Origin of the sequence: Yersinia proxima (assembly GCF_902170785.1) — a bacterium.
GTDB lineage: Bacteria > Pseudomonadota > Gammaproteobacteria > Enterobacterales > Enterobacteriaceae > Yersinia > Yersinia proxima.
Map to the genome: position 1 here is coordinate 115344 of NZ_CABHYG010000017.1, position 115343 is coordinate 230686.

The window sequence follows — 115343 nt, forward strand, 5'->3', positions numbered from 1 at the left end:
CCGTCCCCTATCAAGATTTTCAGCATCAAATGGCATGGCGTCACCCGTCTGCGCGTATTGGCAAGCGGCCAGTGAGTCAATTTCTGGGGCCAGATGAAGAGTCTATTACGCTATCCGGCGTGTTATACCCTGAATTGACCGGCGGTAAAGTCTCGTTGATGGCGCTGCAACTGATGGCGGAAACCGGCAAGGCCTGGTCATTGATTGAGGGGAGCGGGGCGATCCACGGCATGTTTGTGATTGAGAGTCTGAGCCGTACCAAGAGTATATTTTTCAGTGATGGCTCGGCGCGTAAAATTGAATTTACGCTGACATTAAAACGCACCGATGAATCATTAAAAGAGATGTTTGGTGATTTATCCCAGCAATTTGACGATATCGCTACTCAAATATCGGACACCGCCAGCGGATTATTATCATGACGATGATAGATAGCCTGTTAAATAACGGTCATAACGCACCGGATTATTCTATTACCGTGGATGGCATTGATAAAAGTGGCGGCATTAAAAAGCGGTTGATGTCGTTAACTTTGACCGATAATCGGGGCTTTGAAGCGGATCAGCTTGATATTGAACTGGATGATTCAGACGGTAAATTAGTGCTGCCCCGTCGCGGAGCAAAAATAGCCGTTGCGCTAGGCTGGCAAGGGGCGGCGTTGGTTAATAAAGGCATATTCACCGTAGATGAAATAGAGCATAGCGGCGCACCGGATAAGCTGACGATTCGCGCCCGCAGTGCGGATTTTCGTGAAACGCTCAATATTCGCCGTGATCACTCTTATCATAAAACTACTATTGGCGGGATAATTAAAACCGTCGCCGAGCGCAATAAACTCACGCCAACGTTAAATAAAGTCATGGCTGATTTGGCGGTTGACCATATAGACCAAACCAACGAATCAGACGGCAACTTTATTACCCGACTGGCAAAACAATATGGCGCGATTGCCGCTGTGAAAAATGGCAATCTGTTATTTATCCGTCAGGGCCAGGCGAAAACCGCCAGCGGTAAACCGATTCCGGTGATGACTATTATTCGCAGCCTGGGTGACGGCCATCAATTTAATATGGCTGACCGGGGCGCTTATACCGGTGTGGTGGCGAACTGGCTGAATACCCGTACTACCGAAAAGCCGGTGGTTAAGGTAAAGCGTAAGCGAAAAAGCAAAGCAACCAATACCGCCAAACCCAAACAGCCAGAAGAGAAGCAGGGCGAATATTTGATTGGTACGGATGAAAATGTGCTGACTTTACGCACCACTTACGCCAGCAAACACAATGCACAGCGAGCGGCTAAATCGAATTGGGAACGGCTGCAACGCGGCGCGGCGAAATTCTCTATCCAACTGGCGAAAGGGCGCGCGGATCTCTATCCAGAAGTGCCAGTTAAAGTGAGCGGATTCAAAAAACAGATTGATGAAGCAGATTGGACGTTGGTGACTGTTACTCATTCCGTGAGTGACGGCGGTTTTACTACCGCGCTGGAATTAGAGGTGAAAATAGATGATTTGGATCTGGAATGATGATTTTTAATCAATAATCACGCATAATTCTCATTAACACCGGCCATAGCCGGGATGATGCCGGAGTCCGGATCATGTTCAATTGCCCTTTATGCCATAGCGCAGCCCATACCCGTAGTAGCAGCCAAATCACCATCGAAACCAAAGAGCGCTATCACCAGTGCATTAATGTGAATTGCGGCCATACCTTTGTGACGATGGAAAGTTTTATGCGTTCAATATCAAAGCCAGGCGAGATTAACCCGGTAATGCCTCACCCGCAAACTGGAGGGCAGGTGGTGATGTTCTGACGGCTGGAAATAAATTTATCTGCCTTGCTCTGATCCCGCTTTTGCGGGATTTTTTTCGCCTAAATCACTGCCAGACTATCCTGCTCAAAAAAGCTCCGCCGCCAAGGTGTCGCCATTCTGTCGCCACTTTTCAATTTTTGATAATCGCTAGACACAAAAAAACCGCCTCTCGGCGGTTAACGACATACTCATACTACTTTGTTTTACTTAGATTTGTTTCCATGGTGCCCGGGGCGGGACTTGAACCCGCACAGCCATAAGCCGAGGGATTTTAAATCCCTTGTGTCTACCGATTTCACCACCCGGGCTCTGGAAAACTGGAGGCGCGTCCCGGAGTCGAACCGAGGTAGACGGATTTGCAATCCGTAGCATGGCCACTCTGCCAACGCGCCTTATTCTTCTTTGCCTTACTACTGAGGTTCGCCTAAAGCCAACCTACTAATTTGGAGCGGGAAACGAGACTCGAACTCGCGACCCCGACCTTGGCAAGGTCGTGCTCTACCAACTGAGCTATTCCCGCAACATTAGAACTTACTGATTCTTTTGCTATCTTTCGACATTTCGTTGCTGCCGTCTGATGCGATGCATTCTACTTACCTGACGCGATGAGTCAATAAAATTATCTGACTAATTCGTTCGTTTGCTGCTTTTTCCGGCGCTTCGATCAAGGTTCGAGCAAATCTTTCCAGGCAGCGTTTAAATATTGAAACATTGACCAAAATGTCAGAACCGCTGCGATGTAGAGGAGAATAAAACTCGCCAGTTCAACATTATGATCTGGCCGCCAAAGTAGTCCAACTAATGAACCCATTTGAGCGGTTGTTTTGACTTTACCAACCCATGAGACCGCAACACTGCTACGCTTACCAATTTCGGCCATCCATTCACGGAGGGAAGAAATGATAATCTCACGAGCAATCATTGTTGCTGCTGGTAAAGTTATCCACCAAACATGGTAGTGCTCAGCAACCAAGACTAACGCAATGGCCACCATGACTTTATCCGCAACCGGGTCAAGGAAAGCACCAAAGCGGGTTGTTTGTTTCCAGCGCCGAGCTAAAAAACCATCAAACCAATCGGTTGCAGCTGCAAACACAAATATGATGGCACAAACCATCGGGGCCCAGACGAATGGCAGGTAAAACGCCAGAACGAAGAATGGGATGAGTACAACACGGAACAGGGTAAGCCAAGTCGGTATATTCAATTGCATAATGCTACGATAACTATCTGGCTGGTGTGGATATTATGAGTATGGTGCAACATTAGCTTCAGTGTTTCAATGCATTGTAGATTTTTTCTGCCAATGCATGTGAAATACTCGGCACTTTTGCAATTTCCTCGACGCTAGCGTTAAGTAAAGGTTGCAGTCCTCCCATATACTTCAGCAGTATTTGCCGCCGTTTAGGGCCCACTCCCTCTATTAGTTCTAATGCGCTAGTATTTTTTACTTTTGAACGACGCTGCCTATGCCCTGTTATGGCATGGTTATGAGAATCGTCACGAATATGTTGAATCAAATGTAATGCGGGTGAGTCTGGTGGCAATGAAAAGCCCTCCCCCTCAGCAGCCAGGAATAATGTTTCCAATCCTGCTTTTCGATCACTGCCTTTGGCAACACCAACTAATAAAGGTTTTTGTTTATCCCATGGAACATTGAGCGAGGCAAAAACATCAAAAGCCTGCGATAACTGACCTTTCCCTCCATCAATAAAGATAACATCCGGGATTTTTTTATCATCTAATGCTTTGCCATATCGACGTTTAAGCACTTGAGCCATTGCTGCATAATCATCACCGGGCGTGATACCACTAATATTGTAGCGCCTATATTCCGAACGTACAGGGCCATTTGCATCAAATACTACGCAGGATGCAACAGTTTGTTCCCCCATCGTATGGCTGATATCAAAACATTCCATGCGATTTATCTCATCAAGTTTAAGAATTTTAGCTAATTCTTTCATTCGTTGATGGATAGTCGATTGCTGGGACAAACGTGTAACCAGTGCCGTTGACGCATTGGTTCGGGCGAGTTTAAGATAACGAGCCCTATCACCACGAGGACGACTTTGAATTTGAATTTTTCTTCCCGCTAATTCAGAAAGAGAAGATGCCAATAGATCTTTTTCAGCAAGTGTGAAATCCAACAAAATCTCACCTGGAAGCGTACGCATCTGGCTTCCTTGCAGATAGAACTGTCCGACAAATGTTTGAACAACTTCACTCAATTCCGTACCCGCAGGAACTTTGGGGAAATAGCTGCGACTGCCCAGAACTTTTCCTTGCCTAATAAAGAGCACATGGACACAGGCTAACCCGGCATCAAATGCCACACCGATGACATCAAGATCTTCGCTATCGCCAGAAACAAACTGTTGTTCCGTCACTCGCCGTACAGCCTGTATTTGATCACGGATACGTGCCGCATCTTCAAAATGAAGCAATCGGCTGGCCTCTTCCATGCGAGAGATCAGTTGTGTCAATACTTGTTGATCTTTGCCTGACAGGAACAAACGCACATAGTCAACCTGGCGCTGATACTCTTCTTCACTCACCAAACCTGCTACGCATGGCCCAGAACAACGGCCAATTTGATATTGTAGGCAAGGCCGCGACCGGTTGCGATAGACACTGTTTTCACATTGCCTAACAGGAAAGAGTTTTTGCAGTAATGCTAAGGTTTCGCGAACTGCGTAGGAATTAGGGAATGGCCCAAAATACTCCCCTTTTTCATGTTTAGCTCCGCGATGAATAGCTAAACGCGGATGCTTATCCGCACTGAGAAAAATAAGTGGGTAGGATTTATCATCCCGCAACAGTACGTTGTAGCGGGGTTGATAAAGTTTGATGTAGTTATGCTCAAGCAGTAGCGCTTCCGTCTCAGTGTGAGTAACAGTCACGTCAATCTGAGCAATATTTTTAACTAAAGTTTCTGTTTTACGGCTAGCAACATTAGCGCGGAAATAACTTGTCAGACGCTTCTTAAGGTCTTTTGCTTTTCCAACATAAATAACTGTCCCCGTTTTATCATACATACGGTAAACACCAGGTTGGCTGGTGACAGTTTTCAAAAACTCTTTAGAATCAAAACAATCAGTCACTATTAGATAATGTCTCCGCGTTGAACAAGCCATGGCGGATAGCCAAGTGAGTCAATTCAACGTCACCACTAATATTCAGCTTGCTAAACATCCGATAGCGGTAGCTGTTCACAGTTTTCGGGCTCAGGTGAAGTTGCTCTGATATCTCATTCACCTTTTGGCCTTTCGTTATCATTATCATAATTTGTAACTCACGCTCTGACAAACAGCTAAAAGGTGTTTCTGTCGGCGGCTCTAACTGCCCCAAAGCCATCTGTTGTGCAATGTCAGAAGCAATGTAACGCTGCCCGGAATGGACAGCTCTGATGGCAGTTACCACATCCTGAGGTGCCGCGCCTTTACTCAGATATCCACTCGCACCAGCCTGCATAACTTTCGCAGGCAACGGGTTTTCTGTATGGATAGTTAGCATGATAACTTTAGTATCTGGGGAAAAGCGTAAAATTTTACGAGTTGCCTCCAACCCGCCGATGCCGGGCATATTCATATCCATCAAAACGATATCAACAATATGGTTACGGCACCATTTTACCGCATCTTCGCCACACTGCATCTCATCCGCTACTTTGATACCCTTGATGTCTTCAAGAATGCGTCGTATCCCTGCGCGCACCAGTTCGTGGTCATCAACAAGAAGAACGCTAATCAAAGAAAATTCTCCAAAAATAAGGGAGTAACCTAATCACGCTTTACTTACGGCAATGATATTACTTGTTTTCGCGCAAAGAATGAATACAGAATAATTGCAAATTCATATCTATATTGTTTGACAGATATTATTCTTATCATCTCTTTTGCTATGTACATAAAATAGCAGGCTTATCAATTATGACATGATAAAAAAAGAAAAGTTTTTAAGATTTTTCTTGGCATTACTTCGGGACGTACAAAAAAATAATTATTAAACTTCCCAAAGTTAATTTTATACAACAAAACACAACGTGTTGAAAAAACTAACAATCAGACAGTTCTACAGCATTCACAAAGCTAGGAATAATTCTTATTTTTTATTTATTAATTATCTCTTATATACTTTAAAAATGCGTGATTTTTGGCGCTGCTTATCTGTACCCCAAAAGATATGTTCTTTATGAACAAATGTAACTTAATTAAGTTAATTTATGCCGATAATGATATGGCGGGGTGGGGGGCGACAACATTGCACTCCGACTTCCTTGGTCTATGTCACCCATTTAGATTGCGCACAGGTTATCAAAGCTAATCATCAGTTTATGATATAATACTATAATTGTTTAATAATGCCGCTATGTTCACTGTGGTGCAGGGGAACCCCATCATCTTGTCTAGAGGCTATTTCAGGAAAAAAAATGAGTAATCCAGACTTTACTACTTCAGCAGACCCAGAAACTTTAGCGAATGAAGTTGCATTTTTGAAAGCGACTGTAACTCTACTGTTAAAAGCGATCGGCCAAGCCGATGCAGGGAAAGTAATCTTAAAAATCGAACGTTCCATTGGCGATGTTGCCGACACCGCTCAAGCTGAAGTTTTCGCCAATACACTTGCTCAAATTAAAAGTGGTTACCGCCAATAACCGCTTGAGACAACTTGTAACGCCCCTATACACTCATGCTGCCGCTTAGATAGTTCTTTTTAGGCTATAGGCAGCTTGTTTTATAATCGTTCGAGACAATGATGAGTCTGTTACTTAAAGCATTAATCGGTGCCTGTGTAGTGGTATTGATTGGAATATTAGCGAAAACACGCAATTACTACATCGCCGGTTTAATTCCGTTATTTCCCACATTTGCTCTTATTGCGCATTATGTTGTCGGCAGCGAACGTAGCATCCAAGCCCTGCGTGTAACAATAATCTTTGGGTTATGGGCTATTGTTCCTTACTTCATCTATCTGATATCACTATATTTTTTGATTGATCACTTACGTTTACCCGTAGCATTAACAGCCGCAGTCTTATGCTGGATGATTGCTGCCTGGATACTTATTTCAGCGTGGAGTCAATGGCACAGTTAAAGCAGACCTTGCTATAAAACTGTTTAGCGTAATAGCAATAAAATAAGAGCATGAATAGCCAGCATTACTGTAGAGAAAGCCAAGTTTATATTACTAATAGACTTCGACCTGGTCTCAACTGATGGTTCGTCACTTACCTGAATCTTTCTTACTCTATAAACCCAGTACCCGCCCAGCCCTATAAAGAGTAGCGCTAATGACACCGCTAATAGGGGATATTCCCACACCAAATACTCACTGAGTCCTGCAATAACAAACCAGATAATGACAAAGACCATGATTGTTCACCTAATGTTTTGATTATCCGATTTTAGCACATGCTGTAAAAACGCTTAAGCTATGTCCATAAAATAGTAATAAAGAACTAAAGTGATGAAAAATTTAGAATAAAGCATCATAAAAATCTTAATCATTGTTAATGGTTTGTCTGTTTTATTGATGTGAATCAACTTGGTTTGGCTCTAATATTCAATGCTGGGACTTCAGCCACATCTTGCAAGGTTACTTGCTTTCCACAGGCAAAGGAAATTGATATGTTGGCTATTCCATAGTTAATGTAGGGTTTTTGAAATGGCTAAATTTACTGTTAGAGTTGAATTGCGTGATCCAGAAGCCACAGACTACGACGATCTTCATAAAAAAATGGAAGAGAAAGGTTTCTCGCGAACGGTAATTATTACTGCATCAGGTGTGAGAAAAATACTTCCAGGTGCCGAGTACAACTATAAAAGTGAAACTAAATCTACGGCAGAAGTTGGGGGACTTGCAGAATCTATTGCAGAAAAGGTAAAAATGAATCCTAAAGTAATGGTAACTAAATCAGCAGGTTGTTATTACGCTAATCTTGATTTGGCTTAGTTATCTTATTTAAAGATATTTTTAGCAATCTAAATGCAGGTATTGTTTCCTGCATTTGTTCTATCGCTTCAATTCACATAGATAAGGTAGAGATTTTATTTTTTAAGTGCATTTATTCCTAGTGTGCTAATAATATGTATTTTAACTGATATTATCGTGCAGAATATAACGATGAGTGCCAACATGGTTTTGTTGGAGAATCAAATAAATGCAGAATTATGGTGTAAAGTAAAATATTCTTTACGATGGTGGAAATGTTGAAGCCTATATTTCAATCATCAATTGCTATAGAATCAACAGAGTAGCAAATGTGATGAGGTATGTTTGAGGACATAAAGCATATGGTTGCTCAGTTTACTATGGAAAATATTGTTGGACTGATTTTAGTTATCGGTTGTGTCATTGCTTTATTAATTGTATCGATGTGGGGAATGAGACGGCACCATTCTCGATATAATTTTATTTTACAGTTTGTTAGTTTCCTTCTGTGGTCTGTAATGGTGATTGTGGCGGGAAACATTATTAATAATGCGCTCGCTGGTATAAAAGTAAATTTTGTCACACCCCGGACGGTTAATTTCGTCTGTATGTCACTAATTCTATTGATGTTAATTCGTAAGATGTTTGCATTATTTGATGTGCTGGAAAAACGGCAGGTGGCGAAAGGGAGTGATATTACCAGCGCTAAAATCATATCACGCATGCTAAAAATTACACTCGTAGTAGTGGTGGTTCTACTCTATGGTGAGCATTTGGGTATGAGTTTTTCTGGGTTGGTGACCTTCGGTGGTATTGGCGGTCTTGCCGTAGGTCTGGCCGGAAAAGATATTCTGAGTAATTTCTTTTCTGGTGTGATGCTTTATTTTGATCGTCCTTTTAATATCGGAGACTGGATACGTTTGCCAGACCGCCACATTGAAGGGGTTGTTGTTGAAATAGGTTGGCGATTGACAAAAATAATGACGTTTGAAAATCGTCCACTGTATGTTCCTAACTCCATGTTCACGGATGTTAGCGTTGAAAATCCAGGTCGCATGACAAATCGCAGAATAAAAACCACGATAGGACTGCGCTATGCTGACGCGGATAAAATTGGCGCGATTGTGGATGAGATGCACAATTTTTTAGCCAATAATGATGATATTGATCACCAACAGACCTTGCTGGTCTATTTCAATGGATTCGGCGATTCTTCTCTCAATATTATGGTTTATTGCTTTACCAAGACTAAAGTATGGGCTGAATGGTTGGCAATTCAGCAGCGCTGCTATTTGAGATTTATAGATATAGTGCATAAACATGGAGCAGACTTTGCTTTCCCCAGCCGTTCGCTATATATCGAGAATAGCACTGAGTTGCCGGAAATTTCTAAATAGTGGTAATCCTGTCTTTGTCACTACACCGGGCATAACAGCCCGGTGGCTTTGAGTGGGATGCTAACCTGCGGGGTTAACAAGAAAACACCCACTTATATTAACTCTATCAAATATCCTACTTATCTGCTTTCAGATTGTCAGAACTTGCTTGCCTAAGCGACTGTTGTGCCGTTGATGATTGGATTAAACCACAGGGTTGCATGCATATCAATTAATAGGTTGTATTACTATCAATCGGAGGGTTATCTTTTTGAATGGCAGGCGAAAAAAAACGACTAAGATCGGTTATATTGCTGATTCTAGTTATTTGATTTTTCTACTTTTTTAATAACTCTTTGAGATTTCTGGACTCCAGCAATTCGTTGAATAAGCGATCGTAATTTTCGACTTTAATTCGAAGCGCTTCAATATGGTTATCTTTATCACTTTCTGGTAGACGGTCGAACAAATTCAACAATTCTCGTTGTCTGTCACTTAGAGTGATAGGTTGAACGATTGAGATGTCATCACCAGCAGGTTCATCACTTAGTAACCAGGAAAGGGACACACCAAAGGCTTCAGATAATTTTAAAGCCGAGTCTTTGCTTATTTTCCCTTTAGTGAACCAACGACCAGCCGCCTGGGGGCTGATTCCACATATGCGAGCAAGCCCCGACTTGTTTACACCGGTTTTATTCATCAACTGATAAAGGCGAGCTGCTATAGGTGGTTCTTGATAATTTTTTTCTTCTTTCATTTCAAAATTATAAACCAAAGGTTTAATAATATAAATAACCCAAAGGTTGTATTTTGATGTAACCCTATGATTTAATCTTGCGGTTGATAGTGAAGTTGGTTGAAACCACTACAACAAAAAATGCGCATATTGAGAAGAATCGAGATGGCGTTCAACCAGGCCATTTAGTGACGGGTTGGGTAATGGGTTTGACAATGCGGCTGTCTATAACTTTTATAACAACAGCCCTGGCAAGTTGATGTTAGCTATTTCCAATCTGTGGCTTGACTTAACTTTGTGAGAACTGAAATCGAGTTTAATCATGTCCCCTGTAGGGGGTTAATAATATAAGGATGTTACCCTAATGATTCCTATAGAGAACTTGATTAAATTTCTACCTTCGGATGGTACGGTCTTAATTCGTTGCGAGCATGGTGAGATAGTGAGTGTTGAGAACTTAAAAGAGAACCAATTTGTCGCGACATTACCGGTATTTATCGAACTGGCGGAAATCGCTGGTTATACAATTTCAATGCCCGATGTTTGACGGAATAATAGCTCTGTCAGTCTGAACACCTGACAACCTAAGCAGTTGTTGTGCCATCACCCTAGGGGGCAAGGTGGCACAACTATTACTCATTAAATTTGGTAATCAAACACTGACATCGGTCATATTCGCTGTTAGGGAATTTCTGCATTGTAAAATCAAGTTGGCTATTACTTCATTATCCAAATGTTTGATGGTTCTAAATCGAGAAAACCTAAATCAATCACGCTTGTGCCAACAGACAATACCAACTTTGCCAAATGCAACAAGGCCACCTTAGCTACGTTTTTACACTCTATTTTGAACAGCATTTTTAATTCGCCGGAGGGTGTTATGCACACACAGTCTATTTCACGGAAGGAAGGAAAGTTATGATGCGAGTATCGAAAGATTTGTCGTCGGGGCAGAAAAAACCAAGGCGCAATATTCAGCTTGTTCTTGAGCGCTGGGGTGTATGGGCTAAAGATAATTCAGGTATTGATTACTCCTCTATCGCCGCGGGATTTAAAGGTTTGCTTCCGTACACTACATCATCACGACCTTCATGTTGTGATGATGATGGATTAGCCGTTGATGGGTGTGTATCTCGCTTAAAACGACATCGGTATGATGAGTGGGAATTGGTCATCCGACACTATGTCTATAATCAATCCAAACGTGCTATTGCACGGCAACAAAAGAAAGACGAAAGGGCAATAAGAATAAATCTACAAATGGCAGAGGGCTTTGTTGATGGTTGCCTTGCCATGATGGATATTAACCTTGAGATGGACCCTGAAATAAAAAATTAGATTTTTATGATAAAAGTGTTGGTGCGGCCGCAAAAAGTGCATTAGTCTGATAACAGTTGGTTGTGTGGTCGTGCTTACACAGTCTAAGAAACCTCGCTTCGGCGGGGTTTTTCATTTTAGTCTCGAGTATTTGATTAATTTAAAATACATCTTGTCCGACGAGTCGCGACGCTTTTGGATTCAGACTCTTCACGTCATTTAATTAGAACATCGAGAGTAGCAGGGCTACCGGCAGGCTCAAGGGCCAGGTTATACCGATTAAAAAAGACGATAAGCACCTTACTACCAAGCTCTGATCCCGTGTCAGAGGGAAAATAATGAAAGTAGAGATAATAACGCCAACCACATAAATACTGAGCAGGATAAAACCGGTATTCATTGAGCAATTTTCCTTTTGTCCATGTTGTTGGTCTATTATCGCAGAAAGAGACCGTATTTTTGCAAAGTAATTTAAATTATGAGGCCATGTTATTTGTGTGGTTTATTTATAACTCATCACCAGTATCAACCATCCTCAAATAATCTCTGCGCCTGGATGAGTCACGGCGGTGAGCTATTTCTCCAAAATAGCAAATATACACCCAGGCCAACTGGCAGGGGGAGACTATGAAGATGGATAAATACTCCAGCGCGATATCCTTGTGGTTTGGTGGGTTAACAACAACGATTGGTGCGTTATCTCTTAATGAATGGGCCATGGTAGTCGGCATTATCTGCACGACGGGAACATTTATTGTGAACTGGCACTATAAGCGTAAAGAATTTCAATTACGGAAGAAATAAAATGTCTCCAATTCTTCGTAGTAAGTTAATGGGTCTTTCTGCTCTTGGGGCATTGGCCATTGCCGGTGTATTACTGGGGGGGAATGATGGTTTAGAAGGGCGAAAATATGTGGCTTACCATGATGTCGCTGGTATTTTGACTTTATGCGATGGCCACACTGGTAAAGACATCATCCCCAGTAAAAGATATTCTGATGCGGAATGCGATGCTTTATTACAGCAAGATTTGATACCGGTCCAACACACGGTTGATGCGGCTGTGAAAATTCCACTGAGTCAGTACCAGAAAGCAGCATTATATTCGTTTACTTATAACATCGGACAGCGTGCATTTATTCAATCCACGCTACTTAAAAAACTCAACACTGGCGATATTAAAGGCGCTTGTGATGAGTTACGGCGTTGGATATATGCGGGTGGCTCGCCGTGGAAGGGATTACAGAACAGACGCGAGATAGAGAGGGAATTATGTCTAACAAATTAAGCTCAGTTCTCATGCCGTTATAACCGTGCAATTCGCTGACTAAATGTATTAGTACAATTAGACAACATAAATTCAATGTGATGTGGACGAAATATCCACAATAACGAATCAGCATTAGAATGTCTTTCAGACTATTGAAATTTAGAGTCTGGCAAGTTTATCTTACAAGAAAATAGAAACCGTAGTCCTGCACTGTCGCGAAATATCGCGCTGGTGATATCCCAAGCCGATGATTAATTTCTCGGCTTTTTTTTGTCCAACTAAAAGGTATTTATTATGTCTACAAATTCAACTTTGAAATATCCAGTAGTATTAGTTCATGGCTTACTTGGATTTGACAAAATCGCAGGGGTTTACCCTTATTTTTATGGTGTCGAAGAGCCGCTAAAAAAAGCGGGCGCACAAGTCTTTGTCGCCACAATTTCCGCGACCAACAGTAACGAAGTACGTGGCGAACAATTACTTAAATTTGTCAAAGAAGTCATGACAAAAACGGGGGCGAAAAAAGTTAACCTTATCGGTCATAGTCAGGGGCCTTTGGCATGTCGTTATGTTGCTGCAACGCATCCTGAACTTATAGCCTCTGTAACCTCCGTTAATGGGGTTAACCACGGGTCAGAAATTGCCGATTTGGTTCGTTCAGCGCTAGTACCTGATAGCCTTCCAGAACACATTGTTAATACTATCATGTCTGCATTTGGTGTATTTGTTTCTCTGTTAAGTGGTAAGCCTTTCCTGCCGCAGGATTTTATGGAGTCTATTGATGCACTGACGACCGAGAATGTGGGTAAGTTTAATGCCAAATATCCGCAAGGGTTACCTGAAACCTGGGGAGGCGAGGGGAAAGAGTTTGATAATGGGGTCTACTATTATTCGTGGGGGGGCGTTTTGGGTTATAACCCACTGACTGAAGGGTTGAACAACCTCGACCCGCTGCACCATTCATTAGTTGCGTTATCACTCTTGTTCACCAAAGAACGTGATCAAAATGATGGTCTGGTTGGGCGTTACAGCATGCATTTGGGGAAAGTTATCCGTTCGGATTATCAGTTAGATCATGTGGATGCGATTAATCAGACCGCGGGTATGGTCAGCAAGGACATTGACCCAGTTCAATTGTTTGTAAATCAGATTGAGTTGTTAAAATCAAAAGGTCTTTAAATAGTATCGCCCCCTCTCTAACCTGAGGGGGCGAAACAGACGAATAGATTGAGGTGAGATTTATTATATAATTAGTTTATTAAGTTCAATTAGAGTATTAAAGTTAATTTATAAGATAAAGAAGGTGGTAATTCCTGTAGGTGAATATATTTTTAGTGAAAATCTTCAAATTTTTGATTGCATATTTTCTTTAATATTCAGGTGCGAAGGTGAAATTAATCATTATGAGTGGAAGTGTAATTTATTAATGATTAAGAATAAGGCTGCTAGAATTTAAAATATAGACTAATATTTTATTCAGCTTAGTTAAAATATTGACGTCGGGGAGATGCAGCGATTTACATAGAATCTGGGACAGGCTCCAAAATAGTTCTAACTATTTGATTTCTCAATTTTGAGACTTAACAGTCTTATCTTAAAATTTAGCTATATATAGCGAGTGTGCTCCAACGGAGCTGCGGAGGCCTTATGAAAAAGGTGATTCTTTTCGTTGTGTTAATGATGTCCTCATTTTATGGCTTTAGCCAGGATGGGGTGAGGGGGATTTCTGGTGATTTATCATCGACCCCACCAATCGTTGCGGTAGTCCACCATCTTTGTGATGATTCATCTCCATCAATTGGGGAGGATCATCCTGATTATTGGTGCTGTGAGGTCTGTTGCAATCCGGCGTGTGACGGTTGTAACTAAACATAAAAATCATTATTAAACTTGTACTGAGATAATACAGTACATCAGGGGCCTGTCCCAGATTCTTTGGTGTGTAATATGATGTTATTCCCGCCATAATTTCTCACGTTTTATCTTTACCTCGACCACCTCTAGGCTAGACACCCATTAATTCGCAGGATATTGTTTCGGTAACTATAAAAAACGACCCACTAGTCAATCACGGCACTATGAATTTTATCAAAAGTATTGTGTTTTTAGCCTCGTTCAGCGTATCTACATATTCATTCTCTGCCCCTGTCCCTGCGGTTGAGGTCGGATTCTCACCAGAAGGATCGGCTCAGGCACTAGTGCTGAAAGTCATCAATGACGCACAAAAATCTATCCAGATGATAGGATATTCGTTTCAAGCTCCGGATATTGCAAAAGCATTAGTGGCGGCAAGACAGCGGGGCGTTGATGTGCGTGTGGTTGTTGATAAGAAACGTAACCAGGTCAAGGCCAGTAAAACCATTATGCTCTATGCCGCCAACAATGGTGTAAAACTACGTATTGATGGGCATTATCATATTCAGCATGATAAAACGATTATCGTTGATGGCAAGACTGTTGAAACGGGGTCATTTAATTTCGCACCTTCAGCAGAGACTGAAAATTCTGAAAATGTGATTGTGATACATGATATGCCTAACATTACTCAGCAATATGTAACACATTGGACTTCGCGCTGGGAGCAGGGTGTTCCCTTTAAACCGATACTTTAGTCGGTTATGGGAGAAGTGGTGGTTAGTGATGTAATATCTTGTTTTTAATTAAATTAAGAGCGGAGATAATTAATCTGATTGCAGATATATCAACCCATTCAATACATAAATATATTTTATGTATTCCGACGATTAAATATGAAATTTCCTACAGAAACTTACCTCCTCCCCTATAGAAATACGCTGGTCTTATATATTACATTAAGACACAGCATAAATGTTACTCAAGTTTGTTGATGATGGTGAGTAATAAGATACCCTATAGTATCGCTCATATATTTCCATTGGCCTGAGTTTGTGGGTGTTGGAATTAATCTGGCTGTATTTGACACTATTTAAAATGATAAATGGAATTATCCAGATATATATGTTGGCAGGTATTAATCTGTTTGTCTCTGCTTGTTAATAAAGAAATGCAAATAGTTATAAATGTATTTATATACAAGCATTAGGCCTGATTTTTATTAAGCATTATATTTTGATGCTAACCAGGATTTTATTGAGAATATAATATGAATAAAGTCTTCAAGATTATTTGGAATGCTGCATTGAATCGTTTCGATGTCGTATCCGAGTTTGCTAAAGCTGGGAAGAAATGTAAATCATCCAGCTCGTTAACGATAAATACAGTCACCGGATTTTCTCTGATTCTAGGGCTTGGGTCATTGATTACCGGCACAGCCTTGGCCCAACCACTACCGACCATTGTGATTAGCAGTACTGAGAGTGAAAGTGATGTGCAGCGAGATTCGGCTACCGGCCCCGCAGTGGTCGTGACCAATGGTGGTAATTATACTGGAACCAACGTCACGCTGACCTCGCAGGCCCCTGCATCAGGTGGAAATACCGCTGCTCTTTATGTCAATACTGGTGGCAAAGCATATCTTGATGCTGACAGCAGTATCACCATGAATACTTCTAGTCAGCAGGCCACTGTTTGCTGCACCTACGGCATCGTAGTAGACGGTAACGGCAGTATGGTTGACAGTTCAGCGACTATCATTGGCAGTACTGGCGGAGCAGGGGTCTATAATGGCGGCGTGCTCAATCTTCAGGGCGGTTCGTTGTCCGGCTTATTTGGTATTGTGTCGAGCGGTGCAGGCAGTTTAATCACCGGAAATGCAGATATATCGGGTTCTGGTGTAGGAACCGGTGTTCGGGCCGAGTTGGGTGGCGCGGTGGTTCTGAGTGGTGGCAAGGTATTGTCGAATGGGATGGTCGCAACCGATGCTGGCAGTTCGATTTCAACCTCAGGCACGGAGATAGTTGGCACAGCCAGCGCCAATAATGGTGCTTCTCTTAATCTCGTTGGCGGTTCGGTTCGCGCCAGTGGCTATGGGGTGAGTGCTGTTTATGCCGGTGGCCCGGTAGCCAGTCATGTAACGACATCCGCAGATATTAGTGTGAGTGGTAGCAACGCATCTGCGGTGACTGCCCGTAATGGTAGCACCATCAATATCATCGGAGGCACCCTCTCCGGCGCGAGTTCTGTTTTAGCGGCTATCGGTAAAAACTCAACAATCACATTTTCTAATGCAAGTTTGATTCAAGGCGGTATGCAGGGGTCAACTGCCGTCTATGCCGCTGAAGGGGCAATCGTTCAGCTCAACAGTGGCACTATATCTGCCCCAGGCTGGAATAACACCACCATCCGGGCTGATGGTATTGGTTCAGCTGTTTATAATCAGGGGACTAACGTTACCGGTGTTGCAGGCAGCAGCATTGGTGCTCAAGCTATCAATGGCGGCAGCTATATTTTTGGCTCTGGCACGATGAGTGCAAGTAATACTGGCGTGCAGGCCAGTGGTACGGGCAGTTCTGTGCTGAGTTCTGGCAATATCAGTGCGGTTCAGCGTGCAGTGCATGCCACCAATGGTGGTTCGGTCACGGTGGATGCTGGCTCTCTGGCAACCACGACTGCGATTACCGGCATGGCGGGTATTGTTGCGGATAGCGGTGGGCAGGTTGAGTTGATTAAACCGGCACTGCTGGACAGCGCTGCCTTTGCTGGCAATGGTATTCAGGTCAGTAGTGGCGGTGTCGTCAATCTGGCCGGTGGCATGTTCTATATTAATGGTAAGAATAGCTCGGGGCTGATAATTGATGGCGTAGGTTCTGCCATCAACAGTTCTGCCACTCTGAGTGTTTATGTTTACGCCGCTTCAGGTAAAGCGATAGAGGTTGCCAATGGTGCTGCACAAGTATTTCATAATCTGGTCGGCAGAGTAACGGGCAGTAATGGCAATGTGATCCAATCAAACAGTGGTGCTAATCAGCTTACCTTTACCAACAGTGTACTCAGCAGTACACAGGGGCCAGCTATCGTCGGTCAGAGTGGCTCACTTGACTTTGTGATGTCTGAGAGTGGTATCAGCGGGCCTGTACTGATGCAAGACAATGGCAGCATTATAAGTATTACAGCTAATGATGCTTCCACTATCACGGGGCGCACTGAAGCCGGTAACTCGTCAATAACGTTAAACACCCGGTCTGCGTGGAATGTTGGCGCAGGTAGTTCATCTCTGGGCTCGCTTTCACTTAATAATGCCACCATGAGAAATAGTGGGGTTGGCAGTCTGCATATCGGTGGCGATGTCAGTTTAGGTAATGTTGGCGCTAAATTTGATACTCAGGATTATGACGCGTTGCTGGCGGCAAATGCGATAACCGGTACAGGAAATTTGACGAAGAATGGTACGGGTAAACTGACGCTGGAAAGTGCAATAACTTATACCGGTAACACCGTAATTTCGGATGGCACATTGCAGATAGGTAATGGTGCGGCCTCTGGCAATGCCCATCTCCATCAGGTGGATAATAGAGGTATTTTGGCTCTTGCTAGCGCTGATCGGGTAACCATCGATAGGATTGAGGGAAAAGGGGCGCTGCACCAAAAGGGCAGCGGCACAACGACCCTGCTCAATGATAATACCTATACCGGCGGGACGACGGTCACTGCGGGTACGTTGCAATTGGGTGATGGCGGTAGTACGGGAAGTATTATCGGTAATGTTGATATTCAAGCGAACGGCACGCTGGCTATTTGGCGTAATGCTGCTGTGGTGTTGGGCAATAGACTCACAGGTTCCGGGCTAATCACCACCGACACAGCCGGTCAGGCATTCGATCTTGCTACCGGGGTCGGTAATGCATTTTCTGGCATGCTCGCGGTGGGTAATGGCACGTTCCGGTTAGATGGCGTTAATACCACCGAGTTGAGTAATGCAACGCTACGAGCAGGGGTGGGCAGTACCGTTACCGTTGGCACAGGCCTTCAGACTATCGGTGGTTTGGCTTTCGACGGCGGTACGTTGAAGTTTGATATCGGAACCCCCGGTGACACTGTGGCGAAAAGCACCATCCATACCACCAAAGAGATGAACCTGCTGGGTAGCGGTACAGTTGAGGTCAATATCGGCAGTATCGATAACAACCCGGTTCCAGTCAATCCTGTGCTGCCAATCATGGAGCAGGATGATGTCAACACCTTGCTACAACTGGCCGTCAGTGATGTAGCGGTGCAAGGCAATGGCGGCAATATGGTATTGAAAGACCAGCATGGCAATATCATTACCAATGAAACCACCGCGGATATTGCCCAAAACGGGATGACCGTGGCGAAAGGGATTTACGACTATCGCCTGACCAGTGGTGTCAATAACGACGGTTTGTATGTGGGTTACGGCCTGACGCAGGTTGAGTTGTTGGGCAGCGGCGCTGATGCACTGTCACTCTATGCCACCAACAAAACTGGGCCGGCGGCGGATTTAAGCGCCAACATCACGGGCAGTGGCGATTTGGCGATTGATACTGGCGCGGGAAATACCGTGACATTGTCTAATCTGGATAACGATTATACCGGCTCTACCGACGTACGCAGCGGCACCCTACAGATGCTCAATGATAATGTGCTGGGGCAGACCTCGCTGTTATCACTGGCGGCGGATACTTCCTTTGATATGAATGGTCACAATCAGACGATAGGCGAATTGAAGGGAGACGCCGGGTCATTATTGAATCTCAATGGTGGCAATCTGACGTTGAGTCAGGGCGGTGTTGTAGAGGGTGAGTTGACCGGCACTGGTACACTGACGATTGCTGCTGATGTGCTGACCGTTAATGGAGCCAGCAGTGATCTGAGCGCAGCGACCACCATTGCCAGCGGCGCACAAGTATTACTGAACAATGCTGCGGGTTTGGGGAGTGGCGATATTATCAACGCCGGTTTGCTGACATTAAAAGGTGCGGCGGGCCAGTTGGCGAATACTATCAGTGATGTGGGTAACGTGGTGTTACAGGATAACAGTGACATTATTGTCAGTGGTGATAACAGTCAGTTCAGTGGCCGCTTTGATATCAACACCGGTAGCCAGTTAACGGTTTCTCGGGCAGAGAATCTGGGTAGCGCATCAGTGACCAATAACAGTGCGTTGGTGTTGAATTCAGCCAGCGACTGGAGGCTAGAAAATGGAATTACTGGTACGGGCAAGCTGAGTAAAAATGGCGCTGGTACTTTATCGTTAACGCAATCTGCGGCTTATACCGGTCAAACAGAGATCAATGCTGGTGGGCTTATTTTGGGCAGCAGTACCGACCCAATGACATTGGGCAGCCAGCAAGTGAACATTGCCAGCGGTGCTTTTATGGGCGGCTTTGGTGGCGTAGCAGGGGCGGTGGATAACAACGGCACGCTGTTTGTCGGCAATCCGATTTCACCTGTGACGTCAATATTGAGCCGCCTGGCGCCTGCCCGCAACCTATTGGCGGTTGGGACAGACTTAACCAACAGCGGCACTGTTTTTATTGGTAACAAAACCAGTGATGGCAGCGGTATCACCGGTAATCAATTGGTGGTCAATGGTAACTATATTGGTAACAACGGGTTGCTGCATTTCAACTCGGCGCTGGGGGATGACAGCTCGGCAACGGATAGCATGACAGTCAACGGCAACACCAGCGGAACGACCCATGTGAGTGTGGATAATGCGGGTGGGCAGGGTGCGCAGACGCTAAATGGCATTGAGCTGATTCAGGTGAACGGCCAGTCAGACGGTGACTTTGTACAACGCGGGCGTATTGTCGCCGGTGCGTATGATTATTCTCTGGCGCGTGGCGTAGGGGCTAATACCCGTCACTGGTATCTGACCAGTACGACCGCCAGCGGAGATCTTGGCGGCACTAATCCAACAGTTATGATTGAGCGTCCGGAAGCCAGCGGGTATGCCACAAACCTGGCCGCAGCCAACAATATGTTTGTCACAAGCCTGCATGACCGTTTAGGCGAAACGCAATATATTGACGCACTGACTGGTGAACGGAAAGTGACTAGCATGTGGTTGCGTAACGCTGGTGGACATAACCGATCTCGTGATACTTATGACCAATTAAGCACTCAGGCTAACCGGTATGTTGTGCAATTGGGGGGCGATATCGCACAGTGGAGTCATGATGGACAAGAGCGCTTCCACCTTGGCGTAATGGCCGGTTACGCAAACAGTAAAAGTCGTACCGAATCTCGTTTATCCGGTTACAGCGCCCGTGCCTCGGTTGATGGTTACAGCACCGGGATATATGCCACCTGGTATGCTGACGCAGCAGATAAGTCGGGTTGGTATGTGGATAGTTGGGCTCAATACAGCTGGTTCACCAATAGTGTAGACGGCCAGGATTTGCATACCGAAGAGTACAAATCCAACGGGGTGACTGCATCCATAGAAAGCGGTTATACCTTTAAAATGGGTGAAAATGCAGCGAAGAATGTGACTTACTTTATCCAACCGAAAGCACAGGTAACCTGGATGGGGGTTAAAGCTGATGACCATAAAGAAGCTAATGGCACCGAAGTGTCCGGCGAAGGTGATGGCAATATCCAAACCCGCTTGGGTGTGAAAGCCTTTATGAACGGTTACAGCCATCAGGATAAGGGAAAAGATCGCGTCTTCCAGCCGTATATTGAAGCGAATTGGATCCATAATAGCAAAGACTTCGCGACTAGCATGGATGGTCATTTAGTGAAGCAAGATGGCGCAGCCAATATTGGTGAGCTGAAAGTCGGTGTCGAAGGGCAAGTGAATAAACAAGTGAATCTGTGGGGTAACGTTGCTCAGCAAGTGGGCAATAAAGGCTACAGCGATACCGCTGTGATGTTAGGGGTAAAATACAACTTCTAATATTCTGGATAATAGGGTTTCTGAATATCAGTGCATTATGATGATGCACTGATATTTTGTTTGATAAAACGTCTACGTGAAATGGCGTTGTTTCTGATCGTTAACTATCCAACGAAAGTCACTAATAGGTGAGTGAAACACAGATCCAAATTCTCTATTAAGCAGTCTTGCAGAATTCACCTGCTAACGTGTTATAGTGCAATTTTTACGGAAAATTATGCTGACCAACTCATCCATTCGTCTTAACAAATACATTAGCGAAAGCGGCATCTGTTCGCGTCGTGATGCTGACCGTTATGTAGAGCAAGGAAATGTTTTTATTAACGGCAAGCGGGCCGCAGTAGGCGATCAGGTATATGTTGGTGATGTGGTGAAAGTGAATGGTCAACTTATCGAACCACGCGATGAAAATGATTTGGTGCTAATTGCGCTAAATAAGCCGATCGGCATTATCTGCACCACGGAAGAGGGTGAAGGCGATAATATCGTTGATTTTGTTAACCACAGCAAACGCGTTTTTCCCATTGGCCGCCTGGATAAAGATTCACAAGGTCTTATTTTCCTGACCAATCACGGCGATTTAGTTAATAAGATCCTGCGTGCGGGTAATGATCACGAAAAAGAATATGTGGTAACGGTTAATAAGCCGGTGACCGATGAGTTTATTCTTGGTTTGAGTGCCGGTGTACCTATGTTGGGTACTGTGACCAAAAAATGCAAAGTAAAGAAAGAAGCTCCGTTTGTATTTAGTATCACTTTGGTTCAGGGGCTTAATCGTCAAATTCGTCGTATGTGTAAGCACTTTGGTTATGAAGTCACCAAACTTGAGCGCACTCGTATCATGAACGTCAATCTGAAGGGACTGCCAATTGGTGAGTGGCGTGATTTGCGCGATGATGAGCTAATAGAGTTATTTAAGCTGATTGAAAATTCATCGTCAGATGAGAAACCGGCAAAAAAACCAAAAGCTAAACCTGTTGTAGCTAAAAAACCGGCTATTAACCGATCAAAACCTGCTGAAAAGTCAGAAGGTAACCCTGCTGGTCGTAAGCGCTTTACTCAGCCTGGGCGTAAGAAGAAAGGGCGGTAATGCGCCAGCAGGAATAGAGCCTGAATGGGTTTTTTCTCTATTTATCATTTTCAGCGTGGCGATAAACTTCACCGCAAATCAGGACCACATCGGGTCTTCTTTGATGAATGCGGGCAGCGACAGCCATGCATTCATGGCGGGTTGCATAAACATCGTCAGTGACGGGCAGAGCCTCGCAGGCGTCCATTCCGCAGGTGCTAACCAGTAAAACAAATCCTATGAGCATATGTTCTCCTTATTTATAGGATTTATATGAGTATAGCCTGTTTGCCAGGGAGGTCGTACACTCGTTTTTTACTCAAAGTAATAGGTGTTTTCTGGGTAGTTTAAATATTAGCCAAACTTATAATCATGTTGTTCCAATACAGTTAGAAATATTTCTGTGTGCATCCTATCCCCATATTTAAGCGCATCAGTTTACTTTGGATTGACAGGTTTGGCATTATATCGGTATGCATGGTTTTTTAGGATGAATGATGAAACAGTTCCCTTTTGATAAACGTTACGAGATTGAAGATGCCAGTGGTGCTGTTGAGTATTATATCGATGGTGATGAATATATTCGTAGTCAGGATGGGGTGCCTGGTTATCGAATTGATGGTTATGAAGTGTTCGAGCATAATGCTGAAGCTAAACTCGCTGGCTTCCTTGAGGGTAAACATATAACAACCCCGGATGCGGATATTTTGCTGACGATTTTAGATGATATGTCTGCTGAATAGTCTTCACAGTTAATTTGATGCCCGACTGTTGGAGCCGCGATATAACAGTTATGCGCAGCTCCTTAATGAGAAAATATAACGTTGTTACCGCGAATAAGTTGTTAGCAGGTGTTTTTCAGTTCACTTAAAACTGATTAACACAATCTTTTAGTGATAATCAGCCGGAGTCTCAATGAGTCAGCAAACCATTGTCTTATATACTGATGCGGATTTTTTTAGCCCTTATGTCATGTCGGTCTTTGTATCACTGACAGAAAAAGCGCTTCCTTTTACACTGAATGCTGTTGATCTCTCTGCTGGCGAGAATCTACGTGAGGAATTTGGCAAGCTATCAGCGACTCGTCGTGTGCCCACACTGATTATCGATGATTTTCGGTTATCTGAATCCTCAGCAATTTCTGAATACTTAGAAGAGCGGTTCCCTTCACCGGAATACGCGCGAATTTACCCGCAAGATAGACAAGAACGTGCCAAAGCACGCGAAATTCAAGCCTGGTTGCGCAGTGATTTTATGCCAATTAGGGCTGAACGGCCTACCGAAGTCGTCTTTGCCGGAATGAGAATGCCACTATTATCCGACCAGGGGCAGCAAGCAGCTCACAAGCTGATGTCAGGGTTGGAGCGTTTACTTTCGGATGGACGAAAGAATTTATTCAGTGAATGGTGTATTGCTGATACTGACTTGGCGTTGATGCTTAACCGGCTAGCGCTCAATGGCGATGCGCTGCCGGAATATCTGCGCAAATATGCAAGTTATCAATGGCAGCGGCCTTCAGTGCAGCAATGGCGTGAATTGTCACAAAAATAGAGCCGCTCATTCCTCTTTAAGCCTTAATGATGCAGAAAGTGCGTAAAAAGAGTGGTACAGAATGAAGAGCGTGATTGAAGTTGAAACTGAGCGGCTACAGCTGCGGCAATGGATACCTTCCGACAAAGCCCCTTTTGCAGCACTTAATGCTGATAAGCGGGTGATGGAGTATTTCCCTGCGCCCTTGACTCGTGAGGAAAGTGATGCGATGGCTGATCGTTGTCAGCTATTGATTGAACAGCATGGTTGGGGATTGTGGGCCGTTGAGCTTAAAGCTACTGAGCAGTTTGTGGGGGCTTTGGGACTGCATATTCCTGCGGCCAAACTCCCTTTTTCACCTTGCGTCGAAATAGCCTGGCGTTTTGCTTATCCATTTTGGGGACAGGGGTTAGCAACAGAAGCTGCCTTGGCTGCTTTGCAGGTAGGTTTTGAGAGATTAAAGTTGGCTAAAATTGTTTCGCTCACGGCATTAATTAATTTGCGCTCACAAGCCGTGATGGAACGAATAGGAATGGTGCGAGCAGCGGAGAGTTTTCCCCATCCCAATGTCAGCCCTGACAGCCCGCTCAGCCAACATTGCTGGTATCACATCTCATCTGAACAGTGGCAGAACCGATAGTACGCTTTTAGCTGATATTGATGGCACTGGAAGATGCAGTAAAACGCTACAGATATAGCTACATCAGATCTAATAAAGGCAGTGAGCCATCAACAACTGCAGCAGTGATATAAATAATGAAAAGTGAATAGAGAAAGAAGTTGCTGATCATTTGATACCTCGGGTTACCTGTACGGGTAAAACTTTTGGCCATGTCAGAGCAACTACAATATAGCACGCAAATTGAATGAAAAGCGTACAGAAAATGAATAACTAATGAATTTATTGTTGCTGATTTGTGACGTGGATGGGGTTTTTTAGCCAACAGCACAGCGATAAGGCAGATTTCAAGCGTTAAATAAGAATAAACGCTGCAAAAGTCAGAGATATAATATGAGGGACGAGATTTATTGAATTCAGTATTTTATCAATGGGTTAACTTCAATTGAAAACAATTTAAGCAGCATACAAGCAGAGGGAGTGTAATTGTGCTACACTATGCGACCGATAATCAAGGATAAAACATGAAAAAAGTCTCAATCATCGCTCAGTGCTTAATAAACGCCAAGAGTTTCAGTGAGATGTCCGAAGCTGAATCCTCGATAAAAAAGGTTTTCAACGACAGTTATGCCGATCATTCATTCGATGAATGGAATACTGATGTCTCTACGTTGAGTGCGAACCGTATTATCAGCCTGGTTGCTGGTGCTTCCAAGGTTCGGGTCAGAGGGTTGATCCAAGAATTATGGAATCACTGATCCCAGACCAAGGTTTTCTCATAACCTGCCTACCATTTCACTACGCCAAGCATGCCAGCCATGCTGCGTGGTGAATGTTCCTCCCCGTACCTTTCCATTTTCTGCTTGTTTCTTTCCGTTGTCTCCCGCGAACCCGGTTCTTTCCATTGAGTGAAAGCTGATCCGGTACAGATAATCTGAGTAACGCTGACTACGCCACGGTTTAGTGTCGTCGGTTAACGTAATCTAATAAGGTTGTACAACTGAGAGGCGAGCATATGTCATTTCTAGATAGTGTTAGAAGGCTGGTTAGCAGTGCCAAAGTAAAAATTAAATGTCCGGATTGTGGCGCGACGTCAGAGCAAAGCACAGATAAAGTGCATAAAAATACGGCGTTAGTATGCCCTAAGTGCGGCTGCTTATTTTTACCGAAAGACAAACACTTGTGATCAACCAAAGATCATCGATGCCCACCGCAGCAACATTAATGCACCGCAGATACAAAGTAATACCACAAACATCTTCCAATGTTTTGTATGCAAGCGTTTGGTCACCATAAGCCTTTATTTTTACCTCGATAGATTTGTTTGACTTGACGTTACTTTGCAGGATTTATTTGTTTACCGCAACTTAGGTATAGTAGCGAAAATTTATGTTGATGCGAGAGTGAGTTGGTGGCGTTGAGGTATAATATGCGCTGCATCAATAATATTACGATTAGGAATAATGAAACTATGGCTGCAATTCCACAAAAATATGAAAACGCCGAGCGTTGGGCTTTTGGTGATACTGAACAAGTCGCTGATGATTTACTGGCGCTGGTTCTCAATGGCACTAAAACAGCAACCTGTGCGGCATTAGATGACGAGGGTGTCCCGCAGGCGGGTGATGTATTTGTTGTGGTTAATGGTCGCAATGAGCCGGTATGTGCAGTCGAGCTGACAGATGTTGAGCTGAAAACCTTTGATCAGGTTGATGAGGCGCATGCTTTGGCTGAAGGTGAGGGCGATCGTTCGCTGACCTATTGGCGTAAAGAACATCAGCGTTTTTTTGAAGAGTACGACCTATTTTCCCCAAATATGATGCTGATTTGTATGCAATTCAAACTGCTGGAAATATTTTAATAGCCGATTTACCCGGCAATAAACGGATTTGTTTTTAGCCGGCGGGTTTTATCGAATATGAAAGAAGAAACCGCCACTCATAAATTTTAACTATGGGTGACGGATCTTTTAACCATCAAGTCACCCTCATTACCCAGGCATCTTGATGCCGGTCATAATGCTTTTTGTAGAGCAGTTTATCTTGACCATCTAACGTTGCGGGAATACTGGTACTTTCGTCCCACCCATCGAGCTGCATACACAATTCAGGATCCGATTTACATGGGATACTGACCGTGTTTTCACCTTTGTCTGCTGGTGTGGACAGCACTGCATCGTCAACTTCAAAATCTCTGATTTTTACCACAGTATTTCCCATAAAGACTCCTTCCTAACCTGGTGGTATGAGGTGTGACCAGATTGGCCGCTTTATTGAGAATAGCCGAGCTTAAAAAAAGTGCCAGAAGTTGTCGCGAAAATAATGCAGCGTTTCTAGCAGGGAAGTTCGGCTAAATTAAACTGATTACGCCCATTCTTTTTAGAATAATAAAGCGCCTGGTCAGCAGCCAGCATTAAATCGGACTGATCAGTAATGCTGCTGTGCAGATGGGATTGATAGACAGTGACACCCAAGCTGATAGTGACTTTGCGAAACTTACTTTCACTATGTTTAATTCCCATCGCTCGGATAGACTGTAAAATGTGTTCAGCAACCAGACTGGCCCCTTTTTGATCTGTATCTGGCAAAATGGCTGCAAATTCCTCACCACCATAACGAGCCACAATATCGGTGCTGCGTTTCAATGACTTGCGCAATGCTCTGGCGACCAGACGCAGACAAGCATCACCAGAGATATGACCGTAACAATCATTGAAATTCTTAAAGTAGTCGATATCAATCATTAAAACTGCCAATGGCGAAGCTGAGCGCCTTGCCCGCATAAATTCATGGGCTAGCACTTTCTTGAACTCTCGACGATTAGGCAATTTAGTCAACGAATCTGTTCTGGCTTGAATTTCGAGACGTCGATTAGCCTTAATCAGTTTAAGTTCCAGCAGCTTACGTTCGTGGATATCTTCTGCAGTGCCGTACCAACATTCCACATTACCATGGTCATCTACACTGGGAACGGCTCGAATACGCATCCAGTTCCAGCCTTTTTCTACATGGCAAAAACGTATTTCGACATCGAGTGGTTCGTGTGTTTGCAGAGAATGCTCCCAACTTATTAATGTGGGATGGCGGTCATCAGCATGAATGGTTCGAAGCCATCGGTCAGCCAACCCCTCTTCACGGGTTAACCCGGTAATTTTTTCAAAACGAGAGCTGATATTGGTGATCATGCCATCTGGGGAGGCCGTCCATGGGATCTGTGGGTTCAATTCCACCATATTGCGATAGTGCTGCTTGCTGCTGCGCAACTTATCTTCCATCTTTTTCAGTGCAGAAATATCAATCATGGCGACGGACAGGCCACTCACCTGACCACTAGGATATCTGGCGGCATTGATGCGCATGAAAAATACCCGTTGTTTATCCGGCATCTGAAACTCAGCATCAGGAATGCTGTCGTTACAGTAGGCTTTTAGCAGGGCACTTTGCAGTATAGGGATGATACTCGGCAAGAAATCCGCCACTTTATGACCATTCACTTCAACGGTTTTTTTACCTAATAATTCTGCCAGATAGTCATTTACCGTCAGGTAGTTCAAGGCGGTATCAATAAAGCACAGGCCAGCTGGGGCACTGGAATAAATGGATTCCAATTCGAAGAGGCGTTGACTGGCGTTATAAGGTAAGTTGCTAAGATTACGGTCTATTCCCCGATAACCTTTGAATTCCCCATTATCGTCAAAAAGCGGAATGCCACTGCTTTCTATCAAGACTTCACTGCCATCTGCGCGGATATTACGATTTTGTAAGCCCGCAAAAGGAATGCGTTCAGCTGCAATTTCGGCAAATAATTTTCCTACCCGATGAGCTTCATCCTCAGGCATAAAATCAAATGGGGTTTTACCTACCACTTCATGAGGAAGGCGACCTAGCAGTTCGATAGATTTTGCAGATGAAAACGTATAACGGCCGGTAACATCAACTTCCCAGATCCAGTCTGAATTATTTTCGATGATATCCCGTAAGCTGTTCATTTCTTTTAACAGAGCAATGTCAGCTGATTTTTCCCGATTATCATAATCAGTCATGATGCCCACTCCTGTTTAATCGCGGCTTTCCTTAGGAAGAAGTCTGTCGGCTATTATTTAAGCCCGCAGATTGTATAACAGGGACAGATTTAGTACAGCTCATTCGGAATTTTCTTATCTACAAATTATTTTATTATGGTTATCACGCTGAGAAATAAAGAAACATATCAATGTTTAGTATAAGTATTGATAGATTTCTTATCTTCCCCTAAATCAACAATTAATAGACAAGTACCAGGCTAACATTATCCTGATAATCCCCCGGAGTTCGCTGATTCTGATTGGGGTTAATCACGGCGTGAAAAGGTACGAGTTGCGCGGCACCAGTGCCCAAACCGGGTTGCATTGAACTTGCATCCCACAGTGTGGTGCCGGAGGCACTCTGGTACAGTTGATATTGCAGATAGTCAGTGGTGCTGGCGGAGTTCAGTTTCATTTGCCGCCAATTCGTCACTGGGTTATCCCCCGGCGTGACATAAGTATTAAAGGTGGAGCCTTTGGTACAGGTGAGAGTGATATTTTGGCTGATTGGATTAAATTGTCCAACTAATGCAAAGCTGCCAAAATTGACATCAGGGGCGCTATTGATGGCGCAATCTTTGCTGACCACCAGTGTTACCGTTACTGACGAGATATCGGTATTCGTCCCATTGCCAACCCAGGAACCTATGCACCCTCCCAGCACGTTCAGTACTTTGCAAATATTGTAATTCCAGGCCAGATTGATCTCGTCTGTATAGGTTCCTGCACTGATATTTGTACTAATGACGTCATTATTTCCAGTACGAATGTAGATGGGCAAATTTGCGTTCAGAGAACCTAAGCTAATGGATAGCAAACTTGAACTTGCATAATCCAATTTACCGCCGATAGGCAACGCGGGGCTGAAGGTGCCGGTACGATAAATTGAGTAAGGAATCAGGTCGCCAGCTGCATTTTTGAGGTTAAGGTTGTTGGTTGTGCCGGATATTGTTGCGGACAAAGTAAATGACCCTAATAACGTAATTGAGATTAATGCCCCTGGGCAGGTCATTGCCGTTGCTCCCTGAGCATTAACCGCGGTGCTACCTGCGGTTACAGATGAACTGGGTGGTAGGGTGACAGTCCCGGGTGAGAACGTGCAGGAGTCAGCCCGAACCGGGGGAGAAATAAACCCTATCAGTAATATCAGCAAAGCGATAATGCCAGAGAGGTTCTCCACCAGTCTGAGACTAACTTTATTATGGGTCATATATTCTCCATTTTTCCGCTGTGATTGACTTATTTACAGATGACAGTGCCGATATCCTGTATTCCTGTGCTAGCTTTTAGGGCGAATTGCAAATAGCAACGAGTGCCATTGTCAGCCCGGATTATTTTCAGCTTATTTTGTGGTTTAGCTTGTTCAATATAAGTAATGCCATCCCAACCAACATAACTGACGGGTTTGGTTTCAGAGGTAAATACCGGGCTACCCTTAGGCAAGTCTTTACCTGACTCATCGGTAATACGCAGTGTTGCGGAGGTAATTTGTTCTAATGGGAAGTCGATTAAATAACCACTGCGTTCGCTAATAGCCAGACGCCGTTCAACTTCAGGCATGTTGACATCTGCAGGCAGGCTCATTGGGTCAATCTGAAATTTTGCCTGGTAATAAGAAGTGACATTCGGAATTAATAAATAACCGTCATCGTTAGTTGTTCCGATCAGCTGATTTTCATAACTGACAGGAATTTTGCCAAAACCATGGGTTGATACCAGCGCGAAAGCATCGTTAATGGTGTTACTGGCATAGACGCCATTATTCATTACCACCAGTGATCCGCTGACTTCACCCCAACCTTGGTAATCATTCTCACTGCCATACACGCCAATTCGGCTTTCCATTGCGCGTGTGCGCCAGATAAGGTCGGCTTGCTGATAGCTGCTGCTTTCACCTGTGCCATTGGCGTAAGCCAGATTCCAGCCAAACCCGCCGTTAGTCGGGGTCGCCCGGCTATAGTTTACGCGTTGGCTCCACGCATTATTGGTGTCGCGCACGCTACTGATACTGCCAGCACCCCATTCCCCTAACGGAATACTGAACACCACCTGCGCGTTGTAGCCTTTGCTACCCAGCTCGCGGTTGACTGATAAATAAAAGCTGGTATTACCCAAGATGGTCGTGCTGTAGCTAAGATTGACCAGTCTTGTCCGTTCGCCTAACGCATCACGAACATCAAAGTAACCTGAACCAATAGAGCCATAAGGTCCCAACCCCAGGCTGCCGGTAATTTGATCAGTACGGCGGCTGGGCCGGTATTCACTTTGGTAATTTGCCAAATCACCATAGTTTTCACTGCGGTTAATTCGTTGTGCATTCAGGCTAAAAAACGTATTGCTGTAGCTATAACCTAATGAGTATTGGTTACCACTGCCGCCATAGCGTTGGAACGAGGACGAGGGCTGGGAGTCGATTTCTGTTTCGACGGGCGTTATACCCCCGCCTAAAACTTCGTCATCGGCATGGCTGATGCTGTAAGAACTGTTCAATACACCATAATTTCCGGCGCGCAAACTGATCCCGCCTCCTGCAACATTCAACTGTTTAGCGATATCAGCCCGGCCTTCCAGTGTTAGCCAAGGGGTGGAGCCATAACGGAGCACTCCGGTGGCGACCGGCTCACCATAGTCAGCGGATCGAATGCCATAGTTTTGGCGCAACATGCCACTTGAAACACTAAAGTCCCATAAGCCAGGTTTGAGCAAATCACTGGCAACATAGAAGGGGATTGAGGTGCTAACCTGGCGTCCTAACGCATCGGTGGTCACCACGGTGGCTTGTCCGGCACCGTTAATTCTTGGCCCGTTATCAATAACAAAAGGGCCAGGGTTAACGGCAGCCGATTGGGTTCTAAAATTATCAATGTAAAGGTCTACGGTGCTCGGGATGGCCGCCTGACCAGCAAATTGCGGTAGTGGATAGGTCACTAAATCCGGACGTATAGCGAAATTGCGCGATATCTGAAGCCCGCCCACACGTACTGAGGTACTCCACGCGAGCGAGCCAGTTATCAGATCGCCAGCGGTGTAACTCAACATGCGATGTTCATCATTTAATCGCCACTGGGTGTCGTAACGCACATACCCCTTTTCAACCGTAATGTTATCGGTATCTGTCAGGTTAGTGCGATAAATTCCGGTGTTACTGATTAATCCAAAGTGGTCGAACAGGCGCTGTTCTGTCCAGGCCGACGCATTGCTGGGTTGACCGCTATTATTTCCCTGACTGGCATAGATATCGTAGTTAAATAGTAAGCCGAGGCTGCTTTGCGCCAGATTATAATCCTCTGTTGCAGCAGCATTGACCCGTTGTTGAGGGAGCCATTCGCTCGGAATATCAATGAGTAATCGTTGACTGTCACCTTGATAGGTGACATGAACTTTATCCATGGCATCAATAGCTACTTCGGCAGAATTGGATGTAGTTGCGGGGAAACCAACTGCTTTTAACTGTTCAGGCGTCAAATAATAGTGGCCATCGCGATAAATCACGGGCACAACTTCGCCAAAGTTACGGCCGTTAACCACCAGTTCAAGATATAAGGTAGTGTCAGGCATCACCGCAGCAGATGGCGGAGGCGGCAAGTCATCCCCCCTTACCGTTAGTGGTATAAATACAGGGGATATCATTGAGGCATACATCAATGTCAAAAATGGCGACAGCCTGAATTTGATAATCATCCCAAACCCTAACGTATTAACAGTTATTCCCGTTTATCAACGCCATAGCAGCGTATCAATCAATAGAAGTCCTTCATATGAATCGTCTATTGATGGGGAATCACGATAGGTTTTGGACGACTATTAACCAACGCCGTCAATTGCCCGGTGCTGGCAGACGCTGGAACTTGAAAACGCATTTCATTACCCGGCAGTACATAGCCCATCAATCCACTATTCATGTTTTGATTTTGTAAGCTGACTCGGGATATTCGGGCATGGGTTCGTCCTTGATTACGAATCACTAACCAGGTTTTGCTGTTATCCTGCACCAGTTTGTAACTAAGACTTAGTGGGAAAAAAGTCGCGGGGTTATTGGCATCTTCAGATTGCAAACCATCACCATAGATAAATAGCGGAATGGAGTAACGCATCTGAAACTTCAACCCCATATTCAACGAAGGTGTAGGAGCATCTTCGTTGGGATCTTTTCGCGGGATCTCATCAATCAGCACCCGGAATGCCTGTTCCTGGCCCGCGGGGACTTGTGTATTTTTAATCAGCCGAATCAACTGACGTTTGCCCGGTAAAATAGTGGCAACTGGTGGGCTGGCGATGACAGCAGATTGATTGCTGTAATCTTCTTGTCCGGACTTTTGCTGCCATCCTAAAACTCGAATTTGCATATAAACAGGTTGGCTATCTTTATTTTCCAGCCACAGTGCAGTGGCTTTTTCATGGTTATTTATCACCGGATCGATGGGCCAAATAAGCACCGATGAGGCGGCATAAAGTGGGGGACTGACAAATGCCGCAGCAAATAAAACCAACGATGTACGCGATGTTAATTTAATCATGGTGAACTCCTTGTCGGTAAAATACCCACACTAAATAAAGCGTAATTTAATAAGTGACGGTCACGAGCAGCGTATCGGTATAATTCCCCGCAGTGGGGAATGTGCTACTGGCAAATAATTGCGCATATAAAACGATCTGTTGTAGCGTGCTATTTGCAGTAATAACCTGAGTAGTTCCGCCATTACTGCCATTGCCCCAAATAATGCTGCGAGCACTATCTTGAAATATTTGATAGAACAGATATTCGCCAGTATTACTGTTAACTAAGCGTCTTCCTGCGGAAATATTACCGGTAGTATTTGCACCGCTATTCAGTGCCAGAGTGATACTGGGTGTGCCACTGCATTGAATAATGATCGAGCCGGCGTTCTGACTGGAAACGATATTAATCGCCGTTGATAGTGACGAAATATTACCAAAATTTAGTGTGCCAAAATTGCTGCTATCGGCAGTGCCACTGCCCAAAATGCAACCTGGTAATATTTTTGCTTTGACAGCAAAGGGGCTGGATAACGTTTCCGCATAACTGCCTGTTATGGGCAAGCCAAGCAGACTAAGTAGAAGTAGTTGAGTTAAGGTGGGGAAAAAAGAGTGATGTGCCATTTTGCATCCCCTACCAATTAACCGTGACTTGAATGGTATCGGTATAAACTCCTGCCGCTGGCGTACTTTGTATCGGGATCAAACCATAGACGGGGAGGATAACGGGCTGCCCGCTGGCAACCTGTGAAACACCTACCGTATTATCCCAAATATGGCTGTGCGCGGAGTCGGTATACAGGTTGTAATTCACATGCTGACTTGTTGGCCCACCCGACAAATAACGGCCATTGACGTTGCTGCTTTGTCCGGCACTGAGCAATACGGTAAAGCTGGTGTTTTTGCTGCATTGTACGGAAATTGCCCCTGCGTTAGCTTGGCCGGTAACGGCTATCGGGCGGTTTAGCACAGTGACTGAGCCAAAATTCAATGTGCCAAAGCTGGTGGCCCCACTGACTGCCGTACCCGCAATACAGGTAGGTAATAATGTGGCATTGACAGTGATATTGGCAGTTTTTGATACGGCATAAGCCGGATAAGTTTGCAGTAACAGCAGACTGGCGATTACCCCTAACAATAGGTTTTTATCGTCGTTTATCAGCGAATTATCCGGTTCTATATCCAATGTCATACCCACTACCAATTCACAGTCACGTTTACTGTGTCGGTATAGGTGTTGACCCCTGGGGTTGTCTGTGCTGGAACTTCGCTATAAACCGTGAGAGGAATAGCGGTGCCGATTGCAGTTGCGGTTCCGGTGAGCAGGTCTGAACCGGAAGATCCCCAGGCTTGGGTATAGCCGCTATCTTTAAACAAGTTATAGTTCACAAACTCAGAACCGCCGGATAGACGGCGTTGGGTCGTTAAAGCATGTGCACCATTGTCTATTCCGATATTGTAAGCAGTACCGGCACTACAGTATAAATTCAGCGCACCATTGGTTGTGCTGCTATAGGGCTGTCTGATTCGGGTATTCAAGGTAGAAACAGTACCGAAATTAATCGTACCTAAGCTGGTTATCCCGCCAGGAGCCGTTCCATCATTGATATAACATCCCGTAATAATGGTTAATGTCGCGCCTAGCGTCCCGGTAACTGAACCTGCACTTTCTACTGACGGAGCTGATTGTAATAAAACCATTGCACCTAGAATAAGTAAGGGTTTCTTCATTGTTTCTTCCTTAATCATAAAATTTGCAGCCAGGTAATCTAGAGTTGAGTTGAGCCAATAACGTAGCGCAACTGATGTTTTCGACACTAATCATTAAAAAATCTAGATAATTAATTAATAGCAGCAAGATGCAAAAAGTGTTCAATATTAATCAGAAAATTACTCATCCATCTCATATTTATCATTTATTGTGTTTTTTCATTGAAAAATGACAGGGGGCATTTAATCCCTACATTCAAGATTAATTGATGTTTTATGGTTTTAATTCTTAATGTGAATCCTTTCAGCAGCGACATCAACTCGCCCCCTCAATGGGATGGGAAATATTTATTGATTAGATTTTTTTCTTAAGTGGATTGCAGAGATTCCTAACGCTATCGCCGCTAATAGTGCCGCAACGCCGTAAGTCAATTGCATTCCCTGGATAATATTCGTCGCAGTTGCCAGTTGAATATCTTGAGAGGCCGACGCGAAGGCAAAAATAGCCCCCATAACCGAGGCACCGGTGATCAACCCAAGGTTGCGGGAAAGGTTGAGCATGCCGGAAACAACCCCCCGTTGATCTGCGCTGACAGATTTAATCATTAAGGTATTGTTGGCGGTCTGGAAAATGGCATAACCGGCCGTAATCAGGCAAACCGGGACCACATAGGCCAGTACCCCCCAGCTTGAGGGGATTATCGCTAATATCATGGCGCCGAAAGTGATACCGCCCAATCCGCCAGTAACCATTATTTTAGCGCCTAATTTATCCACTCCATAGCCCGCGGGAATCCCGCTCAGCGCCGCGACTATCGGGCCAGCCGACATCGCTAAACCAACCCAGTGCGCCGGTAAACCCAGTGCGCGTGAAAGATAAAACGGCCCGACAATCAATGTGGTCATCATGATGGTAGTGACCAACGTGCTCATGATTAAACTGCCGCGCAACACTGAATGGCGCATCATGGCGGTTTGAATTAAGGGGAATTTCACCCTTTTTTCTGCCCAGCCAAAAAGCCCAACACCGATGGCCGCCCCTGCTAATAATGCTAAATTACGCGCATCAAATCTGCCATGACCCCACGTCATTGATAGTGCATACAGCGCAAGAGTCAGACCCAACAGCAACATTCCTATGGGATCAAAACCAGATTGTGATTGAGTGAATGAAGTCCGATTGCCGGGTAAGTAACGCGATATCAGGAACAGAGCCAGTAGCCCAAAAGGGATATTGATTAAGAACATGGCAGGCCAACCGAACCCGGCAATGAGTATGCCGCCGAGAGAGGGGCCAAGGGCAGTACCAATAGCTGATACCGTGCCGAGCATACCCATAACACGCCCGGTTTTTTCTTGATTAACCGTTTCACCAACCAATGCCAATGTCAGTGTCATCATGGCGGCGGCACCTAACCCTTGTAAGACGCGGGCGGCAATCAGTATCCCTATTGTGGGTGCCAATGCACAACCCACCGAGGCGACGGTGAATAATCCAATTCCGGCTTTTAGCAACAGGCGCTTGTCAATGATATCGCCCATGCGCCCAATACTGATGGCCGATGTGGTTATCGCCAACAAGTAGGCTAATACCACCCATTGCGCATCCTGAAATGAGGCATTTAAAGCCTGCGTTAATGTGGGCAACCCTACATTGGCAATGCTGGTGGCTAATGACGAAAGCAGCATCGGCAGGGAGAGGCTAAGCACCGTTTTTCGCAGGTCGGTATTTTCAACATTGAGTGAGTTTATATTGCGGGTATTGGCTTTCATGTGGGGATAGCTCCAAATAAGTCTTAGTCAGAGGCTATTCCATTACATGACAGGGCGGAAGACGCACCGAATACAGTTTATTGATGCACTAAACGCTATGTCACCACGGATTGTGCTAGAGTCACTGAATGACAAAACCTGATCTCAATTTATTAATCACACTCAATGTTCTGCTGGCAGAAGGCAGTGTGGTGCGTGCCGCCCAGCGATTGGGGCTAAGTCCATCGGCAATGAGCCGTGCGCTGGCGAGATTACGCCAAACCACCGGTGACCCTTTATTAGTTAGAGCAGGGCGCGCGTTGGTTCCGACACCCAGAGCACTCGAACTACGTGAGCAGGTCAGCCAATTAGTTGAGGGCGCAACAGCAGTGCTGCGCCCGGCGGAGAAACTAAATTTTGCGCAACTGGCGCGTGTTTTCACATTGCGTACCAGTGACGGTTTTGTCGAAAATTTTGGTACGGCGTTGTTGGCACGGGTCAAGCAAGATGCTACGGGGGTGCAACTGCGTTTTATGCAAAAAATGAATAAAGACAGTGCATTACTGCGTGATGGCATTGTCGATCTGGAAACCGGTGTCGTGGGGGCCACGGCTAGCCCTGAGTTGCGCACGCGCGGGTTGTTTCGCGATCACTTTATTGGTGTTGTCAGGGAGGGGCATCCATTGTGTGAAGGGGAGATATCACCTGAGCGATATGCCAGCCAGGGTCATATTATGATTTCACGGCGTCAGGGCCATAAAGGGCCGGTTGATGATGCTTTGCAATTAGTGGGTCTGGAACGAAACGGGATGACTTATGTTGACGGTATCTCGACCGCGTTGGCATTAGTGAAAGGGTCGGATTTGGTTGCCACGGTTCCCGAACGCCATACACAGAATTTACGCAGCGGGCTGTTCAGCTTTTCTCTGCCGATAACCTCACCGGTTATCATGGTATCTATGCTCTGGCACCCACGGATGGAAGCTGATCCGGCGCATCGTTGGTTGCGCCAATGTGTGCTGGATGTGTGTGGTGATGACCATCAGGGCGGCGTAACCTTACCGCCCTGATAGGCCACCGCACTAGAAGTGCGGTATCGCCGTTCCCCAGTTGCGCCAGTCTTTAGGCTCTTGCGGGTTAAGCAGGAAGTGTTGATTCACACTGGCTTTTGGTGCCAGTGGTGTCGTTGGCGGTGTGGCGAAAGCAATGCCACCGCGAATAAACTGCTGGAAAGTACCACTTTTCACTACTCCGCCGGTCAGACCAAATTCAAGGTTATAGCCTGATGCCAGCCAGAAGACGCTGTTTTGCCGTACTAATTGCTGGTATTTCTGACTGATGCGCAGGGAAACCTGTACTCGATCAGACATCGCTCCCAGATTAAATCCGGTCACTGTGCCCACTTCCAGCCCTCGGAACAGAACCGGTGTGCCCACCTGTAATGACCCAGCCTCGGCGGTATCAAGGATAATGCTCAGGCCATCAAGATAGCGCGAATCCGTAATGGTGGCGGTTTGCAGCTCAAAAGTGCGCAATATGCCACCTTTGCCCGGCTCTACATTAATGTAGGGCTGGAACAGGGTATCCAGGTTATTAACCCCAGCGGCAGAGATTTCCGGTGAAACAATCGAGAAACGGGTGCCAGCACGAGCGAAACTCTGCACATATTCGGGGTAAAGCACCGCTTTGGCGAGCACTTCATTACGCTCAGGGGCTAATTTCAGCGATTCAACCTGACCAATATTGATGCCCAGATAGCGAATGGGCATACCCGCCGCGAGCTTACTGGCATCAAAGGTGCGCAAGATAATCTGGCTGCCGACCGCGCGCGCCGCGGTTTCGTTGGCATAGAGGGTGCGTTTTGCGCCTTTATCCAGCGTGACGCCCTCAAGATTATCAAAGCTGATTGCGCCTTTTAATGCGCGATTCAGCGGGGAGGCTTGCACAGTCAAACCGCTACCGTTCAATTGCACTTTCGCTCCGCCTTCGGCCCAGAAGATACTCTTATCAGTGAGCAGCTTACGGTATTCCGGTTGAATATAAACATCCACTTCGAATTCATTGGCTTTCGGCCTGATCTGAGTAATTTCACCCACCTGGAATTTGCGATACAACACAACTGAACCGGTCTGCACATCAGGCAGGCTGGTGGCGGTTAAGGTGAGGGTGGTTGCCGGGCTATTGCCTAAAATGCCGTCGGTCGCTTTGTCTATGCTGCTGTACAGCGGATACTTACCGAGTGGGTCACCTTTGCTGCCTGGCAGAATTAGAATACCGCCATCAATCCACTCCTGTGCACTGGCCCCCTGTATATCAATGCCATCGATGCCAAGTTTCACATCAAGGCGGCTGTTGACCACAAATTTGCTGTCTTTATGCACCAAATTACGGTATTTCGCTTCAATTGCTGCGGTAAAGCTGACGCCATTGGCTGACAGTTCGCGCGTTAAGACCTGACCAATCTTAATGCCATGCAGCGAGATAGGTTGGCCCACATCAATGCCGTAACTTTCCGGTGCGGTAAGTTGCAATTCGAGGACATTGGGTTGTTGTAACAAGCTCTTACTGCTGGGTAGCACGGTAAAACGCTGCTGTGGCTCACCTTCGCCGGGAATGAGTTCCAATGTATTTCCGGTTAACAGCTCACTCAGTTTGGCATCACTCAGGCTGATACGTGGGCTGTTCATTTCAATACGGGTGCCGGTACGCATTAAATTGACTACGGACGGGTCAATCGTCAGCTCGCCAGTGACTTTGCCCTGCTGCTGGAGTGTCATTTTAGTCAGAGTACCAACTTGTAACCCTTGATAAATCAGCGGGGTACGCCCCTCACTCAAGCTGCTACCGCTGGGTAAATCCAGTGTGATGGCGACACCGCGCTGGCTGTGTGCCAAATCAGAATAAAGCTGGAAAGGTTGGTCTGGCTTGGCGTGCTGGCTATTGGGCGGGGAGTCAAAAGCGATGGCTCCATTGACCAATGCGGCCAGACTTTCCATTTGCACGGACGCACCATTGAGGCTGAAATCGCCTTTAAAACCAGACACATTCCAGAAGCGAGTGTCATTTTTGACCAGTTTAGCAAAGCGCCGGTCAATCAGCACATCAATGACGACACCATTGTTATCAGGTGCAATGTTGTAATCATAGACTTTTCCCACTGGAATCTTACGGTAATACACCAGTGAGCCATTATTCAGCGAACCCAGATCTGGCGCATGGAGATGCACCATTAACTCACCGGTATTGAGGCGGAATTTAGGTTGGGTATCCAGTGCGGTGAAGTGACTTTGCGGTTTGCCTTCACCGGGCATCATGCCGATATAGTTACCACCGACCAAGGCATCCAGCCCAGAAACCCCAGCCAATGACGCTTTTGGCGTCACCAACCAAAATTGAGTTCCTTCACGCAACGAGTCTTCCATGTCATTTTTGATGCTGGCGGTGACTTTAATATTACGCAGATCATCATCCAGACTGATGGATTGCACCATCCCGACTTCGACACCTTGATAGCGAATAGGCGTACGCCCCGCGACAATCCCGGCCGCAGACTGGAAATCGATAGTGACTTCCGTGCCACGTTCTTGCCAGTTGTTATAAACCAGCCACCCCGCAATCAGCAGGGCAATAAAAGGCAGCAACCAGAAAGGTGATATCCGGCGTTTATGTTTAATCTGTGCCTCAGTCGGTGTACTCGGCGTTTCCTGTTGCATGTGCATCCCAAATCAATCGGCTATCCAGCCATTCAACAGCAAGGATAGTCAAAATGACCGCAGACCCAAAATAGAAGGCTGCTGGCCCCATAGTAAAGGAAAGGAGCTGATCGCGATTAATCAGCGACATCATTAGTGCAATAACAAAGAGATCCAGCATTGACCAGCGGCCAATCCAGGTAATTAGGCGCAGCAAACGCATTCGCGTTTTCAGGCTGTGCTGTGTCTTTAGATGAATACTCATCAATAATGTTATTAAGACAATGATTTTGGTAAAAGGCACCAGCACACTGGCGATAAACACCACGGCAGCTATCGGCAGATTACCAGATGAAGCGAGCGAAACCACACCGGAGAAAATAGTATCCTCCATGCGCGTGCCGTTGGCATAAACAATTGATATCGGCAATAGATTGGCGGGCAGCAGTAACACGATAGATGCAATTAACGCCGCCCAGGTTTTTTGGATGCTGTGACGGCGGCGATGGCGTAAAGGAATGTGACAACGCGGGCATCGGCCGAGAGCATCAGGGTGTCCGGTATAATGACAGGATAAACAGACGCGTAGCGTTTCTCTGGGGCCGGGGGGCTGCTCTTGCGGGTAAAAACGCTCCCACAGTTGTTCCAGATTAAGATGCACCAGCGCCAGAATACTTAGTAATGTTAACGTCAGATAAGCTATTAATCCGGTTCCGGCCATTACATCGGCGTATTCTTTGACTTTAATACAGGCCACCGCCATGCCGATAAGATAGATATCCAGCATCACCCACTCTTTCAATCGCTCCAGCATCAATAAGATTGGCCGCAGGTTCATACCAATTCGGCTGCCAATTCGTAGATAGAGTATTGAAACGGTCAGGGTAATCGGCGCACCCAGAATACAAAACGCCACCATACTGGCGGTGATTGGGTGGCCCTGACGACTCATTTGCCAGATCCCTTCCAGCAAACTGGCATCAATTCGGGTGCCGAGCAGGCGGATAGTAATCAGCGGTTCGGTAAACGCAAATGGCATCAGTAATAGCATAGCGACAGCAATGGCGGTCAGACGGGTCAGTGACCAATCTCGTCCACTGGCAATTTTTGCGCTGCAACGCGGGCAATAGGCGGTTTGCCTGCCATTGAGTGGCGGCAAGGTAAACAGCGCATCACATTGACAGCATCGTTGAACGCGAGCCGTGGACAATGGGCGCTGAATGGCATGTATTTTCATCTATTAAGCACCCTGACACCGGCATCGGTCTGTAAATGGTAAACAGTAAATAGTAAATAATAGTGCGGATGGTAGCAGAGCAATCACTCAAAACAAGGGGCAAAAAGGGGCAAACCTACGATGTCGGCAACTCTTTTGCAGGGTAAGCGCCGAATAACCTTGTAGCAACGCGCAATTAATGATTATTTTATATAAGCTACGCGCAACAATTGCCTCTGGCTATCCTTAGGTTTCTAACGGTCATTACATGAAAAAAGCAGAATTCTACGCGGAATTAAAACGTGACTTGAGTGCCCTGATTGCCGGTGAAACTAATTTCATCGCCACATTAGCCAATGCCAGCGCTTTAATTTATGAGCGTCTTGATGGTTTGAATTGGGCGGGGTTTTATTTGCTCGATGGCAATCAATTGGTGTTGGGGCCTTTCCAGGGGAAAATTGCCTGTGTGCGTATTCCTGTCGGGAAAGGCGTGTGCGGAACTGCCGTGGCAGAAAATCGCGTTCAACGGGTCGGTGATGTGCATGCATTCCCCGGTCATATCGCTTGTGATGCCGCCAGCAATGCAGAAATTGTGCTGCCAATCACAGTTCAGGGAAAAGTTATCGGCGTTTTGGATATCGACAGCATTGTTTATGATCGCTTCGATAAAGACGACGAATTAGGCTTAATCTCAGTCGTGGCGGGGCTTTGCGAGCATCTTGAGCTTTGTGATAGTGCAAAATATGTCACACAGGCTGCAAGTTGATATACGGATAACGTGGCAATTGCTGATGGCGTCATTATAATGACGCCTGTTCATGCCTGCGCTGGTTGGCAAACCCGTTGTAATCAGGAAATTTCATGGAAAATCAACCTAAGTTGAACAGTAGTAAAGAAGTCATAGCCTTTTTGGCTGAGCGGTTCCCGCTTTGTTTCACCGCCGAGGGCGAAGCACGTCCACTAAAGATCGGTATTTTTCAAGATCTGGTCGAACGTGTTCAGGGGGAAGAGAATTTAAGCAAAACGCAATTGCGTTCTGCGCTGCGTCTCTACACCTCAAGCTGGCGTTATCTTTATGGGGTCAAAGTCGGTGCTGAACGTGTTGATTTGGATGGCAACCCTTGTGGTGTGCTGGAAGAACAACATGTCGAACATGCCCGCAAACAGCTGGAAGAGGCGAAAGCCCGTGTTCAAGCACAACGTGCTGAACAACAAGCTAAAAAGCGCGAAGCTGCCATTGCTGCGGGTGAAACCCCAGAGCCACGTCGCCCACGTCCGGCAGGTAAAAAACCTGCGCCGCGTCGTGAAGCGGGTGCTCCGGTGGAAAACCGCAAGCCTCGTCAGTCACCTCGCCCGCAACAGGCTAATCAAAAACAAGCTCGGCCACCTCGTCCACAGGCCGAGGAAAACCAGCCACGCCCTGTGCCGGTCACAGATATCTCTAAACTGCAAATTGGTCAAGAAATCAAAGTCAGAGCAGGCAAGAGCGCGATGGACGCAACCGTATTAGAAATCGCTAAAGATGGCGTACGGGTGCAGCTATCTTCCGGTCTGGCGATGATTGTACGCGCAGAACACTTGCAGTTCTGATACGGAGGCCAACCTAGGCATGAACAAATTTGTCAGACTAACAGCAATCGCAGGCTTGTTACTGGCGGGGGCAAGTTACGCTGCTGATACCGCAACGTATCGCATCGACCAACTTCCTCAATTACACCAGGAACCAGAGCATGCAACCGTGAGTGAGCGCGTAACATCGCGCTTCACTCGCTCTCACTATCGCCAATTTGCATTGGACGATCAGTTTTCTGCCAAAATATTTGATCGCTACCTCAACATGTTGGATTACAACCATAATGTGTTGCTGGCATCAGATGTGGCCAAGTTCGCGGATAAAAAACATTCGCTGGACGATGAGTTAAAATCCGGCCAATTAGATACGCCGTATGCATTATTCAATTTGGCGCAAAAACGCCGTTTTGAGCGTTATCAATATGCACTGTCAGTGTTGAACCGGCCCATGGATTTCACTGGTAATGACACCATTGATATTGATCGCAGCAAAGCGCCTTGGCCGACCAGCGAAGCCGAGCTGAACAAGCTCTGGGATGCAAAAGTTAAATATGATCAGCTCAATTTGAAATTAACCGGTAAAACGGACAAAGAGATCAAAGAGACGCTGACGAAGCGCTATCAGGCGGCTATCAAGCGTTTGACGCAAAGTAATAGCGAAGACGTCTTCCAGCTGATTATGAATGCGTTTGCCCACGAAATTGACCCTCATACCAATTATCTGTCCCCACGTAATACCGAGCAGTTCAATACCGAAATGAGTTTGTCACTGGAAGGTATCGGTGCCGTTCTGCAAATGGATGATGATTACACATTAATCAACTCCATGGTTCCAGGTGGCCCGGCAGCGAAAAGTAAAACTATCGCGGTGGGTGATCGGGTGATCGGCGTTGGTCAAACGGGCAAACCGATGGTGGATGTTATCGGCTGGCGTCTTGACGATGTGGTCGCGCTGATTAAAGGGCCGAAGGGCAGTAAAGTGCGGTTGGAAATTTTACCTGCCGGTAAAGGGACGAAACCTCGCACCGTAACCTTGACGCGTGAACGTATTCGTCTGGAAGACCGTGCGGTGAAAATGTCGGTGAAAACCATCGGCAAAGAACGTGTCGGTGTACTGGATATTCCGGGGTTCTATGTTGGCCTGACAGAAGATGTTAAGGCGCAATTACAGAAACTGGAAAAACAGAATGTTAGCAGCATTATCATTGACTTACGTAGCAATGGTGGTGGGGCGCTGACCGAAGCTGTCTCCTTGTCTGGTTTGTTTATCCCAAGTGGCCCAGTGGTTCAGGTGCGAGATAACAACGGTAAAGTACGCGAAGACAGTGATACCGACGGCGTGGTGTATTACAAAGGCCCGCTGGTGGTATTAGTTGACCGCTACAGCGCCTCCGCATCCGAGATTTTTGCTGCGGCAATGCAAGATTATGGCCGAGCCTTAATTGTCGGTGAGCCAACCTTCGGTAAAGGTACGGTGCAGCAGTACCGTTCGTTGAATCGTATCTACGATCAGATGTTGCGCCCTGAATGGCCGGCATTGGGTTCATTGCAATACACTATCCAGAAATTCTATCGGGTAGATGGTGGCAGTACTCAGCGTAAAGGGGTGACCCCCGATATCGTGATGCCGACCGGTGTTGATCCGGCGGAAACCGGTGAAAGTTTTGAAGATAATGCCTTGCCTTGGGACAGCATCAATGCTGCCAGTTATACCAAAGTGGGCGATTTGAAACCGCTGGAGCCTGAGTTACTCAAAACACATGCCGCCCGTATCGCCGCTGATCCTGAATTCCAGCATATTCAGCAAGATATTGAGCGTTATAAGGCCATGAAAGATAAGAAGAACATTGTCTCTCTTAATTACGCTCAGCGTGAAAAAGAGAACCATGATGATGATGCCACGCGGCTGAATCGCTTAAATGAGCGTTTCAAACGTGAAGGTAAAAAGCCACTGAAGTCATTGGAAGATTTACCTAAAGACTATCAGGAGCCAGACCCTTATCTGGATGAAACCGTGCATATTGCATTGGATTTAGCTCATAAAGAAAAAACGCAGCCGCAGGTTGAACCTCAACCGGCAGTGCCTGCTACGACAGCAACAGCCGCTAAATAATCTGCGGATGATATACATAATCCGGGTTCTTAGAGCCCGGATTTTTTTTACTTTTTTTCCATGCCACTTCAGGTGGGTTGGCGAAAAAATAGCTTAATATGTAATAAAAAGTATCCAAATTTGTAAAGTTATGTTGATTTCCTCTCTTAGAACTTAACAAGCCTTGAAAATTTATCAGATGCCCATACGATCAGCATATCTCAGTAGTTATTTGGCTAAGTCATCATGTCAATTTTGGCTTAATACGATGTCGATTTAATACTGTCGTCACTTAACAGAATAAGGAAATAAATTTTTATGATGCGTATCGCTCTATTCCTACTCACCAACCTGGCTGTCATGTTGGTGTTCGGGTTGGTGCTTAGCCTGACAGGTATTCAGTCCAGCAGTGTGCAGGGGCTGATGATTATGGCCGGTCTGTTTGGTTTCGGCGGCGCATTTGTTTCGTTGCTGATGTCCAAATGGATGGCTCTTCGTTCCGTGGGGGGGGAAGTTATTGAACAACCACGTAATGAAACTGAACGCTGGTTACTAGACACAGTTCGTCGCCAGTCTCAGCAGGCGGGCATTGCTATGCCGCAAGTGGCTATCTATCAGGCTCCAGATATAAATGCTTTCGCGACCGGTGCTCGTCGTGATGCTTCATTGGTCGCTGTCAGTACCGGTTTGTTGCAGAACATGAGCCGTGATGAAGCAGAGGCGGTTATTGCCCATGAAATTAGCCATGTGGCGAATGGTGATATGGTCACCATGACTTTGATTCAAGGCATTGTGAATACCTTCGTTATCTTCATTTCACGTTTGATTGCTCAGATTGCCGCTGGCTTCTTGTCGGGTGATCGTGATAATGAAGGGAGCAGTTCAGGTAACCCAATGGTTTATTTTGCGGTTTCAATGGTATTGGAGCTGGTGTTTGGTATCCTTGCCAGCATTATTACCATGTGGTTCTCACGTCATCGTGAATTCCATGCCGATGCGGGCTCAGCAAGATTAGTTGGGCGTGAGAAGATGATTGCTGCGTTGCAGCGCTTGAAAACCAGCTATGAACCGCAGGAAGCGGGTAGCATGATGGCTTTCTGCATTAATGGTAAATCTAAATCATTCAGCGAGCTGTTTATGTCACACCCGCCGTTGGACAAACGTATTGAAGCCTTGCGTTCCGGCGAATACCTGAAATAACCGATATTAAGATTAAATAAAAACCCCGCTATCTGGCGGGGTTTTACTCTGTACTAAACCTTCGTTAAATAGCCAACAAATTGGCTTTCACGCAGCAACGCCACCTTACCAGATGTATAGAAGATAACGGTCAATAAACCTTGTGAATAGACCTTCGCCTTGGGTTCATCTTCAATCAAAACAGCAGGTTTCCCATCGACAGTGACAATACCTAAAGAATCGCGCTTAACATCGACGCCATAACCGCTGTAATGTTGGTTCACCTTTTTGGCTGCCTGAGCGAACTGTACAGCATGAGCTGCATTCTGTAATGCCTGGGTTTCAGCCGCAGCATTGATCGTGTTGGTACGATTTTGCTCGCTAATATAGCAAGCATCCCGAGATACACCTTGCGCTTCACAGGCGGCAATTCTCTCGGCCTGCGAGCTACAACCTGCCAACAGGATGGTAATAACAGTGGTGAGTAAGATTTTGTGTCTCATTTTTGGGCTTCCCAATTGTGACTGAGTACGGCGACGGATGAGCCGACAACTTTCATAACGTCAGAAAATTGATTTATTGAGGCACCGATGAAGAGGACAGCCGCCAACAAACACGCTTGCAGGAAAATAATAATATTCAGTTTCATCTCATTACCAGCCATAAGAAGTGCCAGCACCCCAGCCAAAGTTATGCTGTGTGTCATTACTTACCGTGAGTTTAACAATAGTGTTTTGAGTGGCGTGGAAAGATGCGCCTACTGCGAGTGCATTTTCTGAGCCATAGCCTCCAATCCCTGCGCCCAGCGCGAATTGCTGAGATTCCTGTACTTGTGGGATATTTGCCATAGCCGCTACCCCAGCAATACCTGCATCTGAGCGTGATTGATTGTTATCGACTTCGGATTTCAGATTGGCAAATTCCTGGTTGCCCTGACTTGCCAAAGTGCTAATACGCGCATCTTGAGTGCTTAGGCGTTGAGTATTCTGAGATACTGCGGCGGTATTCTTTTGTACGGCAACGTCATTGTGATGGTCAGTGCCATTTAAACCCGCAGCCCCTGTAGCTCCTACAGCCCCATCTTTGCCATTTGTGCCATTTAAACCATCTTTTCCATCTATTGGCTTGGGTTCATCTTCCAGCAGTTGAATACGATCTGCATTATCATTGGCCATAATGTTGGTTTTGTCGGCTAATTCCTGAGCCTCTCTAATACTACCAACGACACTTACCCCCCATTCATGATTATAGCCAGGAACATCTTCGGGGGCGGGTAGTGCGGCATCAGCAGTAGTGCTGCATATTGAACCAAGAGCAATAATCATCGCTAAATTAGAACGCTTCATATCGTTAAGTTTTTCTCTAAAATTAAGAATCTATTTTTGATTCTATTGGACACAAAAATTGTTGCCTTTAATAAAAAATACGTGCCAAAAAGTAGATTTGCAATAAAAATATGTGACTTATTTCACGATTAACAATATGTTCACGATAAAAATTAGTTTCTATCAGAATCATTAAAATTAAGATATAGAACTCACAAATGCGATCTATAGTTATTTAAGTCGTTTCCATTTGAATTGTATGAGGATATTTTGGTTTCTATCAGCAACAGTTTGCGCTGCTCCCGTTCCGGAAGGTACAATAAGAACCATTCTTTGTTGCGGAATTGTGTTTCTATGAGTGACGGATTAAGAGAAAAACTGAAAAAACTCAGGTTAGGTAAGACTGAAAATAATGGGGTAAAACCGTTTGTTCAAGCCTACCAGTCTCTTGGTTTGCAAAAAGAAACTGAGCTGGCTGATTTAATGGCGGCTAACCGCTCGACCATCAACAAATATCTCAACGATAAAGTCTCTGTGCCTGCCTCAGCGGTGACTCTCGCCGCTTTGTTAAGATATCTTCAGATAAGAGATAAACGTCTCTATCAGGAGTGGGAAGTCATTACCAGTTACATGAAAGGCCGGGCTAAAAGAGGTGGGGATGAGACAACCCTGATCGATTTTATTAGTGACTCGGCATTACTGGAGTCTATTCTTCGCATTGCCAAAGATGAAGGGCGAATTGATGACCCTAAATGATGATAGGGCCATCAATTATTCAGGCTAACTGCGTTTTTGGCTTACCCGCAGCAAGCTGACCAGCGCCGCGATACTGGCAAAACAGCCTGCGAGTATCAGCGATGCATGTGTTCCATTGGTGGCAAACAGATTAAACATTAAAGCAACCAATGCCGCGCCTGAGGTTTGTCCTAAAAGCCGCGCAGTGCCAAGCATACCACTGGCACCGCCGCTGCGATGTTGGGGAGCCGCAGAGATAATGGTGTGGTTATTCGGGGCTTGGAATAGACCGAAACCTGCACCACACAGCACCATACGCCAGATAATATTTAAATCCGTGGGGTTGGCAGGTAATGTGGCTAACAGGAATAGCCCACTGGCAAACACGGCTAAACCTATCCCTCCCAGTAATCCTGCATGGTAGCGCTCAACTAATCGGCCAGCTATGGGGGCGACTACCATGGTGGCGAGTGGCCACGGGGTTAATAGCAACCCGGTAGCTACCTCATCACGTCCCAAGACGGTTTGTAGGAAAAAGGGCAGTGAAACCATTGCCAGCATTTGGGCGGCAAAGGAACAGACTGATGTTCCGATCGACAAAGCAAAAATAGGGATACGCAGTAAATCGACGGGCAATAATGGGAAGGGCTGGCTGAGTTGGCGGCGTACAAAGAAAAAGCCGATGACCAGCAATGCTATCACCTCGGCGGCAATCAGTGCCGGGCTTTGCTCTTGAGCAAAACCACTGATGGCGGTTATCAGTAAACCAAATGTCAGCGCATTCATAATGCTACTGGTGACATCGAAACGGTTACCGTTGCTCTTCATATTGTTGGCTGGCAAGAACTTCATACCCAGACCCCAGGCAACCAGGCCTATTGGTACGTTAATGGCAAATAGCCACTGCCAGGATGCAACTGACAATACTGCTGCTGCAATGGTTGGCCCGGCGGCGGCAGAGACTGCCACAATTAATGCATTAATGCCGATACCGCGGCCCAGCTGTGCTTTGGGATAAATAATTCGAATCAGGGCGGTATTCACACTCATCAAAGCGGCGGCACCTAACCCTTGCAGCACGCGAGCAAACGTCAGCGTCCATAAGGAATCGGACAGGGCGCAAAATAGCGATGTCACACTGAATACCAGCAAACCCGCCTGATAAACCCGGCGATAACCAATAATGTCGCCCAGTGACGCCATCGAAAGCAAAGACACGGTAATAGCCAACTGATAGGCATTGACTACCCAAATAGAAGTTGCCGGGCTGGCGTTGAGGTCACGGGCAATGGTCGGTAATGCTACGTTGGCGATAGTACCGTCCAGCACCGCTATCATAATACCTAAAGCAATAACAAATATTGCGGCATAGCGTTGCGGAACCGGCATTCCATCGCTGGCTGATGGGTTCATAGGGTTTATCTGTAAAAATAATAAGGTAGGTTAATTTTCTATGCTAACGACTATTGTGCTTGAATGCATCCTTATGACCAGGGTTATTTGTAAAAGACCATTTTTACGACAAATTAGCCCCAGACCGACAGTCATGGATGAAGGAATTCACTTTTTGGCCTGATTAACAACCTGATAATGACAGTAATTTGTTAAAATCAGTAAAAGTAGAACCACGATCACGGAAAAATGAAACATCGTTTCTATAATGTGAGATAGTATTAGCCGAACAGGTTCCCCTGCGGGCAAATTTTAATTCTCTGATGATTTTAAGGACTTTCCGGATGGCTAAAGGTAAACAAATCCCCCTGACATTTGATACTTATCAGGATGCCTCTACCGGTGCACAAGTGACACGGCTAACGCCTCCTGATGTGACTTGCCACCGTAATTATTTCTATCAAAAGTGTTTCACCCGAGATGGCAGTAAGTTGTTGTTCGGCGGCGCTTTTGATGGCCCGTGGAACTACTACTTGCTGGATCTTAACACTCAGGTGGCAACCCAACTGACAGAAGGGCGCGGCGACAATACCTTTGGTGGTTTCTTATCACCGGATGACGATGCGCTGTTCTATGTTAAAGATGGCCGCAATTTGATGCGCGTTGATCTTGCTACATTAGAAGAGAATGTGGTTTATCAGGTGCCAGAAGAGTGGGTCGGTTACGGCACTTGGGTGGCCAATTCAGATTGCACCAAGCTGGTCGGCATCGAGATTAAACGTGAAGATTGGCAGCCACTGACAGATTGGAAGAAATTCCATGAATTCTATTTCACCAAACCTTGCTGCCGCTTGATGCGTGTTGATCTTAAAACCGGCGAATCGACAGTCATTTTGCAAGAAAATCAGTGGCTCGGTCACCCAATTTACCGTCCTTACGATGACAGTACTGTCGCGTTTTGCCATGAAGGGCCACACGATCTGGTTGATGCTCGCATGTGGTTAATCAATGAAGATGGCACGAATATGCGCAAGGTGAAAACTCATGCCGAAGGCGAAAGCTGTACCCATGAATTCTGGGTGCCAGATGGTTCGGCGTTGGTGTATGTTTCTTACCTGAAAGGTAGCCCGGATCGCTTCATTTACAGTGCTGACCCAGAGACATTGGAAAATCGCCAACTTACCTCTATGCCTGCGTGTTCACATCTGATGAGCAACTATGATGGCTCGTTGATGGTGGGTGATGGTTCTGATGCGCCGGTAGATGTACAAGACAATAGTGGCTATAAGATTGAAAACGATCCTTTCCTGTATGTTTTCAATATGAAAAATGGCACTCAGCATCGCGTTGCTCGCCACGACACCTCATGGAAGGTGTTTGAAGGTGACCGCCAGGTAACACATCCACATCCATCCTTTACTCCCGATGACAAACAAATCCTCTTTACCTCTGATGTCCACGGCAAACCAGCACTATATTTAGCCACATTGCCTGAGTCAGTCTGGAAATAGTTGAATTTTGCACTAGCCTCTTTCTTGGAAAGAGGCTAATTTGCTGTCTGCAAGGCTTTTATCCGATTATTCACATTGGTTTATTGCACAGTCTCGCGACTTCCCTTTATAATAAAACCACTGTTCTATTTTTTTTAAAACATATTGTTTTATGAAACACAGAAAACTGAGTAGGGTAACCAAAAAATGGCTATTGCAGATTTAGATAAACAGCCCGACTCTGTTTCGTCGGTTCTGAAAGTTTTTGGCATCTTACAAGCATTGGGTGAAGAACGGGAAATTGGTATTACCGAACTTTCTCAACGTGTAATGATGCCTAAGAGTACAGTGTACCGCTTCCTACAGACCATGAAATCCTTGGGCTATGTTGCACAGGAAGGCGAATCAGAGAAATACTCCCTGACTCTGAAGTTATTTGAGTTAGGGGCAAAAGCATTACAAAATGTCGATTTGATCCGCAGTGCAGATATACAAATGCGTGAATTATCCAATGAAACTCGTGAAACTATTCACTTGGGCGCATTGGATGAAGACAGCATTGTTTATATCCATAAAATCGATTCTATGTATAACCTACGGATGCATTCCCGTATTGGTCGTCGTAATCCATTGCACAGTACTGCCATTGGTAAAGTGTTACTGGCATGGCGTGACCGTGGTGAAGTAGAAGAGATCTTGTCTCATATCGAATTTACCCGTAGCACTAAACATACTCTGGATAGCGCGGCAGCACTGTTGCCGGTGTTAGACCTGGTACGCGAGCAAGGCTTCGGCGAAGATGTTGAAGAACAAGAAGAAGGTTTACGTTGTATCGCTGTGCCTGTTTTCGACCGTTTCGGTGTCGTCATTGCCGGTTTAAGTATTTCATATCCGACATTACGTTTCTCTGAAGACAGCAAAAGCGATATTGTGAAATCTCTGCATCGGGCGGCGCGCAATATTTCAGAGCAGATGGGTTATCGCGATTATCCTTTCTGAGGATCTTTCTACTAGGGTAAATACTGTATAATTATTGGATATTTTTAATCAGCTGTTAATTATAACTATTTATTCCTTCCCATCCCAAACGGCTCCTCTTATCAGGAGCCGTTTTTTATTCATAGATAAGTTACTCAACAGTCATATGAATAGATTGAGGTGTTTGAGTCTTATCCGATGATATTAGTTATTATTTAAATAGACTGTTGATGGCTCATTTAGTTCTGTAGGTTCACTATAACCGTGCTTAAGCATAATTATAGGGAGAAAAGGAATGAGGAAGTTATTAAGCACTGGGTTATTGCTGCTGCTGGCGGGTTGTAGTAGCCCTCATCGTGATAATCCGCATCAATTGATCGACCGCGGTGAATATAAGGTAGATACCAGTACTCCCTCCGTGGCTAAAAATGAGCGGGTGAGATTTTTGGTGCTTCACTATACGGCAACAGATGATGCTGAATCACTGCGATTGCTGACTCAAGGGGATGTTAGCGCACATTATCTGGTAAAAACGCATCCTGAAAGTCTTGATGGCAAACCTATTGTTTTACAACTGGTTCCCGAATCACAGCGCGCATGGCATGCGGGTGTCAGTTATTGGCAGGGACGGAGTAGCCTCAATGATACCTCTATAGGTATTGAAATCGTCAATAGGGGCTTCACTGAGAGGATGTTACATAGAGAGTGGTATCCTTATAACGAATCGCAGATTGAATTGATTGAGCGGCTAACCAAGGACATTGTTGAGCGTTATAATATTGAACCAGCGAATGTTGTTGCTCATAGCGATATCGCACCGCTGAGAAAATCTGATCCTGGCCCGTTATTTCCATGGAAGCGCTTAGCAACACAGGGTATCGGAGCGTGGCCAGATGACGCGACAGTCGCCAAATATATCAATGGCCGAAATAAAAGTGATGGGGCATCTGTCTCTATAATTCAGCAAACGCTGGCGCGCTATGGTTATCAGATCCCACAAAGTGGTGAGTTGGATGATGAAACCCGACAAGTTATCAAAGCGTTTCAGATGCACTTTAGGGCGCAAGATTTCAGCGGTATACCGGACGTAGAAACGGAAGCCATTGCATTGGCATTGGTTGAAAAATATCGACCTCTTCATCCTTAAAGTCACAGGGTGTTGGCCGTATGTCGGTGATACATTCTTTAAAAACAAAAAGCCAGTCACAAACAACTGGCCTTTTACATTATCACGCTAAAGAGTGGTATTTACTGATGGGCTAGATCGCCATCATCATCACTGTTAAGAATGTCTTTATCTGTTTGTTTCATCAATTGACTGGTAATGGTGCCAGCTGTCATTGAACCGCTGACGTTCAATGCTGTACGGCCCATATCAATCAATGGCTCAACAGAGATAAGCAAAGCAACCAGAGTGACCGGTAAGCCCAGCGCAGGTAATACGATAAGTGCTGCGAAAGTCGCACCACCGCCAACACCTGCAACACCGGCTGAGCTGATGGTGACAATGCCGACCAGTGTCGCAATCCATACCGGATCTAATGGGTTAATCCCAACAGTGGGGGCCACCATTACGGCGAGCATTGCAGGATAAAGTCCCGCACAACCATTTTGGCCGATAGTCGCTCCGAAAGAGGCTGAGAAGCTGGCGATAGATTCAGGCACACCCAAACGGCGGGTTTGCGCTTCAACATTCAGCGGGATACTGGCAGCACTGGAACGGCTGGTAAAAGCAAATGTCAGCACTGGCCATACTTTACGGAAAAATTTCAATGGGTTGATGCCGGTGAAAGACAACAGCAGGCCATGTACCACAAACATAATCGCCAGGCCAAGATAAGAAGCAATAACAAAGCTACCCAGCTTGATGATGTCTTGGATATTAGAACCCGCAACCACTTTAGTCATCAATGCCAATACGCCGTAAGGGGTCAGTTTCATCACCAGACGAACGAGTTTCATCACCCAGGCTTGCAGCGTGTCGATAGCCACCAGGACGCGTTGACCTTTCTCCACATCATCTTTCAGTAATTGCAGGGAAGCTATTCCCAGGAATGTGGCAAAGATAACCACACTGATGATGGAAGTTGGGCTGGCACCGGTCAAATCGGCAAACGGATTTTTTGGGATAAAGGACAGCACTAACTGAGGAACGGTCAGGTCAGTCACTTTTCCAAGATAGTTGCTTTCGATAGCAGTCAAACGCGCTGATTCTTGTGTCCCTTGCACCAGGCCATCGGCAGTTAAGCCAAATAGATTGGTAACCAATACGCCGACCAGTGCAGCGATTAAAGTGGTGAATAGCAATGTACCAATGGTCAATACACTGATTTTACCCAGAGATGCGGCGTTATGCAGTTTGGCGACAGCGCTCAAGATAGAGGCAAATACCAGTGGCATAACAATCATTTGCAGTAATTGTACATAGCCATTACCCACGATATTAAACCAAGTGATAGACTCTTTCAGCACCGGATTGTCTGCGCCATAGACCCATTGCAGGCCCAGGCCAAAGAGTACGCCCAGCCCCAGACCCACCAAGACTTTCTTGGACAGGCTCCATTGTTTATGCCGGGTTTGTGCCAATAGTAATAGCAGTGCTACGAATAACAGCACATTAATCACAAGCGGTAGGTTCATCCCCAAATCTCCAAATTATTATTTTAAATACTGACTGCATATTCTATTTCTATTTTTGTCCAGAATAGAGTCAGGCACAGTCAACTGTGCAATTAGTCACGTATGGTAGCAGTTCCCAAGAAGGCTCACTTATATCCAAAAAGAATGCTATATAAGTTTTTGCAATGATTCGTATGGAATATATACAATTTGGCGATTGTTTACCCATTAAAGTGTGATCACAATCGAAAATTTTTCAATTGCTCCATATAGGATAGCAAGGGGATCGTAGTATCAGTGTGCCAATAGACGGAAAAACAAACTAATAGAACACATAATACACGTTCTAATTGATTCCCTTTTTGCGGACGTAATAGTGGAATAGTAAAACGCCAACGGCATGGCCATAAAAGTGGAACTCCCGCAGGTGTAATCATATCGGCTAACAGATGACTGAAATAGCCAACAATCATCGCGTGGAATGCATCTGCGGGAATTATCCAATCGCGAGAGATATCCATTTGAAATAGTGCGATACCGCCAATGACGGCCAACAGACTATGAGTGAATCCGCGATGACCAAATGCCCGAGCAATCGGTGTTGATATCCATTTTAGTCGCTGACCAAGGATTGATTTGGGGTGATCGATATCTGGCAGCAAGGAAGTTAACAGGGCGCCGGGTATAATATGCCACCAATCGCCATTTGCCAGTTCGGGTGTAAGACCGACTTTTTTGGCAAAAATAACGCAGGCGACAGAAAAAATAAGGTGTCCTTCCCCTGTCATACTTGAATTCCGAATCTGTAGCTGTTGATTTATCCAGTATATGAGATTTTTAATGTCATGAATAGCCGTTACGCTGTAACTAAATGTCTCATGTTAGGCAAATTAAGAACGGATAATTCAACCTAAGGTTTTGTAATGCAAAAATTGAACCTATGGCTGGAATAGCGACATGATGCGTTGTGGGCATTTGGGCGATAATCATAGGTAAAAACGGTTAGATAAAAAAAGGGGAAAAGCGACCGGGAGTCAGCTTTTCCCCAAAGTAATACGGGTATGGGCATAATTAACAAATAATGATGAGGGTACTAATAACTACAAGTTCACGAACGACAACACATCTATTACAAGGTCAGAATTTAGAAGCTGTACTGCACACCTACACGGTAACGAGTTTGACGCTCATCAGTGGTTTTGCTGCCAGCAACGTTGCCGATGGCAACATATGGCTTCCAGTTTTTATCCCATTTGTAAGCGACTTTCAGGTCATGACTCCACTCTTCTTTCTCTTTATTGGCCAGAATTTCGTCTTCGGATTTCTTGTAGTTCAATTCATATTCTGCTGAATAGTTTTTCAAGAAGTTGTAGGCAAACAGCATGGTGAACTCGTGGCCTTTCTCTGTTGCTTTAGTCTGAGCAGGCTGGTTACGTTTGTAATATGGGCGATAACGCAGTGATGTTGAGAAGTCATCAGTAAAGGACACTTTACCGCGCAGGTAAGGGCGGTAGTTATTAGAATCAGAAGAAGACTCTAATGAGAAACCAGGCTCCAGTTGGAATGTTTTATTAAACTGATAAACATAGCTGGCAACCACTTCGGTGCCATTACTCACTTGTTCATTAAATGGTTTATTCGGTGTGGTATCGGAGCTGTGCTGGCCCCATTTGCCTTCCAAAGACAGACCAAAACCATTAGCAAAACGGTTGGAAATCAGTAAACGATCTTTATGATCAGATTTACTTGTATCTTTCATTTCATGCCGGTAGTCAATTGTTGTTGCAACAGAACTAAAGCTGATTACGGATGCCACTGCCAGAGTCAGTAATTTAAATTTCATTTTTATATAATCCCAGGGTTATGGTTATTTAAATCAAAAGTCATTAACAATTCTATAAAAAATCAACATACGACTGGAAAACAATTTCACGAACAAAGAAACAATGTTTCATTTATTGTGAATGCATATTCTATTTATATTATTAAATATTTATGTGATCCAGATCTGTGTTGATGATTATTTTTTTAAACAGATATTAAATTGTGATGTCGGTCTAATTGATTATTATTTTTATGGTTATAAAACAAAAGAACCCCGCCAAATTAATGGCAGGGTTTAATATAGACTTAAGGTAAATTAATTTAATTTATTAACGCATAGCGCGTTTCAGAATACGATCACCTTGTTTGTTAAAGTATTCTGCAGTTTCTTGTACGGTCTTCTGGCCATAATCGATATATTGAATTGCATCACCGAACAGTGAAACAATTTGCGGGTCATCAAAGTATGGTGAAGTGGTCATTTTATGTGGCAATTCCAACGCCATATTTAAACCAGCAACAGAAGGATCTTCATCTTTAATGACACCACTGGCACGCAATTGTGTTACCGCCGTAGCACTCAATGGTACGCCACGTTCCAGACCTAATGCTTCAACCCCTTCTTTACTATTAAGTAAGAAGTTAATTAACATCGCACTTTCTTGTGGATGCTTGGTTGATTTACCAATTGACAGCATTTGCGCTGGTTTAAAGAACAAACCGGCATCTTTTGCTCCTGGTAACATTGGGTATGGGCCAAGTACCAATTTAGCTGGCTTGGTCAGGTTATCGGAATACTTGGTTATGGTGGAGTTCCACATATAAGTACCCGCCCACTCACCATTAATCCACGGCTTCATTTCATACATATTGCTCTTGCCGAATGAAGCATAGTATTTGGTGGATGGCATAACATGGCTATCTACCATGGTTTTATACATGGTAAAGAATTCAACCCACTGCTCAGGCGAATAAGCAAATTTCTTATTAGCTTCATCAATAGTAGGAATGTTGTATTTCTGTGTCATATAAGAGCGGATTAACGCTAAAGTATCCTGATGCTCTAATACCACTGGATAATATTGATCACCCAGTTTTTCTTTAAATACTTTACCGGCAGCCAGTAATTCATCCCATGTTTTTGGATATTCTAAGCCAGCTTTAGACCAGGTCGCATCGTTGAAATAGAAGATACGGGCTGTTACTGAAATTGGAATACCATTCAACTTGCCATTAACAGTGGTTTGTTGCAGTTCTTTAGGGTCGAATTGTGCTAAATCTAATTGCTCTTTTACATTAAACAAATTATAGAAGCCAGTGCCGTCTTTAGAGAAAATAGGCAACCAGTTCCAGTTAGTTTGCATAACGTCAGGTTCAGTACCACCGGCAATCTGAGTTGTCAGGCGAGATAAGTGACCATCCCAACCGGTGTATTCTGCTTTAACATTAATATTCGGATGCTGTTTATGGAATTCTTCTAAGGCTTTCAACGTTACCTGGTGACGACCATTCCCGCCCCACCATGACATACGTAAATTAACTTCATCCTGTGCTGCAAAGGCTTGATGTGATAATAGTGCCAGAGTGGATGCTATCAGCGTGTGTAGGATCGCTTTTTTCATTGGGTACTGCTCCTGTTAAAGAGAGATATTTTTTTCTGTTTTTGCATCAAAGATATGGCATTTATCCATATCAAACTGGAAGTACACGGTGCGATGCAGACCATTTTCGATAATAGGTCGTGCTTCGTCAGACGGCAGACGACAGGTCAGCTCAAAGTCATCAACTTTGATATACATAAAGAATTCGTGACCCATGTTTTCCACACGAACCAATTCACCTTGTGAGTGATTATCAGTAAATGGATTCATAGACATACTGACGAACTCAGGACGTACACCAAAGAACACTTTTTCCCCGGCGTGGGCAGCGACTTTGGCTTGCTGTCTTTCATTCAATACCAGGGTGTATTGACCGACTGTCAGGCCAACTTTCCCATCTTTTTCTACCAGCGTGCTCGGTTTGATATTCATTTCCGGCGCGCCGATAAAACCGGCAACAAACATATTGGTAGGGTAGTGATAGAGATTGTCTGGGGTATCGACTTGCATAATATGACCCAGTTTCATCACACAGATTCGGTCACCCATGGTCATTGCTTCAGTCTGGTCGTGGGTAACGTAAACTGTGGTTGCTGCTTTACCGCTTTTCTTCAACTGCTTATGTAAATCGGAGATACGGATACGCATGGAGGCGCGCAGTTTGGCATCCAGGTTTGATAACGGCTCGTCGAACAAAAACACATCGGGCTTTTTAACAATGGCGCGACCAACAGCCACACGCTGTGCCTGACCACCAGACAACTGACGCGGCAAGCGGTCAAGCAGGTCTTCAAGTTCCAAAATTTTAGCTGCTTCAGCAACTTGTGTTTCAATTTGGTCTTTTGGCAATTTGCTCAACTTCAAGCCGAAAGCCAGGTTCTCTTTCACGGTCATGTGCGGATACAGCGCATAGTTCTGGAACACCATGGCAATACCACGTGATTTTGGTGCCAGATTATTGACCACTCGATCACCAATGCGCACTTCACCATCACTGATAGTTTCCAGCCCAGCCAACATACGCAGGGTAGTGGATTTAGCACAGCCAGATGGGCCAACAATCACCATAAATTCGCCATCATGGATCTTCAGATCAATGCCATGAACTGCGCGGAAACCGTTGGAGTAAACTTTGCCTAATTTGTTGAAAATGACTTCAGCCATGATAAATCCTCTATTAACCTTTAATTCCGCTGCTGGTTACGCCTTGCACGAAGTAGCGTTGAGCCAGGAAGAAAACAATGATGGACGGCAGAATGGAGATGCTCGCCATTGCCAGAATTTCGTTCCAAGGTGCGCCTTCGGTCACGTCAATTGACATCTTAAGAGCCAGCGCTATCGGGTACTTATCTACGCTGTAGACGTAAATCAGTGGGCCGATAAAGTCGTTCATTGACCACATGAACTGGAACAATGCCACGGAGATAATGGCCGGCTTCAAGATTGGCACTACCACGTACCACAACACCTGGAAGGAGTTACATCCGTCGATTTGTGCTGCTTCTTCCATATCGCGAGGAACACCGCGCAGGAACTGAATAAGCATGAAGACGAAGAATCCTTGTGTAGCGAACGCCAATGGCAGATACAGCGGCATGTAGCTATTCAGCATGCCCATTTCACGGAACATAATGTATTGAGGAATCAATAACACGGTACTTGGCAGCAACATGGTGGTGATCAATGTTGCGAACCAGAATTTCTTCCATGGAATTTCAAAGCGCGCAAAGCCATACGCCACGATAGTGGAAGAAATAATGGTCAGGATGACTTTCGGGATAACAAACTTAAAGGTGTTAAGCATGTAGTGACCGAAATTATATTCCGTACCGGTTTTCCAACCATTAACGAAACCATCCCGTGTTGGGTGTTCTGGCCATAATCCTAATGTGGTGAAAATTTCATTATTAGGTTTAAAGGCCGCTGAGAACATCCACAACAGTGGGTAGAGCATCATCAGTCCGACAATAATCAAAATAACGTAGCGGAAAATGGCACTGACTTTTGCTTTACGTAATGTGCGGCTAATTTCCGCATCAGCAATATCCTGCGCCAGATCTAATTTCTTCTGGTGGGAGTTTTGTACGTCAGTCATTTTTTCCTCCTTTATCGGCGGAGTAGAAGACCCAATATTTAGATGATTTAAATGCAATTGAGGCAAAGAGAGCGACTACCAGGAATAATATCCAGGCCAGTGCTGCACCATATCCCATATCAAAGTATTTAAACGCGGTGTCATATATATAGAGCGAGAATAAGTAGGTGTAATGGGTTGGCCCACCACCGGTTATGACATAAGGCGCGGTAAATTCCTGGAATGCCTGTGTGGTTTGCATAATAAAGTTGAAGAAAATAACCGGCGTAATTAACGGCACGGTAACTTTCATAAACATTTGCCATTTAGAGGCACCATCTATCATGGCTGCTTCATATTGTGACTGCGGTACGTTCTGCAATGCGGCCAGGAAGATAACCATGGCGGAACCGAATTGCCAAACACGTAATAAGGTCACTGATGTCAGCGCCAGTGCTGGCTCTCCCAGCCAGTTGACCGGGTCAAACCCGAGCACACCGATAAAGCCATTAAGTAGACCATCAATGGCAAATAGTGCGCGCCATAACACCGCAATAGCTACGCTGCTGCCGAGAATTGATGGAATATAGAATGCGGTACGGAAGAAGCCAATACCACGTAATTTAAAGTTCAGTACAAAAGCGATCCCCAGAGCAAATGCTAATTTTAATGGAATAGTCAGAAACACATAAGCGAAAGTGACGCCCATGGATTTCCAGAATAAATCATCTTCCAGGAACATATGACGATAATTCTCGATCCCGTTATAAACGGGAGGGTTCATTAAGTCATACTCAGTAAAACTGAGAAAGAAAGATGATACAAAGGGGAAAGCCGTGAATATTATCAACCCTATTATATAAGGTGATATATAGGCTAACCCCAGCATTCTGTTTTCATTCATAATGCTTACCTATTTTTAATAACATGAAAGATAAATAAAACTACTGATTCAAAAGCGTCGGATAAATAAAATCGATGTCATACAGGGTGCGGCTCTCTCCGTTCACCCGATAATCTCCATGGATGTAACCACCATTGGTAATAAATTGAGGTATTGCTGCCAACTTATTCTGTTTCGCGGCAATCAAGGTTAATAAAGCTAATGCAATCGGATTGTCGATACGGAAATAACGGTGTTCCGCTGATTCGACAAACAGGCCGCGATGGTAATGTTGTTGAAATAAGTCATTCCCTATTTGCCAGGCCAAGGTAAATAATTGGCTACATTGGCAGTGCTCAGCCAGTTCAACTAAAGCCAGTAGCAGATAAGGGGAGGCAGCTGGTTTTTTGCCGTCCATCAGTGTTGCACGACGTTGTTGTTTGTTTAATTCAGCTAACTGCCAGCGGTGCAGTAAGACCGCAATCAAATCCAGTAGCTCGTCATCTTCACTGGCTCGCCAGGCTCGAACCAGTGGTAGCAGATAATCTACTTCTAATGGGAATGGCGAGATAACCTTACCCTTAGCGCCATAATAGCCATCACGCTGTAAGACATAGCCGCTCATATCCTGTCCATCGTTCCATAACGGGCGCAATGTATTACTCTCGACGTCATAGGCGAAACGATAGTAATTTTTTAACCCGTCAATCACCCATTGCAGAACTTCTGCATCCGGCTGTTGGCGCAAGATATCCAGCATTGCTAATGGGTTATCAATCAGTAATGGCCGCATATCACGGAACAAAACATTGGCTTCACGGGCAATTTCACCAAACTCTGGGCCGAACTGGCGCTTGGCACGGTCGCCATACCAGGATTGGGTTTGGTTATCATCTTCCGGTATCGGCCGGCGCTGTTGTGGCGAACTGAATTGATAAACCGGCAGTCCTGTTTCAGGATTGCGGGCCAAGACGTATTGACGGTATAAATGTTTGCCCCAGGCAGCCGCTGCGATGTCGCCGGTATACTCAGCATATTTATATGCAGCGTAAATGAGATCAGTACCTGCGTTAACAAAGGTCAGGCCTTTAGTTTCGGGTAGCTGTGGCCAGACTTGCGGATTCACCACGTCATGACGTGCATGGGTGAAAACATGTGGGTCACGTTGCTTGTCATAACTACCATGGCGACCCAGGTCCAGTGTTTGCCAGTCTTCGACGTGGGCATGCCAAAATCCTTGCAGGAAATTAAGTGTTTTTTCCCGATCGACATTGAGCAGCAAGTCGTAATAGGGCAGATGATGTTTCAGCTCATGCACTTGTGCTTTCGACTCTGGGCCTTCAGTTTTTAACGTGTCCAGATTCAAGAAGCGGTGACCACCCCAATAAAACAGCCCGCTTTGCTCATGAACACCGTGTTGCATGAAATAGCTGCTTTGTACCCGCGCTTGTTGATGATATTGCGGGTCTTGCGTCACCAGACTGAGCGCATCTAGTGTCCGTAGCCAGTTTTGTTGACTGGCAAAGTTAGATATCGGAACATTACGGCCATCCGGGAATTGCCAGACCACAGGTTGGTGAGTCAGGACATCAAAACCATCGGCCATCAGCGGGGTTGGATTCTGATTGCTATGGCTTACAGACTGGACTAAATCAACATAGCTTCGGATAGCACTGAGCCAGTTAATCATCACTGCGTCGCTGCCTTTAATGTTGCCGACAAAATCCATTACCGTAACCCCATCATAGAAATGTTAGGTCGGAACCGGTTTACAGTTCCTTATAAATAGAAACATCGTTTCAATCTATTATATTTGTATTTACTGGCGAGTCATTGGGCGAATGACAAAAGTGTGATCGGAGTCGGAACGTTGTTTTGAATTTTTTATTTTTGCAGTTTTGGCAAGATTTTTGGTAAAGATCTGTTTGTTAACCATTTGATAAATAAGTAATAAAAAAGGCACAACTGATGTTGTGCCTCAATAGAGTTTTGAGCTGGAATATGGCGAATAACCGCAGGAAATAATCCTTAACTCAAATTAGTGATATTTATTGGTTTAGCGAGCCAACCAACCGCCATCAACAGCGATAGTGTAACCACTGATATAGTCAGATGCTTTGGAAGCCAGGAAGACAACAGGGCCTTTCAGGTCATCAGGCAAGCCCCAACGGCCAGCCGGGATGCGATCAAGAATCTCTTTGCTACGCTCTTCATCTTTACGCAGTTGTTGAGTGTTGTTGGTTGCCATGTAACCTGGTGCTACTGCGTTCACATTGATGCCGTGTTTAGCCCATTCGTTTGCTAACAGACGGGTAACACCCATCACTGCACTTTTCGAGGCTGTATAAGAAGGAACACGGATACCGCCTTGGTAAGACAGCATTGAAGCCACGTTGATGATTTTGCCGCCAGTACCTTGCTTGATAAATTGCTTAGCAACCGCTTGAGACATGAAGAACACAGTTTTGATGTTTACGTTCATCACATCATCCCAGTCCTTTTCGCTGAAGTTGATCGCATCTTCGCGGCGGATAATGCCAGCGTTATTGACCAGGATATCGATTTGACCAAATTCAGCGATGGCGCGTTCTAACAGGGCAGGGATACCATCAATTTTGCTCAAATCAGCCGTCAGGCTTAAGAAGCGGCGACCTAAGGCCGTCACTTTTTCGATAGTCTCTTTTGGCTCAACAATATTCACACCAACGATATCGCAACCCGCTTCGGCTAAACCAATCGCCATGCCTTGGCCCAAACCTGTATCACAGCCGGTAACCAGAGCAATTTTACCCTTTAACTCAAAGGAATCTAAGATCATAGCTAACATCTCTCTCAAGGCGGCCAAAGAGTACCGCGATTATAATATTAGGGAGAAAACCGCCCAAAGGACGGCTTTGGTAGGGTGATGCTTAATGCCGTTGGCAAACATCTAACGCAGTTCGCTAACGGCAATGTGGTCCATATCACCGAAGACCTGGTTTTCACCGACCATGCCCCAGATGAAGGTGTAACGTTTAGTGCCTACACCTGAATGGATAGACCAACTTGGTGAAATAACGGCCTGCTCGTTATGAACCAGCAAATGGCGAGTTTCCTGCGCCTGGCCCATCATGTGGAAGACTGCTGTTTCTTCGTCCATATCAAAGTAGAAATACACTTCCATGCGTCGGTCATGGGTATGGCAGGGCATCGTGTTCCAGAGATTGCCGGGTGCCAGCTTGGTCAAACCCATGGTCAGTTGGCAGGTTGGCAACACATCGGGCACGATGTATTTATTGATAGTGCGACGATTACTGGTCGCGTCATCACCCAAAGTTTGCGGTGCGGCCTCTGCCAGTGTGATCTTCTTATTGGGATAAGTGGTATGCGCCGGCGCGCTGTTGTAATAGAACTTAGCCGGTTTGCTGCTCTCAAGGCTATTAAAGGTGACTTCTTTCGCACCTTTACCGACATACAGTGCTTCTTCATTACCGATTTCGTAAACCTGCCCATCAACAGAGATAAGGCCCGGCCCGCCAATATTGATAACGCCTAGTTCACGGCGCTCCAGAAAATAACTCACACCTAACTGCTTGCCTACTTCATCACCAATGCTGACCGTTTTCTCGACCGGCAAAATACCGCCCACAATGATTCTGTCGATGTGGCTATAGGTCATGGTGTATTCATCTGCGACGAAAATATTCTCAATCAGAAATTCACGACGCAGACCTGCGGTATCGAGTTGCTTTGCGTGGTCACTATGAATGCTTTGACGAACTTGCATGTCGGTGCCTCTCTTTCGGTTCGGACCGGTGTTTCTTTTGATGTGGTGATGATAGTATTTGCGGGAAGTTAATTCAATAAAAATGAAATGATGTTTTATTATTTTTTGAGGGGCGTCATGATTTTTGGATTAATTATGATCAAACTGCGGATTTTGGCCGTAGAATGGGCCGAATTCAGCGTAAAACTGTGACTAGGCTACAGCAGAAACTATTTTGCATAATAATGAGGAGAAACAATGAAGATGTTCTTTATTAATGATGAAACGCCTTGGGAAGAATTAGGCAATGGCATTAAACGCAAGGTCATGACCTGGAGTGATGATCTGATGATGGTTTGTGTTCACTTTGATAAAGGTGCTATTGGTGTGGCGCACAAGCATGATATTCATGACCAGATTGCTTATGTGGCTGCAGGTAGCTTCGAAGTAGAAATCGAAGGGCAAAAACGTATTTTGAAGGCCGGTGATGCTTATCGCGCGGTTAAAAACGAGATGCATGGTGCGGTATCACTGGAAGACAACAGTATTTTGATCGACACCTTTAATCCCAAACGGGATGATTTCCTGTAAAACATATTCAGGCGGCTGGGTATTCACTTCAGCCGCCTTGATTAACGCCACATTCATTAGCCCCTGATAACATCATCGTCATCTAAAGTAGCCGTGGCGAAATCGCTCATCACGAAATATCTTCTTTACGTAACTGTTCCAGCGACTCCAACTGTATATCCGCTAATACCCAACGAGGATCGGCCCGATATTCCTTTGTCGGGATAACAATAGAGCGCATACGAGCGGCTTTGGTGGCAATCATCCCATTGACTGAATCTTCCAGCGTGACACATTCCAGTGGGTCAACACCCAAGTCAGATGCAGCATTCAAATATACTTCTGGATGCGGTTTGCTGTGCGGCAGGTATTCTGCTGACACCAGACGGTCGAAGTATTTTTCAATATTTAACATCGCCAGGACGCGTTTTTGCATATGCAGCGGAGAAGCTGACGCCAGACCAATTTTCAACCCTTGTGCACGGCATAACTCCAGTGCATATTCCACTCCGGGTAATACCGGTTTGGTTTCTTCCACTAAATCTATCGCGCGGGCAATAATACGTTTGCACACTTCAGCCTGACTTGGCCCTTGCCATGGCATAGATTGGAACCAAAGTTTCACCACTAAATCGATGCGCAATCCAAGAGTATCGGGTAGGGAGTCTCTCGACGAGGTATCCAGCCCCAGTTCGGTAAAGATATCAAGCTCAGCCTGTAGCCATAACGGCTCCGAATCAATTAGCAAGCCGTCCATATCGAAAATTGCGGCCTTAATTGCGTGAGGGGTCGCCATTTATTATTTCTCCTGTTTGGTTTCTAGCTACGGATAGAACACTCTATCATTGGTTCATCGTGATTGAACCAGCTGAACACAATTCTCTGTCTTTCTTACAGTATAATTTATTAACTTAATGATATTGCGTTGGATGAGCTAGGCTTGAATTTGCATGAATCGTAAGAACATTCGCAAAATTCTGCACAAGTTCGGAGTGTAGCGGGTAAACTAAGGCCACATAAGTTGTGGTATTTACAAGGAGAAGTCATGACCTATCAACAGGCTGGGCGTGTCGCTATTATCAAACGGATAGCCGGGTGGCTCGTATTTATTCCAGCACTGCTGTCAACATTGATTTCAATTATCAATTTTGCCTATCAATATAGTCAAAAAAGCACCGGGATTAATGCGGTTATGCTGGATTTTATCCACGTAATGACCGATATGATCCGCTTTAACACGACTTTTCTGGATATCTTCTGGTACAACTCGCCAGTGCCTGATTTCGAACAAGGGTTTTCAGCATCGAACATCATGTTCTTTATTATTTATATGCTGATTTTCGTGGGTTTGTCATTGCAGGCATCGGGTGCGCGCATGTCACGACAAGTCCGTTATATTCGTGAAGGCATCGAAGACCAAATGATTTTGGAACAGGCGAAGGGCAGTGAGGGGCGAACTCGCGAGCAATTAGAAGAGAAAATAGTCTTACCGCATCACACTATTTTTTTGCAGTTTTTTACCTTATACATTCTGCCACTAGTGATAGGTGTGGTGTTTTATTTTGTCATCAAACTGTTAGGGCTGATGGCTCAGGGGTAATAATATTATCCAATATCGCTGGTGCATCATGATGAAAAGGCCCGTCACTCAGGGCCTTTTTGCTGTTTATTCATTTGAAATTGAAACAAATTAATCTATTGAAAGAATTTTCTGGTCAGTGACCTCTCATACTCGTCTTGTCCTCACAATATTAAGTCAGTGATTCCCTTATGCTGTAGCACTATTTCCTCTGTTACATCAGTCAAGTCATGAACGTTTTTATTTCAAAGAAAATGCGTAATTTTATTATTTTGGCCCAAACAAATAGTATGGCTAAGGCGGCTGAAAAATTACACATGACCGCTTCACCTTTCGGTAAGAGTATTACGGCCCTGGAAGAGTTGGTGGGATATGCGCTGTTTACCCGTAATGAAAAGAGCATCAGTTTAAACAAAGCGGGGCAGGAGCTTTATCAGGAATTATTCCCTATTTATCAACGGCTATCGGCTATTGATAACACCATTGTCTCAATGTCTCAGCGGCAGAGGAACATCGTCATTGGCATTGATAACACCTATCCCACTATCATTTTCGATCAGTTATTCAGCCTCAGCGATAAATATGATGGGGTAACAGCTCAGCCTTTTGAGTTCAGCGAAAATAGCGTGATAGATGATTTACTCGACAGGCGCGTGGATTTTATTATTTCCCCACAGCAGGCTTCTCCCCGGGTAACACATATTGATAGTTTGCAAACCACTGAGCTGCCATTACTGCGACTCGGCTTTTTAGTTTCGCGCCGTTTTGAAAATTGCCAATCATTGGAACTATTGAATACGCTGCCGTGGCTGCAAATGCGCTTTCAGAATCGGGCTAATTTTGAATCCTTATTAGATGCACATTTCCGTTCCATTGGGATTAACCCGACCATTATTTATCGCCCTTACAGTTTTATGGCAAAAATCAGTGCGGTCGAGCAGGGGCAATTCCTGACCGTCGTGCCGCAGTTTGCTTATAAACTGGTGAATCCGGCAAAACTTAAATATTTCGATGCGCCAAATCAGCCCATGTATATGCGCGAGTATCTCTATTCACTCAAGAATAATCACCATATAGAACAAGTCATGGGCTATATCCATTCGGATCGTGATAGCGATTAAGGCACCAGCATGGAACCAAATTCAAATAAGTTTTGATGTAGCCGAAATGCCTGGGTCAGGTCGTGATGTAAATGTCCCCCTTTGGCCTGTGCCAGGTATTGATGCAGATAGTCGCGATACATCGGATGGGCGCAGTTATTGATAATTGCCACAGCGCGTTGCATCGGCGACAACCCACGCAAATCTGCAACACCTTGTTCTGTAGCAATAACTTTGACACTGTGTTCACTATGATCAACATGAGTACACATTGGCACAATGGTGGAGACTTTTCCGCCTTTGACGATAGAGGGGGCCATAAAGATGGAGAGATAAGCATTGCGCTCAAAATCGGCGCTGCCGCCAATACCATTAACTAATTCAGTACCCGCCACATGGGTTGAATTGGCATGGCCATAAATATCAAACTCTAATCCCACATTGAGGGCAATTACTCCTAACCGGCGAATGATCTCCGGATGATTAGAAATCTCCTGTGGACGCAAAACAATCCGGCTGGCAAAGAAGTCCATGTTGTCATAGATTTTTTTCAGTGTGATAGGTGAAATTGTTAAGCTCGAGGCACTGACACCCAGCACTTTTTCTGTCTCTAACAACTGGGCCACTGATTCCTGGAGCACCTCGGAATACATCATAAACGGCGGAATGTCGGGGTTTTCCCCAAGGCGTTTCATCACTGCATTATTGATGTTGCCGACCCCACTTTGCAGTGGAAGAAACTCAGGTGGAATACGGCCTAATTTCAGCTCATTCAGCAGGAAACCCACGACATTGTCGGCAATTTGTTCACACAATGGGTTTTCGCGATCAAGGCTATTACTGGCATCCGGCAGCTCAGTTTCGACAATGCCGACAATCCTGGCTGGATCAACCTGTACATAAGGTTGGCCCACCTTATCCAGAGTATGGAATATCGGCAGAGTATTGCGCCGGGGCGGAGCACCCAGCATAACAATATCGGCCAATTCGGCGACCCGAGGGCTGTGATAATGATTTAATTCGATGATGATTTTCTTGGCTTTATGCAAAAACACCGGTGAGTTGCCAATGCCGCTGGTGAGATAAACCTTCCCATCGGCGGTGATGGCTGAGGCCTCAATCACTGCCACGTCAATATCACCAAAGAAACCATAGTTAACCATTTGCGCCACTTCACTTAGGTGCAAATCAACAAAGCTAACCGAGCCTTGGTTAATTTTTTCCCGTAAAAGTGAGGCGGTTTGATAAGGCGCACGCCACACTACAGCCTCGGCTGCGGCTAATTCATCATCAGCCTGAGCACTGATTGATGCGCCAGTCAGTAAGCGGATTTGAAATTCTTTCTGCTGTTGGTGGTGTGCTATAGCGCGTTTGGCAATGGCCGCGGGCAGCACTTTGGGCGCTCCTGCCGGGGTAAAACCACTGAACACCACCATATTCCCATGCTCGATACACTCGGCGGCCTCATCAGCCGTCAATCTGCAATATGACCGTTTCATAGAGAAATCCTTTAGCTGCTCAGGGTTAACGTCCAAGAAAGTTAGGTTTACGTTTCTCCATAAAGGCGCTCATACCCTCTTGGTAGTCATGGCTGTCGTAGACCGCGCGGCGCATGCCTTGAATGCGTTCAAACTCATCGGAATTCATGGTATGGGCTTCCCCTAAAACACGCAGTTCTTCTTTGATCACGGCAATTGCCAGCGGCGCTTTTTCAGAAATAACGTGCGCCAGTTTCAGGGTGAAATCTTCCAGTTCGCTGGGTTCCACCACATGGTTAAGAATGCCCACCGACAAGGCGCGTTCGGCAGTGATAGGTGCGGCGGTAAAAATCAGCTCTTTGACAATGTGAAAACCGGCATCACGGATAAGGTTGTGGATACCCACCAGGTTATATGGCACGCCCAGATTCACGGGGGTCATGGAAAAGGTCGAATTACTACAGGCAATAATGATATCTGAACTCATGATCATCTCAAATGCACCGCCCCAGACACTGCCTTCAACCATTGAGATGATCGGTTTAGGATATTTTTGGATAGCGCGGGTGATTTGGCGTAACGGGTCGTCATAGGACAGCGGGTCACGTCGGCCGGTAGGGAGTTCGTGAATATCATGGCCGGCAGAGAACACTTTTGAGCCTTCGGCGGCGCGCAAAATAATGCAACGGATATCGGTATTATTGAGGTCATGCAGCGCTAACATTAAATCATCCATAAACACTTTACTTAATGCGTTCAACTTGCGGGCGTGGTTGAACTCAATAATGCCAACCCGATTGGCAATCAATACTTTGACATACTGATAAGACATAATTGTTATCCCTTTAATTGAAAATTTTTTGCGTAATAAAATGAGTGACAGTGCTAATGCCGGCCCGAGGCGAAATTTGATTTTGTTGTAGCAGGGCTTCCATTTGCTGATAGTGCTGGTGGATATCGGGGCGGGAAAACAGGGCTGCCAGCGCATTTACCTCGATTTGGTGGCGAACCCAATCGACATTCTGTTGCTGACGTAACGTTGCCAACTGCCCGCTTTGGGTCATCACCGGCCAAAAGGTCTGAATTGCCTGCCAAACTTCGCGAATTCCCCGTTTTTCCAGAGCGCTACAGCTCAGCACTTGAGGTTGCCATGCCGGGTATTTTCGGCGGATGATATTCAGTGCGCTGTGGTACATATGGCGGGCAATATCGACATTGATATGATTCTCGCCATCATCTTTATTGATGACGATAAAATCAGCCATTTCCATAATGCCTTTCTTGATACCTTGCAGGTCATCCCCCCCTCCGGCAATTTGCAGTGAGAGAAAGCAGTCCACCATTGCGGCAACTTCAGTTTCTGATTGCCCAACCCCGACGGTTTCAACAATAACGATGTCATAACCTGCTGCTTCACAAAGTAAAATCAGTTCGCGGGTACTCTGACTGATGCCGCCAAGATGCCCCCTGGAGGGGACGGGGCGGACAAACGCATGCTCGGCGCGCGACAGATTCAGCATGCGGGTTTTGTCTCCCAAAATGCTGCCGCCGCTGATCGGGCTACTGGGATCGACCGCAATCACCGCCACTTTGTGGCCTTGTGCCAATAACTCCTCTCCCAGCGCTTCAAGAAAAGTGCTTTTGCCCGCTCCCGGAGTGCCGGTGATGCCAAGCCGTCTGGCTTGCCCGGTGTAGGGCATGATGTTGTCCAGTAACCGGGAGCTTAATTCTTGATGTTGGGGCAGGGTGCTTTCTGCCAGTGTCATGGCTTGCGCCAATGCAGCCCGCTCCCCTCGGCGTAAACGCTGGATGTAATCATCCAGATTGTTGGCATTAATCATGACGGGCACTGATCAGTTTCAAGACATCACGCACGCTGGCTAACATCGGGGTGCCCGGCCCATAAATAGCGGCAACACCGTGCTCACGTAAGAAGGTGTAATCCTGTGGAGGAATAACACCACCGGCGACTACGCAGATATCCTGACGATTGTATTGGCGTAATGCCTCGACCAATTCAGGGATCAAGGTTTTATGGCCAGCTGCCAGTGATGACGCACCGATGACATGGACATCATTTTCAACAGCCAGTCGGGCGATTTCTTCCGGTGTGGAGAACATGGGGCTAAGATCGACATCAAAGCCAAGATCAGAATAGGCACTGGCAATCACTTTCGCGCCACGGTCATGGCCATCCTGACCCATCTTGGCAATCAGAATTCTTGGGTGCCGGCCATTTTGTTCAAGGAAGTGCTGAGTTTGTGCGAGGATTTGATCAAACTCTTGTGCATCGTTTTCATTTTGATGATAGCTGTGGGCAATCACCCCGGTTACGCATTCGCTTGGCACCAGATAGCGGTCAAACTCGGTCTCCATGGCATCTGAAATCTCCCCTAACGTTGCCCGTAATCGTGCAGCTTGCACTGCCGCTTCCAACAGGTTTTCATTATGCCCGGCAGCATGACGCAATTGTGCCAATGCCTGCTGTACCGCCGCATTGTCACGACGGGCGCGGATATCTTTCAACTGGGCAATTTGTTCATTGCGCACTTTGACGTTGTCGATTTCCAACACGGGTGTTTCCGCTTCTTGCTCTAGCTTGTATTTATTCACCCCGACAATAACCCGCTTGCCCTGATCAATCAGTGATTGTTCACCCGCGGAGGCTTCTTCAATCATGCGTTTGGGTAACCCGACCTCAATCGCTTTGGCCATTCCGCCCACATCATCAATTTGTTGAATAATTTTGCGTGCTTGTTTGACCATTTGGTCGGTCAGTGACTCGACAAAATATGAGCCTGCTAATGGGTCAATAGTCCGGCAAATTTCTGACTCTTCTTGAATGATAATTTGCGTGTTACGCGCAATACGTGCAGAGAAATCAGTGGGTAAGCCGAGGGCTTCATCAAACGCGTTGGTATGCAAAGATTGGGTGCCACCGAGAGTTGCCCCCAGCGCTTCAATAGTGGTGCGAATGATATTGTTATAAGGGTCTTGCTCGGTCAGACTCCAGCCTGATGTCTGGCAATGGGTGCGTAGCGCCAAAGATTTAGGGTCAGTGGCACCAAATTGGCTGACCGCTTCACTCCAGAGATAGCGCGCAGCACGTAACATGGCGATATTCATAAACAAATCCATGCCAATGCCGAAGAAGAAGGAGAGGCGCGGGGCAAAGTCATCAATATTTAAACCAGCTTTCAGCGCAGCTTTGATGTATTCAATGCCATCGGCGATAGTAAAAGCTACTTGCTGTACACAGTTAGCCCCGGCTTCCCCCATGTGGTAGCCACTGATACTAATGGTGTTAAAGCGCGGCATATTTTGTGAACTCCAGGCAATAATGTCTGAAATAATGCGCATGGAGGGTTTGGGCGGATAAATATAGGTATTGCGGCACAAATATTCTTTCAGAATATCGTTTTGAATAGTCCCGGTCAGTAGCGCCGGAACCACACCTTGTTCTTCAGCGGCGACAATGTAAAACGCCATAATGGGCAGCACTGCGCCATTCATGGTCATTGAGACCGACATTTTATCCAGCGGGATTTGGTCGAATAAGACTTTCATATCCTCGACACTATCAATTGCCACTCCCGCTTTCCCTACATCACCAGAAACGCGGGGATTGTCGGAGTCGTAACCGCGGTGGGTAGCCAGGTCAAAGGCAACTGAAAGCCCTTTTTGCCCCGCAGCCAGATTTCTGCGATAAAAGGCATTTGATTCTTTAGCGGTTGAAAAACCAGCATATTGGCGAATGGTCCAGGGTTGCGCTGCATACATTGTGGCCCTTGGCCCTCTGACGTAAGGTGCCATGCCGGGCAGGGAGCCAGTGACTTCTAACCCATCAAGGTCACTGGCGGTATACAGCGGTTTGACCGCAATACCTTCCGCTGTGTTAGTGACCAGGTCTTCGACTTTTTTTCCTCGCCGATTGAGTTCTTTATTAGCAAGGTTTTCCCACTCGTGGATATCTACCATTCTACGGCTCCCAATTATTGGCAATAGAGTCCCTATTAAGGGGGTGATATTCCCTTAATGAAGGCTCTTGATTTTATTTAAGTAAGCGCTTTTTAACGGGGATTGTCGCTGGCAAAAAAGAACAGGGTTTACGGTCATTATTAGACGGAAGGAATGCATCTAATATGTGGTTTGGTTCATACTTTTTTAGAAAAAGTCATATATTGCGGAATATTGGTGGCATAAAAAAGCCCCCTGCGAGTTGGATAACTAACTCGCAGGGGGCTATTAACGGACGACTAGCAGACTAAATTTTTTCGGGATGCAGTAGTTGCTCCACGGCTTTCTGCGCATTAATCCAATGTTGACCACCAAATAAGTTGCTGCGGTTCAGTAGGTAATAAAGTTGATAAATAGGCTGGCGTTCAATAAAGCCGGCAGGGAGTGGCCAGATACTCTGATAACCGTCATAAATTTGTGCAGGTAATGTTGGATAGAGTGGCAACATGGCAAGGTCACATTCGCGGTCGCCCCAATAACAGGCGGGATCAAAAATAACCGGCCCATTGGGGCTGGAGGCACAGTTTGCCGGCCACAAGTCGCCATGCAACAGTGAAGGCTGCGGCTGATGGCTTTGTAAGCGTTCTTGCACCAGTTGGGTTATATGGTCAATATCGCCAAACGACATGCCTTTCTCGGCGGATAATTGTAATTGCCAGCCGATACGCTGTTCAGCAAAAAATTGCGCCCAGCGGCGTTGCCAACTATTGGGTTGTGGCGTGGTGGCTAAATCATTATCAAAATCCAGCCCAAATTGAAGTTGTTCACTCCATTGGTGTAAATGGGCTAACTGTTGCCCCAAACAATAGGCACCGTGAGCATCTAATGGTTTAAGCGGAATATATTCGAGTAACAAGAAGCTGTATTCACGATCACTGCCTACACCATAGACTTCAGGTACTCGGACAGTCTTGCTGCGAGCTAATAGAGAGAGTTGATCTGCCTCGGCGGTAAATATTGGCAGCATCTCACGGGTATCACATTTGACAAAAACCTCAGTGTCACCATAGCTAAGGCGCCAGGCATCATGAATATCTCCGCCGGGCAGTTCGGTTCTTTCTCGAATTTCAGCGGGCCCAAGATATTCACTTAACAGACGATTCACTGCTTGCCACATGATATACCCCCTATTAGCTGCCAGTTATACCCTTCATCTTATTAAAGAGTGGTTCGCTTGCTGCTGACCTGTAATCCAATGCCCTGAATACAGAATATTAGGTTAGCTTTTTTATAGTGCATAGAACAAGAGCCTATGCACAGAGGATACCCATGCCGGATCAAATAAAAGACGGATTGAGCTAATTATTTAGGATATAGCGTAAAGCTCAATTTATTATAGCAGGTTACCTTTTGGCGCGTTTTCAACACTCTCATCTTTGGCCTTTAAGGCTATTGGATGGCCTTTAGTTGGTTTGATGAGGTTGTAAATAAGCGCAATAACAAAGAACAGTGCCTGAATAATGACAATACATGGCCCCGTAGCCCCATCAATATGGAAACTTATCAAGGTGCCTAATACGCACGCCACCACCGAAACGACAGTAGCCACAACCAACATCTGATCAAAACTGCGACACACCATAAAGGCGATAATACCTGGCGCTATTAGCATGGCAATAACCAAAATAACACCTACCGCTTGCAATGAAGCCACGATAGTTAATGCCAGCAAACAGAGTAAGCCATAGTGCAATAACTTAACCGGTAGCCCAATGACGCGGGCATGGTTTGGGTCAAAACAGTACAGCATGAAGTCTTTGCGTTTTAATAGCACAACTAACAATGTGAAGCCGGCGATCCAGAGCGTTTGTTTCAGTTCCGCTAGCGAAATCCCCAGCATATTACCAAACAAAATATGGCTCAGGTGCTGATCGGTATCCATGCGAGAAAACAACACCAGACCGAAAGCGAACATGCCAGAGAAGACAATCCCCATAACCGTGTCTTCTTTAACCCGACTGTTTTCTTTTAAATAGCCCGTGGCGACCGCACAAAAGATCCCCGAGACAAAAGCACCGATAACCAATGGGATACCGAGCCAAAAGGCCAACACTATGCCCGGTAACACGGCGTGCGATATGGCATCTCCCATTAATGACCAACCTTTTAATACCAGATAGCAAGATAACACCGCGCACACCACGCCGGTGATAATCGCGGCGACTATCGCCCGCTGCATAAAAGGGTAGGCGAAAGGTTCGCTCACCAGACTGAAGAATGTGTTCATGCATTATCCTCCGGGTGAGAGGCCGCAGGGTGGCGGCGCTTCTGACGCGATTGATAGCGCGTCGCCAATAAACCGTGTTTGGGGGCGAAGAAAAAGGCCAGTAGGAACACGACGGTTTGTAAGGTGACGATAACCCCACCGGTTGCGCCATCAAGATAGAAACTGAGATAGGCACCAAAGGCACTGGTAAATGCGCCGATGGCAATCGCTATCACCAGCAAACGGCTGAAACGGTCTGTCAGTAAGTAGGCGGTGGCACCCGGTGTCACGACCATAGCAATTACCAGAATCGCCCCAACTGTTTGCAACGCCGCCACTGTACAAGCACTTAATAAGGTGAAGAATAAAATCTTTAAGCGCAGTGGTGACAAGCCAATTGACATGGCATGACTTTCATCGAAGAACACCGCCAGTAAATCTTTCCAAATCAGACACAAAATCACAAAAGAGATCAAAATAATGATTTCGACTTGCAGCACATCTTCATCGGCTATGCCCAAAATATTGCCGAAAATGATCGACTGCACATTAACCGAGGTGGGATTGAGCGAAACAATGAGCAGCCCGACCGCAAAGAAGGTAGAGAAGATAAAGCCGATAATGGCATCTTCACGCAAGCGGGTGATATGGCGTACTAAGGTCATTGCCAATGCGGCGAGCATACCGGTAAAGAATGCCCCCGCGGCATAGGGCAGGCCGAGGGCATACGCGCCAGCGACGCCGGGCACCACGGAGTGAGAGAGCGCATCTCCCATCAGCGACCAGCCTTTCAACATCAAATAAGCAGATAAGAAAGCGCAGACGGCACCAACAATCGCGCTGACCCAAATGGCCTTGACCATGTAATTGTAGTTAAAGGGTTGCAGTAAGATTTCCAGCATCAGGGATTGCTCTCCTTCGACTGGCTTTGTGCCGGTGGATCATTTTTGGTATGACCATAAAATACCGCTGGGCGCTCGTCATCGGTGATGACTGTCACGGTACGCGGGTCATTATCGTCGTGCAGCGTGTTCCCCGACAGGTTGATATGGCGCAGTACGCCACCAAAGGTCATTTCCAGATTCTTTTGAGTAAAGGTGGTTTCTGTTGGGCCTGCGGCCAGTACGGTTTGATTAATCAGAATCACATGATCACAAAACTCCGGCACGCTGCCGAGGTTATGAGTGGAAACCAAAATCAGGTGACCTTCATCACGCAACGCTCGCAACAAATCTATGATGGCATTTTCTGTTTTGACATCGACACCGGTAAACGGCTCATCCAGCAGCAATACAGTACCTTGCTGGGCCAGCGCTCGCGCCAGAAACACGCGTTTTTTCTGCCCGCCGGACAGTTCACCTATCTGACGTGAACGCAATGCGGTTAATCCGACCCGTTCAATGGCCTTATCGACAATCGCTTTATCTTGGCGACTCGGAATGCGCAAGAAATTCATTTTTCCGTAGCGGCCCATCATGACAACGTCTTCGACTAATACCGGAAAATTCCAGTCTACATCTTCCGTCTGCGGAACGTAGGCGATGGTATTTTGCTTTAATGCATGGCTAACTGGCTTATTGCTCAGCTCTACTTTACCCACACTGGGTTTCACTTGCCCCATAATGCTTTTAAACAGGGTCGATTTACCGCTCCCGTTGACACCGACCAGTGCACAGATGGTGCCGCCAGCGAGAGAGAAACTGGCGTCGTAAATGGCAGTATGCCCATTGTTATAGGTGACAGTGACGTTATCCACTATCAGCTCCGGGCGGACAAAAACAGCAGTGTTCATTGACCAAATCCTTTCGCGATAGTTTGCACTGTGGTGTTAATCAAATCGATATAAGTAGGAACGGGTCCTTTCTCATTCGATAAAGAATCAACATATAACACCCCACCGTATTGCGCACCGGTTTCTTTGCTGACCTGCCTGGCGGGTTTATCAGAAATAGTGCTTTCACTAAATATTACCGGGATTTTATTGGCGCGCATGGTATCAATGACACGACGCACCTGCTGCGGTGAACCTTGCTCTTCAGCATTGATTGGCCATAAATAAACCTCTTTGAAACCATAATCTTTTGCCAGATAGCTAAAAGCGCCTTCACTGGTGACGAGCCAGCGCTGTTCTTGCGGAATTCGGGATAAGCGCTCGCGCAGCGGGGCATCCAATGCCGCAATTTTTTCTGCGTAGGCTTTGGCATTGCGATTGTAAGTCTCAGCATGAGCAGGATCGTGTTCGACCAGTGCCTTGCGAATATTTTCAATATAGATCAATGCGTTTAATGGTGACATCCAGGCATGAGGATTAGGGATGCCTTTATAAGGCCCTTCGCGAATGGGGAGTGGCGTGATGCCATCAGTCACCACCGCCGAAGGAACATCTTTAATATTTTCAAAGAAACGCTCAAACCAGCGCTCCAGATTCATGCCATTCCATAAAATCAGGTCTGCTGACTGTGCTTTCACGATGTCGCGCGGGGTCGGCTGATAGTCATGAATTTCAGCACCGGGTTTAGTGATTGATTCAACAATGGCCGCATCACCGGCGACATTTTGCGCGATATCCTGAATAATTGTGAATGTTGTCACAATTTTGAATTTTTTATCTGAATCGTTTGGTTGATTTTTAGCCCATGCAGAAGTGTTCATCAGCAATAAAATTGCAACGACGGTAAATAAGGTTATGGCAGGTAAAAAACGAGGCGTAAAGCCGCTAATAACGTGCAGGTAGGGTATTTTTTGCTTAATAAACATGGCGATGTTCCCTTTCTTTAAATGAAAATGATTATCAATATCATTAGCGATGAAGTCAAGCCTTGCCATACAATAAACTAAAACTTACCGATAGTTACCGAATATAGCCTGATCATTATGTTGATAATGGTCAAACTGGGCCAAAAAATCTATTTGGACGAGGTGACAACTTGTATATGCTACCAAACGGCTTATCAGCACGGGGAATACTGTGAATCCAAAAGTCGGTTGCCTAATGGCAATTTTATTGCTGGCGGGGTGTGCGAAACAAACCCCTCCACCGCAAGCAAATAACGGGTGGCTGAAAAAAGCACCTGAAGGTGGTTTCCTTAATGCACCGAAAAGCAGCGCAGGTTCAAGTACAGTTGCGTATAGCGATGTAATTAAACAAGCAGCCAGCCATTATGGTGTTGATGAAACTTTGATTAAAGCCATTATCCAAGTGGAGTCTGGTTATAATCCTGATGTAGTGAGTACCTCAAATGCCGTGGGGTTGATGCAAATTAAAGCCTCTACTGCGGGGCGTGATGCGTACCGCATGAAAGGGCGCAATGGTCAACCAAGTTCTGGCGAATTAAAAGATCCGGTGAAGAATATTGATATTGGGACGGCTTATATCAATATTTTGCAAAATCAGCAGCTAGCGGGAATTAATGATCCGCAAACATTGCGTTATGCAACCATCGTTTCTTATGCCAATGGGGCGGGGGCGATGCTGCGGACGTTCTCATCAGATAAACGCCTGGCAGTGAATAAAATTAATAGTCTTAGCCCGAACGAATTTTATCAGCATATACAGAAGAAACATCCGGCCGCACAAGCGCCACGTTATTTGTGGAAAGTCGATACCGCTTACCGGGCGATGTCAGAATAATATTAAAACGCTAACCGATGTCGTATCAGTATCAACATCGGCTAGCGTTTCTTTTAAGCTATTATCGCGTTATGCAACCACCGGGTGGTAATTGGTAATAATATCCAGCACACCATTAATAATAAATTGCACGCCCATGCACACCAGCAAGAACCCCATCAGTCGTGAAATTGCCTCAATACCACTCTTACCGACCCAACGCATAATTGCGCCTGAACTGAGCAATGAACCCCATAAAATCAGCGAAACGCTGAGGAAAATCAGTACCGGAGCCACAGTGACAACCCATGGGCTGAACATATCATGACCTTTTATCGAAGCAGCGGAACTGATTATCATAGCGATGGTACCTGGCCCGGCAGTACTGGGCATGGCTAAAGGTACAAAGGCGATATTGATTGATTTGCGCTGCTTTAAATCCTGTGATTTTGCTTCTAATTGAGTATCTTCCGCTGATTGCTGTGGGAAAAGCATACGGAAACCAATAAATGCCACAATCAAACCGCCTGCGATACGCAAGCCTGGAATAGAAATACCAAAGGTATTCATCACCACCTGACCGGCGTAAAATGCAATCGTCATAATAAAGAAGACGTAGATTGATGCCATCTTCGATTGATGATTCCGCTCTTCGCTGGTCATATTGCCGGATAAGCCGAGTAATAGAGCCACTGTCGTTAATGGGTTTGCCAATGGCAGCAGGAGCACTAAGCCCAGGCCAATGGCTTTAAATAATTCGAAAATACTCTGCATCAATCTTGCTCCGAAAATGACATCAAACCTACCCGATGAAAGTACAACATATCAGGTAATTAGCCGTATATCGGGCAAATATACCCGCACACCTCATTATTACTTACCTTGTCACTCTACGCGATACACTGGGTAAAAGGCTATCTCGCTTTTGTTTCGCAAAGTTATTCGTGTTAGTACTACGTCGCTGGTATCAAGGTTATTAGGTTGAAAAGGGGATATGTGATGCAGATCAAATCTCTGGCTGGCAGCAGTTGGTTCAATACCGTAGATCCAGCATATACTCGTCATAATTCAAGCTGCATGTGTGTTAGCTGCATTTTCTTTGAATGATATAAAGTAAAATCATGGCAGCATTAATTTTTGCAAGGAATCCGGTTGTGTGTATTTGTGATATCAGTGTTGAAGATGAATATATTCGCCAGCCATTATCGGCTTCTGTTGCGTGGGTGTTAGATACACAAGCCGCACGAACCCGCGGCCGTTTACGCTTTTTAAAACCTAAACGTGAAGCGCGCCCACGCTGGCGTCTGGCCCCACTCAAAGATACTTACGAAATCCGTTTTTATCCTCACCGTTTGCCCGAGCTGTGGTTTTTCAGTGCGGAAAATGCGGCCCGGAAGCGTCTTTGATAGCTGTTATCAGCGCGTATTACAGGTTTAGTTTCAATAAACCTGGTTTTATCATTCTGAGCGGGGGCTGGTATGGGGTTTGCTGATAATGAACGTCGCGCGTTATTGGGCGTCAAGGGGATTGGGCCGACAGTTGTGACACGTCTGGAACAACTCGGTTTTACTTCGTTGGCCCAACTCGGTCAGGCCGATATGAATGACATTGTTAGCAGTGCTGCAGCAATGGTCGGGTCTACCTGTTGGAAAAATAGTCCACAAGCACGTTCGGCAATTCAAGCTGCGATCGATCTGGCCAAAATGCATTCATGATTGTGAGTGCATCTCGACTGTTATCTTCCTTGTTTCCTTTTATTCAATCCCCCAACTCGCATAGCTCATTTCTTTTTCTGCGCTGTGGCGGGGTATGGCATCAGTAAGTCATCCAGTATCTGCATCCTTTCTTCTACCGGAATATATAACCAACGCGTAAACCAAGGTGTCTTCTCCGTGCACTGTTGATCTGTTTGCTGAAAGTAAAGTTCGAGACCTGACAGAACGTCATCAATCTGTTTCATCCTATTTCTCCTCTTAGCGACCAGTGAGCAAATCATAGGCAACAAAATACGGAAGAAAAACGGATAGAATCTAGTTTATTGTTCAGTATTTAGAGGTGATAATCCGTAGCTGGATGATGTAATGGGAATTTGCTGCGAAAAAGCGTTGTTTTCGGTGTCGAGGCGGTAGCGCTAAAAATAAAACGCCCCGATTGCGTAAACAATCGGGGCGGCGTTCCAGTAACCATTGCTACACGGAAACGGAAATTTATTATGGGCACTTCCTGTAGAAATAGCAATACACCCAGTGCTACTCAAAAGCAATAGAACATAATGTAAATCATTGTTGGTAAGAATAAACATCTTTACACAACTAACGCTTGTTGTAGGTGTGATAAAATTGGTTCCCTTCGCCAAACGTAATATTTCGAAAAATTACCCAGGTGATTCAATCGTTTGTCTTTAGCTATTATCGGGAATACTTAATTCTAAGACAGATACATCTTAACTTGTCAGAACGCATTTTAGCGATTGGGAGCATGCTATGGTTGGCCCGTTTATTAACAGCGCGGGGATAATCCTGGGGGGTATTGTCGGTGTTTTACTCGCCCGCCATGTACCGAAACGGTTACAAGAGGGATTACCGGCAACATTTGCCCTGGCGTCCATATCCATTGGTATTGTGATGGTGGTAAAAGTGCATTTTATGCCTGCTGTTATTTTGGCATTGATTATTGGGACGGCAGTGGGGGAGCTACTATCACTGGAACAAGGTGTTAAGTGGGGGGCCAATAAAACTCGCGCTATGTTAGAACGTATTATTCCTACACGCAGTACCTTGCCACCACAAGAGTTTGCGCAAAGTTTCACTGCCATGATTGTCTTGTTTTGTGCCAGTGGGTTAGGGGTCGTAGGCTCGCTAACTGAAGGTATTACCGGTGATTTTCAACTGCTATTTGTCAAAGCATTGATGGACTTTTTCACCGCGCTAATATTTTCCATATCGCTAGGCATTGCGCTGGTGGCAATTGCTATCCCTCAATTGCTCATTCAAATCGCATTGGTTTTCCTGGCAAAACTGATTATGCCCTATATGGATGATATCGCCTTTGCCGATTTTTCTGCCTGTGGTGGGATTATTATGATCGCAGTAGGATTACGAATTGCGCAAATTAAAATATTTTCAGTGGTGAATTTTCTACCTGCATTATTGTTTGTCGTGCCAATTTCTTATTTATGGCGTCATTTCATGGCATAAGATTTACGGTGATGGACAATTAACTTCCTGAAACGGTAGGCTTCTTTGCCAATGCTTATCATAGAAGCGACCGTTTCAGTGTGGTGTAATGATATGTTTTATCTGATTATTTTCTGTCTAGCCAATTTTCCGGCACAAAAACTTGCCTTTTATTACGCCATCAAAAAAACGACCTTTCGAAACCACAGACATAAAATTCTGATGAACGCGCTCCGGGACACCAAGATACTGATAAATCCCTTGTTCACGGAACTGTATCTCCAGCATGCGATTTTCAGGATCATAACCAATCGACAAAATTCTGGAGGATGTAACAGGTTGTCGCTGCAATAGTTGACCCTCAGTTATACGGTGTTGATATTGTGGTGATCGTAGAGCAGTTTAAGCATGATAACTTTGTCGGCGATCATTATCACTGTTTGACTGTAGTATTAATAGATTATTCGGCAGGTATCATTGTCATTGCATTAAGTGATGATAATATGACTCCACTTTATGACATGATCTGTGTCACAAAGTAAACTGTGTACACAGTTGCGTACCAATATAACAAATGTGGGTTAAATTGATGTCGCAACTTTTTGAAGTTAAACAATAATTACGTCTTGCATGTGATCTGTCGTGTGGGTCACCACTGTAGATAAGGAATTAGAATGCCTGTTATTACCCTTCCTGACGGCAGTCAACGTCAATACGATCACGCCGTTTCTGTCCTTGATGTTGCGTTAGACATCGGCCCCGGTCTGGCGAAAGCCTGTATTGCTGGCCGAGTTAATGGCGAACTGGTCGATGCCAGTGATCTTATCGAATCTGATGCACAACTGGCCATCATTACCGCCAAAGATGCTGAAGGCTTAGAGATTCTGCGCCATTCTTGTGCACACTTGTTGGGGCACGCTATCAAGCAACTTTGGCCAGATACCAAAATGGCAATCGGCCCAGTTATCGACAATGGTTTCTATTACGATGTTGATATCGACCGTACTCTGACGCAGGAAGATCTGGAGCTGCTGGAAAAGCGGATGCATGAGCTTGCCGATAAAGATTATGACGTAATCAAGAAAAAGGTCAGTTGGCAAGAAGCTCGTGACACTTTTGCTGCTCGTGGTGAAGATTATAAAGTGGCTATTCTTGACGAGAATATCAGCCGCGATGATCATCCTGGTTTATATCACCATGAAGAGTACGTTGATATGTGCCGTGGCCCGCACGTGCCCAATATGCGTTTCTGTCATCACTTTAAATTGCAGAAAACGTCTGGGGCCTATTGGCGTGGCGACAGCAAAAATAAAATGCTGCAACGTATTTACGGCACGGCTTGGAGTGATAAGAAGCAACTGAATGCTTATCTGCAACGTCTGGAAGAAGCGGCCAAACGCGACCATCGTAAGATTGGTAAGCAACTGGACCTTTACCACATGCAGGAGGAAGCGCCCGGTATGGTGTTCTGGCACAATGACGGCTGGACTATCTTCCGTGAGCTGGAAACTTTTGTGCGCATGAAGCTCAAAGAGTACCAGTATCAGGAAGTCAAAGGGCCGTTTATGATGGACCGTGTACTGTGGGAAAAAACCGGGCATTGGGAAAACTATGCTGAGCATATGTTTACCACCTCGTCGGAAAACCGCGAGTACTGCATTAAGCCAATGAACTGCCCAGGGCATGTGCAGATCTTCAACCAGGGGTTGAAGTCATACCGTGACCTGCCACTGCGTATGGCTGAGTTCGGTAGCTGCCATCGTAATGAGCCATCAGGCGCGCTGCACGGCTTAATGCGTGTGCGTGGCTTTACTCAGGATGATGCGCATATCTTCTGTACTGAAGAGCAGGTTCGCGATGAAGTGAACAGCTGCATCAAGATGGTGTACGACATGTACAGCACCTTTGGCTTCGAGAAGATTGTGGTTAAGTTGTCCACTCGCCCTGAAAAACGTATCGGTAGCGATGAGCTATGGACTCGCGCTGAAGACGATTTAGCCGCTGCGCTGACTGAGAATGGCATTCCATTTGATTATCAGCCGGGTGAAGGTGCCTTCTACGGTCCGAAAATTGAATTTACCTTGCATGATTGTTTGGATCGTGCGTGGCAGTGTGGTACCGTACAGCTCGATTTCTCATTACCGGGCCGCTTAAGTGCGTCTTACATCGGCGAAAATAATGATCGTCAGGTGCCAGTAATGATTCACCGGGCTATTTTGGGGTCAATGGAGCGTTTCATCGGTATTCTCACCGAAGAATATGCAGGCTTCTTCCCAACTTGGTTAGCTCCGGTACAAGTCGTGGTGATGAATATCACCGATAGCCAGTCTGATTATGTCCAACAAGTGACCAAAAAACTGCAAGATGCAGGAATTAGGGCAAAAGCGGACTTGAGAAATGAGAAGATTGGCTTTAAAATTCGTGAACATACGTTGCGTCGGGTTCCATATATGTTGGTCTGTGGCGATAAAGAGGTCGAATCAGGTAAGATTGCTGTTCGCACCCGCCGTGGTAAAGACTTAGGAAGCCTAGATGTCAACGTGGTCGTAGACCAGCTGCTAGCAGAAATTCGCAGCCGTAGTCTTCATCAACTGGAGGAATAAAGTATTAAAGGCGGAAAACGAGTTCAACCGGCGCGTCCTAATCGCATCAACAAAGAGATTCGCGCCACAGAAGTTCGCTTAACAGGCGTCGATGGTGAGCAGATTGGCATTGTCAGTCTGAATGAAGCTCTTGAAAAAGCTGAGGAAGCTGGTGTTGATTTAGTAGAAATCAGTCCGAATGCCGAGCCGCCGGTTTGCCGAATCATGGATTACGGCAAATTCCTCTATGAGAAGAGCAAGTCGACAAAAGAACAGAAGAAGAAGCAAAAAGTCATTCAGGTCAAGGAAATCAAATTCCGTCCTGGTACCGATGATGGCGACTATCAGGTCAAACTACGCAACCTGATTCGCTTTCTGGAAGATGGCGATAAAGCCAAAATCACTCTGCGATTCCGTGGACGTGAAATGGCGCACCAACAGATCGGCATGGAAGTCCTTAACCGTGTCAAAAAAGATCTGACTGAAGATTCTGATTTGGCTGTAGTGGAGTCTTTCCCGACTCGTATCGAAGGCCGTCAGATGATCATGGTGCTCGCACCTAAGAAGAGACAGTAAGGCACTCAAGTAATGGGCCTCTCTTTGCTTGCAAAGTAGGAGGTCTATTCGCCTAGCTAGCTCGTTGTAATTAACAATGCGAAGTGGATATATTCAATGCCAAAAATTAAGACAGTACGCGGCGCCGCTAAGCGCTTTAAAAAAACCGGTGCCGGTGGTTTTAAGCGTAAGCATGCCAACCTGCGTCATATTTTGACCAAAAAAGCTACTAAGCGTAAACGTCATTTACGTCCAAAAGGCATGGTATCTAAGAACGATCTAGGTTTGGTCGTAGCATGTCTGCCATACGCATAAGTAATTTTGGTTTGAATTAAGACGATAGGAGAAGTAAATGGCTCGCGTAAAACGTGGTGTGGTAGCTCGTGCACGTCACAAAAAAATCTTAAAGCAGGCGAAAGGTTACTACGGTGCCCGTTCGCGCGTTTATCGTGTTGCTTTCCAGGCAGTAATCAAGGCAGGCCAATACGCCTACCGTGACCGCCGTCAACGGAAGCGTCAATTCCGCCAATTGTGGATTGCACGTATCAACGCAGCTGCTCGTCAGAATGACATGTCTTACAGCAAATTCATTAATGGTCTGAAAAAGGCTTCTATTGAAATTGACCGTAAGATCTTGGCTGACATCGCAGTATTCGATAAAGTGGCATTCTCTGCACTGGTCGAAAAAGCGAAAGCAGCTCTGGCGTAAGTCAGAATTGAAGAGGGAGCTTGTCTCCCTCTTTTAATCTTTAGTTTATTAGTAGAAAGGTCATCGTTATGATGCATGCAGTTACTTTTCGCTTCTTTTTTTACTTTAGCGCCTGATTTCAGGAGGCTTGCGCGTAAGAATAGAAACGAAAAATAACGCCTAAGCCTCCCATTGTGGAGGCTTTTTTGTTTTTGCTCTACAGCACTTATGGTGGCTAGAGTAAGGGTATCTCAGCTGTGATACCTTATTGATTTTGTATGAAAATTTATTTCAATTATCGAATTTTAACTAATTACATGTACCCTAAATAATTCGAGTTGCAGGAAGGCGGCAATTGAGCAAGTCCTCAGGAGCTTACTCAAGTAAGTGACTGGGGTGAACGAAAGCAGCCAATGCAGATGCAGCTTGAAGTATGACGGATATAACTATAAGCGGGCCATACCGGCCAGAGGAAGAGAAAACAATGCCACATCTCGCAGAGCTGGTTGCCAAAGCTAAAGCAGCCGTAGAAGATGCCCAGGATGTTGCCGCGTTGGATTTGGTACGCGTCGAATATCTAGGCAAGAAAGGCCATTTGACCCTTCAAATGACATCGCTGCGTGAACTGCCAGCTGAAGAACGCCCGGCAGCAGGCGCTGTCATTAATCAGGCCAAACAAGAAGTTCAAGAAGCACTCAATGCGCGCAAGGAAAAACTGGAATCAGCGGTTCTGAATGCCAGATTGGCAGCCGAAACCATTGATGTCTCTTTACCGGGGCGTCGTATGGAAAATGGTGGGTTGCATCCGGTCACTCGTACGATTGATCGCATTGAAACTTTCTTTGGTGAACTGGGCTTCTCAGTAGAATCCGGCCCAGAAATTGAAGATGACTACCATAACTTCGATGCATTGAATATTCCGGCTCATCACCCTGCTCGTGCTGACCATGATACGTTCTGGTTTGATACCACCCGACTGTTGCGTACCCAAACATCGGGTGTGCAGATTCGCACCATGCAAGGCCAGCAACCACCGATTCGGATTATCGTGCCGGGGCGCGTTTATCGCAATGATTATGACCAAACTCACACGCCAATGTTCCATCAAATGGAAGGGCTGATTGTCGACAAAGATATCAGCTTTACCAATTTGAAAGGAACCTTGCATGATTTCCTGCGTAATTTCTTTGAAGAAGATTTGCAAATCCGCTTCCGCCCATCTTATTTCCCGTTTACAGAGCCATCTGCTGAAGTGGATGTAATGGGTAAGAATGGTAAGTGGCTGGAAGTGCTGGGCTGCGGCATGGTACACCCAAATGTATTGCGAAACGTAGGCATTGATCCTGAGGTTTATTCAGGTTTTGCATTCGGGATGGGAATGGAGCGCTTGACGATGCTGCGTTACGGTGTCACTGATCTACGTGCATTCTTCGAAAACGATTTGCGTTTCCTCAAACAGTTTAAGTAAGGCGGGAATATCTCATGAAATTCAGTGAACTTTGGTTACGCGAATGGGTAAACCCAGCCATTAGCAGTGATGATTTAGCCCATCAAATTACGATGGCCGGTTTGGAAGTTGATGGCGTAGAAGCGGTAGCCGGTGAGTTTAATGGTGTGGTCGTGGGTGAAGTGGTGGAGTGCGGCCAGCATCCAAATGCCGATAAATTACGTGTGACAAAAGTCAACGTTGGCGGTGATCGCTTGTTAGATATTGTTTGTGGTGCGCCGAATTGTCGTCAGGGCTTGAAAGTTGCGGTTGCAACTGTGGGCGCTGTATTGCCGGGTGATTTTAAGATTAAAGCGGCTAAATTACGCGGCGAGCCATCTGAGGGCATGTTGTGCTCTTTCTCAGAACTGGGTATTTCCGAAGACCACGACGGTATTATTGAACTACCTGTTGATGCCCCGATTGGTGTTAATCTGCGTGAATATCTGAATCTGGACGACAAAACCATCGAAATCAGTGTCACGCCAAACCGTGCAGATTGCCTGGGTATTATCGGTGTAGCACGTGATGTGGCCGTGTTAAATCAACTGCCACTGACTGAGCCAGATATGAGCCCGGTGGCACCGTCTATCAATGACAGTTTCCCGATCCGTGTTGATGCCCCACATGCTTGTCCACGTTATTTGGGCCGTGTGGTGAAGGGGATTAATGTTAATGCAGCCACCCCATTGTGGATGCGCGAGAAATTGCGCCGCTGTGGTATTCGTTCCATTGACCCGGTGGTCGATATCACTAACTTCGTCTTATTGGAGTTGGGCCAACCAATGCATGCATTTGACCTGGACCGCATCGAAGGCGGAATTATCGTTCGCCAGGCGGCTGAAGGTGAAGAGTTAACCTTATTGGATGGTACAAAAGCCAAGTTGAATGCAGACACTCTGGTTATCGCTGATCAGCAAAAACCGTTGGCAATGGCCGGGATTTTTGGTGGTGAGCATTCAGGTGTTAATGAAAACACCCGCAACGTACTGTTGGAGTCCGCATTCTTCAACCCACTTTCCATTGCTGGCCGCGCACGGCGTCATGGTTTGCACACCGATGCCTCTCATCGCTATGAACGTGGGGTCGATCCTGCGCTACAACACAAAGCGATGGAACGTGCGACACGCTTGTTGATTGATATCTGTGGTGGTGAAGTAGGCCCGGTTATTGATGTTACCTCTGCAGAAAACTTGCCAAAATGTGCAACAATTACATTGCGCCGCGAGAAACTGGATCGCTTGATTGGTCATTCGGTGCCTTCTGAACAGGTCAGCGACATTTTACGCCGTCTCGGATGTCAGGTCACAGAACAAGGTTCTGATTGGCAAGCAGTTGCACCAAGCTGGCGTTTCGATATGGAAATCGAAGAAGATCTAGTAGAAGAAGTTGCGCGTATTTACGGTTATGACAATATTCCAAATGTGCCTGTTAAGGCCGATTTGGTGATGACCAAACATCGCGAAGCAAACTTGTCACTCAAACGTGTTAAAACTGCTTTAGTCGATCGCGGCTATCAAGAAGCAATTACTTACAGTTTTGTTGACCCTAAAGTACAGGCATTGCTGCATCCACAACAAGACGCACTCATCCTGCCAAGCCCAATCTCTGTTGAGATGTCTGCCATGCGGTTGTCATTATTGACGGGCTTACTGTCGGCAGTGGTTTATAACCAGAATCGTCAACAATCTCGCTTACGTTTATTTGAAAGTGGTTTGCGTTTTGTACCTGATAGTAAAGCAGATTTGGGCGTTCGACAGGATGTAATGCTAGCTGCTGTTATTACTGGTCACCGTTATGACGAACATTGGGATCTGGCGCGCCAACCGATCGACTTCTATGATTTGAAGGGCGATTTAGAAGCAATTCTGGAACTTACCGGTAAATTATCTGATGTTCAGTTCCGTGCAGAAGCTCATCCTGCACTGCATCCTGGGCAGAGTGCTGCAATTTATTTATCAGGCGAACACATTGGTTTCATTGGTGTAGTTCATCCTGAACTGGAACGTAAGCTGGACCTAAATGGTCGTACTGTGGTGTTTGAAGTGCAGTGGAACAAGCTGGCAGACCGCGCCGTGCCTCAAGCGAGCGAAATTTCGCGCTTCCCGGCAAACCGTCGTGATATTGCTGTTGTGGTGGCTGAAAACGTTCCCGCAGAAGATATTTTGGCAGAGTGTAAGAAAGTTGGCGCAAATCAGGTAGTTGGCGTAAACTTGTTTGATGTGTACCGTGGCAAGGGCGTAGCAGAAGGTTATAAGAGTCTGGCTATTAGTCTGGTGTTGCAGGATACCGCCCGTACACTGGAAGAAGAGGAGATCGCCGCGACCGTCGCAAGATGTGTAGAGGCGTTAAAACAGCGATTCCAAGCATCCTTGAGGGATTGAACCTATGGCGCTTACTAAAGCTGAAATGTCAGAACATCTATTTGAAAAGCTTGGGCTTAGCAAAAGAGATGCAAAAGATCTAGTTGAGTTATTCTTTGAAGAGGTTCGTCGTGCTCTTGAGAATGGCGAACAGGTCAAACTGTCTGGCTTTGGCAATTTTGATCTGCGAGACAAGAACCAACGTCCGGGCCGTAATCCGAAGACGGGTGAGGACATTCCTATTACGGCGCGCCGTGTGGTGACTTTCCGTCCAGGACAAAAGTTAAAAAGCCGGGTAGAGAGTGCCACTCCAAAAGAGTGAATTCTTTCCGAAACAAAAGGCCGCGCAAGCGGCCTTTTTCTTACGTGTAACACGTTGAAATATATGTTTTTTATAATTCATGTGTCCACTAGGTGACCACACCTTTTGTCGTTTTACCTTATCGTCATAGCAAGGGATATCTGTGGCTAAAGTATATTTCTTTATATTCTTTAAATGGGTAACCACACGTCTATCAAGCCCTAGATTTTGAAAATCAACTGATGAAAGCGATTCATTTGGGGCCAGTAACATCACTTATTGAGGGAGTATATTCAGCAAGCCAAGATGAGAAAGTAGATAAATGTTTGACTAACTATATAGCAGCTCAAAAAGTGTGTCCTGATGCTTTTATTTTGGTAGAAAGAAAACACCCTGAATTAAAAGAATTTCGGGATAATAAGTAGTTTTAATTTTGAATTGGGATCAAAACGCTAAATCAAATTGTTCATCACCCAAATTCTCTGGTAAAAATAGATCGCGGGGTAGCGAATGTACAGCTGCAAAGCAGGTTTTGACACTGGTGATAATTCTCTTGGGTATTGACGGTTATCACTCTGCTGAAATTGGTGAGTATGTCAATGAGACTTCTGGCGACTAGTGATTACTGTAATGCATATGAGGGCCGCCGCCATGTCCACCACCATGCGGAGGGAAGATACAGCAAGCCGATAGGCCAGAACTTAATAAAAGTACAGCCAACATGTATGTTATACGACGCATTATATTTATCTCACAATTTAATTATGCTACTTAAACTAGAGTGGAGATGATAATTCAATATAAAAGTAACCATTGTCAGTTGTGCGTTAAGATATGTTAGCAATAGTGGTAAGTAATAAACGCTCTAAAATGACTGTATGGATTACGTAAGCAGTCTGCAATGAAATTGAAAATAGGCAGTTATCCGATAGATGGACTTTATTTACGCTGATATAAATTTAGCAACTGTTAAATAATGCATTCGGATTGATATGAAAAAAATTATGCTATTACTGGGCGTCCTGTCCTTAATGCCGCTGATTGCGCAGGCAGATGTGTCTCTTGACATCAATATACCCGGCGTTAATTTGCATTTAGGTGATCAAGATAAGCGTGGCTATTACTGGGATGGTTACGACTGGCGCCCACCACAATGGTGGCATGAGCACCGTGGTGGTCATATAGGTGATCGTAATGAGCGCGGTTATTATTGGGATGGTGGTCGTTGGCAGCACCCACCAGCTCAAGACGGTCATAACCCATTCCGAGAACAGGGGCATGGTAACCCTGGGCATAATGACGGTGGCCCTCATGGTAATCAGCCACAACATAATGAAAATAACGGACATGGCCAACAAGGAAATAATAATGGGCCGGGTAGCAGTGGTAAGCCGGGAGGCTCTGATAACCAAGGTGGCCAAAATAATAACGCAGGCCGTGGAAACCAGCAGATCTACCCACCGAAAAATAATGGTTATCGTGGATAATAAATAATCAATAACGCTAGCGTTGCCCATGAAAACAGTGGCTGTGTTAGCGTTATTCTCTCAATAAAATATCATCTTCTTTATGCAAAAACTTCCCCTCATCCTCCGAACCTCTTACTATCAGTGCATAGCAGTCAATATTACACTCTGATATTTATCAGATATTTTCTGGTAAATCCTGAGGCAATGGCCGAGGATGTCATGCAGACCAGTCAGTTATTTACCGTACTTCAACAACAGCAACAGCAGCGTGATCACCGCTATATCAGAGGCTTGGTTGTCATATTGTTTTTTGCGTTGTTCATGAGCTTATGTGCCGGTGACATTTGGATGTGGCCCACTCAGTGGTTTAGTGAAACCGGGCAATTGTTCGTTTGGCAGCTGCGTTTGCCGCGAGCCTTGGCAGTAATGATGGTGGGGGCGAGCCTTGCTGTGTCGGGGGCTGTCATGCAGGCATTGTTTGAAAACCCATTAGCGGAACCCGGTTTGCTCGGCGTGGCAAATGGCGCGGGCGTTGCATTAGTGATGGCCGTATTGCTCGGGCATGGTTTGTTACCCATTTGGTTTTTAAGTGCTTGTGCAATCGCAGGGGCGCTATTGATGACGATGCTTTTGCTGGGATTCGCCCGTCGACGCTTATTAACCAATGCCCGTTTATTACTGGTTGGGGTTGCATTAGGTATCGTTTGCAGCGCTATTATGACTTGGGCGGTCTATTTTAGTACCAGTCTCGACCTACGCCAATTAATGTATTGGATGATGGGCGGATTTAGTGGCATTGATTGGCGGCATCTGGGGTTGGTGCTTGCACTACTACCGATCGTCCTTTGGCTCTGTTGCCAAGGGCATGTACTCAATTTTATGTCACTGGGCGAGCAACAAGCTCAGCAATTAGGGGTTTCTCTCCACCTATGGCGAAACCTATTGGTACTCGCTATTGGCTTATTAGTCGGGATTAGCGTCGCTCTGGCTGGGGTGATAAGTTTCATTGGGTTGGTTATCCCGCATATTTTGCGATTAACGGGGCTAACCGATCAGCGTCGGTTATTGGTAGGGTGTGCATTAGCCGGAGGGGGGATATTGTTATTAGCTGATATTGTCGCGCGTATCGCCTTATTCTCAGCAGAGTTACCGATTGGTGTGGTGACAGCAACCTTAGGCACGCCTCTCTTTATCTGGTTGCTGACACGTGTTAAAAGTGTAAAGTGATTTTCCTTACACTGACTTGTATGCCTGTAAGTTCATCTGTTTATTATTGCTGAAATAAGGATACCTCTGATGAGTCATTCAATTTACTCCATCCCTGTAGAAACGATTGAAAACCAATCTTCTAACCTGGAAAAGTACAAAGGATCGGTTTTGCTTGTGGTCAATGTGGCTTCCCAGTGTGGCTTAACCAAGCAGTATGAAGGATTGGAAAATCTATACAAAACTTATCAGCAGCAGGGTTTTGAAGTATTGGGCTTTCCAAGCAATGAGTTTGCCGGGCAAGAGCCTGGCAGCAATGAGGAAATTCAGGCATTCTGTCGCGGAACTTTTGGTGTTGATTTCCCGATGTTTAGCAAAATAGAAGTCAATGGCCCACAACGGCATCCTTTATACCAGCATTTAATTGCGGCCAAACCTGTGGCGGTAAAACCTGAAGGCAGTGAATTCTATCAGCGCTTAGCAAGCAAAGGACGCGAACCAAAACATGCCGGTGACATTCTGTGGAACTTTGAAAAATTCTTGGTTGGTCGAGACGGTACGGTTGTTGAACGTTTTGCTCCCGATATGACACCAGAAGACCCGATTTTGGTCAATGCCATTACTCGCGCATTGGCTGCTCACTAATTTACGGATGAAAGAGTTATTTGAATGCTGTTGCAACTTAGCAATGTCAATGTAGACGCCCGTCTGGCGCCATTCTCTACGCAGGTCGCTGCTGGGTTGCAAATTCATTTGATAGGCCCGAATGGTGCAGGGAAGAGCACTGTGCTGGCCGCTTTGGCTGGGTTATTGCCATCGGGGGGAGAGGTCTCACTTGCTGGGAAAGCACTACCCCTCTATTCGGGTTCTGATTTAGCGCGTTTACGGGCCTATTTATGTCAACAGCAATCGCCTCTGGCCATGATGCCGGTTTTCCAGTATCTCTCGCTTTATCAACCCTCTTGTACCTCCTTGGACGCCATTGCGACTACCATTGGCTACCTCTGTGAGAGATTACGTTTAACCGATAAGTTACCTCGCATGTTGTCACAACTTTCCGGTGGCGAGTGGCAACGGGTTCGTTTGGCCGCTGTTTTTTTACAAGTTTGGCCAGATATTAATCCTGACAGCAAATTGCTGCTACTTGATGAGCCATACACTGGCCTTGATGTCGCGCAAAAAGTGGCATTGGACAGCTTGTTGCGTGAGTTTTGCTCTGCTGGACGCAGTGCAATCATCAGTGCTCATGACCTGAACCACACCTTGCAACAAGCTGATCAGGTGTGGCTAATGGCGGGGGGAAATGTGCTTGCTCAAGGGAATACCAATAAGGTGATGCAAGCCAATATACTCTCCGAGGTATTTGAAGTTGATTTTCAAATACACAATTTTAATCGGCAGAATTGGATTATTACAAAAGACTTTTAACAGTAACATTTATCGCTTACTCGTAATTTTCCTTCCTAACTGTATTTATTTATCTATAGTTTCTATCCTTATATTTATATCTCTGATAATGACAACCAGGCCTGACCTTAGTGGCGCAGGTTTTTGTTACTTCATTGATTATAATGTAAAAAATATAACTTCAGCCTTAAATAATTACACCTAATATTACTGCAAAAAAAATCCTATCTTAAGGTTTATTTAAGGTTAGTGAACTAGACTTCATATTCAGCCAAGAGTGAGTTTATCTGAGTAGTGTTTAGTTTCCGTTAACTTACAGGGGAATATAGTTTCCCAAAGAGCCAAGTATCCTAGGAATTTTTAATGCAGAATTTTTTGCCTTTCTCTCGTCCAGCTATTGGTCAGGACGAAATTAATGCGGTAGTGAATGTACTAGGCTCAGGTTGGATCACCACAGGCCCTCAGAATCAACAGTTGGAAACCGATTTTTGTGCAACATTTGGCTGTAAACATGCGATTGCCGTCAGCTCTGCCACGGCTGGTATGCATATTACGCTAATGGCGTTAGGGATTGGCCCTGGTGATGAGGTGATTACGCCGTCTCAGACGTGGGTTTCAACCATTAATATGATTATGTTGCTCGGCGCTGAAGCCGTCATGGTAGATATAGACCGAGACACATTAATGGTGAATGTGGCGGATATCGAAGCCGCAATCACATCCAAAACCAAAGCCATTATTCCCGTACATTATGCTGGTGCACCTTGCGATCTTGATGTTTTGCGTCATATTGCTCAACAACACAAAATCCCATTGATTGAAGATGCAGCCCATGCTGTTGGTACTCGTTACGGTGATCAATGGGTTGGCGAGAAAGGTACTGCCATTTTCTCTTTCCACGCTATCAAGAACATTACCTGTGCTGAAGGTGGTTTAATTGCCACTGATGATGATGAATTGGCGGCCAGAGTGCGCCGGCTCAAATTTCATGGTTTGGGGGTTGATGCCTTTGATCGCCAAATTCAAGGACGCAGCCCACAGGCTGAAGTCGTCGAGCCGGGGTATAAATACAACTTATCGGATATTCACGCCGCTATTGCTGTTGTTCAGCTCCAACGTTTAACTGAAATTAACGCTCGGCGTCAGGCCTTGGTTGCTCGTTATCATCAAGCATTAGCCGATTCGCCCTTGCAACCGCTCGCTGTTCCTGATTATGCCCATCAACATGCCTGGCATCTTTTTATGGTGCGGGTTGATGAAACACGTTGTGGCATTGATCGCGATTCACTGATGGCGCGATTGAAAGACGTAGGCATAGGTAGTGGTCTGCATTTTCGCGCAGCACATACCCAGAAATATTATCGCGAACGCTACCCCTCTTTGCATTTACCCAATACCGAGTGGAATTCCGCCAGATTATGCACATTACCTCTTTTCCCCGACATGCTGGACAGCGATGTTGATCGGGTCGTGGATGCATTGGCAACAATTATAGGGCCGCACCGTGTCTGAAAGTGAAAAAATAAAGAAAGTCTCAATTGTTATCCCTGTTTATAACGAGCAAGAAAGTTTGCCCGCATTAATAGAGAGAACGTCGGCGGCCTGTAAATTACTGACCCAACCCTATGAGATTATTCTTGTTGATGATGGTAGTAGTGACAATTCAGCCGAGCTTTTAACGGCAGCTGCGAATGAGCCAGAGAGTCATATCATTGCGGTTTTACTCAATCGTAATTATGGCCAGCATTCAGCCATTATGGCCGGGTTCAATCAAGTCAGTGGCGATTTGATCATTACACTCGATGCTGATTTGCAAAACCCACCAGAGGAGATCCCACGTCTGGTAAGTGTCGCTGAAGAGGGATATGACGTGGTGGGTACTGTGCGTGCGAATCGTCAAGATTCGTTATTCCGCAAAACAGCTTCTCGCATGATCAACATGATGATTCAACGTGCTACGGGGAAATCAATGGGCGATTACGGTTGCATGCTACGAGCCTATCGCCGCCATATTGTTGAAGCGATGTTACACTGTCACGAACGTAGTACCTTTATTCCTATCCTGGCAAATACATTTGCCCGCCGCACGACAGAGATTACCGTTCATCACGCAGAACGTGAATTTGGTGATTCAAAATACAGCCTGATGAAGCTCATCAATTTGATGTATGACTTGATTACTTGCCTAACAACAACACCATTACGTTTATTAAGTCTGGTTGGCAGTGTCATTGCACTTTCTGGTTTCACTCTTGCCGTGTTGTTAGTGGCTTTACGCTTAGTATTTGGCCCTGAATGGGCAGGCGGCGGCGTCTTTACGTTATTTGCCGTGTTATTTATGTTCATTGGTGCCCAGTTTGTTGGTATGGGGTTACTCGGTGAATATATCGGTCGTATTTATAACGATGTCCGTGCGCGTCCGCGTTATTTCATACAGAAAGTGGTCAGCGCTGAGCAGACCGAAAATAATCAGGAAGTAGAAAAATGAAAGCGATTGTATTTGCCTATCACGATATTGGCTGTGTTGGCCTGAAAGCCCTTGCTGATGCTGGCTATGATATTCAGGCGGTATTTACCCATACTGACTCTCCTAATGAGAATCGCTTTTTCTCTTCTGTGGCCAGAGTGGCTGCGGAGCTAGAGCTACCGGTATTTGCGCCTGAAGATGTTAACCATCCGCTGTGGATTGAGCGAATTCAGCAGTTACAGCCAGATATCATTTTCTCTTTCTATTATCGCAATATGTTGTGTGATGACATTTTGTTATCGGCTCCGCGTGGAGGGTTTAATTTACATGGGTCATTATTACCGAAATACCGCGGGCGAGCGCCAGTTAACTGGGCTTTGGTTAATGGCGAGACAGAGACCGGTGTAACCCTGCATCAAATGGTAAAAAAAGCCGATGCCGGGCCAATTGTCGGGCAGCATAAAGTTATAATTAGTGCAGAAGATACCGCATTAACACTGCATGCAAAAATACGCGATGCAGCTCAAGAGTTACTGCGTGACATGCTGCCTAAAATGAAAAATACAACACCGACTCTAATTCCACAAAAAGAAGCTGAAGCGAGCTATTTTGGCAGTCGTACGGCGGATGATGGTGAGATTCACTGGCAGAAATCAGCATCAGCGATTCATAATTTGGTGCGCGCAGTAACAGAACCGTATCCCGGAGCGTTCAGCTATCTTGGACAACGCAAATTAATTATATGGCGCTCGCAGCCACTTGATATAGTCCATCACAAATTACCCGGGACAGTGCTATCTACATCGCCATTAGTGGTAGCTTGCGGCGAAGGCGCATTGGAGGTTGTTACGGGGCAGGGCGAAGATGGTTTATATGTTCAAGGTAACCGTCTGGCACAGGAAATGGGGATAGTCACTGACATCCGTTTAGGTAATAAGCCAAGCAATAATTTAAAAAGACGTACACGTGTATTGATCTTGGGCGTAAATGGCTTCATCGGTAACCATTTAACAGAACGTCTGTTACGCGATGACCGCTATGAAGTTTATGGTTTAGATATTGGTTCTGATGCCATCAGCCGTTTTCTGGACAACCCTAATTTCCATTTTGTTGAGGGTGATATCAGTATTCATTCCGAATGGATTGAATACCACATTAAAAAATGTGACGTTATCTTACCCTTGGTGGCTATTGCGACCCCCATTGAATATACCCGAAATCCACTGCGTGTTTTCGAATTGGATTTTGAAGAAAACCTAAAAATTGTTCGTGATTGTGTCAAATACAATAAACGTATTGTCTTCCCGTCTACGTCCGAAGTGTATGGTATGTGTGACGATAAAGAGTTCGATGAGGATAGTTCGCGGCTTATTGTTGGGCCAATCAATAAACAACGTTGGATTTACTCGGTCTCCAAGCAATTATTGGACCGTGTTATTTGGGCTTATGGCGCGAAAGAAAACCTGAAATTTACATTGTTCCGCCCATTCAACTGGATGGGGCCACGGTTGGATAGCCTTGATGCCGCTCGTATCGGAAGCTCCCGTGCCATTACACAGCTCATTTTAAATCTTGTCGAAGGCTCGCCAATCAAACTTGTCGATGGTGGGGAACAAAAACGCTGTTTTACAGATATCCATGATGGCATCGAAGCGCTGTTCCGTATTATTGAAAATCGTGATGGTACTTGTGATGGTCAGATAATAAATATTGGCAACCCAACTAATGAAGCCAGCATTCGCGAATTGGCAGAAATGTTATTAAGGTGTTTTGAAAAACATGAATTACGCCATAACTTCCCGCCGTTTGCTGGATTTAAGGATATTGAAAGCAGTGCATATTATGGTAAAGGCTATCAGGATGTGGAATACCGCACGCCGAGTATCCGTAATGCGCGCCGTATTCTACATTGGCAGCCGGAAATTGCTTTAGAACAAACAGTCACGGAAACTTTAGATTTCTTCCTACGTGGCGTTGTACTTGAGCAAAATAAAACCACGAAGGATGAGCATCACCTATGAAGCAAGTTGGCCTGAGGATTGATGTAGATACCTACCGAGGAACAAAGGAAGGTGTGCCATCATTGCTTGCTGTACTGGAAAAATATGATATTAGTGCCAGTTTTTTTTTCAGTGTCGGGCCGGATAATATGGGGCGTCATTTATGGCGCCTTTTCCGTCCTCGTTTTTTGTGGAAAATGCTGCGTTCTAATGCAGCCTCGCTTTATGGTTGGGATATATTGCTAGCAGGTACGGCCTGGCCGGGTAAGCAGATCGCCAAAGACTTTGGCCCATTGATGAAGGCAACGTTGCAGGCAGGTCATGAAGTGGGGTTACATGCCTGGGACCATCAGGGCTGGCAAGCTAAAGTCGCAACGTGGTCAGAACAGCAATTAACCGAGCAGGTACAATTGGGCATTGATGCATTACAAAATAGCATTCAGCACCCCGTGACCTGTTCTGCGGCCGCTGGCTGGCGTGCTGATGAACGCGTTCTGGCGGTTAAGCAGTTGTTCTCATTCAGCTATAATAGTGATTGTCGTGGTACTCATCCTTTTCGCCCATTACTGCTTGATGGTAGCTTTGGAAGTGTACAAATCCCCGTCACTTTACCGACTTACGACGAAGTTGTTGGTAGCGAAGTTCGAGCCGAAGATTTTAATGATTTTATTTTAAATGCCATTTCCCATGACCATGGTGTGCCGGTTTATACCATTCATGCTGAAGTCGAAGGGATGTCGCAGGCATTAATGTTCGAGCAATTATTAGTCATGGCGAAAGAGCGCGGCATTCAATTTTGTGCTCTTGGCTCGTTATTGCCCGAAAATTTAGATTCACTCCCTATGGGTAAAGTCGTGCGTGCAACCTTTCCTGGAAGAGAAGGCTGGTTAGGGTGTCAGGTAGAATTAAAGGATGCACAATGAGGCTATTAAAAGGAAGTGGTGCAGTGCTGTTGTCGCTATTTTTTGCTTTGGTTTATCTGTTGCCTATTAATAGCCGTTTATTATGGCAACCGGACGAAACACGATACGCAGAAATAAGCCGAGAAATGTTACAGCGTGGCGACTGGGTTGTTCCGCATTTACTGGGAATTCGTTATTTTGAAAAGCCTATCGCTGGATATTGGTTTAATAATATTAGCCAGTGGATCTTTGGTGATACTAATTTCGCAGTGCGGTTCGGTTCAATATTCAGTACCGCCCTGAGTGCAGTCTTAGTTTATTGGCTGGCAACTTTATTATGGCGTAATCGTTCCACCTCATTTTTAGCAGCATTGATTTACCTCTCTATGTTGCTGGTATTTAGTATTGGTTCTTATGCCGTACTGGATCCGATGATTTCATTGTGGCTAACCGCTTCAATGGTCTGTTTTTATCTCACGCTACGAGCAGAAACAGCAAAACAAAAGGTAGGGGCCTATCTTCTACTCGGTTTAGCTTGCGGTATGGGCTTTATGACCAAGGGTTTTTTGGCCTTAGCTGTGCCGGTTATTTCGGTATTACCGATTGTTATTCAGCAAAAAAGGGTAAAAGAGCTCATTATTTTTGGCCCAATAGCCATTGTAGGGGCCGTGATATTGAGCTTACCTTGGGCATTGGCGATTGCTCAGCGCGAACCTGACTTTTGGCATTACTTTTTCTGGGTTGAACATATTCAGCGCTTTGCCGAGAAAGATGCTCAACATAAAGCCCCTATTTGGTATTACTTGCCTATTTTATGCCTTGGTGTTTTGCCTTGGTTGGGATTGTTACCCGGTGCATTACTTAAAGGTTGGCGCGAACGGGTTACCAGACCGGAGTTATTCTTTTTGCTTAGTTGGGTATTAATGCCGCTGATGTTCTTCAGTATCGCCAAAGGAAAACTGCCGACCTATATCCTACCCTGCATGGCTCCGCTATCTCTATTAATGGCAGCATACGCCACTGATTGTGCTAATAAGATGCATATGCGTGCACTGAAAATAAATGGTGTGATAAACCTTATTTTTGGATTTATCTGCGCGCTGGCTATTTTGGTTATTGGTATGGGGTGGCTAGGGCATTTGGTGGCTTATGAGCCACAAGAACATCAAAAAGTTATCCTTGCGGTAATTGCTTTTGCTGGCTGGGGTATAGTCGGTTTTGCCACAGTGCGGAATAACGCTAGTCATTGGCGTTGGGCTGCTGTATCTCCGTTGTTATTTATATTGTTCGTGGGCTATTTGATCCCGCAACAAGTCATCGACTCCAAACAGCCACAAAATTTCATCCAGAGTAATCTTGATGAACTCAATAGCAGCCGTTATGTGGCGACAGACAGTGTCGGTGTCGCAGCTGGATTAGCATGGGAGCTGAAACGTAGCGATATCTTAATGTTCAGCGAAAAAGGTGAACTGACTTATGGGTTGAACTATGCTGACAGTAGAGATCACTATATCAGCGGAGAGAATTTCAACGACTGGCTGGCACATGCAAGACAACAAGGTGATGTTTCGCTGGTAATTCAATTGTCCCGCAATGAAAAAGTACCGGATAGTCTGCCAGCCGCAGATAAGGTTAACCTGATGAATCGTCTGGCACTGTTGTGGTACAAGAAAACACCATGACAAGCTACCTGCTATTGATAATAGTGAGTTTATTGACCTGTGCGGGACAGTTGTGTCAGAAACAAGCGGTGCAATGTTGGGCGCTGCCTCAAGAAGAGCGATTGGCTCCAACATTACGCTGGCTTGTTAGCGCTGTGTTGTTACTCGGTTTCGGGATGTTGCTGTGGTTGCGTTTACTGCAACATTTACCCTTGAGTGTCGCCTATCCGGTCCTCAGCTTTAATTTCGTTCTGGTTACCTTGGCCGCCCAATTTTTTTACGGCGAGAAAGCGACTTCCCGCCATTGGATAGGAATTGCTTCCATTATGTTTGGCATTCTTTTGATTAGTTGGCATCTATGAAAGGGTACTGCTGGGGAATAGGAAGTGTTGCGCTAGTGACCGTTGCCCAATTAATACTCAAATGGGGCATGATGAATACGCCATTAATGTCATTGGCCGATATTAATGGGCAATTCGTTTTTAATCATCTGCCACAATTTATTGCAGTGATTTGTGGATTGGCGGGATATGCCTTATCAATGTTGTGTTGGTTTTTCGCACTAAGATATTTGCCACTTAATCGTGCATACCCACTATTGAGTCTCAGTTATGCGTTGGTCTATTTAGGAGCGGTATCTTTACCGTGGTTCAGCGAGTCAGCAACTTTACTGAAAACATTAGGTGCGGGCTTTATTCTGTTGGGAATATGGCTGATTAATACAAAACCAATAGAAAGAGATTAGTCTGGCTGCTGCCAGAGCTAAATGAAGAGGACAGTGCCGTTGGGATTCTAGCGGCATAATCCACATGAATATCCTTGGATAGAATAAGCTCTTTACTTACTGTGTCATTAATAGCTATCATCCGTTTGAGTCAAATCCATTATCTCATTCATATAACTTGTCTTTTCCAAACTCGATAGCTAAATTAGCCATACCTATGTCGTTCATTAGCGAATAGCTAATTGTTTGGTGAATTGGCAAAGCCTTACCTTTGGTGAATTATCGATGCGGATACGTTTCTGGATCTTTCTAATCAGCATGATCCTCGCGGGGTGTAGCAGCCATGCCCCGACACCAAGTGGTCACCTGTCTGATTCTATTGTGGTGGTTGCAAAACTGAATGAACAACTGCGTCAATGGGAAGGTACACCCTATCGGAATGGTGGGCTGGATCAACGTGGTGTTGATTGTTCTGGTTTTGTATATCGCACATTCCGCGATCGTTTTGATATGCAATTACCCCGTACTACTGTCGCGCAAACTACTTTAGGTACAAAAGTCTCCCGTGATGAACTCATGCCGGGTGATCTCGTATTTTTCAAAACCGGCAGCGGTCAGAATGGGTTACACGTTGGCATTTACGATACCAATGATGAATTCATTCATGCTTCAACGAGCAAAGGTGTTATTCGCTCATCACTCGACAATGTTTACTGGAAACGGGTGTATTGGCAAGCACGCCGAATGTGAATATGGAATTGAATCAATAGGCCGAACCTAAAGATATCTATGCTGGTTATGTTATCTTAGTGGCTGCTTATTTTGGTTCGGAGCCGCGTTTATGTCATCCCTTCGGTTACTCATTTCTGATTCTTATGATCCTTGGTTCAATCTGGCGGTGGAAGAGTGTATTTTCCGCCAAATGTCGCCGAATCAACGAGTTCTGTTTCTATGGCGTAATGCCGATACCGTAGTGATCGGTCGCGCTCAGAATCCATGGAAAGAGTGTAATACCCGGCGCATGGAGCAAGACGGCGTGAAGCTGGCTCGGCGGAGTAGTGGCGGCGGGGCAGTATTCCATGATCTAGGCAATACCTGTTTCACCTTTATGGCCGGTAAACCCGAATACGATAAAACAATATCAACTCAAATTATTCTGAATGCTTTGGCATCGCTTGGCATTCAGGCGACGGCATCGGGTCGCAATGACTTGGTGGTGGTTAAGGATGATGGTGAACGCAAAGTTTCCGGCTCTGCTTATAAAGAAACCAAAGATCGGGGTTTTCATCATGGAACGTTATTACTCAATGCTGACCTCAATCGCCTTGCTGATTACCTCAATCCCGACCCGAAAAAATTGCAAGCCAAAGGTATCACGTCAGTAAGGTCGCGTGTGACTAACCTGGTTGAGCTATTACCGGGAATTAACCACGAAAAAATCTGTACCGCTGTTGAGCAGGCGTTCTTCAATTATTACGATGAAAAAGTTTCCGCTGAAATCATCTCGCCACAAGCATTGCCAGACTTACCCGGTTTCGCTGAACAATTCGCTAAGCAAAGCAGTTGGGAGTGGAACTTTGGTCAGGCGCCCGCGTTTAGCCATCTTGTCGATACCCGCTTTGTCTGGGGCGGAATTGAACTCCATTTTGATGTGTTGCACGGTGCCATTGACCGCTGCCAAATATTTACCGACAGCTTGAACCCAGCTCCGCTGGAGGCGCTGGCTGAACGATTACAAGGTGTGGAATATCGTCCTGCTGCTATTGATGCAGTTTGTTTGCAATTAAGCGATGATTTTCCTGAATCACAAGCTGAATTGTTGCAAGTTAGGCATTGGTTGGCGGAGGTCATGCGCTAATGGGTATGAATGATAACTCACCGCAATTTAGTTCCAGCTATGGGCAGCAATTGAGCGGCTTTTATACGCATCTGCAGCCAACCCCGCTAAAAGGTGCGCGCTTGCTCTATCACAGCGAGCAGCTTGCCAGGGAACTGGAACTTGATGCCAGTTGGTTCAGTGGCCCGAAAACCGCAGTATGGGCGGGTGAAATGCTGTTGCCGGGTATGGAACCTTTGGCACAAGTGTATAGCGGGCACCAGTTTGGTCAGTGGGCTGGGCAACTTGGTGATGGGCGTGGCATTTTACTCGGAGAACAAAAACTCAGTGATGGCCGCCATATGGACTGGCATCTGAAAGGTGCCGGTTTAACGCCTTATTCCCGTATGGGGGATGGGCGGGCGGTATTGCGCTCTGTAGTGCGTGAATTTTTGGCCTCTGAAGCACTGCACCATTTAGGGGTTCCTACCAGCCGTGCGCTGACCATCGTGACCAGCGACCATCCGGTTTATCGCGAACAAGCGGAGAGAGGTGCCATGCTATTGCGCGTGGCAGAAAGCCATGTGCGTTTTGGCCATTTCGAACATTTTTACTACCGACAGCAGCCGGCCCAAGTCAAACAACTCGCTGATTATGTGATCGCACGGCACTGGCCACAGTGGGTCGGTCAAGAGGAGTGTTACTTGCTGTGGTTTACTGATGTGGTCAAGCGCACGGCTCGGCTAATGGCGCATTGGCAAACTATCGGTTTTGCGCATGGTGTGATGAATACCGACAATATGTCGATACTTGGCATTACTATGGATTATGGCCCATTCGGTTTTCTTGATGATTATGTGCCCGGTTATATCTGTAATCACTCCGATCACCAAGGGCGTTATGCTTTCGATAATCAACCTGCGGTTGCGTTATGGAATTTGCACCGACTGGGGCAAGCCCTGTCCAGTTTGCTCTCAACGGCGCAATTACAACAGGCGCTGGAAGCATATGAACCAGAGCTAATGGCGGCTTACGGCCAGCAAATGCGCGCTAAATTAGGATTTTCCGAGAGCGATAGTCAGGATAATGACTTATTGACCGGGTTATTAAGTTTGATGATCAAAGAAGGGCGCGATTATACCCGTACCTTCCGTTTGTTAAGTGAAGTGGAAACACATTCTGCGTTATCGCCGTTGCGAGATGACTTTATCGATAGAGCCGCTTTTGACAGTTGGTATAACCGTTATCGGGCACGTTTGCAGCAAGAGCAAATTGATGATGCGCAGCGTCAACAAGTCATGAAAGCGGCGAATCCTAAATATATATTACGCAATTATTTGGCGCAGCTTGCCATTGACCATGCAGAAAAAGATGATATTCAGCCGTTACAGCGTTTACATCAGGCTTTGCAGCAGCCTTTTGCTGAACAACCCGAATTCAATGACTTAGCAGCATTGCCACCGGACTGGGGGAAACATCTGGAAATTTCCTGCTCCAGTTAATCAGTATGAGGGGCGGGGGTGTCCCCGCCGCCATCAATTTTCAAAGCAGTTTCACATCAGTTTGATTCAGCCGCCGCCCGCAGTTGCTTAAGAACATCCGGGGTCTGTAAACCAAACCCCAGCAAGGCAATGTCATCAATCACTAGCAACCGTTTTTGTTTCCCCGCTGGTGTGAGATCCAGCCCCGGCAACCGCCAGACATTCTCTACCCCTTTGAGTGATGCTACGCCATGGGTAGTCACGATGAGTAAATCAGGGGCGCTGTCGATAATCCCTTCTTGTGACAGTGGGCGATATCCACTGAACTCCTCAATCGCATTATTAAGTCCCGCCGCCTTGAACATGCTATCAGCAGCGGTATCTAACCCCGCCGCCAACGGGGGGAACCCGGCATGAATCATGACAAACAATGCTTTCACCGGTAACGGGCTTGATACCACAGTGGCCAACTGTTGTTGATAATGTTGTATCAACTGCTGGCCTTTTTCTTCCTGACCGACGGTGGCGGCAATCAACCGTATCTTATCGATTACGCCTTGCGGCGATTTATCGGCGGGAACATAGATAAGTTTGACGCCATATTCCATCACTTGTCTCAGCACTCTTGATGGCTCGGCGCGCTGACTGCTCAAAATCAAGGTAGGTTTTAAAGCAAGGATACCTTCAGCATTGAGCAGGCGTATGTAGCCTACATCAGGTAGCGCTTTCAATGCTTTAGGATTCAGGCTGGTGCTGTCCCGGCCCACGATAAGGTCACCGACACCGAGTGCATAGGTGATTTCAGAGACATCGCCGCCAATGGTCACAATGCGTTGCGTGGCAATACCATTCATTGAAATAACAAATACAAATGAAATGATAAATCTCAATGCCGTGCCCCATTTATTCATACAACGCGCTCTATGGGGGGCAACTCAGCCAGTTGCTGATGCCATTGACTTTGCTCCGGTTGGCCTTCGCTGCGCTGACCAAAGATTTGCAAGATATGTTTCCCATGCTCATCGAGCAACTCCAGGCTTGAGACTAAGCCATCTTTGGTCGGCTTACGTGTCACCCAACTTTCTGCGATGGCTTGCTGGTTTAGCTGCAAATTAAATCGAGGGTGACTTACGTTAACCCACTGACTTTCAGCTGGTTGATGATCCGCTGAGGTTGCAAATTGTTCAATAGTACCGGTGAATATCTGCATACAGCCATTGTTGCCGACGAACAGCATAATTTCATTTTGACCCGCCAGTGCTGCGTTGAATATGTGTATTACAGCTTGATTATCGACTTGATACGCCAGGTCATCGCCAACCGCGCGAAAGGCTTGTTGACGGCTAATATTATGGCGTTTCAGTAACATAAAAAATTGATGGATATCATTCATTTTGCGCCATTCGGTATCAATGATGGTGCCGTCGATAGCTGACTCGCTGTTGAGCTGTTCCTCAGCAGGCGTTAATTCCAACGGAGGGTTAGTGGTCATGCGATATTTTGCGACCAATGCTTGCCAGGCAACCTGATTAGTCTCTTTGGTGCAATAGATTTTATGAATGGCATTACCTTGGAAATCAAAACATTGAATGCTGAGTTGTTCACCCTGTGCTGTGGTTTCGCGCAAACTGAAAACAGTACTCCAGTGGCGGAAAAACAGTCTTAAATCCAGTGCGCGCGGGTTAAGGATCAATCCCAGATGACCATGCAGCCGTAAGTTTCGATACTCGCCCATCTGCTGGTGTACTGCATGTGGGTTGGAGGTCACCGAGCTAGTGACGCCAACAGTTTCCAACTCAGTCAGTAATAGGGTGGCACTGATATCCAACCGCTCGGCGTCTTCCCCGACACGGACGTAGGCCAATTCTGCCTCACTGATATTCAGTCTTTGTGCTAAATTCCGCGAGGACAATTCCGGATGAGCTTGCTTTGCGTTGAGGTATTGCTGAGGCAGTGTCATTTCCATTTATTCCTTTATCATGTAGTGCCGCAGCGAACACTGCTGCGGCGACAGGATTCCATTGGATCATTTGGTGATGGTTATTTATCCATCACCACTGGTAGCTGATCAGTAACTTGGCATTACGTCCGTCTTGCGGGATCTCTTGCGGGGAGTAATAGACTTTATTAAAGGCGTTACCCAGTATTGCGGTGGTGGTCATTCCGTTAAAAGTGCCTTGACCGCGGTAGCTCAGGTAGAAGTCATGTACGGCATAACCAGCTTGTGGTTTATTGGGTTGGTTTGATGCATTTTGGGCATCGTTATCTTTCATAAATTTAGTATTTTCTGCCATCGTGACTATCCAGCCAGTACTCAACCCACTGTTAGCAACAGGCACATTCAGCCTGCTGGTGACCGTGTCGGGGTTAATGCTGCTGATAAATTTGCGGGTATCAAGGTTGATGCCACGGGTGCGGTTATAGGCCAGATTCCAGTCGAACCAGTTGTTTTGGTATTCCAGTGAGGCATCCCAGCCCCAACTTTTGCTGCGCGGGATATTGGTATACTTAGATGTCCAGAAATCGACTTCACTGATAATGCGGTCTTTAGCATCAATATGAAAATAGCTGGCTTTCAATTTCATTGAATCGCTGTCTGCCAGCAGGTTATCAAACTGTAAGCCAAAACCCGCCTCGCGGGTGACGTTGCTTTCTGGTTTTAAGTTGGGATTGGGTTTCCAATAGTTGAACATAAAGTGATTTGAATTGTTATAAAGCTCCGCCAGTGTCGGGGAGCGGAATGCCTGGCTGTAGGCACCAAATAACATCAACCAATCAGTGGGATTAACGGTAACCGCGCCATGTGATGACCAATTCTTAGCCTCTCTATCTACAAAACCCTTGCGGCTGTTTTTATAGCGGTCAAAACGTGTGCCGGCCAGCAAGGTCACCGGAAGGTCACGTAAGGTCAGCTCATTTTGCAGCCAACCGGAGGAGAAGCTGATTTCAGCAGGTGGAAAACTGCGGATAACGCCTTTGGGGATTTGCTGCTGCTGGTAACTTTCAACACCGTAAGTTAATAGATGTGTCGCCGGGCTGTGGGTAAACAGTTGGCTACGGTTTTCCAGTTTTATCCCTCGGGTGGCTTGTTTACGGCTGCCATAGCCTTCACTACGCACATCATCGCTGACATTGATTTCAGAGTAGTAAAGTTGGGTGGTAGCATCCAGCCAATCAAGGTGCTGCGGTTGCAGGTGATAGGTCAACTCAGCATCACGTTGAAGGGTGGAACGATTCATCATCGGGTTGATATTCATTGTAGGATTTGGTGCACTTTGATTGGCCATGCGAGGTTCCAGGGCGCGGTTATTGAAATAGCGCAGGGCAGTGGTCAACGATTGGCTGTCAGAAAGGTAGGCGGTGGTCTTAAGCATCAGGTTGTTGATAGCTTCATCGTTAGGCGCTTCAGAACCCTTGCCGTGATAAATATTGCCAACCTTGCGGTTACTGAAAGCAATGATACCGTCAAGGTTTTCAGTGCGGCCAAACACCGACATTTCCGATCCAGTGCTGTGATAACCGGTAGCACCGAAGCCATTGACACGAAATCCGACTTTTTGATCGTTTGCCAGCAAATCAGCAGCATCGACGGTTTGGTAGGCAATAACCCCTCCCAAGGCTTCGCCACTAAATAGTGACGTCGCCGGGCTGCGAATAACACTGACTTTTTTAATCAAAGCAGGATCGAGGAAGGTGCCATTAAAATGTGCCCCTTTGATTCCCTGACGAATACCATCAATGAGTATCAGTACGCCATATTGATCATAACCTCTGATATTGACGTTCTGCCCATTGGTGCGGCCCGATCCGGTAACCGTGACCCCTGGTATGTGTTGTAGCATTTCACCGGCAGTGGTGGCGGTTTGCATTTGTGGCATTGAAGCATCAATAACAGTTGCAACACCGGGGTGTTTGAAACTGTCAGACATTGTAAGAGTGCCTGTCACTTTCAGAGTGTCATGATGTGAAGGGGGGGTGGCGATGGCTAGCGGCGACAGCGCTAAAGTCATAACCAGACTGCATGAAGATAAACGAAAAAAACGAGGCATAAACAGCTCTCCATATATTGTTTCATATAATCAATGGATTGCTGGCTGCCTGAGTATTGAAAGTTAGGTCGCTGGCGTCGGGGCAATGGTATTAAGTCAGGGGGCTGACTCAGATTATTTAGTCAGTATCAGTTTTCCTGCTTTGGTTTGGCGTAAGTAATAAAGCTGGCCTTGGTGATTGATGGCGACAACATCATGTTGCCCAAGCAATTGTTGGCTGTTAATACAGGAAAGTGGCAAAGAGGAAAGTGTCTGGTCGATTGCGTGTTGAGTTCGATCTGTTGCTTTATACATAAGATACTGTCTTTGAGTTGATATTATGATCAAGTTGATAATAATTATCATCCCCATCTGGGTTGGTTTCAACCCACAACTCAATTAGTTGTTATTCCAATGTCTTGTTTTTCATTATTAATTGATATTCTGGATAATTTGGGCAGGAGTATGGTGAGGGCGTGCGAATGGGAGTGGTTTGGTGCATTTAGCTCAGTGATGGAATGGGTCGTTAGCTAAAAGGCATTCCATCACTGATTTTAAATGAAGTTAATACTAGTTAAACCGGCTGCTGACAGCATCTGCCAGTAAACTGAGCAACTGTTCAGTATCCGCCCAGTTCAGGCAAGGATCGGTAATGGACTGCCCGTAGGTTAGCGGCTGACCCGCAACGATTTTTTGTGTACCTTCAACCAGGAAACTTTCTGCCATCACACCGACGATAGCCGTAGATCCCGCGCGAATTTGCTGTCCGATATCTGCGGCGACCTCTAACTGACGGCGATGCATCTTCTGGCAATTGCCGTGGCTGAAATCCACCACCAGATGTTCGGGTAAATCAAATTCACGCAAGCTATCACAAGCTGCGGCGATGTCAGATGCACCATAATTTGGTGTCTTTCCGCCGCGCATAATGATATGCCCATGTGGATTGCCACTGGTTTGATAAATCGTCATTTGGCCGGTTTTGTCCGGCGATAAAAACATATGGCTGGCTTGTGCCGCACGGATAGCATCAATAGCAATACGGGTGTTACCGTCGGTGCCATTTTTGAAACCAACCGGGCAGGAGAGGGCTGAGGCCATTTCGCGGTGGATCTGGCTTTCTGTCGTCCGCGCCCCAATCGCGCCCCAACTAATCAGGTCGGCAATATATTGGCCGGTCACCATATCGAGGAATTCGGTAGCGGTAGGCAGACCTAACTCATTAACCGCCAATAGCAACCGGCGCGCCATTTCAATTCCCAAATTGACCTGACATGAGCCATCAAGTGCGGGGTCTGAAATCAACCCTTTCCAGCCAACCACAGTACGCGGCTTTTCGAAATAGGTACGCATGACAATTTCAAGACAGTCCTGGTAGCGAATGCGTAATACATTCAGCCGTTTTGCATAATCGATTGCAGCATCCAGGTCGTGAATCGAACAAGGGCCGACAACAACCAACAGGCGGGAGTCTTCACCGGTGAGTATTTTTTCAATTCGTTTACGTGACGCTGTCACGTTATCAGCGACAGCCTCGGAAATCGGTAACTTCTCCGCCAATTGTTGTGGCGTCACTAAGCTATCGATGCGCGCGGTCCGCAGTTCATCAGTTTTGTGCATGAAAATTCTCTAAATCTGTTCTTCTCTGCGGCAGGAATACCGGGAAGTGATGGCGATCACAATAAACCAAAAATAGATGAATTCAACTGCCCGCGTCATGATTCATAGAAATTTTGATGAAATAAGCCTTAATTATCACTCTTGGAAATGTTTATACCCAAGTAATCAGAGTCGCAGGTAGGCAGCAAGCGCACCCCTGCGATTTCAAGGACGAAGGGGATAATCAGAACATCCGCCGACTCATACCTAAAATATCGAGAATCTTGGTCGAGATCTCTTCAACGGAGTAGTTGGTAGAATTCAGATAGCGAATCTGATTCTTACGAAACAGGGCTTCTACTTCGCCGACTTCCATCCGGCATTGGCGCAGCGATGCATAGCGGCTGTTTTCACGGCGTTCTTCTCGAATAGCTGCCAGTCGCTCAGGGTTAATTGTCAGGCCGAATAGCTTATGTTGAAAGGGCTTCAGTGCAGCAGGAAGTTGCAGATTATCCATATCATCGGCGATAAAAGGGTAATTGGCTGCACGAATACCAAATTGCATGGCCAGATAGAGGCTGGTTGGGGTTTTGCCGCAGCGGGAAACGCCCAATAAAATCACCTGAGCCTGGTCGAGGTTACGCAGAGAAATACCGTCATCATGCGCTAATGCATAATCAATGGCGGCGATGCGTGCGTCATATTTACCCAGGTTACTCTCGGTTAAACCGTGGGTGCGATTGAGTACCGGTTGCGGAGATACGCCCAGTTCACCCTGAAGTGGCGCCACCAGCGCTTGCACGATATCCTGACAGAACCCTTCACTATGCTGAATGAGCTCCCGAACTTCAGGGCTGATTATCGAATAGAAAACCAACGGCCTGACACCGGTCTCGCGGTATATTTCATTAATTTTTTCACACACTTCTTGAGCACGCGCCGCACTTTCAACAAACGGCAGCGTGAAAGTCGTCGCTTTAACTGGAAATTGCGATAAAACGGCATGGCCGAGTACTTCGGCAGTGATGGCCGTCCCATCCGAAATATAAAATACACTTCTTTCCACGCAGACTCCTGAGTCATTTTCTGGCCGATTTATGCCACTGATTAACTCCATCAGTGTGCCTTATTCGGCTTATCCGTAAAGGGTTTGCTGTCAGAATAGACTGAAAAACATTTTTCTTGTTGGGTTGATCGATTCACCTGTCTATGGGCTATGGATGATTGTGCTAGTCTGAAATGTACCTTTCGTCATTGACATCGCAGCTAGCTCACCAGCAACGTTGATGACTTTGGCTAGATGTACCCTACTGATCGTCCGTAATTAATGACAATGTAAAAAGGATTGTTTCGATGTCCAACAATGGCCTAAATCTGTGTAATGTGCTTTGGTACAACCAGCTTGGCATGCACGATGTTGAAAGGGTTGGCGGCAAAAATGCCTCCCTGGGTGAAATGATAACCCATCTTTCTGAACTGGGTGTTTCGGTGCCCAATGGTTTTGCCACCACCGCTCAGGCGTTTAACGACTTTCTGGAGCAAAGCGGCGTTAATAACCGCATCTATCAATTGTTGGATCAAACCGATGTTGATGATATTGCGGCGTTAGCTAAAGCCGGCGCGCAGATTCGTCAATGGGTGATTGAAACGCCATTCCATCCTGAGTTCGAACAATCAATTCACGATGCCTATCAGCAGTTAGCGGATGATCCACAAGCGTCATTTGCCGTGCGCTCTTCAGCGACTGCTGAAGATATGCCGGATGCTTCTTTTGCCGGGCAGCAGGAAACCTTCCTCAATGTCCAAGGCATTGATGCGGTGATGATTGCTATCAAGCATGTCTTCGCTTCGCTGTTTAATGACCGGGCCATTTCTTATCGCGTGCATCAGGGATACGACCATCGCGGCGTCGCACTGTCCGCGGGGGTGCAGCGCATGGTGCGCTCAGATCTTGCCTCATCGGGTGTCATGTTTACCATTGATACCGAATCGGGTTTTGATCAAGTGGTCTTTATCACTGCGGCCCATGGTTTGGGTGAAATGGTGGTGCAGGGGGCGGTAAATCCTGACGAATTTTATGTGCATAAGCCCACGTTGCGTAAGGGAAAACCTGCAATAGTGCGCCGTAATATGGGATCGAAAAAAATCCGTATGGTCTATGCCGAAAACCAAGACCACGGTAAACAAGTCCGTATTGAAGATGTGCCAGAGGCGCAACGCAATCGTTTCGCCCTCAGTGATGACGAAGTTGAAGCTCTGGCACATCAGGCTTTATTGATTGAAGTACACTATGGCCGCCCGATGGATATCGAATGGGCAAAAGATGGCCATACCGGTAAGTTGTTTATCGTGCAGGCGCGTCCGGAAACCGTGCGTTCCAACGAGCAGGTTATGGAGCGCTATCAGCTTAATAATCAGAGTAATGTGCTGGTGGAAGGTCGTGCTATCGGGCATCGCATCGGTGCCGGGCCAGTTAAGGTTATTCATGATATCAGCGAGATGGATAGAATTCAGGCTGGTGATGTGCTGGTAACAGACATGACTGATCCTGATTGGGAACCTATCATGAAAAAGGCATCGGCCATCGTCACTAACCGTGGCGGGCGAACCTGTCATGCCGCCATTATTGCGCGAGAGTTAGGTATTCCAGCGGTAGTGGGGTGCGGTAATGCCACTGATATTCTGAAAGAAGGGCAAAATGTGACGGTTTCCTGTGCTGAAGGGGATACCGGCTATGTTTATCATGAGTTGCTCGACTTCTCTATTCAAAGCTCTCAGGTGACAGAATTGCCTGATTTACCTTTGAAAATAATGATGAATGTCGGTAATCCGGATCGGGCTTTTGATTTTGCCCGCTTGCCGAATGAAGGTGTTGGGTTGGCGCGGTTAGAATTTATCATCAACCGGATGATTGGTGTGCATCCTAAAGCACTGCTGGAGTTTGATACTCAACCGCCGGCAATTCAAACCGAGATCAAAGCATTAATGAATGGTTATGACGATCCGGTTGAGTTTTATATCGGCCGTTTAACCGAAGGGATTTCGACTCTCGGCGCGGCATTCTGGCCAAAACGTGTGATCGTGCGCTTGTCAGATTTTAAATCTAATGAGTATGCCAATTTGGTCGGCGGAGAAGCCTATGAACCCCATGAAGAGAACCCGATGTTGGGCTTCCGTGGTGCAGGGCGTTATGTCGCAGATAGCTTCCGTGACTGCTTTGCACTGGAGTGTGAGGCGGTTAAGCGTGTCCGTAATGAGATGGATTTAACTAACGTTGAAGTGATGGTGCCTTTCGTGCGCACTGTCGCTCAGGCTGAGGCTGTGGTCGCTGAACTGGCCCGGCAGGGACTAAAACGTGGCGAAAATGGCCTGAAAATCATTATGATGTGCGAAATCCCATCGAATGCTTTATTAGCCGATCAATTCCTTGAGCATTTCGACGGTTTCTCCATCGGTTCCAATGATATGACCCAATTAACATTAGGGTTGGACAGGGATTCTGGTGTGGTGTCTGAGTTGTTTGATGAGCGTAATGATGCCGTTAAGGCATTGCTATCAATGGCTATTCAGGCCGCTAAACGTCAGGGGAAATATGTCGGGATTTGCGGGCAAGGCCCTTCAGATCACGAAGATTTTGCGTTATGGCTTATGGAACAAGGGATTGACAGTTTGTCTCTTAATCCGGATACCGTGGTGCAAACCTGGTTAAGTCTGGCTGAACATACCAAACACTGATAGATAGTGCTTTGGGGATAGATAGTACTTTGGCGATAGAGAGTACTGCCACCAATATATTTATTATCCGCAGCTTAGGTTGCGGATTTTTTAGTTCTTTCTGTTAGTCATCCCCATCACTCAAGTGATTCAAGTGATTCAAGGGAATGGTCGTGTCGAATACAGACGCTATTCTAATTACACAGAATATAATAAAAAAAAAGCCCATCTTAGGTGATAGGCAAAGACTACACACAGCAATACGTGTATA

114 protein-coding genes, 3 tRNA genes, 1 other RNA gene, 1 pseudogene and 1 other annotated feature (2 of these 120 cut by a window edge) are annotated in these 115343 nt (G+C 45.8%); of the genes and pseudogenes, 62 read left to right on the forward strand and 57 right to left on the reverse strand.

What is annotated here, in order from left to right; all coding sequences use genetic code 11:
- The 3 genes from FTB31_RS16715 to FTB31_RS16725 all read left to right on the forward strand — a co-directional run.
- A protein-coding gene (locus FTB31_RS16715) for a phage tail protein (protein WP_227731632.1) crosses the window boundary here: on the forward strand, positions 1–422 show its 3' portion. 40 nt of this gene lie to the left of the window's left edge; only the last 422 of its 462 coding nucleotides appear in the window; its start codon lies beyond the left edge, outside the window; its stop codon occupies positions 420–422.
- On the forward strand, positions 419–1525 hold the full coding sequence (locus FTB31_RS16720) for a phage late control D family protein (protein WP_227731633.1): 1107 nt from the start codon (positions 419–421) through the stop codon (positions 1523–1525). Before FTB31_RS16715 ends, FTB31_RS16720 begins: the two co-directional genes overlap by 4 nt.
- 74 nt (positions 1526–1599) lie before the next feature.
- Positions 1600–1815, forward strand: a complete 216-nt coding sequence (locus FTB31_RS16725) for an ogr/Delta-like zinc finger family protein (protein WP_004705487.1) — start codon at positions 1600–1602, stop codon at positions 1813–1815.
- A 222-nt stretch (positions 1816–2037) separates the two neighbouring features.
- Here FTB31_RS16725 and FTB31_RS16730 read toward each other — a convergent pair.
- The 6 genes from FTB31_RS16730 to uvrY form a co-directional block, all read right to left on the reverse strand.
- Positions 2038–2123, reverse strand: a tRNA-Leu gene (locus tag FTB31_RS16730).
- 10 nt (positions 2124–2133) lie between these two features.
- Positions 2134–2207, reverse strand: a tRNA-Cys gene (locus tag FTB31_RS16735).
- A 52-nt stretch (positions 2208–2259) separates the two neighbouring features.
- Positions 2260–2335 (reverse strand) — tRNA-Gly (locus tag FTB31_RS16740).
- 144 nt (positions 2336–2479) lie between these two features.
- A complete protein-coding gene (pgsA, locus tag FTB31_RS16745) occupies positions 2480–3028 on the reverse strand; it encodes a CDP-diacylglycerol--glycerol-3-phosphate 3-phosphatidyltransferase (protein ID WP_050077509.1) in 549 nt (182 codons plus the stop codon).
- Positions 3029–3086: 58 nt separating this feature from the next.
- Positions 3087–4919 carry an excinuclease ABC subunit UvrC gene (gene uvrC / locus FTB31_RS16750; protein ID WP_050077510.1) on the reverse strand — a complete coding sequence of 611 codons (1833 nt, stop codon included), beginning with the start codon at positions 4917–4919 and terminating at the stop codon, positions 3087–3089.
- Positions 4912–5568, reverse strand: a complete 657-nt coding sequence (gene uvrY, locus FTB31_RS16755; protein ID WP_050077511.1) for a UvrY/SirA/GacA family response regulator transcription factor — start codon at positions 5566–5568, stop codon at positions 4912–4914. The genes uvrC and uvrY overlap by 8 nt, the downstream gene beginning before the upstream one ends.
- Positions 5569–6247: 679 nt before the next feature.
- Between uvrY and FTB31_RS16760 the strand changes: the two genes are divergently transcribed.
- A complete protein-coding gene (locus tag FTB31_RS16760; protein ID WP_050077512.1) occupies positions 6248–6472 on the forward strand; it encodes a DUF2594 family protein in 225 nt (74 codons plus the stop codon).
- Positions 6473–6573: 101 nt separating this feature from the next.
- Complete coding sequence (locus FTB31_RS16765) at positions 6574–6912, forward strand: GlpM family protein (RefSeq protein WP_050077513.1); 339 nt, start codon at positions 6574–6576, stop codon at positions 6910–6912.
- Positions 6913–6935: 23 nt separating this feature from the next.
- Here FTB31_RS16765 and FTB31_RS16770 read toward each other — a convergent pair whose 3' ends face one another.
- The gene (locus FTB31_RS16770) at positions 6936–7190 is read right to left on the reverse strand and encodes a hypothetical protein (RefSeq protein ID WP_050077514.1); all 255 of its coding nucleotides are present in this window, start codon (positions 7188–7190) and stop codon (positions 6936–6938) included.
- A gap of 292 nt (positions 7191–7482) precedes the next feature.
- On the opposite strand from FTB31_RS16770, the gene FTB31_RS16775 reads away from it, so the two are divergent.
- Positions 7483–7770, forward strand: a complete 288-nt coding sequence (locus FTB31_RS16775; protein WP_050077515.1) for a hypothetical protein — start codon at positions 7483–7485, stop codon at positions 7768–7770.
- Positions 7771–8111: 341 nt separating this feature from the next.
- Positions 8112–9146 carry a mechanosensitive ion channel family protein gene (locus FTB31_RS16780; protein WP_050077516.1) on the forward strand — a complete coding sequence of 345 codons (1035 nt, stop codon included), beginning with the start codon at positions 8112–8114 and terminating at the stop codon, positions 9144–9146.
- Between the two features lie 316 nt (positions 9147–9462).
- Here FTB31_RS16780 and FTB31_RS16785 read toward each other — a convergent pair whose 3' ends face one another.
- The gene (locus FTB31_RS16785; RefSeq protein ID WP_227720384.1) at positions 9463–9882 is read right to left on the reverse strand and encodes a helix-turn-helix domain-containing protein; all 420 of its coding nucleotides are present in this window, start codon (positions 9880–9882) and stop codon (positions 9463–9465) included.
- Between the two features lie 697 nt (positions 9883–10579).
- Here FTB31_RS16785 and FTB31_RS21600 point away from each other — a divergent pair.
- Positions 10580–10783, forward strand: a pseudogene (locus FTB31_RS21600) (hypothetical protein); the annotation flags it as partial.
- Positions 10780–11199, forward strand: coding sequence for an antiterminator Q family protein (locus tag FTB31_RS16795; protein ID WP_050077519.1), 420 nt, complete (start codon positions 10780–10782; stop codon positions 11197–11199). The pseudogene FTB31_RS21600 and the gene FTB31_RS16795, both read left to right, overlap by 4 nt.
- Before the next feature lie 202 nt (positions 11200–11401).
- On the opposite strand, the gene FTB31_RS16800 is transcribed toward FTB31_RS16795, so the two are convergent.
- Positions 11402–11578 (reverse strand): GhoT/OrtT family toxin, encoded by a 177-nt coding sequence (locus tag FTB31_RS16800; RefSeq protein WP_050077520.1) that lies wholly within the window; start codon positions 11576–11578, stop codon positions 11402–11404.
- A gap of 227 nt (positions 11579–11805) precedes the next feature.
- On the opposite strand from FTB31_RS16800, the gene FTB31_RS16805 reads away from it, so the two are divergent.
- The 7 genes from FTB31_RS16805 (at position 11806) to rluF (ending at position 22320) form a co-directional block, all read left to right on the forward strand.
- A complete protein-coding gene (locus FTB31_RS16805) occupies positions 11806–11982 on the forward strand; it encodes a phage holin family protein (RefSeq protein ID WP_050077521.1) in 177 nt (58 codons plus the stop codon).
- 1 nt (position 11983) lies between these two features.
- Positions 11984–12466, forward strand: a complete 483-nt coding sequence (locus FTB31_RS16810) for a lysozyme (protein WP_227731634.1) — start codon at positions 11984–11986, stop codon at positions 12464–12466.
- Between the two features lie 276 nt (positions 12467–12742).
- On the forward strand, positions 12743–13627 hold the full coding sequence (locus FTB31_RS16815; RefSeq protein WP_077174617.1) for an esterase/lipase family protein: 885 nt from the start codon (positions 12743–12745) through the stop codon (positions 13625–13627).
- A gap of 501 nt (positions 13628–14128) precedes the next feature.
- Positions 14129–14317 carry an ST-I family heat-stable enterotoxin gene (locus FTB31_RS21605; protein WP_227720387.1) on the forward strand — a complete coding sequence of 63 codons (189 nt, stop codon included), beginning with the start codon at positions 14129–14131 and terminating at the stop codon, positions 14315–14317.
- A gap of 209 nt (positions 14318–14526) precedes the next feature.
- On the forward strand, positions 14527–15060 hold the full coding sequence (locus tag FTB31_RS16825; RefSeq protein ID WP_227726149.1) for a phospholipase D family nuclease: 534 nt from the start codon (positions 14527–14529) through the stop codon (positions 15058–15060).
- 512 nt (positions 15061–15572) lie between these two features.
- Positions 15573–21230 (forward strand): autotransporter outer membrane beta-barrel domain-containing protein, encoded by a 5658-nt coding sequence (locus FTB31_RS16830; RefSeq protein ID WP_227731635.1) that lies wholly within the window; start codon positions 15573–15575, stop codon positions 21228–21230.
- 217 nt (positions 21231–21447) lie between these two features.
- On the forward strand, positions 21448–22320 hold the full coding sequence (rluF, locus tag FTB31_RS16835) for a 23S rRNA pseudouridine(2604) synthase RluF (RefSeq protein ID WP_050077527.1): 873 nt from the start codon (positions 21448–21450) through the stop codon (positions 22318–22320).
- Positions 22321–22357: 37 nt separating this feature from the next.
- Here rluF and FTB31_RS16840 read toward each other — a convergent pair whose 3' ends face one another.
- Entirely contained in the window at positions 22358–22546 is a 189-nt protein-coding gene (locus FTB31_RS16840; protein WP_050077528.1) for a hypothetical protein, read from the reverse strand.
- A gap of 250 nt (positions 22547–22796) precedes the next feature.
- Between FTB31_RS16840 and FTB31_RS16845 the strand changes: the two genes are divergently transcribed.
- From FTB31_RS16845 to FTB31_RS16865, 5 genes are all read left to right on the forward strand, one after another.
- Positions 22797–23042: a hypothetical protein gene (locus FTB31_RS16845; protein ID WP_050077529.1), complete on the forward strand. Its 246-nt coding sequence runs from the start codon at positions 22797–22799 to the stop codon at positions 23040–23042.
- Positions 23043–23214: 172 nt separating this feature from the next.
- Entirely contained in the window at positions 23215–23850 is a 636-nt protein-coding gene (gene yfcF / locus FTB31_RS16850; RefSeq protein WP_050077530.1) for a glutathione transferase, read from the forward strand.
- 61 nt (positions 23851–23911) lie between these two features.
- A complete protein-coding gene (locus FTB31_RS16855) occupies positions 23912–24469 on the forward strand; it encodes a GNAT family N-acetyltransferase (RefSeq protein WP_050077531.1) in 558 nt (185 codons plus the stop codon).
- Between the two features lie 503 nt (positions 24470–24972).
- Positions 24973–25206, forward strand: coding sequence for a hypothetical protein (locus FTB31_RS16860; RefSeq protein WP_005272441.1), 234 nt, complete (start codon positions 24973–24975; stop codon positions 25204–25206).
- Positions 25207–25463: 257 nt separating this feature from the next.
- Complete coding sequence (locus tag FTB31_RS16865; RefSeq protein ID WP_217697184.1) at positions 25464–25634, forward strand: YnfU family zinc-binding protein; 171 nt, start codon at positions 25464–25466, stop codon at positions 25632–25634.
- On the opposite strand, the gene yniD is transcribed toward FTB31_RS16865, so the two are convergent.
- Positions 25635–25742: a small membrane protein YniD gene (gene yniD / locus FTB31_RS16870; protein WP_086018937.1), complete on the reverse strand. Its 108-nt coding sequence runs from the start codon at positions 25740–25742 to the stop codon at positions 25635–25637.
- A gap of 177 nt (positions 25743–25919) precedes the next feature.
- Here yniD and FTB31_RS16875 point away from each other — a divergent pair, with 177 nt between their 5' ends.
- A complete protein-coding gene (locus tag FTB31_RS16875; protein ID WP_077174619.1) occupies positions 25920–26309 on the forward strand; it encodes an ASCH domain-containing protein in 390 nt (129 codons plus the stop codon).
- A 115-nt stretch (positions 26310–26424) separates the two neighbouring features.
- Here FTB31_RS16875 and FTB31_RS16880 read toward each other — a convergent pair whose 3' ends face one another.
- From FTB31_RS16880 to FTB31_RS16920, 9 genes are all read right to left on the reverse strand, one after another.
- Positions 26425–26667, reverse strand: a complete 243-nt coding sequence (locus tag FTB31_RS16880; RefSeq protein WP_050077533.1) for a DUF1480 family protein — start codon at positions 26665–26667, stop codon at positions 26425–26427.
- Between the two features lie 113 nt (positions 26668–26780).
- On the reverse strand, positions 26781–28490 hold the full coding sequence (locus FTB31_RS16885) for a sensor domain-containing diguanylate cyclase (RefSeq protein ID WP_077294122.1): 1710 nt from the start codon (positions 28488–28490) through the stop codon (positions 26781–26783).
- Positions 28491–28710: 220 nt separating this feature from the next.
- Positions 28711–29721, reverse strand: a complete 1011-nt coding sequence (locus tag FTB31_RS16890; protein WP_227731636.1) for a Csu type fimbrial protein — start codon at positions 29719–29721, stop codon at positions 28711–28713.
- Positions 29722–29750: 29 nt separating this feature from the next.
- On the reverse strand, positions 29751–32192 hold the full coding sequence (locus FTB31_RS16895) for a fimbria/pilus outer membrane usher protein (protein WP_227731637.1): 2442 nt from the start codon (positions 32190–32192) through the stop codon (positions 29751–29753).
- Positions 32193–32278: 86 nt separating this feature from the next.
- Positions 32279–33028 (reverse strand): fimbrial biogenesis chaperone, encoded by a 750-nt coding sequence (locus tag FTB31_RS16900; protein WP_050077537.1) that lies wholly within the window; start codon positions 33026–33028, stop codon positions 32279–32281.
- 46 nt (positions 33029–33074) lie between these two features.
- The gene (locus FTB31_RS16905) at positions 33075–33632 is read right to left on the reverse strand and encodes a Csu type fimbrial protein (protein ID WP_077174622.1); all 558 of its coding nucleotides are present in this window, start codon (positions 33630–33632) and stop codon (positions 33075–33077) included.
- Positions 33633–33642: 10 nt separating this feature from the next.
- Positions 33643–34200, reverse strand: a complete 558-nt coding sequence (locus FTB31_RS16910; protein WP_050077539.1) for a Csu type fimbrial protein — start codon at positions 34198–34200, stop codon at positions 33643–33645.
- 5 nt (positions 34201–34205) lie between these two features.
- The gene (locus tag FTB31_RS16915; RefSeq protein WP_072081856.1) at positions 34206–34757 is read right to left on the reverse strand and encodes a Csu type fimbrial protein; all 552 of its coding nucleotides are present in this window, start codon (positions 34755–34757) and stop codon (positions 34206–34208) included.
- Positions 34758–35066: 309 nt separating this feature from the next.
- Positions 35067–36491, reverse strand: a complete 1425-nt coding sequence (locus FTB31_RS16920; protein WP_050077541.1) for an MFS transporter — start codon at positions 36489–36491, stop codon at positions 35067–35069.
- A 128-nt stretch (positions 36492–36619) separates the two neighbouring features.
- Here FTB31_RS16920 and FTB31_RS16925 point away from each other — a divergent pair, with 128 nt between their 5' ends.
- Entirely contained in the window at positions 36620–37540 is a 921-nt protein-coding gene (locus FTB31_RS16925) for a LysR family transcriptional regulator (protein ID WP_227731638.1), read from the forward strand.
- Positions 37541–37552: 12 nt separating this feature from the next.
- Here the strand turns inward: FTB31_RS16925 and FTB31_RS16930 are convergent, their stop codons facing one another.
- Together FTB31_RS16930 and yebS are read right to left on the reverse strand one after the other, a co-directional pair.
- Complete coding sequence (locus FTB31_RS16930) at positions 37553–40183, reverse strand: PqiB family protein (protein ID WP_227731639.1); 2631 nt, start codon at positions 40181–40183, stop codon at positions 37553–37555.
- Positions 40152–41399: a membrane integrity lipid transport subunit YebS gene (yebS, locus tag FTB31_RS16935; protein WP_050077544.1), complete on the reverse strand. Its 1248-nt coding sequence runs from the start codon at positions 41397–41399 to the stop codon at positions 40152–40154. The genes FTB31_RS16930 and yebS overlap by 32 nt, the downstream gene beginning before the upstream one ends.
- 247 nt (positions 41400–41646) lie before the next feature.
- Here yebS and FTB31_RS16940 point away from each other — a divergent pair, with 247 nt between their 5' ends.
- The 4 genes from FTB31_RS16940 (at position 41647) to htpX (ending at position 46242) form a co-directional block, all read left to right on the forward strand.
- On the forward strand, positions 41647–42144 hold the full coding sequence (locus tag FTB31_RS16940) for a GAF domain-containing protein (protein WP_005164942.1): 498 nt from the start codon (positions 41647–41649) through the stop codon (positions 42142–42144).
- A 95-nt stretch (positions 42145–42239) separates the two neighbouring features.
- Complete coding sequence (proQ, locus tag FTB31_RS16945) at positions 42240–42968, forward strand: RNA chaperone ProQ (protein ID WP_050077545.1); 729 nt, start codon at positions 42240–42242, stop codon at positions 42966–42968.
- A 19-nt stretch (positions 42969–42987) separates the two neighbouring features.
- A complete protein-coding gene (gene prc, locus FTB31_RS16950; protein ID WP_077174626.1) occupies positions 42988–45063 on the forward strand; it encodes a carboxy terminal-processing peptidase in 2076 nt (691 codons plus the stop codon).
- A 297-nt stretch (positions 45064–45360) separates the two neighbouring features.
- Complete coding sequence (htpX, locus tag FTB31_RS16955) at positions 45361–46242, forward strand: protease HtpX (protein ID WP_050077547.1); 882 nt, start codon at positions 45361–45363, stop codon at positions 46240–46242.
- A 53-nt stretch (positions 46243–46295) separates the two neighbouring features.
- Here htpX and FTB31_RS16960 read toward each other — a convergent pair whose 3' ends face one another.
- The 3 genes from FTB31_RS16960 to FTB31_RS16970 are packed head-to-tail and all read right to left on the reverse strand — an operon-like array spanning position 46296 to position 47567.
- Entirely contained in the window at positions 46296–46724 is a 429-nt protein-coding gene (locus tag FTB31_RS16960) for a hypothetical protein (protein WP_050077548.1), read from the reverse strand.
- Positions 46721–46885, reverse strand: coding sequence for a hypothetical protein (locus FTB31_RS16965; RefSeq protein WP_077174627.1), 165 nt, complete (start codon positions 46883–46885; stop codon positions 46721–46723). Before FTB31_RS16965 ends, FTB31_RS16960 begins: the two co-directional genes overlap by 4 nt.
- The gene (locus FTB31_RS16970) at positions 46875–47567 is read right to left on the reverse strand and encodes a YadA C-terminal domain-containing protein (RefSeq protein ID WP_050077550.1); all 693 of its coding nucleotides are present in this window, start codon (positions 47565–47567) and stop codon (positions 46875–46877) included. The genes FTB31_RS16965 and FTB31_RS16970 overlap by 11 nt, the downstream gene beginning before the upstream one ends.
- Positions 47568–47900: 333 nt before the next feature.
- Here FTB31_RS16970 and FTB31_RS16975 point away from each other — a divergent pair, with 333 nt between their 5' ends.
- Complete coding sequence (locus FTB31_RS16975; protein ID WP_046051002.1) at positions 47901–48302, forward strand: hypothetical protein; 402 nt, start codon at positions 47901–47903, stop codon at positions 48300–48302.
- A gap of 24 nt (positions 48303–48326) precedes the next feature.
- On the opposite strand, the gene FTB31_RS16980 is transcribed toward FTB31_RS16975, so the two are convergent.
- Positions 48327–49694, reverse strand: a complete 1368-nt coding sequence (locus FTB31_RS16980) for an MFS transporter (RefSeq protein ID WP_227731640.1) — start codon at positions 49692–49694, stop codon at positions 48327–48329.
- Positions 49695–50017: 323 nt separating this feature from the next.
- Between FTB31_RS16980 and ogl the strand changes: the two genes are divergently transcribed.
- The 3 genes from ogl (at position 50018) to FTB31_RS16995 (ending at position 53288) form a co-directional block, all read left to right on the forward strand.
- Positions 50018–51184, forward strand: coding sequence for an oligogalacturonate lyase (ogl, locus tag FTB31_RS16985; protein ID WP_050077552.1), 1167 nt, complete (start codon positions 50018–50020; stop codon positions 51182–51184).
- A gap of 186 nt (positions 51185–51370) precedes the next feature.
- Positions 51371–52162, forward strand: coding sequence for a DNA-binding transcriptional regulator KdgR (kdgR, locus tag FTB31_RS16990; RefSeq protein WP_050077553.1), 792 nt, complete (start codon positions 51371–51373; stop codon positions 52160–52162).
- A 274-nt stretch (positions 52163–52436) separates the two neighbouring features.
- Positions 52437–53288 (forward strand): N-acetylmuramoyl-L-alanine amidase, encoded by an 852-nt coding sequence (locus FTB31_RS16995; protein WP_227726141.1) that lies wholly within the window; start codon positions 52437–52439, stop codon positions 53286–53288.
- A 101-nt stretch (positions 53289–53389) separates the two neighbouring features.
- Here FTB31_RS16995 and FTB31_RS17000 read toward each other — a convergent pair whose 3' ends face one another.
- The 10 genes from FTB31_RS17000 to kduI all read right to left on the reverse strand — a co-directional run bounded on the left by FTB31_RS17000 (position 53390) and on the right by kduI (position 64908).
- Complete coding sequence (locus FTB31_RS17000; RefSeq protein WP_050077555.1) at positions 53390–54781, reverse strand: L-cystine transporter; 1392 nt, start codon at positions 54779–54781, stop codon at positions 53390–53392.
- Positions 54782–54999: 218 nt separating this feature from the next.
- Positions 55000–55548 (reverse strand): metal-dependent hydrolase, encoded by a 549-nt coding sequence (locus tag FTB31_RS17005; protein ID WP_050077556.1) that lies wholly within the window; start codon positions 55546–55548, stop codon positions 55000–55002.
- 356 nt (positions 55549–55904) lie between these two features.
- Positions 55905–56603, reverse strand: coding sequence for an oligogalacturonate-specific porin KdgM family protein (locus FTB31_RS17010; RefSeq protein WP_005161701.1), 699 nt, complete (start codon positions 56601–56603; stop codon positions 55905–55907).
- Positions 56604–56913: 310 nt separating this feature from the next.
- On the reverse strand, positions 56914–58206 hold the full coding sequence (locus FTB31_RS17015) for an ABC transporter substrate-binding protein (protein WP_050077557.1): 1293 nt from the start codon (positions 58204–58206) through the stop codon (positions 56914–56916).
- 15 nt (positions 58207–58221) lie between these two features.
- Complete coding sequence (locus FTB31_RS17020; RefSeq protein ID WP_019079275.1) at positions 58222–59349, reverse strand: ABC transporter ATP-binding protein; 1128 nt, start codon at positions 59347–59349, stop codon at positions 58222–58224.
- A 13-nt stretch (positions 59350–59362) separates the two neighbouring features.
- A complete protein-coding gene (locus tag FTB31_RS17025; RefSeq protein ID WP_005161693.1) occupies positions 59363–60280 on the reverse strand; it encodes a carbohydrate ABC transporter permease in 918 nt (305 codons plus the stop codon).
- Positions 60273–61163, reverse strand: a complete 891-nt coding sequence (locus FTB31_RS17030) for a carbohydrate ABC transporter permease (protein WP_005161668.1) — start codon at positions 61161–61163, stop codon at positions 60273–60275. The genes FTB31_RS17025 and FTB31_RS17030 overlap by 8 nt, the downstream gene beginning before the upstream one ends.
- A 40-nt stretch (positions 61164–61203) precedes the next feature.
- A complete protein-coding gene (locus tag FTB31_RS17035) occupies positions 61204–62871 on the reverse strand; it encodes a pectate lyase (RefSeq protein WP_077174630.1) in 1668 nt (555 codons plus the stop codon).
- Positions 62872–63198: 327 nt separating this feature from the next.
- Positions 63199–63960 carry a 2-dehydro-3-deoxy-D-gluconate 5-dehydrogenase KduD gene (kduD, locus tag FTB31_RS17040; protein WP_005161658.1) on the reverse strand — a complete coding sequence of 254 codons (762 nt, stop codon included), beginning with the start codon at positions 63958–63960 and terminating at the stop codon, positions 63199–63201.
- A 111-nt stretch (positions 63961–64071) separates the two neighbouring features.
- A complete protein-coding gene (kduI, locus tag FTB31_RS17045; RefSeq protein ID WP_077294101.1) occupies positions 64072–64908 on the reverse strand; it encodes a 5-dehydro-4-deoxy-D-glucuronate isomerase in 837 nt (278 codons plus the stop codon).
- 237 nt (positions 64909–65145) lie between these two features.
- On the opposite strand from kduI, the gene FTB31_RS17050 reads away from it, so the two are divergent.
- Complete coding sequence (locus FTB31_RS17050; protein ID WP_005170147.1) at positions 65146–65478, forward strand: cupin domain-containing protein; 333 nt, start codon at positions 65146–65148, stop codon at positions 65476–65478.
- 109 nt (positions 65479–65587) lie between these two features.
- Here FTB31_RS17050 and hxpB read toward each other — a convergent pair whose 3' ends face one another.
- Positions 65588–66253: a hexitol phosphatase HxpB gene (gene hxpB / locus FTB31_RS17055; RefSeq protein WP_077174632.1), complete on the reverse strand. Its 666-nt coding sequence runs from the start codon at positions 66251–66253 to the stop codon at positions 65588–65590.
- A 249-nt stretch (positions 66254–66502) separates the two neighbouring features.
- Between hxpB and FTB31_RS17060 the strand changes: the two genes are divergently transcribed.
- A complete protein-coding gene (locus FTB31_RS17060) occupies positions 66503–67057 on the forward strand; it encodes a YniB family protein (protein ID WP_050077561.1) in 555 nt (184 codons plus the stop codon).
- A gap of 209 nt (positions 67058–67266) precedes the next feature.
- On the forward strand, positions 67267–68157 hold the full coding sequence (srsR, locus tag FTB31_RS17065; protein ID WP_050077562.1) for a LysR family transcriptional regulator SrsR: 891 nt from the start codon (positions 67267–67269) through the stop codon (positions 68155–68157).
- Here srsR and FTB31_RS17070 read toward each other — a convergent pair.
- From FTB31_RS17070 to yfeA, 9 genes are all read right to left on the reverse strand, one after another.
- Complete coding sequence (locus FTB31_RS17070; protein WP_050077563.1) at positions 68154–69635, reverse strand: succinate CoA transferase; 1482 nt, start codon at positions 69633–69635, stop codon at positions 68154–68156. The genes srsR and FTB31_RS17070 overlap by 4 nt on opposite strands.
- Positions 69636–69660: 25 nt before the next feature.
- Positions 69661–70446: a methylmalonyl-CoA decarboxylase gene (gene scpB / locus FTB31_RS17075; protein ID WP_050077564.1), complete on the reverse strand. Its 786-nt coding sequence runs from the start codon at positions 70444–70446 to the stop codon at positions 69661–69663.
- A 13-nt stretch (positions 70447–70459) separates the two neighbouring features.
- The gene (meaB, locus tag FTB31_RS17080) at positions 70460–71455 is read right to left on the reverse strand and encodes a methylmalonyl Co-A mutase-associated GTPase MeaB (protein WP_227731641.1); all 996 of its coding nucleotides are present in this window, start codon (positions 71453–71455) and stop codon (positions 70460–70462) included.
- Positions 71448–73592, reverse strand: coding sequence for a methylmalonyl-CoA mutase (scpA, locus tag FTB31_RS17085; protein ID WP_227731642.1), 2145 nt, complete (start codon positions 73590–73592; stop codon positions 71448–71450). Before scpA ends, meaB begins: the two co-directional genes overlap by 8 nt.
- 286 nt (positions 73593–73878) lie before the next feature.
- Positions 73879–74748, reverse strand: coding sequence for a fructosamine kinase family protein (locus FTB31_RS17090; protein ID WP_050077567.1), 870 nt, complete (start codon positions 74746–74748; stop codon positions 73879–73881).
- A 216-nt stretch (positions 74749–74964) separates the two neighbouring features.
- The gene (yfeD, locus tag FTB31_RS17095; protein ID WP_050077568.1) at positions 74965–75858 is read right to left on the reverse strand and encodes an iron/manganese ABC transporter permease subunit YfeD; all 894 of its coding nucleotides are present in this window, start codon (positions 75856–75858) and stop codon (positions 74965–74967) included.
- Positions 75855–76739 (reverse strand): iron/manganese ABC transporter permease subunit YfeC, encoded by an 885-nt coding sequence (yfeC, locus tag FTB31_RS17100; RefSeq protein WP_005170114.1) that lies wholly within the window; start codon positions 76737–76739, stop codon positions 75855–75857. The genes yfeD and yfeC overlap by 4 nt, the downstream gene beginning before the upstream one ends.
- Entirely contained in the window at positions 76739–77629 is an 891-nt protein-coding gene (gene yfeB, locus FTB31_RS17105; protein WP_050077569.1) for an iron/manganese ABC transporter ATP-binding protein YfeB, read from the reverse strand. The genes yfeC and yfeB overlap by 1 nt, the downstream gene beginning before the upstream one ends.
- Positions 77626–78594: an iron/manganese ABC transporter substrate-binding protein YfeA gene (gene yfeA, locus FTB31_RS17110; RefSeq protein ID WP_227729720.1), complete on the reverse strand. Its 969-nt coding sequence runs from the start codon at positions 78592–78594 to the stop codon at positions 77626–77628. Before yfeA ends, yfeB begins: the two co-directional genes overlap by 4 nt.
- Positions 78595–78805: 211 nt before the next feature.
- On the opposite strand from yfeA, the gene FTB31_RS17115 reads away from it, so the two are divergent.
- Entirely contained in the window at positions 78806–79468 is a 663-nt protein-coding gene (locus tag FTB31_RS17115) for a transglycosylase SLT domain-containing protein (RefSeq protein ID WP_050077571.1), read from the forward strand.
- A 69-nt stretch (positions 79469–79537) separates the two neighbouring features.
- Here FTB31_RS17115 and FTB31_RS17120 read toward each other — a convergent pair whose 3' ends face one another.
- Entirely contained in the window at positions 79538–80221 is a 684-nt protein-coding gene (locus FTB31_RS17120) for a MarC family NAAT transporter (RefSeq protein WP_077294086.1), read from the reverse strand.
- Positions 80222–80601: 380 nt separating this feature from the next.
- Between FTB31_RS17120 and FTB31_RS17125 the strand changes: the two genes are divergently transcribed.
- Both FTB31_RS17125 and FTB31_RS17130 read left to right on the forward strand, forming a co-directional pair.
- Positions 80602–80853: a hypothetical protein gene (locus tag FTB31_RS17125; protein WP_174847618.1), complete on the forward strand. Its 252-nt coding sequence runs from the start codon at positions 80602–80604 to the stop codon at positions 80851–80853.
- A gap of 72 nt (positions 80854–80925) precedes the next feature.
- The gene (locus FTB31_RS17130; RefSeq protein ID WP_050077574.1) at positions 80926–81162 is read left to right on the forward strand and encodes a Pathogenicity locus; all 237 of its coding nucleotides are present in this window, start codon (positions 80926–80928) and stop codon (positions 81160–81162) included.
- Positions 81163–81227: 65 nt separating this feature from the next.
- Here FTB31_RS17130 and FTB31_RS17135 read toward each other — a convergent pair whose 3' ends face one another.
- On the reverse strand, positions 81228–81407 hold the full coding sequence (locus FTB31_RS17135; RefSeq protein WP_050077575.1) for a hypothetical protein: 180 nt from the start codon (positions 81405–81407) through the stop codon (positions 81228–81230).
- Between the two features lie 523 nt (positions 81408–81930).
- Between FTB31_RS17135 and FTB31_RS17140 the strand changes: the two genes are divergently transcribed.
- Complete coding sequence (locus tag FTB31_RS17140) at positions 81931–82644, forward strand: DUF554 domain-containing protein (protein ID WP_050077576.1); 714 nt, start codon at positions 81931–81933, stop codon at positions 82642–82644.
- A gap of 117 nt (positions 82645–82761) precedes the next feature.
- Here FTB31_RS17140 and FTB31_RS17145 read toward each other — a convergent pair whose 3' ends face one another.
- Positions 82762–82974, reverse strand: a complete 213-nt coding sequence (locus FTB31_RS17145) for a KTSC domain-containing protein (protein ID WP_005161573.1) — start codon at positions 82972–82974, stop codon at positions 82762–82764.
- Between the two features lie 323 nt (positions 82975–83297).
- On the opposite strand from FTB31_RS17145, the gene thrS reads away from it, so the two are divergent.
- From thrS to FTB31_RS17190, 9 genes are all read left to right on the forward strand, one after another.
- Complete coding sequence (thrS, locus tag FTB31_RS17150; protein ID WP_050077577.1) at positions 83298–85226, forward strand: threonine--tRNA ligase; 1929 nt, start codon at positions 83298–83300, stop codon at positions 85224–85226.
- Positions 85227–85229: 3 nt separating this feature from the next.
- The gene (gene infC / locus FTB31_RS17155; RefSeq protein WP_011816226.1) at positions 85230–85781 is read left to right on the forward strand and encodes a translation initiation factor IF-3; all 552 of its coding nucleotides are present in this window, start codon (positions 85230–85232) and stop codon (positions 85779–85781) included.
- A 96-nt stretch (positions 85782–85877) separates the two neighbouring features.
- The gene (rpmI, locus tag FTB31_RS17160) at positions 85878–86075 is read left to right on the forward strand and encodes a 50S ribosomal protein L35 (RefSeq protein WP_004713020.1); all 198 of its coding nucleotides are present in this window, start codon (positions 85878–85880) and stop codon (positions 86073–86075) included.
- A gap of 37 nt (positions 86076–86112) precedes the next feature.
- Positions 86113–86469: a 50S ribosomal protein L20 gene (rplT, locus tag FTB31_RS17165; RefSeq protein WP_004393357.1), complete on the forward strand. Its 357-nt coding sequence runs from the start codon at positions 86113–86115 to the stop codon at positions 86467–86469.
- A gap of 67 nt (positions 86470–86536) precedes the next feature.
- Positions 86537–86659: a sequence feature (Phe leader region), on the forward strand.
- On the forward strand, positions 86541–86585 hold the full coding sequence (gene pheM / locus FTB31_RS21610; RefSeq protein WP_223300610.1) for a pheST operon leader peptide PheM: 45 nt from the start codon (positions 86541–86543) through the stop codon (positions 86583–86585). (Overlaps the previous feature by 45 nt.)
- A gap of 273 nt (positions 86660–86932) precedes the next feature.
- On the forward strand, positions 86933–87916 hold the full coding sequence (gene pheS / locus FTB31_RS17175) for a phenylalanine--tRNA ligase subunit alpha (RefSeq protein WP_077174638.1): 984 nt from the start codon (positions 86933–86935) through the stop codon (positions 87914–87916).
- Between the two features lie 14 nt (positions 87917–87930).
- Positions 87931–90318: a phenylalanine--tRNA ligase subunit beta gene (gene pheT, locus FTB31_RS17180; protein ID WP_227726139.1), complete on the forward strand. Its 2388-nt coding sequence runs from the start codon at positions 87931–87933 to the stop codon at positions 90316–90318.
- 4 nt (positions 90319–90322) lie between these two features.
- Positions 90323–90619: an integration host factor subunit alpha gene (gene ihfA / locus FTB31_RS17185; RefSeq protein ID WP_002211830.1), complete on the forward strand. Its 297-nt coding sequence runs from the start codon at positions 90323–90325 to the stop codon at positions 90617–90619.
- Positions 90620–90840: 221 nt separating this feature from the next.
- Positions 90841–91023 (forward strand): hypothetical protein, encoded by a 183-nt coding sequence (locus tag FTB31_RS17190; protein ID WP_227729722.1) that lies wholly within the window; start codon positions 90841–90843, stop codon positions 91021–91023.
- 44 nt (positions 91024–91067) lie between these two features.
- Here FTB31_RS17190 and FTB31_RS17195 read toward each other — a convergent pair whose 3' ends face one another.
- Positions 91068–91172: an ogr/Delta-like zinc finger family protein gene (locus FTB31_RS17195; protein WP_227722346.1), complete on the reverse strand. Its 105-nt coding sequence runs from the start codon at positions 91170–91172 to the stop codon at positions 91068–91070.
- A gap of 418 nt (positions 91173–91590) precedes the next feature.
- On the opposite strand from FTB31_RS17195, the gene FTB31_RS17200 reads away from it, so the two are divergent.
- The 14 genes from FTB31_RS17200 to FTB31_RS17265 all read left to right on the forward strand — a co-directional run bounded on the left by FTB31_RS17200 (position 91591) and on the right by FTB31_RS17265 (position 105752).
- Entirely contained in the window at positions 91591–92085 is a 495-nt protein-coding gene (locus tag FTB31_RS17200; RefSeq protein WP_077174641.1) for a DUF2502 domain-containing protein, read from the forward strand.
- 201 nt (positions 92086–92286) lie between these two features.
- The gene (gene btuC, locus FTB31_RS17205; protein WP_227731643.1) at positions 92287–93294 is read left to right on the forward strand and encodes a vitamin B12 ABC transporter permease BtuC; all 1008 of its coding nucleotides are present in this window, start codon (positions 92287–92289) and stop codon (positions 93292–93294) included.
- A 69-nt stretch (positions 93295–93363) separates the two neighbouring features.
- On the forward strand, positions 93364–93918 hold the full coding sequence (locus FTB31_RS17210; protein WP_077174642.1) for a glutathione peroxidase: 555 nt from the start codon (positions 93364–93366) through the stop codon (positions 93916–93918).
- Between the two features lie 24 nt (positions 93919–93942).
- On the forward strand, positions 93943–94701 hold the full coding sequence (btuD, locus tag FTB31_RS17215) for a vitamin B12 ABC transporter ATP-binding protein BtuD (RefSeq protein WP_077294071.1): 759 nt from the start codon (positions 93943–93945) through the stop codon (positions 94699–94701).
- Between the two features lie 342 nt (positions 94702–95043).
- The gene (gene arnB / locus FTB31_RS17220; protein WP_227731644.1) at positions 95044–96192 is read left to right on the forward strand and encodes a UDP-4-amino-4-deoxy-L-arabinose aminotransferase; all 1149 of its coding nucleotides are present in this window, start codon (positions 95044–95046) and stop codon (positions 96190–96192) included.
- Entirely contained in the window at positions 96185–97168 is a 984-nt protein-coding gene (arnC, locus tag FTB31_RS17225) for an undecaprenyl-phosphate 4-deoxy-4-formamido-L-arabinose transferase (RefSeq protein ID WP_050077586.1), read from the forward strand. Before arnB ends, arnC begins: the two co-directional genes overlap by 8 nt.
- A complete protein-coding gene (gene arnA / locus FTB31_RS17230; protein ID WP_050077587.1) occupies positions 97165–99168 on the forward strand; it encodes a bifunctional UDP-4-amino-4-deoxy-L-arabinose formyltransferase/UDP-glucuronic acid oxidase ArnA in 2004 nt (667 codons plus the stop codon). The genes arnC and arnA overlap by 4 nt, the downstream gene beginning before the upstream one ends.
- A complete protein-coding gene (gene arnD / locus FTB31_RS17235; protein WP_050077589.1) occupies positions 99165–100070 on the forward strand; it encodes a 4-deoxy-4-formamido-L-arabinose-phosphoundecaprenol deformylase in 906 nt (301 codons plus the stop codon). Before arnA ends, arnD begins: the two co-directional genes overlap by 4 nt.
- The gene (arnT, locus tag FTB31_RS17240) at positions 100067–101731 is read left to right on the forward strand and encodes a lipid IV(A) 4-amino-4-deoxy-L-arabinosyltransferase (RefSeq protein ID WP_227731645.1); all 1665 of its coding nucleotides are present in this window, start codon (positions 100067–100069) and stop codon (positions 101729–101731) included. The genes arnD and arnT overlap by 4 nt, the downstream gene beginning before the upstream one ends.
- Complete coding sequence (arnE, locus tag FTB31_RS17245) at positions 101728–102072, forward strand: 4-amino-4-deoxy-L-arabinose-phosphoundecaprenol flippase subunit ArnE (RefSeq protein WP_227719289.1); 345 nt, start codon at positions 101728–101730, stop codon at positions 102070–102072. The genes arnT and arnE overlap by 4 nt, the downstream gene beginning before the upstream one ends.
- Complete coding sequence (gene arnF, locus FTB31_RS17250; RefSeq protein ID WP_077174648.1) at positions 102069–102455, forward strand: 4-amino-4-deoxy-L-arabinose-phosphoundecaprenol flippase subunit ArnF; 387 nt, start codon at positions 102069–102071, stop codon at positions 102453–102455. Before arnE ends, arnF begins: the two co-directional genes overlap by 4 nt.
- A 264-nt stretch (positions 102456–102719) precedes the next feature.
- Positions 102720–103184 (forward strand): NlpC/P60 family protein, encoded by a 465-nt coding sequence (locus FTB31_RS17255; RefSeq protein ID WP_050077595.1) that lies wholly within the window; start codon positions 102720–102722, stop codon positions 103182–103184.
- 91 nt (positions 103185–103275) lie between these two features.
- Entirely contained in the window at positions 103276–104292 is a 1017-nt protein-coding gene (locus FTB31_RS17260; RefSeq protein ID WP_077174649.1) for a lipoate--protein ligase A, read from the forward strand.
- Positions 104292–105752, forward strand: a complete 1461-nt coding sequence (locus tag FTB31_RS17265) for a protein adenylyltransferase SelO (protein ID WP_227731646.1) — start codon at positions 104292–104294, stop codon at positions 105750–105752. The genes FTB31_RS17260 and FTB31_RS17265 overlap by 1 nt, the downstream gene beginning before the upstream one ends.
- Before the next feature lie 56 nt (positions 105753–105808).
- Here FTB31_RS17265 and FTB31_RS17270 read toward each other — a convergent pair whose 3' ends face one another.
- From FTB31_RS17270 to ppsR, 6 genes are all read right to left on the reverse strand, one after another.
- The gene (locus FTB31_RS17270) at positions 105809–106642 is read right to left on the reverse strand and encodes a heme/hemin ABC transporter substrate-binding protein (protein WP_227731647.1); all 834 of its coding nucleotides are present in this window, start codon (positions 106640–106642) and stop codon (positions 105809–105811) included.
- Positions 106639–107697, reverse strand: a complete 1059-nt coding sequence (locus tag FTB31_RS17275) for a hemin-degrading factor (RefSeq protein WP_077294059.1) — start codon at positions 107695–107697, stop codon at positions 106639–106641. The genes FTB31_RS17270 and FTB31_RS17275 overlap by 4 nt, the downstream gene beginning before the upstream one ends.
- Positions 107698–107782: 85 nt before the next feature.
- Positions 107783–109780: a TonB-dependent hemoglobin/transferrin/lactoferrin family receptor gene (locus FTB31_RS17280; protein WP_227731648.1), complete on the reverse strand. Its 1998-nt coding sequence runs from the start codon at positions 109778–109780 to the stop codon at positions 107783–107785.
- A 114-nt stretch (positions 109781–109894) separates the two neighbouring features.
- Positions 109895–110074, reverse strand: a complete 180-nt coding sequence (gene hemP / locus FTB31_RS17285) for a hemin uptake protein HemP (RefSeq protein ID WP_050077604.1) — start codon at positions 110072–110074, stop codon at positions 109895–109897.
- A gap of 255 nt (positions 110075–110329) precedes the next feature.
- Entirely contained in the window at positions 110330–111379 is a 1050-nt protein-coding gene (locus FTB31_RS17290) for a 3-deoxy-7-phosphoheptulonate synthase (protein ID WP_227731649.1), read from the reverse strand.
- A gap of 223 nt (positions 111380–111602) precedes the next feature.
- Entirely contained in the window at positions 111603–112424 is an 822-nt protein-coding gene (gene ppsR / locus FTB31_RS17295; protein WP_005161512.1) for a posphoenolpyruvate synthetase regulatory kinase/phosphorylase PpsR, read from the reverse strand.
- A gap of 287 nt (positions 112425–112711) precedes the next feature.
- On the opposite strand from ppsR, the gene ppsA reads away from it, so the two are divergent.
- Positions 112712–115093, forward strand: a complete 2382-nt coding sequence (gene ppsA, locus FTB31_RS17300; RefSeq protein WP_227731650.1) for a phosphoenolpyruvate synthase — start codon at positions 112712–112714, stop codon at positions 115091–115093.
- Between the two features lie 192 nt (positions 115094–115285).
- Here the strand turns inward: ppsA and rprA are convergent.
- Positions 115286–115343, reverse strand: an RNA gene (rprA, locus tag FTB31_RS17305) — antisense sRNA RprA (it continues 46 nt past the right edge of the window).

Excerpts from the sequence above, each read along its gene's own strand:
- FTB31_RS16815 (WP_077174617.1), top strand. The coding sequence starts at position 12,743 with ATGTCTACAAATTCAACTTTGAAATATCCAGTAGTATTAGTTCATGGC.
- kduD (WP_005161658.1), bottom strand. The coding sequence starts at position 63,960 with ATGATCTTAGATTCCTTTGAGTTAAAGGGTAAAATTGCTCTGGTTACC.
- FTB31_RS16800 (WP_050077520.1), bottom strand. The coding sequence starts at position 11,578 with ATGAATACCGGTTTTATCCTGCTCAGTATTTATGTGGTTGGCGTTATT.
- FTB31_RS17050 (WP_005170147.1), top strand. The coding sequence starts at position 65,146 with ATGAAGATGTTCTTTATTAATGATGAAACGCCTTGGGAAGAATTAGGC.
- pheS (WP_077174638.1), top strand. The coding sequence starts at position 86,933 with ATGCCACATCTCGCAGAGCTGGTTGCCAAAGCTAAAGCAGCCGTAGAA.
- FTB31_RS17130 (WP_050077574.1), top strand. The coding sequence starts at position 80,926 with ATGGGGTTTGCTGATAATGAACGTCGCGCGTTATTGGGCGTCAAGGGG.
- FTB31_RS17120 (WP_077294086.1), bottom strand. The coding sequence starts at position 80,221 with ATGCAGAGTATTTTCGAATTATTTAAAGCCATTGGCCTGGGCTTAGTG.
- FTB31_RS16980 (WP_227731640.1), bottom strand. The coding sequence starts at position 49,694 with ATGAACCCATCAGCCAGCGATGGAATGCCGGTTCCGCAACGCTATGCC.
- yfeC (WP_005170114.1), bottom strand. The coding sequence starts at position 76,739 with ATGCTGGAAATCTTACTGCAACCCTTTAACTACAATTACATGGTCAAG.
- FTB31_RS16865 (WP_217697184.1), top strand. The coding sequence starts at position 25,464 with ATGTCATTTCTAGATAGTGTTAGAAGGCTGGTTAGCAGTGCCAAAGTA.
- FTB31_RS17260 (WP_077174649.1), top strand. The coding sequence starts at position 103,276 with ATGTCATCCCTTCGGTTACTCATTTCTGATTCTTATGATCCTTGGTTC.
- FTB31_RS17030 (WP_005161668.1), bottom strand. The coding sequence starts at position 61,163 with ATGAATGAAAACAGAATGCTGGGGTTAGCCTATATATCACCTTATATA.
- FTB31_RS17135 (WP_050077575.1), bottom strand. The coding sequence starts at position 81,407 with ATGAAACAGATTGATGACGTTCTGTCAGGTCTCGAACTTTACTTTCAG.
- FTB31_RS16910 (WP_050077539.1), bottom strand. The coding sequence starts at position 34,200 with ATGACATTGGATATAGAACCGGATAATTCGCTGATAAACGACGATAAA.
- FTB31_RS21605 (WP_227720387.1), top strand. The coding sequence starts at position 14,129 with ATGTCCTCATTTTATGGCTTTAGCCAGGATGGGGTGAGGGGGATTTCT.
- scpA (WP_227731642.1), bottom strand. The coding sequence starts at position 73,592 with ATGGTAGATATCCACGAGTGGGAAAACCTTGCTAATAAAGAACTCAAT.
- FTB31_RS16885 (WP_077294122.1), bottom strand. The coding sequence starts at position 28,490 with ATGACTGATTATGATAATCGGGAAAAATCAGCTGACATTGCTCTGTTA.
- FTB31_RS16880 (WP_050077533.1), bottom strand. The coding sequence starts at position 26,667 with ATGGGAAATACTGTGGTAAAAATCAGAGATTTTGAAGTTGACGATGCA.
- FTB31_RS16840 (WP_050077528.1), bottom strand. The coding sequence starts at position 22,546 with ATGCTCATAGGATTTGTTTTACTGGTTAGCACCTGCGGAATGGACGCC.
- yfeB (WP_050077569.1), bottom strand. The coding sequence starts at position 77,629 with ATGAACACTGCTGTTTTTGTCCGCCCGGAGCTGATAGTGGATAACGTC.
- FTB31_RS16805 (WP_050077521.1), top strand. The coding sequence starts at position 11,806 with ATGAAGATGGATAAATACTCCAGCGCGATATCCTTGTGGTTTGGTGGG.
- arnE (WP_227719289.1), top strand. The coding sequence starts at position 101,728 with ATGACAAGCTACCTGCTATTGATAATAGTGAGTTTATTGACCTGTGCG.
- FTB31_RS16915 (WP_072081856.1), bottom strand. The coding sequence starts at position 34,757 with ATGATTAAGGAAGAAACAATGAAGAAACCCTTACTTATTCTAGGTGCA.
- FTB31_RS16920 (WP_050077541.1), bottom strand. The coding sequence starts at position 36,491 with ATGAAAGCCAATACCCGCAATATAAACTCACTCAATGTTGAAAATACC.
- FTB31_RS17190 (WP_227729722.1), top strand. The coding sequence starts at position 90,841 with ATGAAAGCGATTCATTTGGGGCCAGTAACATCACTTATTGAGGGAGTA.
- FTB31_RS17005 (WP_050077556.1), bottom strand. The coding sequence starts at position 55,548 with ATGACAGGGGAAGGACACCTTATTTTTTCTGTCGCCTGCGTTATTTTT.
- FTB31_RS17210 (WP_077174642.1), top strand. The coding sequence starts at position 93,364 with ATGAGTCATTCAATTTACTCCATCCCTGTAGAAACGATTGAAAACCAA.
- FTB31_RS16795 (WP_050077519.1), top strand. The coding sequence starts at position 10,780 with ATGATGCGAGTATCGAAAGATTTGTCGTCGGGGCAGAAAAAACCAAGG.
- FTB31_RS17290 (WP_227731649.1), bottom strand. The coding sequence starts at position 111,379 with ATGCACAAAACTGATGAACTGCGGACCGCGCGCATCGATAGCTTAGTG.
- proQ (WP_050077545.1), top strand. The coding sequence starts at position 42,240 with ATGGAAAATCAACCTAAGTTGAACAGTAGTAAAGAAGTCATAGCCTTT.
- yfcF (WP_050077530.1), top strand. The coding sequence starts at position 23,215 with ATGAGTCAGCAAACCATTGTCTTATATACTGATGCGGATTTTTTTAGC.
- FTB31_RS16940 (WP_005164942.1), top strand. The coding sequence starts at position 41,647 with ATGAAAAAAGCAGAATTCTACGCGGAATTAAAACGTGACTTGAGTGCC.
- FTB31_RS17010 (WP_005161701.1), bottom strand. The coding sequence starts at position 56,603 with ATGAAATTTAAATTACTGACTCTGGCAGTGGCATCCGTAATCAGCTTT.
- ihfA (WP_002211830.1), top strand. The coding sequence starts at position 90,323 with ATGGCGCTTACTAAAGCTGAAATGTCAGAACATCTATTTGAAAAGCTT.
- prc (WP_077174626.1), top strand. The coding sequence starts at position 42,988 with ATGAACAAATTTGTCAGACTAACAGCAATCGCAGGCTTGTTACTGGCG.
- FTB31_RS16925 (WP_227731638.1), top strand. The coding sequence starts at position 36,620 with ATGACAAAACCTGATCTCAATTTATTAATCACACTCAATGTTCTGCTG.
- btuC (WP_227731643.1), top strand. The coding sequence starts at position 92,287 with ATGCAGACCAGTCAGTTATTTACCGTACTTCAACAACAGCAACAGCAG.
- ppsA (WP_227731650.1), top strand. The coding sequence starts at position 112,712 with ATGTCCAACAATGGCCTAAATCTGTGTAATGTGCTTTGGTACAACCAG.
- yebS (WP_050077544.1), bottom strand. The coding sequence starts at position 41,399 with ATGAAAATACATGCCATTCAGCGCCCATTGTCCACGGCTCGCGTTCAA.
- FTB31_RS16810 (WP_227731634.1), top strand. The coding sequence starts at position 11,984 with ATGTCTCCAATTCTTCGTAGTAAGTTAATGGGTCTTTCTGCTCTTGGG.
- scpB (WP_050077564.1), bottom strand. The coding sequence starts at position 70,446 with ATGTCTTATCAGTATGTCAAAGTATTGATTGCCAATCGGGTTGGCATT.
- FTB31_RS16860 (WP_005272441.1), top strand. The coding sequence starts at position 24,973 with ATGAAAAAAGTCTCAATCATCGCTCAGTGCTTAATAAACGCCAAGAGT.
- pheT (WP_227726139.1), top strand. The coding sequence starts at position 87,931 with ATGAAATTCAGTGAACTTTGGTTACGCGAATGGGTAAACCCAGCCATT.
- FTB31_RS16760 (WP_050077512.1), top strand. The coding sequence starts at position 6,248 with ATGAGTAATCCAGACTTTACTACTTCAGCAGACCCAGAAACTTTAGCG.
- FTB31_RS17200 (WP_077174641.1), top strand. The coding sequence starts at position 91,591 with ATGAAAAAAATTATGCTATTACTGGGCGTCCTGTCCTTAATGCCGCTG.
- arnT (WP_227731645.1), top strand. The coding sequence starts at position 100,067 with ATGAGGCTATTAAAAGGAAGTGGTGCAGTGCTGTTGTCGCTATTTTTT.
- FTB31_RS16890 (WP_227731636.1), bottom strand. The coding sequence starts at position 29,721 with ATGACCCATAATAAAGTTAGTCTCAGACTGGTGGAGAACCTCTCTGGC.
- arnF (WP_077174648.1), top strand. The coding sequence starts at position 102,069 with ATGAAAGGGTACTGCTGGGGAATAGGAAGTGTTGCGCTAGTGACCGTT.
- arnD (WP_050077589.1), top strand. The coding sequence starts at position 99,165 with ATGAAGCAAGTTGGCCTGAGGATTGATGTAGATACCTACCGAGGAACA.
- FTB31_RS16825 (WP_227726149.1), top strand. The coding sequence starts at position 14,527 with ATGAATTTTATCAAAAGTATTGTGTTTTTAGCCTCGTTCAGCGTATCT.
- FTB31_RS16995 (WP_227726141.1), top strand. The coding sequence starts at position 52,437 with ATGAGGAAGTTATTAAGCACTGGGTTATTGCTGCTGCTGGCGGGTTGT.
- thrS (WP_050077577.1), top strand. The coding sequence starts at position 83,298 with ATGCCTGTTATTACCCTTCCTGACGGCAGTCAACGTCAATACGATCAC.
- FTB31_RS16830 (WP_227731635.1), top strand. The coding sequence starts at position 15,573 with ATGAATAAAGTCTTCAAGATTATTTGGAATGCTGCATTGAATCGTTTC.
- yniD (WP_086018937.1), bottom strand. The coding sequence starts at position 25,742 with ATGGTGACCAAACGCTTGCATACAAAACATTGGAAGATGTTTGTGGTA.
- FTB31_RS17280 (WP_227731648.1), bottom strand. The coding sequence starts at position 109,780 with ATGCCTCGTTTTTTTCGTTTATCTTCATGCAGTCTGGTTATGACTTTA.
- arnB (WP_227731644.1), top strand. The coding sequence starts at position 95,044 with ATGCAGAATTTTTTGCCTTTCTCTCGTCCAGCTATTGGTCAGGACGAA.
- FTB31_RS16975 (WP_046051002.1), top strand. The coding sequence starts at position 47,901 with ATGAGTGACGGATTAAGAGAAAAACTGAAAAAACTCAGGTTAGGTAAG.
- hemP (WP_050077604.1), bottom strand. The coding sequence starts at position 110,074 with ATGTATAAAGCAACAGATCGAACTCAACACGCAATCGACCAGACACTT.
- meaB (WP_227731641.1), bottom strand. The coding sequence starts at position 71,455 with ATGATTAATGCCAACAATCTGGATGATTACATCCAGCGTTTACGCCGA.
- htpX (WP_050077547.1), top strand. The coding sequence starts at position 45,361 with ATGATGCGTATCGCTCTATTCCTACTCACCAACCTGGCTGTCATGTTG.
- FTB31_RS16905 (WP_077174622.1), bottom strand. The coding sequence starts at position 33,632 with ATGGCACATCACTCTTTTTTCCCCACCTTAACTCAACTACTTCTACTT.
- FTB31_RS16900 (WP_050077537.1), bottom strand. The coding sequence starts at position 33,028 with ATGATTAAATTAACATCGCGTACATCGTTGGTTTTATTTGCTGCGGCA.
- FTB31_RS17015 (WP_050077557.1), bottom strand. The coding sequence starts at position 58,206 with ATGAAAAAAGCGATCCTACACACGCTGATAGCATCCACTCTGGCACTA.
- FTB31_RS16930 (WP_227731639.1), bottom strand. The coding sequence starts at position 40,183 with ATGCAACAGGAAACGCCGAGTACACCGACTGAGGCACAGATTAAACAT.
- FTB31_RS17070 (WP_050077563.1), bottom strand. The coding sequence starts at position 69,635 with ATGAAACGGTCATATTGCAGATTGACGGCTGATGAGGCCGCCGAGTGT.
- arnA (WP_050077587.1), top strand. The coding sequence starts at position 97,165 with ATGAAAGCGATTGTATTTGCCTATCACGATATTGGCTGTGTTGGCCTG.
- FTB31_RS17060 (WP_050077561.1), top strand. The coding sequence starts at position 66,503 with ATGACCTATCAACAGGCTGGGCGTGTCGCTATTATCAAACGGATAGCC.
- yfeD (WP_050077568.1), bottom strand. The coding sequence starts at position 75,858 with ATGAACACATTCTTCAGTCTGGTGAGCGAACCTTTCGCCTACCCTTTT.
- FTB31_RS16875 (WP_077174619.1), top strand. The coding sequence starts at position 25,920 with ATGGCTGCAATTCCACAAAAATATGAAAACGCCGAGCGTTGGGCTTTT.
- pgsA (WP_050077509.1), bottom strand. The coding sequence starts at position 3,028 with ATGCAATTGAATATACCGACTTGGCTTACCCTGTTCCGTGTTGTACTC.
- FTB31_RS16970 (WP_050077550.1), bottom strand. The coding sequence starts at position 47,567 with ATGAAGCGTTCTAATTTAGCGATGATTATTGCTCTTGGTTCAATATGC.
- FTB31_RS16775 (WP_050077515.1), top strand. The coding sequence starts at position 7,483 with ATGGCTAAATTTACTGTTAGAGTTGAATTGCGTGATCCAGAAGCCACA.
- FTB31_RS17020 (WP_019079275.1), bottom strand. The coding sequence starts at position 59,349 with ATGGCTGAAGTCATTTTCAACAAATTAGGCAAAGTTTACTCCAACGGT.
- FTB31_RS17275 (WP_077294059.1), bottom strand. The coding sequence starts at position 107,697 with ATGGAAATGACACTGCCTCAGCAATACCTCAACGCAAAGCAAGCTCAT.
- rluF (WP_050077527.1), top strand. The coding sequence starts at position 21,448 with ATGCTGACCAACTCATCCATTCGTCTTAACAAATACATTAGCGAAAGC.
- FTB31_RS16725 (WP_004705487.1), top strand. The coding sequence starts at position 1,600 with ATGTTCAATTGCCCTTTATGCCATAGCGCAGCCCATACCCGTAGTAGC.
- FTB31_RS17035 (WP_077174630.1), bottom strand. The coding sequence starts at position 62,871 with ATGGATTTTGTCGGCAACATTAAAGGCAGCGACGCAGTGATGATTAAC.
- FTB31_RS16720 (WP_227731633.1), top strand. The coding sequence starts at position 419 with ATGACGATGATAGATAGCCTGTTAAATAACGGTCATAACGCACCGGAT.
- FTB31_RS17025 (WP_005161693.1), bottom strand. The coding sequence starts at position 60,280 with ATGACTGACGTACAAAACTCCCACCAGAAGAAATTAGATCTGGCGCAG.
- ogl (WP_050077552.1), top strand. The coding sequence starts at position 50,018 with ATGGCTAAAGGTAAACAAATCCCCCTGACATTTGATACTTATCAGGAT.
- FTB31_RS17090 (WP_050077567.1), bottom strand. The coding sequence starts at position 74,748 with ATGTGGCAAGCAGTGAATCGTCTGTTAAGTGAATATCTTGGGCCCGCT.
- FTB31_RS16770 (WP_050077514.1), bottom strand. The coding sequence starts at position 7,190 with ATGGTCTTTGTCATTATCTGGTTTGTTATTGCAGGACTCAGTGAGTAT.
- FTB31_RS17000 (WP_050077555.1), bottom strand. The coding sequence starts at position 54,781 with ATGAACCTACCGCTTGTGATTAATGTGCTGTTATTCGTAGCACTGCTA.
- FTB31_RS17140 (WP_050077576.1), top strand. The coding sequence starts at position 81,931 with ATGGTTGGCCCGTTTATTAACAGCGCGGGGATAATCCTGGGGGGTATT.
- kdgR (WP_050077553.1), top strand. The coding sequence starts at position 51,371 with ATGGCTATTGCAGATTTAGATAAACAGCCCGACTCTGTTTCGTCGGTT.
- rpmI (WP_004713020.1), top strand. The coding sequence starts at position 85,878 with ATGCCAAAAATTAAGACAGTACGCGGCGCCGCTAAGCGCTTTAAAAAA.
- FTB31_RS16785 (WP_227720384.1), bottom strand. The coding sequence starts at position 9,882 with ATGAAAGAAGAAAAAAATTATCAAGAACCACCTATAGCAGCTCGCCTT.
- FTB31_RS17265 (WP_227731646.1), top strand. The coding sequence starts at position 104,292 with ATGGGTATGAATGATAACTCACCGCAATTTAGTTCCAGCTATGGGCAG.
- FTB31_RS16965 (WP_077174627.1), bottom strand. The coding sequence starts at position 46,885 with ATGGCTGGTAATGAGATGAAACTGAATATTATTATTTTCCTGCAAGCG.
- FTB31_RS16845 (WP_050077529.1), top strand. The coding sequence starts at position 22,797 with ATGAAACAGTTCCCTTTTGATAAACGTTACGAGATTGAAGATGCCAGT.
- FTB31_RS17255 (WP_050077595.1), top strand. The coding sequence starts at position 102,720 with ATGCGGATACGTTTCTGGATCTTTCTAATCAGCATGATCCTCGCGGGG.
- FTB31_RS17270 (WP_227731647.1), bottom strand. The coding sequence starts at position 106,642 with ATGAATAAATGGGGCACGGCATTGAGATTTATCATTTCATTTGTATTT.
- btuD (WP_077294071.1), top strand. The coding sequence starts at position 93,943 with ATGCTGTTGCAACTTAGCAATGTCAATGTAGACGCCCGTCTGGCGCCA.
- FTB31_RS16780 (WP_050077516.1), top strand. The coding sequence starts at position 8,112 with ATGGTTGCTCAGTTTACTATGGAAAATATTGTTGGACTGATTTTAGTT.
- rplT (WP_004393357.1), top strand. The coding sequence starts at position 86,113 with ATGGCTCGCGTAAAACGTGGTGTGGTAGCTCGTGCACGTCACAAAAAA.
- kduI (WP_077294101.1), bottom strand. The coding sequence starts at position 64,908 with ATGCAAGTTCGTCAAAGCATTCATAGTGACCACGCAAAGCAACTCGAT.
- FTB31_RS16855 (WP_050077531.1), top strand. The coding sequence starts at position 23,912 with ATGAAGAGCGTGATTGAAGTTGAAACTGAGCGGCTACAGCTGCGGCAA.
- yfeA (WP_227729720.1), bottom strand. The coding sequence starts at position 78,594 with ATGTTTATTAAGCAAAAAATACCCTACCTGCACGTTATTAGCGGCTTT.
- FTB31_RS16895 (WP_227731637.1), bottom strand. The coding sequence starts at position 32,192 with ATGATTATCAAATTCAGGCTGTCGCCATTTTTGACATTGATGTATGCC.
- FTB31_RS16765 (WP_050077513.1), top strand. The coding sequence starts at position 6,574 with ATGAGTCTGTTACTTAAAGCATTAATCGGTGCCTGTGTAGTGGTATTG.
- FTB31_RS16960 (WP_050077548.1), bottom strand. The coding sequence starts at position 46,724 with ATGAGACACAAAATCTTACTCACCACTGTTATTACCATCCTGTTGGCA.
- srsR (WP_050077562.1), top strand. The coding sequence starts at position 67,267 with ATGAACGTTTTTATTTCAAAGAAAATGCGTAATTTTATTATTTTGGCC.
- hxpB (WP_077174632.1), bottom strand. The coding sequence starts at position 66,253 with ATGGCGACCCCTCACGCAATTAAGGCCGCAATTTTCGATATGGACGGC.